The 111,683-nt window shown below is 68.5% G+C and carries 108 protein-coding genes and 2 pseudogenes (1 of these 110 running past the window's edge); 61 read left to right on the plus strand and 49 right to left on the minus strand.

The features are described 5' to 3' along the window. The first annotated feature begins 69 nt into the window (after positions 1–69). On the plus strand, positions 70–1,173 hold the full coding sequence (locus ACH34W_RS32320) for an acyltransferase domain-containing protein (RefSeq protein ID WP_395964929.1): 1,104 nt from the start codon (positions 70–72) through the stop codon (positions 1,171–1,173). A gap of 76 nt (positions 1,174–1,249) precedes the next feature. Here ACH34W_RS32320 and hutH read toward each other — a convergent pair whose 3' ends face one another. Both hutH and ACH34W_RS32330 read right to left on the minus strand, forming a co-directional pair. Then, positions 1,250–2,896, minus strand: a complete 1,647-nt coding sequence (hutH, locus tag ACH34W_RS32325) for a histidine ammonia-lyase (protein ID WP_395964930.1) — start codon at positions 2,894–2,896, stop codon at positions 1,250–1,252. Positions 2,897–3,031: 135 nt separating this feature from the next. Beyond that, entirely contained in the window at positions 3,032–4,834 is a 1,803-nt protein-coding gene (locus ACH34W_RS32330) for an AMP-binding protein (protein ID WP_395964931.1), read from the minus strand. A gap of 206 nt (positions 4,835–5,040) precedes the next feature. On the opposite strand from ACH34W_RS32330, the gene ACH34W_RS32335 reads away from it, so the two are divergent. From ACH34W_RS32335 to ACH34W_RS32380, 10 genes are all read left to right on the plus strand, one after another. Further along, on the plus strand, positions 5,041–6,348 hold the full coding sequence (locus tag ACH34W_RS32335; protein ID WP_395964932.1) for a beta-ketoacyl-[acyl-carrier-protein] synthase family protein: 1,308 nt from the start codon (positions 5,041–5,043) through the stop codon (positions 6,346–6,348). Further along, on the plus strand, positions 6,345–7,355 hold the full coding sequence (locus ACH34W_RS32340; RefSeq protein WP_395964933.1) for a beta-ketoacyl synthase N-terminal-like domain-containing protein: 1,011 nt from the start codon (positions 6,345–6,347) through the stop codon (positions 7,353–7,355). Before ACH34W_RS32335 ends, ACH34W_RS32340 begins: the two co-directional genes overlap by 4 nt. Further along, a complete protein-coding gene (locus ACH34W_RS32345; RefSeq protein ID WP_395964934.1) occupies positions 7,352–9,607 on the plus strand; it encodes a type I polyketide synthase in 2,256 nt (751 codons plus the stop codon). The genes ACH34W_RS32340 and ACH34W_RS32345 overlap by 4 nt, the downstream gene beginning before the upstream one ends. Then, the gene (fabG, locus tag ACH34W_RS32350) at positions 9,604–10,308 is read left to right on the plus strand and encodes a 3-oxoacyl-ACP reductase FabG (protein WP_395964935.1); all 705 of its coding nucleotides are present in this window, start codon (positions 9,604–9,606) and stop codon (positions 10,306–10,308) included. The genes ACH34W_RS32345 and fabG overlap by 4 nt, the downstream gene beginning before the upstream one ends. A gap of 256 nt (positions 10,309–10,564) precedes the next feature. Then, complete coding sequence (locus tag ACH34W_RS32355; protein ID WP_395964936.1) at positions 10,565–11,713, plus strand: MFS transporter; 1,149 nt, start codon at positions 10,565–10,567, stop codon at positions 11,711–11,713. A 170-nt stretch (positions 11,714–11,883) separates the two neighbouring features. Beyond that, positions 11,884–14,895 carry an AfsR/SARP family transcriptional regulator gene (locus tag ACH34W_RS32360; RefSeq protein ID WP_395964937.1) on the plus strand — a complete coding sequence of 1,004 codons (3,012 nt, stop codon included), beginning with the start codon at positions 11,884–11,886 and terminating at the stop codon, positions 14,893–14,895. 137 nt (positions 14,896–15,032) lie between these two features. Further along, on the plus strand, positions 15,033–15,593 hold the full coding sequence (locus ACH34W_RS32365) for a LuxR C-terminal-related transcriptional regulator (RefSeq protein WP_395964938.1): 561 nt from the start codon (positions 15,033–15,035) through the stop codon (positions 15,591–15,593). Between the two features lie 257 nt (positions 15,594–15,850). Then, complete coding sequence (locus tag ACH34W_RS32370; protein ID WP_395964939.1) at positions 15,851–16,267, plus strand: hypothetical protein; 417 nt, start codon at positions 15,851–15,853, stop codon at positions 16,265–16,267. 387 nt (positions 16,268–16,654) lie between these two features. After that, positions 16,655–18,331, plus strand: coding sequence for a TROVE domain-containing protein (locus ACH34W_RS32375; RefSeq protein WP_395964940.1), 1,677 nt, complete (start codon positions 16,655–16,657; stop codon positions 18,329–18,331). Positions 18,332–18,385: 54 nt separating this feature from the next. Continuing rightward, on the plus strand, positions 18,386–18,832 hold the full coding sequence (locus tag ACH34W_RS32380) for a MarR family winged helix-turn-helix transcriptional regulator (RefSeq protein WP_395964941.1): 447 nt from the start codon (positions 18,386–18,388) through the stop codon (positions 18,830–18,832). 60 nt (positions 18,833–18,892) lie between these two features. Here the strand turns inward: ACH34W_RS32380 and rpmF are convergent, their stop codons facing one another. After that, on the minus strand, positions 18,893–19,057 hold the full coding sequence (rpmF, locus tag ACH34W_RS32385; RefSeq protein WP_395964942.1) for a 50S ribosomal protein L32: 165 nt from the start codon (positions 19,055–19,057) through the stop codon (positions 18,893–18,895). A 75-nt stretch (positions 19,058–19,132) separates the two neighbouring features. Between rpmF and ACH34W_RS32390 the strand changes: the two genes are divergently transcribed. The 4 genes from ACH34W_RS32390 (at position 19,133) to ACH34W_RS32405 (ending at position 21,477) form a co-directional block, all read left to right on the plus strand. After that, positions 19,133–19,867, plus strand: coding sequence for a class I SAM-dependent methyltransferase (locus ACH34W_RS32390; RefSeq protein ID WP_395964943.1), 735 nt, complete (start codon positions 19,133–19,135; stop codon positions 19,865–19,867). Positions 19,868–20,127: 260 nt separating this feature from the next. Beyond that, positions 20,128–20,412, plus strand: a complete 285-nt coding sequence (locus tag ACH34W_RS32395; protein ID WP_395964944.1) for a hypothetical protein — start codon at positions 20,128–20,130, stop codon at positions 20,410–20,412. Positions 20,413–20,826: 414 nt separating this feature from the next. Then, positions 20,827–21,141, plus strand: a complete 315-nt coding sequence (locus ACH34W_RS32400; RefSeq protein WP_395964945.1) for a hypothetical protein — start codon at positions 20,827–20,829, stop codon at positions 21,139–21,141. A 138-nt stretch (positions 21,142–21,279) separates the two neighbouring features. Next, the gene (locus tag ACH34W_RS32405; RefSeq protein ID WP_395964946.1) at positions 21,280–21,477 is read left to right on the plus strand and encodes a three-helix bundle dimerization domain-containing protein; all 198 of its coding nucleotides are present in this window, start codon (positions 21,280–21,282) and stop codon (positions 21,475–21,477) included. Between the two features lie 57 nt (positions 21,478–21,534). Here the strand turns inward: ACH34W_RS32405 and ACH34W_RS32410 are convergent, their stop codons facing one another. Together ACH34W_RS32410 and ACH34W_RS32415 are read right to left on the minus strand one after the other, a co-directional pair. Beyond that, positions 21,535–22,842, minus strand: a complete 1,308-nt coding sequence (locus tag ACH34W_RS32410) for an MFS transporter (protein ID WP_395964947.1) — start codon at positions 22,840–22,842, stop codon at positions 21,535–21,537. A gap of 71 nt (positions 22,843–22,913) precedes the next feature. After that, the gene (locus tag ACH34W_RS32415; protein WP_395964948.1) at positions 22,914–23,276 is read right to left on the minus strand and encodes an ArsR/SmtB family transcription factor; all 363 of its coding nucleotides are present in this window, start codon (positions 23,274–23,276) and stop codon (positions 22,914–22,916) included. A 284-nt stretch (positions 23,277–23,560) separates the two neighbouring features. Between ACH34W_RS32415 and ACH34W_RS32420 the strand changes: the two genes are divergently transcribed. Beyond that, positions 23,561–25,000, plus strand: a complete 1,440-nt coding sequence (locus tag ACH34W_RS32420; RefSeq protein WP_395964949.1) for an MFS transporter — start codon at positions 23,561–23,563, stop codon at positions 24,998–25,000. A 132-nt stretch (positions 25,001–25,132) separates the two neighbouring features. Here the strand turns inward: ACH34W_RS32420 and ACH34W_RS32425 are convergent, their stop codons facing one another. After that, on the minus strand, positions 25,133–25,738 hold the full coding sequence (locus ACH34W_RS32425) for a TetR/AcrR family transcriptional regulator (protein WP_395964950.1): 606 nt from the start codon (positions 25,736–25,738) through the stop codon (positions 25,133–25,135). A gap of 100 nt (positions 25,739–25,838) precedes the next feature. Here ACH34W_RS32425 and ACH34W_RS32430 point away from each other — a divergent pair, with 100 nt between their 5' ends. Together ACH34W_RS32430 and ACH34W_RS32435 are read left to right on the plus strand one after the other, a co-directional pair. Then, positions 25,839–27,284 carry an MFS transporter gene (locus ACH34W_RS32430; RefSeq protein ID WP_395964951.1) on the plus strand — a complete coding sequence of 482 codons (1,446 nt, stop codon included), beginning with the start codon at positions 25,839–25,841 and terminating at the stop codon, positions 27,282–27,284. Between the two features lie 66 nt (positions 27,285–27,350). After that, positions 27,351–27,887, plus strand: a complete 537-nt coding sequence (locus tag ACH34W_RS32435; protein WP_395964952.1) for a DUF6985 domain-containing protein — start codon at positions 27,351–27,353, stop codon at positions 27,885–27,887. 41 nt (positions 27,888–27,928) lie between these two features. On the opposite strand, the gene ACH34W_RS32440 is transcribed toward ACH34W_RS32435, so the two are convergent. Continuing rightward, positions 27,929–29,329, minus strand: coding sequence for an MFS transporter (locus ACH34W_RS32440; protein ID WP_395964953.1), 1,401 nt, complete (start codon positions 29,327–29,329; stop codon positions 27,929–27,931). A gap of 90 nt (positions 29,330–29,419) precedes the next feature. Between ACH34W_RS32440 and ACH34W_RS32445 the strand changes: the two genes are divergently transcribed. After that, the gene (locus ACH34W_RS32445; RefSeq protein WP_395964954.1) at positions 29,420–30,001 is read left to right on the plus strand and encodes a TetR/AcrR family transcriptional regulator; all 582 of its coding nucleotides are present in this window, start codon (positions 29,420–29,422) and stop codon (positions 29,999–30,001) included. A 35-nt stretch (positions 30,002–30,036) separates the two neighbouring features. Here the strand turns inward: ACH34W_RS32445 and ACH34W_RS32450 are convergent, their stop codons facing one another. The 6 genes from ACH34W_RS32450 to ACH34W_RS32475 form a co-directional block, all read right to left on the minus strand. Next, entirely contained in the window at positions 30,037–30,549 is a 513-nt protein-coding gene (locus tag ACH34W_RS32450) for a hypothetical protein (protein WP_395964955.1), read from the minus strand. Positions 30,550–30,755: 206 nt separating this feature from the next. Further along, the gene (locus tag ACH34W_RS32455; RefSeq protein ID WP_395964956.1) at positions 30,756–31,703 is read right to left on the minus strand and encodes a hypothetical protein; all 948 of its coding nucleotides are present in this window, start codon (positions 31,701–31,703) and stop codon (positions 30,756–30,758) included. Positions 31,704–31,815: 112 nt separating this feature from the next. Continuing rightward, positions 31,816–32,571: an SDR family NAD(P)-dependent oxidoreductase gene (locus ACH34W_RS32460; protein WP_395964957.1), complete on the minus strand. Its 756-nt coding sequence runs from the start codon at positions 32,569–32,571 to the stop codon at positions 31,816–31,818. Positions 32,572–32,742: 171 nt separating this feature from the next. After that, positions 32,743–33,501, minus strand: a complete 759-nt coding sequence (locus ACH34W_RS32465) for an isocitrate lyase/phosphoenolpyruvate mutase family protein (protein ID WP_395964958.1) — start codon at positions 33,499–33,501, stop codon at positions 32,743–32,745. 50 nt (positions 33,502–33,551) lie between these two features. Further along, a complete protein-coding gene (locus ACH34W_RS32470) occupies positions 33,552–34,622 on the minus strand; it encodes a sigma-70 family RNA polymerase sigma factor (protein ID WP_395964959.1) in 1,071 nt (356 codons plus the stop codon). An 80-nt stretch (positions 34,623–34,702) separates the two neighbouring features. Beyond that, positions 34,703–35,515 carry an SDR family NAD(P)-dependent oxidoreductase gene (locus tag ACH34W_RS32475; protein WP_395964960.1) on the minus strand — a complete coding sequence of 271 codons (813 nt, stop codon included), beginning with the start codon at positions 35,513–35,515 and terminating at the stop codon, positions 34,703–34,705. A gap of 160 nt (positions 35,516–35,675) precedes the next feature. Here ACH34W_RS32475 and ACH34W_RS32480 point away from each other — a divergent pair, with 160 nt between their 5' ends. The 3 genes from ACH34W_RS32480 (at position 35,676) to ACH34W_RS32490 (ending at position 38,419) form a co-directional block, all read left to right on the plus strand. Beyond that, complete coding sequence (locus tag ACH34W_RS32480; protein WP_395964961.1) at positions 35,676–36,434, plus strand: peptidoglycan recognition family protein; 759 nt, start codon at positions 35,676–35,678, stop codon at positions 36,432–36,434. A 68-nt stretch (positions 36,435–36,502) separates the two neighbouring features. After that, complete coding sequence (locus tag ACH34W_RS32485) at positions 36,503–37,303, plus strand: arginase family protein (RefSeq protein ID WP_395964962.1); 801 nt, start codon at positions 36,503–36,505, stop codon at positions 37,301–37,303. Between the two features lie 210 nt (positions 37,304–37,513). After that, entirely contained in the window at positions 37,514–38,419 is a 906-nt protein-coding gene (locus ACH34W_RS32490) for a hypothetical protein (RefSeq protein WP_395964963.1), read from the plus strand. 64 nt (positions 38,420–38,483) lie between these two features. On the opposite strand, the gene ACH34W_RS32495 is transcribed toward ACH34W_RS32490, so the two are convergent. After that, entirely contained in the window at positions 38,484–38,894 is a 411-nt protein-coding gene (locus ACH34W_RS32495; RefSeq protein ID WP_395964964.1) for a hypothetical protein, read from the minus strand. A 56-nt stretch (positions 38,895–38,950) separates the two neighbouring features. Continuing rightward, entirely contained in the window at positions 38,951–39,355 is a 405-nt protein-coding gene (locus ACH34W_RS32500) for a hypothetical protein (RefSeq protein WP_395964965.1), read from the minus strand. Positions 39,356–39,647: 292 nt separating this feature from the next. On the opposite strand from ACH34W_RS32500, the gene ACH34W_RS32505 reads away from it, so the two are divergent. Beyond that, positions 39,648–40,052: a hypothetical protein gene (locus ACH34W_RS32505; protein WP_395964966.1), complete on the plus strand. Its 405-nt coding sequence runs from the start codon at positions 39,648–39,650 to the stop codon at positions 40,050–40,052. A gap of 60 nt (positions 40,053–40,112) precedes the next feature. After that, positions 40,113–40,538: a hypothetical protein gene (locus ACH34W_RS32510; RefSeq protein ID WP_395964967.1), complete on the plus strand. Its 426-nt coding sequence runs from the start codon at positions 40,113–40,115 to the stop codon at positions 40,536–40,538. Between the two features lie 47 nt (positions 40,539–40,585). Here the strand turns inward: ACH34W_RS32510 and ACH34W_RS32515 are convergent, their stop codons facing one another. The 4 genes from ACH34W_RS32515 to ACH34W_RS32530 are packed head-to-tail and all read right to left on the minus strand — an operon-like array spanning position 40,586 to position 45,612. After that, on the minus strand, positions 40,586–42,532 hold the full coding sequence (locus ACH34W_RS32515; protein WP_395964968.1) for a glycoside hydrolase family 127 protein: 1,947 nt from the start codon (positions 42,530–42,532) through the stop codon (positions 40,586–40,588). Next, the gene (locus ACH34W_RS32520; protein WP_395964969.1) at positions 42,525–43,340 is read right to left on the minus strand and encodes a carbohydrate ABC transporter permease; all 816 of its coding nucleotides are present in this window, start codon (positions 43,338–43,340) and stop codon (positions 42,525–42,527) included. The genes ACH34W_RS32515 and ACH34W_RS32520 overlap by 8 nt, the downstream gene beginning before the upstream one ends. Beyond that, a complete protein-coding gene (locus ACH34W_RS32525; protein ID WP_395964970.1) occupies positions 43,337–44,302 on the minus strand; it encodes a carbohydrate ABC transporter permease in 966 nt (321 codons plus the stop codon). The genes ACH34W_RS32520 and ACH34W_RS32525 overlap by 4 nt, the downstream gene beginning before the upstream one ends. Positions 44,303–44,349: 47 nt before the next feature. Next, complete coding sequence (locus ACH34W_RS32530) at positions 44,350–45,612, minus strand: ABC transporter substrate-binding protein (RefSeq protein WP_395964971.1); 1,263 nt, start codon at positions 45,610–45,612, stop codon at positions 44,350–44,352. Between the two features lie 194 nt (positions 45,613–45,806). On the opposite strand from ACH34W_RS32530, the gene ACH34W_RS32535 reads away from it, so the two are divergent. Next, on the plus strand, positions 45,807–46,823 hold the full coding sequence (locus ACH34W_RS32535) for a LacI family DNA-binding transcriptional regulator (protein ID WP_395964972.1): 1,017 nt from the start codon (positions 45,807–45,809) through the stop codon (positions 46,821–46,823). A gap of 317 nt (positions 46,824–47,140) precedes the next feature. Further along, complete coding sequence (locus ACH34W_RS32540) at positions 47,141–48,607, plus strand: sulfatase (RefSeq protein ID WP_395964973.1); 1,467 nt, start codon at positions 47,141–47,143, stop codon at positions 48,605–48,607. A gap of 73 nt (positions 48,608–48,680) precedes the next feature. Here the strand turns inward: ACH34W_RS32540 and ACH34W_RS32545 are convergent, their stop codons facing one another. From ACH34W_RS32545 to mmsA, 9 genes are all read right to left on the minus strand, one after another. Continuing rightward, positions 48,681–49,925: a cytochrome P450 gene (locus ACH34W_RS32545; RefSeq protein WP_395964974.1), complete on the minus strand. Its 1,245-nt coding sequence runs from the start codon at positions 49,923–49,925 to the stop codon at positions 48,681–48,683. After that, positions 49,922–50,581, minus strand: a complete 660-nt coding sequence (locus tag ACH34W_RS32550; RefSeq protein ID WP_395964975.1) for a GTP-binding protein — start codon at positions 50,579–50,581, stop codon at positions 49,922–49,924. Before ACH34W_RS32550 ends, ACH34W_RS32545 begins: the two co-directional genes overlap by 4 nt. Continuing rightward, on the minus strand, positions 50,562–50,924 hold the full coding sequence (locus ACH34W_RS32555) for a DUF742 domain-containing protein (protein WP_395964976.1): 363 nt from the start codon (positions 50,922–50,924) through the stop codon (positions 50,562–50,564). The genes ACH34W_RS32550 and ACH34W_RS32555 overlap by 20 nt, the downstream gene beginning before the upstream one ends. Beyond that, entirely contained in the window at positions 50,921–51,325 is a 405-nt protein-coding gene (locus ACH34W_RS32560; RefSeq protein WP_395964977.1) for a roadblock/LC7 domain-containing protein, read from the minus strand. The genes ACH34W_RS32555 and ACH34W_RS32560 overlap by 4 nt, the downstream gene beginning before the upstream one ends. 134 nt (positions 51,326–51,459) lie before the next feature. Further along, positions 51,460–53,112, minus strand: a complete 1,653-nt coding sequence (locus ACH34W_RS32565) for a sensor histidine kinase (RefSeq protein ID WP_395964978.1) — start codon at positions 53,110–53,112, stop codon at positions 51,460–51,462. A 204-nt stretch (positions 53,113–53,316) separates the two neighbouring features. Further along, positions 53,317–54,603: a mannose-6-phosphate isomerase, class I gene (gene manA, locus ACH34W_RS32570; RefSeq protein WP_395964979.1), complete on the minus strand. Its 1,287-nt coding sequence runs from the start codon at positions 54,601–54,603 to the stop codon at positions 53,317–53,319. 27 nt (positions 54,604–54,630) lie between these two features. Then, on the minus strand, positions 54,631–55,731 hold the full coding sequence (locus ACH34W_RS32575) for a substrate-binding domain-containing protein (RefSeq protein ID WP_395964980.1): 1,101 nt from the start codon (positions 55,729–55,731) through the stop codon (positions 54,631–54,633). Positions 55,732–55,832: 101 nt separating this feature from the next. Continuing rightward, positions 55,833–57,131, minus strand: coding sequence for a multiple monosaccharide ABC transporter permease (gene mmsB, locus ACH34W_RS32580; RefSeq protein WP_395964981.1), 1,299 nt, complete (start codon positions 57,129–57,131; stop codon positions 55,833–55,835). Further along, a complete protein-coding gene (mmsA, locus tag ACH34W_RS32585) occupies positions 57,128–58,648 on the minus strand; it encodes a multiple monosaccharide ABC transporter ATP-binding protein (protein ID WP_395965180.1) in 1,521 nt (506 codons plus the stop codon). The genes mmsB and mmsA overlap by 4 nt, the downstream gene beginning before the upstream one ends. A 288-nt stretch (positions 58,649–58,936) precedes the next feature. Between mmsA and ACH34W_RS32590 the strand changes: the two genes are divergently transcribed. After that, positions 58,937–60,178: an ROK family protein gene (locus ACH34W_RS32590; protein ID WP_395964982.1), complete on the plus strand. Its 1,242-nt coding sequence runs from the start codon at positions 58,937–58,939 to the stop codon at positions 60,176–60,178. Positions 60,179–60,188: 10 nt separating this feature from the next. Next, the gene (locus tag ACH34W_RS32595; protein ID WP_395964983.1) at positions 60,189–61,091 is read left to right on the plus strand and encodes an ROK family protein; all 903 of its coding nucleotides are present in this window, start codon (positions 60,189–60,191) and stop codon (positions 61,089–61,091) included. A gap of 144 nt (positions 61,092–61,235) precedes the next feature. Here the strand turns inward: ACH34W_RS32595 and ACH34W_RS32600 are convergent, their stop codons facing one another. The 4 genes from ACH34W_RS32600 to ACH34W_RS32615 form a co-directional block, all read right to left on the minus strand. After that, complete coding sequence (locus tag ACH34W_RS32600; protein ID WP_395964984.1) at positions 61,236–61,448, minus strand: hypothetical protein; 213 nt, start codon at positions 61,446–61,448, stop codon at positions 61,236–61,238. A gap of 205 nt (positions 61,449–61,653) precedes the next feature. Beyond that, positions 61,654–62,514, minus strand: coding sequence for an alpha/beta hydrolase family protein (locus ACH34W_RS32605; RefSeq protein ID WP_395964985.1), 861 nt, complete (start codon positions 62,512–62,514; stop codon positions 61,654–61,656). A 287-nt stretch (positions 62,515–62,801) separates the two neighbouring features. Beyond that, entirely contained in the window at positions 62,802–63,521 is a 720-nt protein-coding gene (locus tag ACH34W_RS32610) for a class I SAM-dependent methyltransferase (protein WP_395964986.1), read from the minus strand. Between the two features lie 45 nt (positions 63,522–63,566). Next, positions 63,567–64,139, minus strand: a complete 573-nt coding sequence (locus tag ACH34W_RS32615) for a TetR/AcrR family transcriptional regulator (RefSeq protein ID WP_395964987.1) — start codon at positions 64,137–64,139, stop codon at positions 63,567–63,569. A gap of 103 nt (positions 64,140–64,242) precedes the next feature. Between ACH34W_RS32615 and ACH34W_RS32620 the strand changes: the two genes are divergently transcribed. The 6 genes from ACH34W_RS32620 (at position 64,243) to ACH34W_RS32645 (ending at position 70,204) form a co-directional block, all read left to right on the plus strand. Next, positions 64,243–65,247, plus strand: a complete 1,005-nt coding sequence (locus tag ACH34W_RS32620) for an NAD(P)-dependent alcohol dehydrogenase (protein ID WP_395964988.1) — start codon at positions 64,243–64,245, stop codon at positions 65,245–65,247. Between the two features lie 155 nt (positions 65,248–65,402). Beyond that, positions 65,403–65,777 (plus strand): hypothetical protein, encoded by a 375-nt coding sequence (locus tag ACH34W_RS32625; RefSeq protein WP_395964989.1) that lies wholly within the window; start codon positions 65,403–65,405, stop codon positions 65,775–65,777. Between the two features lie 145 nt (positions 65,778–65,922). Continuing rightward, the gene (locus tag ACH34W_RS32630; RefSeq protein WP_395964990.1) at positions 65,923–67,731 is read left to right on the plus strand and encodes a serine/threonine protein kinase; all 1,809 of its coding nucleotides are present in this window, start codon (positions 65,923–65,925) and stop codon (positions 67,729–67,731) included. 201 nt (positions 67,732–67,932) lie between these two features. Continuing rightward, on the plus strand, positions 67,933–68,814 hold the full coding sequence (locus ACH34W_RS32635) for an aldolase (RefSeq protein WP_395964991.1): 882 nt from the start codon (positions 67,933–67,935) through the stop codon (positions 68,812–68,814). Between the two features lie 144 nt (positions 68,815–68,958). After that, positions 68,959–69,597, plus strand: a complete 639-nt coding sequence (locus ACH34W_RS32640) for an aquaporin (RefSeq protein ID WP_395964992.1) — start codon at positions 68,959–68,961, stop codon at positions 69,595–69,597. A 19-nt stretch (positions 69,598–69,616) separates the two neighbouring features. Continuing rightward, positions 69,617–70,204: a ferritin-like domain-containing protein gene (locus tag ACH34W_RS32645; RefSeq protein WP_395964993.1), complete on the plus strand. Its 588-nt coding sequence runs from the start codon at positions 69,617–69,619 to the stop codon at positions 70,202–70,204. A 46-nt stretch (positions 70,205–70,250) separates the two neighbouring features. Here the strand turns inward: ACH34W_RS32645 and ACH34W_RS32650 are convergent, their stop codons facing one another. Both ACH34W_RS32650 and ggt read right to left on the minus strand, forming a co-directional pair. Continuing rightward, positions 70,251–70,973, minus strand: coding sequence for a hypothetical protein (locus tag ACH34W_RS32650; protein ID WP_395964994.1), 723 nt, complete (start codon positions 70,971–70,973; stop codon positions 70,251–70,253). Between the two features lie 288 nt (positions 70,974–71,261). Then, a complete protein-coding gene (gene ggt / locus ACH34W_RS32655; RefSeq protein ID WP_395964995.1) occupies positions 71,262–73,085 on the minus strand; it encodes a gamma-glutamyltransferase in 1,824 nt (607 codons plus the stop codon). Positions 73,086–73,470: 385 nt separating this feature from the next. On the opposite strand from ggt, the pseudogene ACH34W_RS32660 reads away from it, so the two are divergent. Then, positions 73,471–73,938: pseudogene (locus ACH34W_RS32660) on the plus strand (transporter substrate-binding protein); the annotation flags it as partial. A 167-nt stretch (positions 73,939–74,105) separates the two neighbouring features. Here ACH34W_RS32660 and ACH34W_RS32665 read toward each other — a convergent pair. The 3 genes from ACH34W_RS32665 to ACH34W_RS32675 all read right to left on the minus strand — a co-directional run bounded on the left by ACH34W_RS32665 (position 74,106) and on the right by ACH34W_RS32675 (position 75,940). Beyond that, entirely contained in the window at positions 74,106–74,570 is a 465-nt protein-coding gene (locus ACH34W_RS32665) for a PPOX class F420-dependent oxidoreductase (protein WP_395964996.1), read from the minus strand. Between the two features lie 109 nt (positions 74,571–74,679). Beyond that, complete coding sequence (locus ACH34W_RS32670) at positions 74,680–75,030, minus strand: hypothetical protein (RefSeq protein ID WP_395964997.1); 351 nt, start codon at positions 75,028–75,030, stop codon at positions 74,680–74,682. Continuing rightward, on the minus strand, positions 74,954–75,940 hold the full coding sequence (locus ACH34W_RS32675) for a PLP-dependent aminotransferase family protein (RefSeq protein ID WP_395964998.1): 987 nt from the start codon (positions 75,938–75,940) through the stop codon (positions 74,954–74,956). Before ACH34W_RS32675 ends, ACH34W_RS32670 begins: the two co-directional genes overlap by 77 nt. Between ACH34W_RS32675 and ACH34W_RS32680 the strand changes: the two genes are divergently transcribed. The 5 genes from ACH34W_RS32680 to ACH34W_RS32700 all read left to right on the plus strand — a co-directional run bounded on the left by ACH34W_RS32680 (position 75,833) and on the right by ACH34W_RS32700 (position 80,190). Further along, positions 75,833–76,405 carry a LysE family translocator gene (locus ACH34W_RS32680; RefSeq protein WP_395964999.1) on the plus strand — a complete coding sequence of 191 codons (573 nt, stop codon included), beginning with the start codon at positions 75,833–75,835 and terminating at the stop codon, positions 76,403–76,405. The two genes, ACH34W_RS32675 and ACH34W_RS32680, sit on opposite strands and share 108 nt — an antisense overlap. Positions 76,406–76,657: 252 nt before the next feature. Beyond that, entirely contained in the window at positions 76,658–77,644 is a 987-nt protein-coding gene (locus ACH34W_RS32685; RefSeq protein ID WP_395965000.1) for a methyltransferase, read from the plus strand. Positions 77,645–77,648: 4 nt separating this feature from the next. After that, positions 77,649–77,834: a hypothetical protein gene (locus tag ACH34W_RS32690; RefSeq protein WP_395965001.1), complete on the plus strand. Its 186-nt coding sequence runs from the start codon at positions 77,649–77,651 to the stop codon at positions 77,832–77,834. Between the two features lie 21 nt (positions 77,835–77,855). Continuing rightward, on the plus strand, positions 77,856–79,721 hold the full coding sequence (locus tag ACH34W_RS32695; protein WP_395965002.1) for a RiPP maturation radical SAM C-methyltransferase: 1,866 nt from the start codon (positions 77,856–77,858) through the stop codon (positions 79,719–79,721). After that, positions 79,708–80,190: a DUF5825 family protein gene (locus ACH34W_RS32700; RefSeq protein WP_395965003.1), complete on the plus strand. Its 483-nt coding sequence runs from the start codon at positions 79,708–79,710 to the stop codon at positions 80,188–80,190. The genes ACH34W_RS32695 and ACH34W_RS32700 overlap by 14 nt, the downstream gene beginning before the upstream one ends. Before the next feature lie 201 nt (positions 80,191–80,391). Here ACH34W_RS32700 and ACH34W_RS32705 read toward each other — a convergent pair whose 3' ends face one another. Together ACH34W_RS32705 and ACH34W_RS32710 are read right to left on the minus strand one after the other, a co-directional pair. Beyond that, positions 80,392–81,372: an NAD(P)-dependent alcohol dehydrogenase gene (locus ACH34W_RS32705; protein WP_395965004.1), complete on the minus strand. Its 981-nt coding sequence runs from the start codon at positions 81,370–81,372 to the stop codon at positions 80,392–80,394. 181 nt (positions 81,373–81,553) lie between these two features. Next, the gene (locus ACH34W_RS32710) at positions 81,554–82,270 is read right to left on the minus strand and encodes a TetR/AcrR family transcriptional regulator C-terminal domain-containing protein (RefSeq protein WP_395965005.1); all 717 of its coding nucleotides are present in this window, start codon (positions 82,268–82,270) and stop codon (positions 81,554–81,556) included. Positions 82,271–82,461: 191 nt separating this feature from the next. Between ACH34W_RS32710 and ACH34W_RS32715 the strand changes: the two genes are divergently transcribed. Then, positions 82,462–82,680, plus strand: a complete 219-nt coding sequence (locus tag ACH34W_RS32715) for a hypothetical protein (RefSeq protein WP_395965006.1) — start codon at positions 82,462–82,464, stop codon at positions 82,678–82,680. Here the strand turns inward: ACH34W_RS32715 and ACH34W_RS32720 are convergent. The 3 genes from ACH34W_RS32720 to ACH34W_RS32730 form a co-directional block, all read right to left on the minus strand. Next, complete coding sequence (locus ACH34W_RS32720) at positions 82,641–82,868, minus strand: TetR/AcrR family transcriptional regulator C-terminal domain-containing protein (RefSeq protein WP_395965007.1); 228 nt, start codon at positions 82,866–82,868, stop codon at positions 82,641–82,643. The genes ACH34W_RS32715 and ACH34W_RS32720 overlap by 40 nt on opposite strands. A 115-nt stretch (positions 82,869–82,983) precedes the next feature. Next, the gene (locus ACH34W_RS32725; RefSeq protein ID WP_395965008.1) at positions 82,984–83,235 is read right to left on the minus strand and encodes a DUF1876 domain-containing protein; all 252 of its coding nucleotides are present in this window, start codon (positions 83,233–83,235) and stop codon (positions 82,984–82,986) included. A 110-nt stretch (positions 83,236–83,345) separates the two neighbouring features. Further along, positions 83,346–85,703: a phosphoketolase gene (locus ACH34W_RS32730; RefSeq protein WP_395965009.1), complete on the minus strand. Its 2,358-nt coding sequence runs from the start codon at positions 85,701–85,703 to the stop codon at positions 83,346–83,348. Positions 85,704–85,867: 164 nt separating this feature from the next. Here ACH34W_RS32730 and ACH34W_RS32735 point away from each other — a divergent pair, with 164 nt between their 5' ends. The 5 genes from ACH34W_RS32735 (at position 85,868) to ACH34W_RS32755 (ending at position 89,797) form a co-directional block, all read left to right on the plus strand. Beyond that, positions 85,868–86,206 carry an ArsR/SmtB family transcription factor gene (locus ACH34W_RS32735; protein ID WP_395965010.1) on the plus strand — a complete coding sequence of 113 codons (339 nt, stop codon included), beginning with the start codon at positions 85,868–85,870 and terminating at the stop codon, positions 86,204–86,206. Between the two features lie 18 nt (positions 86,207–86,224). Beyond that, positions 86,225–87,460, plus strand: a complete 1,236-nt coding sequence (arsM, locus tag ACH34W_RS32740; RefSeq protein WP_395965011.1) for an arsenite methyltransferase — start codon at positions 86,225–86,227, stop codon at positions 87,458–87,460. A 149-nt stretch (positions 87,461–87,609) separates the two neighbouring features. Further along, entirely contained in the window at positions 87,610–88,452 is an 843-nt protein-coding gene (locus tag ACH34W_RS32745; RefSeq protein ID WP_395965181.1) for a PhzF family phenazine biosynthesis protein, read from the plus strand. 201 nt (positions 88,453–88,653) lie between these two features. Next, positions 88,654–89,112 carry a DUF6153 family protein gene (locus ACH34W_RS32750; RefSeq protein ID WP_395965012.1) on the plus strand — a complete coding sequence of 153 codons (459 nt, stop codon included), beginning with the start codon at positions 88,654–88,656 and terminating at the stop codon, positions 89,110–89,112. 172 nt (positions 89,113–89,284) lie between these two features. Continuing rightward, complete coding sequence (locus tag ACH34W_RS32755) at positions 89,285–89,797, plus strand: DUF305 domain-containing protein (RefSeq protein WP_395964462.1); 513 nt, start codon at positions 89,285–89,287, stop codon at positions 89,795–89,797. A gap of 183 nt (positions 89,798–89,980) precedes the next feature. Here ACH34W_RS32755 and ACH34W_RS32760 read toward each other — a convergent pair whose 3' ends face one another. Further along, positions 89,981–91,975 (minus strand): heavy metal translocating P-type ATPase, encoded by a 1,995-nt coding sequence (locus tag ACH34W_RS32760; RefSeq protein ID WP_395965013.1) that lies wholly within the window; start codon positions 91,973–91,975, stop codon positions 89,981–89,983. Between the two features lie 111 nt (positions 91,976–92,086). On the opposite strand from ACH34W_RS32760, the gene ACH34W_RS32765 reads away from it, so the two are divergent. Then, the gene (locus tag ACH34W_RS32765; protein ID WP_395965014.1) at positions 92,087–92,503 is read left to right on the plus strand and encodes an ArsR/SmtB family transcription factor; all 417 of its coding nucleotides are present in this window, start codon (positions 92,087–92,089) and stop codon (positions 92,501–92,503) included. Between the two features lie 95 nt (positions 92,504–92,598). Continuing rightward, positions 92,599–93,396, plus strand: coding sequence for an alpha/beta fold hydrolase (locus tag ACH34W_RS32770; protein ID WP_395965015.1), 798 nt, complete (start codon positions 92,599–92,601; stop codon positions 93,394–93,396). A gap of 29 nt (positions 93,397–93,425) precedes the next feature. On the opposite strand, the gene ACH34W_RS32775 is transcribed toward ACH34W_RS32770, so the two are convergent. Beyond that, a complete protein-coding gene (locus tag ACH34W_RS32775) occupies positions 93,426–94,808 on the minus strand; it encodes a hypothetical protein (RefSeq protein WP_395965016.1) in 1,383 nt (460 codons plus the stop codon). Beyond that, on the minus strand, positions 94,805–95,587 hold the full coding sequence (locus ACH34W_RS32780) for an alpha/beta fold hydrolase (RefSeq protein WP_395965017.1): 783 nt from the start codon (positions 95,585–95,587) through the stop codon (positions 94,805–94,807). Before ACH34W_RS32780 ends, ACH34W_RS32775 begins: the two co-directional genes overlap by 4 nt. A gap of 86 nt (positions 95,588–95,673) precedes the next feature. On the opposite strand from ACH34W_RS32780, the gene ACH34W_RS32785 reads away from it, so the two are divergent. After that, positions 95,674–96,123 (plus strand): YbhB/YbcL family Raf kinase inhibitor-like protein, encoded by a 450-nt coding sequence (locus ACH34W_RS32785; RefSeq protein WP_395965018.1) that lies wholly within the window; start codon positions 95,674–95,676, stop codon positions 96,121–96,123. A gap of 3 nt (positions 96,124–96,126) precedes the next feature. Continuing rightward, positions 96,127–96,381 (plus strand): DUF6343 family protein, encoded by a 255-nt coding sequence (locus ACH34W_RS32790; protein WP_395965019.1) that lies wholly within the window; start codon positions 96,127–96,129, stop codon positions 96,379–96,381. A gap of 186 nt (positions 96,382–96,567) precedes the next feature. On the opposite strand, the pseudogene ACH34W_RS32795 reads toward ACH34W_RS32790, so the two are convergent. Then, positions 96,568–96,855: pseudogene (locus ACH34W_RS32795) on the minus strand (LLM class flavin-dependent oxidoreductase); the annotation flags it as partial. 143 nt (positions 96,856–96,998) lie between these two features. Then, positions 96,999–98,033 (minus strand): hypothetical protein, encoded by a 1,035-nt coding sequence (locus tag ACH34W_RS32800; RefSeq protein WP_395965020.1) that lies wholly within the window; start codon positions 98,031–98,033, stop codon positions 96,999–97,001. Between the two features lie 524 nt (positions 98,034–98,557). On the opposite strand from ACH34W_RS32800, the gene ACH34W_RS32805 reads away from it, so the two are divergent. The 8 genes from ACH34W_RS32805 (at position 98,558) to ACH34W_RS32840 (ending at position 107,444) form a co-directional block, all read left to right on the plus strand. After that, positions 98,558–99,979: an NAD(P)/FAD-dependent oxidoreductase gene (locus ACH34W_RS32805; RefSeq protein WP_395965021.1), complete on the plus strand. Its 1,422-nt coding sequence runs from the start codon at positions 98,558–98,560 to the stop codon at positions 99,977–99,979. A gap of 125 nt (positions 99,980–100,104) precedes the next feature. Continuing rightward, positions 100,105–102,204 (plus strand): 3-deoxy-7-phosphoheptulonate synthase, encoded by a 2,100-nt coding sequence (locus tag ACH34W_RS32810; protein ID WP_395965022.1) that lies wholly within the window; start codon positions 100,105–100,107, stop codon positions 102,202–102,204. Between the two features lie 324 nt (positions 102,205–102,528). Then, entirely contained in the window at positions 102,529–103,956 is a 1,428-nt protein-coding gene (locus ACH34W_RS32815; RefSeq protein ID WP_395965023.1) for a sensor histidine kinase, read from the plus strand. 3 nt (positions 103,957–103,959) lie between these two features. Further along, positions 103,960–104,385 (plus strand): roadblock/LC7 domain-containing protein, encoded by a 426-nt coding sequence (locus ACH34W_RS32820; RefSeq protein WP_395965024.1) that lies wholly within the window; start codon positions 103,960–103,962, stop codon positions 104,383–104,385. Next, positions 104,382–104,768, plus strand: a complete 387-nt coding sequence (locus ACH34W_RS32825; protein WP_395965025.1) for a DUF742 domain-containing protein — start codon at positions 104,382–104,384, stop codon at positions 104,766–104,768. The genes ACH34W_RS32820 and ACH34W_RS32825 overlap by 4 nt, the downstream gene beginning before the upstream one ends. A 1-nt stretch (position 104,769) precedes the next feature. After that, entirely contained in the window at positions 104,770–105,372 is a 603-nt protein-coding gene (locus tag ACH34W_RS32830; RefSeq protein ID WP_395965026.1) for a GTP-binding protein, read from the plus strand. A gap of 110 nt (positions 105,373–105,482) precedes the next feature. Then, positions 105,483–106,823 (plus strand): cytochrome P450, encoded by a 1,341-nt coding sequence (locus ACH34W_RS32835; RefSeq protein WP_395965027.1) that lies wholly within the window; start codon positions 105,483–105,485, stop codon positions 106,821–106,823. Positions 106,824–106,829: 6 nt separating this feature from the next. Then, positions 106,830–107,444 (plus strand): GTP-binding protein, encoded by a 615-nt coding sequence (locus ACH34W_RS32840; RefSeq protein ID WP_395965028.1) that lies wholly within the window; start codon positions 106,830–106,832, stop codon positions 107,442–107,444. Between the two features lie 22 nt (positions 107,445–107,466). On the opposite strand, the gene ACH34W_RS32845 is transcribed toward ACH34W_RS32840, so the two are convergent. Both ACH34W_RS32845 and ACH34W_RS32850 read right to left on the minus strand, forming a co-directional pair. Beyond that, the gene (locus ACH34W_RS32845; RefSeq protein ID WP_395965029.1) at positions 107,467–107,652 is read right to left on the minus strand and encodes a hypothetical protein; all 186 of its coding nucleotides are present in this window, start codon (positions 107,650–107,652) and stop codon (positions 107,467–107,469) included. 2 nt (positions 107,653–107,654) lie between these two features. Further along, positions 107,655–108,779: a glycosyltransferase gene (locus tag ACH34W_RS32850; RefSeq protein ID WP_395965030.1), complete on the minus strand. Its 1,125-nt coding sequence runs from the start codon at positions 108,777–108,779 to the stop codon at positions 107,655–107,657. Between the two features lie 542 nt (positions 108,780–109,321). On the opposite strand from ACH34W_RS32850, the gene ACH34W_RS32855 reads away from it, so the two are divergent. The 3 genes from ACH34W_RS32855 to ACH34W_RS32865 form a co-directional block, all read left to right on the plus strand. Continuing rightward, positions 109,322–110,230 (plus strand): family 16 glycosylhydrolase, encoded by a 909-nt coding sequence (locus ACH34W_RS32855; protein ID WP_395965031.1) that lies wholly within the window; start codon positions 109,322–109,324, stop codon positions 110,228–110,230. 301 nt (positions 110,231–110,531) lie between these two features. Next, positions 110,532–111,554: an ABC transporter substrate-binding protein gene (locus ACH34W_RS32860; RefSeq protein WP_395965032.1), complete on the plus strand. Its 1,023-nt coding sequence runs from the start codon at positions 110,532–110,534 to the stop codon at positions 111,552–111,554. Next, a protein-coding gene (locus tag ACH34W_RS32865; RefSeq protein ID WP_395965033.1) for an ABC transporter ATP-binding protein crosses the window boundary here: on the plus strand, positions 111,551–111,683 show its beginning. 662 nt of this gene lie beyond the right edge of the window; only the first 133 of its 795 coding nucleotides appear in the window; the start codon lies at positions 111,551–111,553; its stop codon lies off the right edge, out of view. Before ACH34W_RS32860 ends, ACH34W_RS32865 begins: the two co-directional genes overlap by 4 nt.

Consider the following 111,683-nt stretch of genomic DNA (forward strand, 5'->3'; position numbering starts at 1 on the left):
CCCGCGGGGGCCGGCCCGCCCCCGTCCTGTGCTTGCGGAAAGGATGGAACGGAGATGGAGGCAGGGGACATGACGGTTGCCGACAGCGCTACAACGATCACCGACCGGCTGGACGGACCGCCCCGGCTGGTGTTCGTCTTCCCGGGCCAGGGTGCCCAGTGGGTGGGCATGGGGCGGGAGTTGCTGGAGTCGAGCGCGGTGTTCGCTGAGACTCTGGACGCGTGTGCCGCGGCCGTCGAAGCGGAGCTCGGCTGGTCACCGCGACGGCGCCTGGAGAGTGACGCGGCGCTGTCCGCCGTGGACGAGATCCAGCCGACCTTGTGGGCGTTCCAGGTGGCACTCGCAGCGGTCTGGCGGGACTGGGGCATCGAACCGGACCTCATCATCGGGCACAGCATGGGCGAGATCGCGGCCGCGACCGTGGCCGGCGCCCTCGACATCACCGACGCCGCCGCAGTGGTGTGCCGCCGCGGCCTGCTGCTGAAGGACCTCGGCGCCGTCGGCGCCATGTGGGCGGTGGGACTCGGTGAAAAGCAGGCCGAGGAGGCGATCGCCGAGCACGCGGGGTCGGTGTGCGCCGGCGTCCTCAACAGCGACCGCTTCACCGTGTTGTCGGGGGACCCGGAGGCGATCGCGCGGATCGTGGAGCCACTGCGCGAACGGGGCGTGTTCTGCCGCCGGGTCGCCGTCGGTTATGCCTCGCACGGCCCGCAGGTGGAGCCGATCCGGGCCGGTCTCGGCAAGGCGCTCGCCGGGATCACGCACCGGCCGCCCAGGATTCCGCTGCACTCGACCGTGTGGGACCGGCCGGTCGAGGGCGCGGAACTGGACGGCTCCTACTGGATGGAGAACGTGCGGCGCCCGGTGCGCTTCGCCGCCGCTGTCAGGTCCGTTCTCTCCGGTGCCGAGCCGGCCGTGTTCGTCGAGATCAGCCCGCATCCGCTGCTGGTCTCGGCGGTCGACGACGCGATCGAGGCCGCCGGCTCGGCGGCGACCGCCGTGGCCTCCCTGGTGCGCAGGCAGCCGGAGCTCGAGACGCTGCTGGCCGCGCTGGGCAGCGTCTACGCCGCGGGCCGCGACCCTGACTGGGCCCGCGTCGCCACGGCTGCGCTCCCCGTTCCGCTGCCTGCCCAGCCGTGGCAGCAACGGCGCTTCTGGGTCGAGCCGCGTTGAGGAAGACCAGCGCCCCTCGGCGGCCACGGGCTGCCGAGGGGCGCTGGTCCCTGCGTGTCCATGCGCGCGGGCCTGTTCAGTGCGGTGACGGCATCCCGGCCACGGCAATGGGCGCGGCCCTCCGTAGCTCACCCGAACGGACAAGCTCGGTGACCCGCTGGATGTCGTCCTGGAGCGGACGGTCGCCCTCCAGGAACGGCGTCACCTTCCGTACGAGCGTGTGGACTGCGGCGGTGGCCGGACTCAGTTGCTCCAGCCCGCGCAGGTCGGCGGCCTGGCAGAGCGCGATCAGATGGATCGCCACCACCTCCTGGGCCAGCTCCACGATCGAGCGCGCGTCGCGCGCCGCGATCGTGCCCATGCTCACCTTGTCCTGGTTGTGGGCCTCGGTGGAGCGTGAGAACGAGGTCGCAGGCGTCGTCCAGCGGAGCGCCTCGGCCACCAGCGAGGAGGCGCTGATCTGCATTCCCTTGAAGCCGTGGTGCAGGCCCGAGTCCCAGCTGCCGGGTTCGAAGCGCGGGATGAGGTTGGGCGTCAGCCCGTTGTTGAACTTCTCGTCCACCACCAGCTCGAGCTGGCGGTCGAGCATGTCCGCGACGCTGGCGACGGCGATCTTCAACGAGTCCATCACCTGGCCGACGTGCCCGCCGTAGAAGTTGCCGCCGTTGAGCACCCGTCCTTCCGGGTGGAACAGCGGGTTGTCGTTGGAGGAGTTGACCTCGATCTCCAGCATCTGCCCGGCCCAGCTCAGCGTGTCGCGCAGCGCACCGACGACGTGCGGCGCACACCGGATCGAGTAGCGGTCCTGGATGGGCCGTTCCAGCTGGCGATAGCCGTCGCCCGCCCACTCGCCGTCCGCGCCCGGCGCACCGTCCGCGGACTCCCCGCCGGCCAGCAGCACCCGGACGTTGCGCGCGCTGGTGAGCACGCCTTCGTGCGGCTTCTGCTGGAAGAGGAAGTCGTCGAAGTGCGCCGGGTTGCCGAGCAGCACCTGGCTCGCCATCGCCGTGCACAGTTCCGCGGCGAACGCCAGTTCCAGCGCGTCGTGCGCTGCGAGGACCGCGAACCCCGCCATGAAGGAGGTGCCGTTGACGAGCGCCAGACCCTCCTTGGACTCCAGTTCGACCGGGGTCAGCCCGGCGGCGGCGAGCGCGACGGCCGCCGTCCGGCGTTCACCGTCGTGCAGCACTTCGCCCTCGCCGGTCAGCATCCGGGCCACGTAGCTGAGCGGGACCAGGTCGCCGCTCGCGCCGACCGACCCGCGCTCGGGGATGATCGGCAAGATGTCGTGGTTGAGGCAGTCCAGCAGCAGCTCGACGACGCGCGGCCGGATCGCGGAATAGCCCCGCGCCAGGCAGTTGGCCCGGATCAGCAGCGTCGCCCGCGTGACGTCCTGCGCGGCCGCGTCCCCGGTCCCACAGTTGAGGAAGCGCAGCAGGTTCTCCTGGAGCGCTGCTCCCTTGACGCCGTGGATCTGCCGGGTGTTGCTGTCGCCGAACCCCGCCGTCACGCCGTAGATCGGCACCCCCGCGGCGATGAGGTCGTCCTTGGCCGTGGCGGTGGCGCGCATCCGCCCGACTGCCCGGTCGGCGAGACCCGTACGCGGCCGGTCCGGCCCCCGTGCGACCGTGACCGTCTCGGTCAGGGTCAGCCGGTGGCCGTCGAGCAGCAGCGGCGACGGTTCGGTCCGTTCTGCGTACGGAGCGGAGAGCGTGTCCGCCATGTGCACACCCCATTCTGGTTGCGGCAGCCGGTATCGGAAGTCTGATCAGCGGGCCCGGCCGCCGGTAATCCCTGAGCCGCCGCGCTCCCGCGCTGCCTGGATGGGCATGCCTGGGATGCTCCTATGGATGTTCTGTCAGTCGGCGTGGTCGGCGGGCAGGATCGCCTCCGCCGCGGGCGGGTCCCGGTAGAGCAGGTCGACCTGCGCGGACCGGTTCCGGAGCACCTGGAGCTGGCTCACCGCTCCCTTGTCGGTCAGCTCGCCCGCCTCGAGGTCCGGCGGCTCGGCGAGCAGCAACATCCGTTCGACCCTGCGCGAGGTCCGCCGGCCCGCGTTGAACCGGGCCAGCGCCTCGGCGAGCCGGCGGCGCAGCACCACGGGATCGCCCGCACGCCGCGGCCAGGCCAGCGCCCCGACCTGGGCCCGGCCGGATCCGGTGATCACGACCTCGGCCAGATCTCCGATGGCCGCGAGCAGCGCCGCACGCAACGGGCCGACCCGTACCCAGGTCCCGTTGGTCAGCTTGAAGTCCTCGCCGAGCCGGCCTTCGAACACCAGGCCACGGTCCGGGTCCGACCCGTCGGCCAGCAGCCCGGCGTCGCCGGTGCGGTAGAAGCCCTCCTCGTCGAACACCTCGGAGCTGCCGGGGTCATCCAGGTAGCCGGGCATCACCGTGGGCCCGGCGGCCCGCATCTCCAGCCTCCCGTCGACCGGGGCCAGCTTGAGCCTGATCCCGGGGAGCGGCACCCCGATCGCGCCCGGCTCGTCGGTGTCCAGATGGGCCGAGGTGACCGCGGACGCCGTCTCGGTCATGCCCCACGAGGAGGTGAAGCGGACCTCGCGGTCGCAGAACTGCGCTGCCAGCCGCAGCATCCGCACCCGCAGCGCCTCGGGCAGCGGGGCGCCCGCGCTGAACAGCAGGTTGAGCCGGGCGAAGAAGCTCTTCGCGAGCGCCGAGTCGCGCTCCAGCTCGTCCGCCAGGAGCCCGAAGCCGGCCGGCACGTTGAAGTAGACGTTCGGCGAGACGTCGGCGAGGTTGCGGAGGCTGCGCGCGAAGAGCGAGGGCGTCGGCCCGCCGCCGTCGATGTAGAGGGTGCCGCCGTTCGTCAGGACCATGTGCAGGTTGTGGTTGCCGCCGAAGGTGTGGCTCCAGGGCAGCCAGTCGACGAGCGTGAGCCGGCTGGTGACGAGGAACGGCCAGACTTGCCGCATCATCTGCTGCACCGCGCAGAGCATGCGATGGGTGTTGGGGACGGCCTTGGGACGCCCGGTGGAGCCGCTGGTGAAGAAGATCTTGGCAACGGAGTTCGGAGTGACCGCCGCGCTCGCCGTGCGGAGGCGGTCGCCGGGCTCGACGCGCACCAGGTCGTCGAAGGGCACGACTCGCACCGGGTCGTCGAAGGGCACGCCGTCCCTGCCGACGATCGCGGTCGGAACGGACTCGGCGATCGCCGCCAGCGCCGCACCGTACTGCCGGCCTTCCTCGGCGTACACGGCTCCGGGCCGGGCGATGCCGGTGACCAGCCGCAGTCGCTCGTGGCCGCCGCTCAGCGAGTACGCGGTACTGAGTGACACCACCGGGATCCCCGAGACATAACCGGCGAGGGTGAGCTGGAGATGCCGCAGCGAGTTGCCCGACAACACAATCAGCGGACGATCCGGGCCCAGCCCGAGACCGAGGAGTGCCTCGCCCAGGGACTCCGCGCGCGTCAGTGCCTCGCCGTAGGTCAACTCCTCCCACTCGCCGCACCACCGTTCGGCGGCCAGCACCGCGCCGGGTCGTTCCGCGGCCCACCGGCGAAGCGGGCGCGCAAGGTCGGCGTCGTAGGGTTCCAGCGGCACGGTGGACGACAGCAGGACGCTGCCGTCCGGGCGATGGCTCGCCTCAATGTCCGGCCGCGCGAACACCTGATCCGTAGGTGCAGCTTCCGAGCTCACATTTACCGCCTCATTCCAGACGAGAATGGCGTCACCGCCGCCTTTTCCCCGGCACCATAGACAGGCACGCTCGGTGCGCGAAAGGTGCGACTTCGGTCACCGTTTTGTTGACTGTCCTTTGTACGCGCAGGTCAGCGTCCTGGCCATGCCCGAGCGGGCATGCCCATGAGGACAGCGCAATGGGGCGCGCGGACGCCCCTTTTCCCATGGCGCCGCAATTGGCGATGCTCGTCTCCACTCCGCCGAATTTCGTCGAGGGGACAGCGATGCAGGAGCCGCAGGTCGTCGTCACCGGATTCGGTGTCATCTCCAGCATCGGAATCGGGCGTGACGACTTCCTGACTTCGCTGCAGGCGGGCGTCTGCGGTGCCTCCCCCATCAGCGGCTTCGATACCACCGGATTCCGGTCCGCGCGGGCCTACGAGGTGCCGGGCTTCGATCCGGAGACTCTCCTGCGCCGGATCGCGCCCGGTGATTTCGGCAAGGTCGGCGCACAGGCGGCGGCCGCAGCGCGAATGGCGATGGCCGACGCCGGGCTGGATCCGGCGTCGGTGCGCGACGAACGCGGCGTCATCGCGGTGGGCACGACCTGCGGCGAATCGCTCGACGTGGACGCGCTCGCCACGGCCGAGGTCGCCGGCGGGCTCGACCGGCTCCCGACCGCGCTGGCGAGACGGGTTCATCCGGGCCGCCTTCCGGTGGCGGTGGCCGCGGAGCTCGGACTGTCGAACGTCGCGGCCGTGACCATCCCGACGGTGTGCGCCGCGGGCAACTACGCGGTCGGCCACGCGCTGGACTCGCTGCGGAACGGGGAGGCCGAGTTCGCCGTCTGCGGTGGTGCCGATTCGGTGAGCCGGATGGCCTTCGCCGGTTTCTACCGGCTGCGGGCCTGGGCCCCGGAGAAGTGCAGCCCGTTCGACCGCGACAGGAACGGGTTCATGTTCGGTGAGGGCGCCGGGATGCTCGTCCTGGAGACCCTCGAGCACGCGCGGCGGCGCGGTGCGGAGATCATGGCGGAGGTCGCCGGGTTCGCGCTCAACTGCGACGCCGAGCACCCGACCAGACCGAAGCGGGAACGCGTCGCGCAGTGCCTGTCCCAGGCGCTGCGCGACGCCGGAGCCACACCGGACGAGGTCGACGTCGTCTTCGCGCACGGCACCGGCACCAAGATCAACGATGCGATGGAGTCCGCCGTGATGGCCGACGTCTTCGGCGCGGCGCCCCCTCCGGTGACCGCGCTCAAATCCATGATCGGCCACACCCAGGGAGCGGCGGGCGCGCACGCGTGCATCGCGGCGGTGCTCGGGATGCGGCACGGCTTCATCCCGCCGACCGTCAACTTCGTCACACCGGACCCCGAATGCCCGGTCGACTGCGTACCCGGTGAGGCACGGACCGCCCGGGTACGGACCGCTCTGGTCAATTCGCTCGGAGTCGGCGGCAACAACGCGGCGGTCGTGCTGCGCCACCCGGAGTCGCTTCCAGAAGGACTTCCAGAAGGAGACGCCGCATGACCGCGGCTAAGGGCGTCATCTCGGCCATGTCCCTGATGTCCCCCGCAGGTATCGGCGTCGAGCCGTTCCGTGAGGCGATCCGCGCGGAGCGCCCGGCTCAGGGTGGCGACGTCGAGGACTTCCACACCGAGCGGCCCGAGGGATCGGGCCGCCCCGTCCGCCTGATCGACCGGCCCTCCGCGATGGTGCTCGCCACGATGGGGACGCTTCTCGGCGACGATGTCCTCGCGGGGTGGGCGCCCGGCCGACGGGGGCTCGTCCTCGGCAGCGGAGCGTCGGGAATCGACCAGTCGATGACCCTCACCCGGGACTCGCTGACCCGGCCCCGGCCCGACAACGTCAACCCCGCACTCGTTCCGGCGTGCGTGATGAACTATGCGAGCGCGCAGGCAGCGATCACCTACGACCTTCAGGGACCGAACGCGACCGTGACGGCGGGCCGGGCCACCGGTCTGGCGGCTCTCCGGTACGCGGGACTGCTGCTCGCGCGCGACCGGGCCGACGCGGTGGTGTGCGGCGCCTACGAGGACCTGAACGAACGGCGTGTCGCCATCGCCGAGGCGGCCGGCATCAAGGGCACGGCCGCCGAAGGCTGTTGCGCGTTCCTCGTCGAACCGGCGGAGCGCGCACGCGCCGGGGGACGGCCGGTCCTCGCGGAGATCCTCGCGGTGGACAGCGGCGTGTTCACCGAGCCGCGTGACGCGGCCGACGTGCTCGCAGCCGCCGTACGCCGGGCGCTGGACGCCGCGGGAACCGGCCCCGGAGACATCGGCCTCATCGTGCCCGGCGGGAGCGAGGACGCCGACCTGCTCGGTCTCGCGCACGCCCGGGTCGTACGGCCCGGCACGCTCATCGGCGACGCGTTCGGCGCGGCCTCGGCGTTCCAGGTCGCCACCGCGATCGTCGCGGGCGGCGGCGACCTCGCGCTGATCACCACGATCGACCCCGACGGGCACGCGGCGTGCTGCCTGCTGAGGACCGCTGACCGAGGAGCACCAGAAGCATGACGGACATCGCGATCGTCGGCATCGACTGCCGCTTTCCCAAGGCGCCGGATCCCGCCGCGCTGTGGGACCTGCTGATGCGCGGCGGGGAGGGCGTGATCGAGGTTCCCAAGTCCCGCTGGAACACCGACGTCTACTACGACCCCGAGGGCGGGCGCGGCAAGGTCAACACCCGGTACGCCGGCTTCATCGACGACGCCGACGCCTTCGACCACGAGTTCTTCGGCTTCGCCGCGGAGGAGGCCGAGGTCGCCGACCCGCAGGTGCGTCTGCTGCTGCAGACCGCGTGGCGCGCCGTGGAGGACGCAACGCTGGATCCGCGGTCGCTGGCCGGCACCAGGACCGGCGTCTATGTCGGGATCATGGGCTCGGAGTGGATGAGCCTGCTCATGACCAACTTCCAGACCATCACCGGTCATGTCGGCTCGGGCAACGGCTATGCGATCGCGGCCAACCGGATCTCGTACGAACTCGACCTGCACGGCCCGAGCATGGCGATCGACACCGCCTGCTCGTCCTCGCTGGTCGCGGCCGAGCAGGCATGCGCAGCACTCCGCACCGGTCTTTGCGACCAGGCCCTGGTGGGCTCGGTGAACCTGTTCATCACGCCGTCGTCGAGCATCTACTTCGCACAGGCCAAGGTCGCCTCGCCGGACGGCCGGTGCAAGCCGTTCAGCGCCAAGGCCGATGGGTTCGGGCGTGCGGAGGGGGTGGCGGTGCTCGTACTGCGCCGGCTGGCCGACGCCGTCGCCGACGGGTTGCCGATCTACGCCGTCATCAAAGGCGGCGCGGTCAACCACGGGGGCCGCAGTACGACCGTCACCGCACCCAACCCGCACGCGCAGCAGGCCGTCATCGCCGACGCGTACCGCAACGCAGGCGTCCGGCCGCAGGACATCGCCTACGTGGAGGCGCACGGCACCGGGACCCTGCTGGGCGACCGCCTGGAGGCCAGGGCCCTCGGCAAGGTGCACGGCGTCTCCCGGGACCGGCCGTGCGGGATCGGCTCCATCAAGGGGAACATCGGGCACGCCGAAGGTGCGGCCGGCATCGCGGGCCTGATCAAGACCGCCCTGTCGTTGCATCACCGCGTCCTCCCGCTGAGCCGCTTCTCCGACAGCGAGAATCCACGGCTCCGGCTGGCGGCGAACGGGCTGCAGCTGGTCAAGGAGCCGACGCCGCTGCCCGAGGGCGAGGTCTTCGCCGGCGTCAGCGGCTTCGGCCTTGGCGGCACCAACGCGCACATCGTGCTGGCCACCGCCCCCGAGCAGGCGCCTCGGCGGCCGGACGGCGGGCGGCCCGGCGGCGGCCTCCTGACCGTCTCCGCGCGGGACGTCACCGGCCTGCGCGGAGCCGTCCGGCGGCTGGCGCAGGACGTCGCGTCCCGGCCGGCCGAACGGCTCGCGGAGGTGAGCTGGACGACCAACCGGGTCAAGGCCTCCGGACCGGTACGTTTCGCGCTGCCCGCGTTCGACCGGGACCAGGTGGTGGCGACGCTGGCGGCGGCCGCCGAGGACGACGCCGCGCTCGCCGCGCGCTCCGGCCGGGCCGGCCCGAAGCCGAAGATCGGATGGGTGATCTCCGGGACGGCGTGGCGGCCCGGCATGCCCGGTGACCTGCACGATCAGCTGGAGGCCTACCGGCAGGCGCTCGCCAGGGTCGATGCGGCGCTCCTCCCCCGCCTCGGCTGGTCCGTGCGCGACACGGCACTCTCCGGCGACGAGCCGCCCGCCACGGATCCGGTCGCCTTCGCGGTCGCGTGGGCGCTGGGGCGTGCGCTGCTCGACGTGGGTGTCACCCCGGCGTGGATCCTCGGAAGGGGAGCCGGCGAGCACGCCGCGGCCGCGCTGGCCGGAGCTCTCGAACTCGACGACGCCTGCCGCCTCGTCGCCGCGCCGGAGCGCCCGGCGGACGAGTCCGGATTCGATGCTGCTCTCGCGGCCGCCCTGGAGGCGAAGCCGACGCATGTGATCGAGATCGGAGGCGAACGAACCGGAGCGCAGCGAACCGGAGACCTCTGCCTCACACAGTCCGGCGAAGGGTTCCTCGAGGTCGTCGCGGCACTCTACCGGGACGGCCTTGACCCCGACTGGGACCGGCTGTACGACCCCGCACGGCGAATCCGGCACCGGCTCACCCCGTACGGATTCACTGCCACCGGGCGCTGGTGGTGGAACCACCCGATCGGCGAAGGCGGCGACATGTCCGCGGCCGTCCCCTCCCTGTCCGGCCCTGCACCTGGAGGAAGTTCATGAGCCGTTCCGTGCTCGTCACTGGTGGGAACCGCGGCCTCGGCCTCGCGATCGCGCGGGCGTTCGCGGCGGCGGGCGACGCGGTCGCGGTGACCCACCGTGGTTCCGGCGTTCCCGATGGGCTGTTCGGCGTCACCTGCGACGTCACCGACTCCGAGCAGGTCACGCAGGCGTTCAAGGAGATCAAAGAGGCGCACGGGCCGGTCGAGGTGCTGGTCTCCAACGCCGGGATCAACGACGACGCACTGCTGCTGCGGATGCGCGAGGAGTCGTTCAGCCGGGTGATCGACACCAATCTGACCGGGGCGTACCGGGTGGCCAAGGCCGCGGTGCCGGACATGATCCGGATGCGCCGGGGCCGGATGCTCTTCATCTCGTCCGTGGCCGGGCTGAAGGGGCACGCGGGCCAGACCAACTACGCCGCGAGCAAGGCCGGGCTGATCGGGCTCGCCCGGTCGCTGGCCCGCGAGGTGGCGACCCGGGGCATCACCGCGAACGTGATCGCGCCCGGACTGCTGGACACCGACATGACCAGCGAGGTCATCACCAAGTACAAGGACCACATCCTCGCCGAAGTGCCGCTCGGCCGCACCGCCACGCTCGACGAGGTCGCGGCGGCGGCGCTCTGGCTGGCGTCCGAGCCGGCCGCGGCCGTGACCGGCCAGGTGATCACCATCGACGGCGGCGGGAGCCTGGGGCACTGACACCGTGTCCGAGAGGGCACGGCCCCGGTGCCGCCACTCCTTGACCACACCCGGACAGAGTGGTGCTTCGAGCCGTAAGAATTCGTAATAAATACCTAGACTGTCCCGTAATTTGTGCTCCCAGCGGCAAGGTTAAGAATGGGGCAGCTCTATTACCGCCACGTCCTCAACGACCCCGCACGTTCCCACCTCGCACGTTCCCATCCCGCCAATTCAACGGCTGTGGATTTTCTCTCTCTTTCTTGTCACGCTCGGCATGTGGGCCGGTCTTCTCGGGTCCGCGCAAATTCTGCTACCCGACCGAATCGCATCCCTGGATCCCCAGCACAAAGTCTGGAACCTGGGCCTGGTGGTCGCCCTGGGCGCCATCGCGGCGATCGTCTCGTCTCCGGTGGCCGGGGCGCTATCGGACCGTACGACCTCACGCTTCGGACGGCGGCGGCCCGGGGTGGCCGCCCCCGTCCTGGTCTGCTCGTGCGCGCTGTTCGCCCTGCCGCTGCAGTCGTCGCTCATCGGTATCGGTGTGTGCTGGATCATGGTGCACGGCAGCGTGAACGCGATGCACGCCGCGCTGTGCGCCACCGTCCCCGACCGTGTCCCGGTGAACCAGCGCGGCATGGTCTCGGCTGTCGCCGGGCTCGCGATGCCGCTCGGTCTGGTCCTGGGGACTCTGCTCGTGTCGGGACTCCCGAACTGGGCCGGCTACGTCATCGTGGGCGGTCTCGTGGCGGTGCTGGCCGTTCCGTATCTCCTGCAGAAAGAGGATCCCGCGCCTCCCTGTGACCGGCGCGGGCAAAGCCGTTCGGTCCGCGGTCTCCTGGCCGGCCTGTACGTAAGTCCGAGACGCAACCCGGACTTCGCATGGGCGTGGGGCGGCCGGTTCTTCTCGCAACTAGCGACATCGCTCGCCACGCTCTACCTGCTCTACTTCTTGCGAGACGAGGTGCGGTTAGGCAATCCCACCGGCGGGGTCGCCGTGCTCAGCCTGCTCTACACCCTGGGTGTGGTGGCGGCGAGCGTGGCGGCGGGACGCATGTCCGACCGGACCGGCCGGCGCAAGGTCTACGTCATCGTCTCGTCGGCGTTGATGGCCGGGGCGCTGATCTGCATGGCGCTGCTCCCAGTGTGGTCGGCCGCCCTGCTGTCGGCCACCGTTCTCGGCGCTGGTTACGGCGTCTACCTCGCCATCGACCAGGCGCTGGTCACCCAGGTGCTGCCCCGGGCACGGGACCGGGGCAAGGACCTCGGCCTGATCAACATGGCCGGCAGCAGCGCGGTCGCCCTCGCTCCCCTCCTCGCCGCCCAGTCGGTGCTCCTCGGCGGATACTCGCTGCTCTTCGTCCTCGCCGCCGGACTGGCGTTCGCCGGCGGGCTCTTCATCCAGCCGATCACGTCGGTCCGCTGAAACCGATCGGCACCCCGCACCGTTGAATCTGGGGACGGCGCCCCGGCCGCCCTGCGCCGACAGTGCCCGGCCCGGTGGAGGCCCGGCCCGGTGGAGTCGCCGTCCTGTCGAGAGAGGTGCCGCAGCCTTTGCTGGCAACACGTTCAACGGAGCCGCACCCGGCGTCGCACATGTCGTTCGAGGTGCTAGGGCGGCTCTCGGTCAGCGTCGGGCAGCAACCCGTGACGCTGCCGCGTTCCCAGGTCCTCCAGGGGTTGCTCGGCGCCCTGCTGCTCGCGCAGGGCGAGCCGTTGCGCACCGAGCGGCTCACCCGGCTGGTGTGGTCCGACCGGGCCGAGATGACCAGCCGGGAGTCCGTGCACGTCGGGGTGTCGCGGCTGCGCAAGTGGCTCAGACAGGTCGGTGACGGCCGGCCGTCGATCGATCACCAGGACGGCTACCGGCTTGCGATCCCCGCGACCGACCTCGACCTGCACCGGTTCCGGGCGCTGGCCGGCCGGGCGCGGTCGGCCGAGGACCCCGAGCTGCGCAGCTCGCTGCTGCGCTCCGCGCTCGACCTGCGCCGGGGGCCCGTGCTCGCCGGAATGGAGTATCTCGACCGCGACGACATCCTGGTGCGTTCGATCGACAGGGACGTCCGCGAGGCGGTGATGAACCTGGCGGCCCTCGCGCCGCGCGTGGAACGGATCGAGCCGGTCATCCACGCTGTCAGCTCGCTGGCGCAGGAACTCCCGTTCGACGAGCCGCTGCACGCCGCCCTCATCGAGCTGCTCGCGGCCGGCGGCCAGCACGCCGCGGCCCTGGAGACCTACCGGCGGCTGAACGAGCGGCTCATCACCGAGCTCGGGGTCGAGCCGAACCGGCAGGTCCAGGAGGCCCATCTGCGGATACTCGCCCGGACCCAGCCGTTCGCGACCGCAGCGGGTGCCGGCGTCCCCCTCCCCGTCCCCGCCCAGCTGCCGCCCGACGTCCCCGACTTCACGGGCCGCGCGGACGAGGTGGCGCGGATCGCCGAGAGCCTGGTGGACCCTGCGGACAGGCAGGAATGGAGGGCACGGTCGGTGGCCGTCACGACGGTCGCCGGCATGGGCGGCATCGGCAAGACCGCGCTCGCCGTGCACGTCGCCCACATGCTGACCGCCGCGTTCCCCGGTGGGCAGCTCTACGCGGACCTCGACGGAGACGGCGTCCCGGTCGAGCCCGCCGAGGTGCTCGACCGGTTTCTGCGCGCGCTGGGGATGAGCGGCTCCGGCGTTCCCTCGACGCTGGCCGAACGCACCGCGCTCTTCCGCAGCCGGGTCGCCGGGCGCAGGGTCCTCATCGTCCTGGACGACGCGGCGAACGAGGAGCAGGTACGTCCGCTGCTGCCCGGGTCCCCGGACGCGGCGGTGCTCATCACCAGCCGCAACCGCCTGACCGGGCTGGAGGGCGCGACACTGCTCGATCTGCAGGTCCTGTCGCCGCCGCAAGCGGTCGACCTCCTGGCCCGGGTCGTCGGCTCGCGGCGCGTCGCGGCCGAACCTGACAGCGCGGTGGAGCTCGCCCGGCTGTGCGGGTACGTCCCGCTGGCCGTACGGATCGTCGCCGGCCGGCTGGTCGGCCGCCCGGACTGGACGCTGGCGCATCTGGCCGAGACGCTCCGCGACGAGCGGGGCCGGCTGGACGAGCTGGCCGTCGGCGACCTGGGCGTGCGGGCCAGCTTCGAGCTGAGCTACCGGCCGCTTCCGCCCGCCACCCAGCGGGCGTTCCGGATCATCGGGCTGTTGGACGCGCCGTCCTTCGCGGCCTGGACGGTCGCGGCCCTCCTCGGCATTCCGCTGAACGAGACGCGCCCGCACCTGGAGACGTTGATCGACGCTCAGCTCGTCAGTGTCGTCGGTCCCGACGCCGTCGGCGAGCTGCGGTACCGCATGCACGACCTGGTCCGGCTCTACGCCCGTACCTGCGCGACCGCCGAAGACGCGTCGCGGCAGCGCACCGCGGCCCTCGGCAGGGCCCTCGGCGCCTGGCTGTGGCTGGCCGAACGCGCCGCCGACCGCATCCCTGGGCCCGCCTACGCCGCCATGCACGGCACCGCGCCGCGCTGGCCGCTGCCGCCGGCGACCGCCGCACGGTTGCTGGCCGATCCGATGCTCTGGTTCACCGCCGAACTGCCCGCGCTGGTCGCCGCCGCCCGGCAGGCGTGCGACCTGCGGCTCGACGACCTGGCCTGGGACCTGGCCGCCTGCCTGGAGAAGTACTGCGACGTCAGAGGCGTGTACGACGACTGGCGGCACACGCACGAGCGCGCGTTGAGGCTCTGCCGTGCGACCAAGAACAAGCGGGGCGAGGCCGTCCTTCTCCGTGGTCTCCTGGAGGTCACCACCTGGACATCGCCCGAGCGGACGGGGCCCGCCATGGCCACGATGCGCGACATGGCGGAGCGGGTCCTGCGGCTGTTCGAGGAACTGGACGAGCCGCGCGGAATGGTCGACGCGATGACGGCCATCGGCTGGGGCCAGGTGGCACAGGGCGACGAGGAACAGGCCCTCGCCACCGCGGACCAGGCCGTACAGCTCGCCGAAAGCGTCGACTACCTGGCCGGCCAGGCCAGGGGCCTGCAACTGAAGGCCGTGGCCTACGGCGAGAGCAACGCCCAGCAGGCACTCCCGTGTCTGGAACAGGCCCACAAGCTCGCCGACCTGCTGGGCAATCCCCGCCTGGTGGCCACGATCGTCCAGTTCCTCGGCGCGGCCCATGCGCTGACGGGCGACATCGTCACCGGCGAGGAACTCCTCAACAGGTCGATCACCATGGCCCGCGAGCTCGACGACCGTTATCTGGAGACCTTCTCGCTGATCTATCTCGGGAAGCTGTTCGCGGCGCTGGGCGACGAGCGGGCACGGCCGACCGTGGAACTCGCACTCGCCTACAGTCACGCGGGCAACTTCGGGCACCACCTCGCCGAGTCCCTTGCCCTTCTCGGCGCGCTCAACCTGGCGGCGGGCGATGTCCCGGGGGCCGTCGCGTGCCTCGAGAAGTCCGTCGCGGTGTGGCGCAGCCGGGGTTGGGTCTCGTTCCTCGCCACGACACTTCGTACCCTGGCCGATGCCCACGATGCTGCGGGAGACCACGACGCGGCGCGCGCGGCGCGCGCGGAGGCGGCGGACCTGCTGGAGACCGATTCCCCACTTTCAAAGTAGGTAAGCACGACAAATAGGTCAGAGCCTCGGTTAGGGCACCGTAAGGGGTGCATCGGTAACGTCGAAGGGCATTGCATTTTCCACCCCCGCTGCAATGCCGAGTCGGTGATTGCCAAGCTCCCTAGACGAGGTAACGCATGCACCTGTCGGCACACGACCAGCAGCAGATAACCGCACTTCTCGCCACGGCGCGGAACGAGATCCTCTCGCTCCTTCCCGCATGCCAGGCTCCGCTGTGCAACGCCTACTTCCGCACCCCGGCACGGTCGCGGATCGTCGTTTCCCGCCCCTGCCGCGTCCAGTACCGTCCATCGGCCGCCACCTCGGAGATCCGCCTCGGCGAGAGGTTCTCCACCTTCCTCCTCATCGTCGACCGCAAGAAGGCCCTGGCCAAGAACGGTGAACTGCCGCTCGGCCGCTTGGCGATCCAGGCCCCCGAACTGGACCCGTTGATCGCGCTCTTCGACGGCGAATGGGACCGTTCACTCCCCCTTCCGCCCGCCCGCACCCGCCTCAACGAACTCCAGGTGACCATCCTGCGGCAGCTCGCGACGGGCATGACGGACCAGGCCACCGCCAACGCGCTCAATATCTCCTCACGCACCGTACAGCGCCAGGTCAGCCATGCAATGGAGCAACTCGGCGCGCGCAGTCGCCTGGAGCTCGGCGTCTACCTGGCCGCCGGCGAGCTGATCTGACCCGAGCGGCACGCACTCTTGTCGCGCCCCAGGCCGTGCGAATGTCAGACCCCTCGACTACTATCGAATACATGTTCAATGTGAGCACGGGTGCTTCTCCTCCGAGCGGATCGACGCAGTGATCCGCTCGGGCACTCCCCGCGAGCCGGCCGATCCTTCGACGTAAGGCGGACATGCCGATGACAAACTCGCCCGACATGCTCTCAACCGCCGTTAAGGCGATCAGCAGCTCACAAGCACGTCAACACCCCATCGTCATGATCACCTGCGCGGCCGGCGGGCAACCACGTGTCTGTGTGCCGGACTGGGGCGAGTTGCGCGTGATCGACGACCGTCGCCTGCGCCTGGCGGTCTGGCCCTCCGCCCCGATAGCGGCCGACATGGACCACGGCGCACCCATCCTGCTGATCGTCACCGTTCTGTCCGAGGTCCATCTCATCCACGCCACGGCCCGCCGCCTGGCCAACGCCGCCATGGTGTGGGCTCACTACGAGCTCACCATCACCTCAGCGCGGATCGCCGACCGAGGCACCGCACCTCACTCACAGGCCGGCAACCATGCCGGCAAAGAATTCCTGCCGCACCGGCTCCCGAAGGGAGCCGACAAGCACCGGGAATATCGTCGCGATCGCAGTCCGTCATCGAGACAAGCCTCAGCGATCACCATCGACTGATCCGGAGCCTCGAACCGGCTGACCGCGGACCCGCTCAATTCGAGCGCGTTGCGGACCGCGGAAAAGTCGCGTGCGTTGGTGCTGTGGAGCGGGTTACCGTTGATCAGCGCGCCGGGTTCGGTGCGGGCGCGGGTCGAAGACCGTGTCCGCACCTGGCCCGACGCACGGAGCTGGACGCACGAGGGCGGGTCGAAGATCCGTCGGTTATCGGGAGCAGAGGGTTGCGGGTTCGAGTCCCGTCGCCGGGCCTGGCCTGGCGTAGCTCAACGGCAGAGCATCTGTCTAAAAAACCCGGTGGGTCATCCCCACATCCGCCCTCACCTGTCCAGCCCGACCCACCACACATCCGTCGCCGCGCGGCGGGTCGAACGTTCCCGGAGGCCGACGATGGCCCGTGATCCCCTGGCAGCCGTCTCCACCCTCGCCACGCCGCAGACCCAGCCGATCCCCGGCCGCGAGGCCGAGCAGGTCCGCAACAGCGCCGGCGGCTACGTCTTCGCCAAGGACCTGTGGACCCGCCTGGAGGACTTCCTCATCCTCGGTACCACGGGCGGCACGTACTACATCGGTGAGGACAAGCTCACCGCCGACAACGCCCAGGTCGTCTTCGATGCGATCGCGGCCGACGGCGTCCGTACGGTCCAGCTGCTCACCGAGGTCTCGACGGCCCGCCCGCCGCGCGCGCCGAAGAACCGCCCCGCGCTGTTCGTCCTCGCCGCCGCAGCCGCCCGCGGCGACGCCGGCACCCGGCAGGCCGTCAAGGCCTCGTTCGCCGAGGTCGCCCGCACCACCGACCACCTCGCCTCCTTCTTCGGCTACTACAAGAACCTCGGTGGCAAGGCCATCGGCGGCGGCACCGCGCCGGTCATCGGCCGTGCGATGCGGACTGCGCTGGCGTCCTGGTTCCTGTCCGAGAACGTCGATCAGGTCGCCTGGCGGGTGTGCAAGGCGCGGCAGCGCAAGACCCCTGCCGGTGAGGCGTTCGCGCTGCGGGACGCGCTGCGCATCGCTCATCCCAAGGCCGACAGCCCGCAGCGGCGCGCCCTGCTGGGATGGATCGCGGGGAACGTCGACGACGCCGAAGCCCGCGGGCACGTCCGTGCGATCGACGACTTCCTCACCGCCCAGGCCGTCACCACAGCGGCCCAGGCAGCCGAGGTCGTGCGTCACCGGGGCGTGCCGTGGGAGTTCCTCCCGGACGCGGTCCTCAGCGACCCGGAGGTGTGGGACGCGCTCATCGACACGATCGGCATGACCGCGCTCATCCGGAACCTCGCTCGCATGACCCGTATCCGCGCGCTCGTTCCGCTGCACTCCTCAACCCGGCGGGCAGCCGCCCGGCTCACCGACGCCGAGGCTCTGGCCAAAGCACGCGTTCACCCGATGGACCTGTTCCTCGCGCTGCGCGTCTACAAGTCCGGCCTGGCACAGCCACACCGGCGCGCCGAGCAGCAGCGCTGGCAGCCGGTCCCGGCCATCCTCGACGCGCTGGAGGCGGCCTACGAGCTGAGCTTCGACCACATCCAGCCATCCGGCCGGCGTCTGCTGATCGCGATCGACTCGTCCGGGTCGATGCTCCAGCAGGTGCAGATCGGCGGGTCGCCGCTCGGGTCGTGCTACGAGGTCGCCAACGCGATGGCGGTCATCATGAACCGCATCGAGGGCGGCGACTGCCACGTCATCGACGTCGACACCCGCGTGTACCGCTCGCGGGTGACCGCCCGTACCAACCTGCGGGAGATCGGCACGTGGCGGATGTCGGGCGGCGGCACCGATCTGTCGCTGCCGTTCCAGTGGGCGCAGCGAGAGGGGCTCGCCGTCGACGGGATCCTGGTTCTCACAGACAACGAGAGCTGGGCAGGCGCCTGGCAGCACCCCACACAGGCTCTCCGGGCCTACCGGCAGGCCGTTTCGCCGAACGCCCGGGTCATCGTGGCGAGCATGGCGGCCAACGGCTTCACGATCGCCGACCCCCGCGACAAGGGCGTCCTGAACGCGGTCGGCCTCGACGCGTCGCTGCCCATGCTGGTGAACGGCTACATCCGCGGCAGTAGACTTGATTAAGCGCGTAACGTTTGGCGCGCACGCCTAACGATCACTCGCGCGCAAGGAGGCCTGGTGGACTTCGAACGGGCCGACTCACTGAACGGAGCAATCCGGACCATCGCCCTCAAACACCGGGCGCGGGCGGCCGTCAAGCTCGCAGAGCTGGGTCTGCATCCCGGACACGAGGCCGTACTGTTCCTGCTCAGCGCCAAGGGCCCACAGACTCAGCGACAACTTGCCGCCGGAGCGGATTGCGAACCCCCCAGCATCACTCTCATGGTGCGCAAGCTGGAGGCGGCGGGGCTGGTCAGCCGCACCCCCGCCGCCCAAGACGCGCGCGCCAACGTCGTACGGCTGACAGACGAGGGCGAGAAAGTCATCCTGCGGATGAAGGAGCTGTGGCGGGATCTCGCGGACGAGACCGTCGCAGGTCTGGCCGACACCTCCGCCGACGATCTCATCGCGGTCCTCACCGACCTGGCCCGCAGCCTCCAAGGCCGGACATCCGCAGATGAATGAAGGTTCATAGCGATCGCGGTAGCCCGAACGAGGAAATCACCGGCCATCAGGGGGTGACTCTCAGGGGCGGATGAGGCCGGATTGGTAGGCGCGGACCAGGCGGCGCGGGACCAGCATTTGCTCGCCCGCCACAGTGACGGGCACCAGGTCCGGCGTGGACGCCTTCCACTGGGCTCGGCGCTTGCGGGTGTTGCTACGGGACTTCTTGCGCTTGGGAACGGCCATCGTCCGCCCTCTCTGATCGGAGGCGTGCGATGATACCGATAACGGTTTTCATTATGCCACTCGGGAGGGAGCTCGATGAACGAGGCCGCGCGCGCCGACGACGGACTGGGCTATGCCGTCAACGCCCCGTACTACGACCTGATCTTCCCCGCGCCCATCCGTGACATGCTGAACGCCGCGCTGCACGAACTCCTGCCCGGAGCTCGCGCCGTCGCGGAGATCGGACCCGGCACCGGAACCTTCACCGAGAGCCTGGCCGGACTGCTCGGCCCGGACGCCGAGATCTTCGCGGTCGAGCCGGCCCGCATCATGCGTGCGGCCCTCATGAGCCGGTTGTCGCGGCTTCCCGACGCCAACGTCACTGTGCTTCCGGAGGACGCGCTCACTGCGCGGATCGACGTCGAGTTGGACGCGGTGGTGCTCTTCAACCTCATCATGCATTTCGACGAGGAAGCCCGGGCCCGCCTCTGGCAGAAGTGGACCTCCGCACTCCGCCCCGGAGGGTTGCTGGTCATGGAGGCCCAGTTCCCGCAGACCGCGGCCGCCGTCCCGACGACCGTCGTCCCTGGCCGCGCACTCGGACGGCACTGGTACGACACCGTGTCACGTGCGGACGTCATCGGCGACACGATGATCCGCTGGGTGATGACCTACCGGACCTGGGAGAACACCCGGCTGCTCCAAGAGGAGACCGCCGAGTTCGACTGCCACGTGATCTCCGACGAGCTCCTGGAAAAGGAACTGTCGGCGGTCGGCCTCGTCCGGGACGACCGGGCGCCGAAGGGCATCCACGCATGGCGACGGCCCTAGGCAGGCGCCCGCCAATTGCGCGGATTTCGTCGAACGAACGAGGCGGCGAGATCCGTACCTGGGGTGTAAGCCAGACCGCCGAGGCTTGGAGGCATGTAGTGATTCGCTGTCGGCCGCGAGGAACAGTCGTCGTCACCTTGGTCGCGGGACTGGCTGCTTCGCTCGTTACCGGCTGCTCCGGCGATGAGCCTCGTTCGACATCCGCTCGGTCGAGCACGTCCGCCGCGCCGATCGGCGCCCGGTCGGGCCCGCCCCCCTTCATGAGCATCGAGCAACTCGCCGCCATCATGGGATGCACGCCCTCACTGCGCGGCAGACCCGCCGACTACCGTCAGGCCGTCTGCGTGACGCCCACGGGCAAGTACATGCTCAACACGTTCGACTCCGACAAAGGCCAGCAGGACTGGCTGCGGCACTCCCAGATGTACGGAGGCTCCTACCTGATCGGCACACGGTGGATCGTCGTCTCCACCCCGCAACTGCTCCAGCCCCTGCGCAGCCGCCTGGGTGGTCGCCTTCAGAACGCCAACTCCTCCTCCTCCTGATTTCCCGCACCCCCGCGGACGTCTCTGTGCCGCCTTTGGCCAGCGTGCAGAAAATACAGTTGCGCGAGCGAGCAAGCGTTGGGAACCTGAATACGTTCAGAGCCTCTAATGTCCATATGACCGGGAGGCGACCGCATTGATGATCTCAGAGGATCGTACGGTGACTCGGTTCTATCGGCCGCTCGCGCCGAAGTCGACGCCGCCATTCCTGCGCTCTGTTCGTTGATGCGGCCACGAAGCTCCACGAATTGAGCCTCAACACGTGCCTTTCGGCATTCCATGGGACGGACACTGATCGACGGCGCCGCCTGAGGAGTGCGAACGGGCGGTAGCACGACATGCTCTGCAGAGCAGGTCTTCCACGCCATGGCCGCCCATAGATGGTGAACGCGTAACTCCTGGGGAAGGTGCCCGATGGGGGACCATAAGAATGCAACTCCCGACGTCCTGACACTCGGGGCTAGAGTTGCCGAGATTGAGGCTCTCTTCTCGTCGGCGCTGACCGCTCCGACCGAATTCACTGAGCGGCAGTTGTTCGCTCAACTGGCTCAGGCTGCCGGTCGGCTGAGCAAGCTCGCCGAGAACGCAGCCGGTGATTTCGCCATTCCCGCCGCCATGCCTGGGCCCCGGCCCCATGCGGGGCGAGCCAGGATACGTCGCCGGATCGCCTGGACCGAACAGACCGCCGATCGGATCATCGCCAAATTCCAGGGTGAGCCGCCGGCTTGATCCTTACGGCGCGCTGCGCCGCGCAGCACGATGCTGAGCGGCGCAGCGTGGCATCACCACCCCCCTTTTCGCCTGATTCGCCCCGAAAAACACGGTTGGCGATATTTGAGCGCGGCACGCCCCGGGAACATCACCGACATGGATGCAGAAGCCCGCGAGACCGCAGCCATGAAAGAGGTCACCCACCGTCTGCTCACGATCTACGGCCATGACCGCGACCCCGAGGAAGTGACAGAGACCATCAGCTCCATCCACAGCCGCTTCGACGGTCACCCCATCCGCGACTTCGTCCCCGTCCTCGTCGAACGCTACGCCCGCCAGGACCTCTCAGCCTGAGTCCAGGACCCCATCGCCCCGGGGCCGGATGCGATCCGCCCAAGAGGCGATCGGGTGTCAGGCCGCGAGGGCTGTGTCTTCTTTGGTGGGTTGGTGGGTTGGTGTGGTCAAGGGGGTGGTGACGGGGTGGATCGTCGCCTTGACCGGCCACAGGATCCAGGCTGCTGCTGCGGCGAGGAAGCCGATCGTGGTGAGGGCGGCGGCGGCCGCCGTCATCCCGAACTCGGTGGCCAGCCATCCGGCCAGCGGGTAGGTGAGCAGCCAGGCGGCGTGGGAGAGCGAGAACTGTGCGGCGAACGCGGCGGGCAGGTCGGCCGAGGGGACCGAACGGCGGATCAGGCTGCCGGTCGGGGTCAGCACGGCCGCCGAGGACGCGCCCAGCACGGCCCATGTGATCAGCAGCGACGGCCAGGACCTGACGTCCAATGCGAGGCCGACAGTGAGAGCTGCCAGGACCGCGAAGAGGACTCCCGCTGCGGGCAGCATCACGGTGCGGTCGCTGAGCCTGTCCAGCACGCGGGGCAGCAGCAGGGCGACCGCCATCGACCCGGCACCGAATGCGCCGAACGCCAGCGAGACGTCCCCGGCGGCGCGGTCCAGGTGGTCACGGACGAGGACGACGGTGTTGACGATGACCATGGCGCCGGCGGCGGCGATTCCCACGTTCAGCGCCAGGAGGCTCCGCAGTTGCGGCGTGGCTCCGAAGAGCCGGGCGCCATAGGTGACCTTGGCGAACGCGCCGCCGCTGCGCTGAACGGGCACCGGCTTGGGAAGGACGACGGATACGACGAGGGCCGCTGACGCCAGGAAGCCGACCACGGTGCCGAAGAACAGCCAGTTGTAGGTGATGAGGGTGAGCAGTCCGGCGGCCAGGACAGGGCTGAATAGGCTCTCCAGGTCATAGGCCAGCCGCGACATCGACAACGCACGGGTGTAGTCGCGCTCAGCTGGGAGCACTTCGGGGATGGTCGCCTGGAACGTCGGGGTGAAGGCTGCCGAAGCCGACTGCAGCAGGAAGATCAGCACGTAGACCTGCCACACCTCGGTCACGAACGGCAGGGCCAAGGCGACGCCGCCGCGAATGAGATCGGTGGCCACCAGGAGGGTCCGGCGTGGGAGGCGGTCGGCATAGGCACCGATCAGCGGTGCGATGCCGACGTAGGCGGCCATCTTGATGGCCAGCGCGGTGCCGAGCACCGCGGAGGCGCTGGCCCCGGCCAGGTCATAGGCGAGCAGGCTCAGCGCCACGGTGGCCAGGCCGGTGCCCACCAGGGCGATGGCCTGTGCGGCGAACAGATGCCGGTAGGTGCGGTTGCGGAGCACGAAGAACATGACCTTGCCCTCTCGTCCGAGACTCTCGTTCATATGTGCGTACTTGCGCACATGACGAACGGCGAAGGTCCGAGAGGAATTCCCGCACCGGCGAGGCAATCGATTCAGGAGTGCCAGGGTTCGCCGGTCATGCGGTGATCGGCGTGGTTCAGGGCCTCCATGACGAGGCCTCGCAAGTGGCCGTCACGCAGGGAGTACACCACCCGCCGCCCCTCCTTGCGGAACTCGACCAAGCCCGCGAGACGGAGCTTGGCCAGATGCTGGCTGACGGCGGTCCTGGCCGCCCCGCTGGCCGCGATGAGCTCGGAGACATCGGCTTCCCCCTCAGCCAGCAGCCACAACAAGTGCAGCCGCGTCGGGTCGGACAGAAGGGCGAACACCGAGCTCGCCGCCTCCAGTTGTTTCCGGTCAGGAGTCCACTCATGCCGGTGGACGACCGGAGGCGAAGGGTGATCACGCTCTGCCATGCAGCCATCGTATGGCGCAGGCCGAGAGCAGTCCCGCAATGGGAACGACGTAGGGACTTGACAGACGCATACCCCGATGGAGTATCTTCCCGGATCATCACATATACCCCCCAGGGGTAAATGGAGGGAGATTCGCATGTGCACCTGTCAGGCCAATACCGCCGATGCCGTCTCGGGGTCGGCGTCCGACACCGACATTCACCGGGCCGTCGAAGGCGCCGGTTACCAGATTTCGACTCTCTAGCCGCGCAAGCGGCTTGCCGTCGTCCGAAAGGAATCCCCTGATGTCTTCCCTCCGCCCCCGCCGCTGGTGGGCCCTCGCGGTCCTCGCCGGGGCGCAGTTCATGGTGATCATGGACACGTCGATCATCGGCGTGGCCCTTCCAGAAATGCAGCGTGACCTGGGCTTCAGCACGGGCGGCCTGCAATGGGTGTTCAACGCCTACGTCGTCGCGTTCGGCGGGCTGCTCCTGCTGGGCGGCCGTCTGTCGGACCTGTTCGGCGCCCGCCGCGTGTTCGCGGCAGGCTGGGTCGTCCTCATCGCCGGTTCCGTGATCGCCGCAGCCGCCACAGGCGCGGGCACCGAGATCGCCGGACGCGCCGTCCAGGGGGTCGGCTCGGCCCTCATCGCGCCGTCCTCGATGACCCTCCTCATGGTGTTGTTCAGTGGACAGCCCAAGGAACTCCCCAAAGCGATGGCCTTCTACGGGGCGGCCGCGCCCGCGGGCGGCACCGCGGGCGTCTTCCTCGGCGGCGTCATCACCGAGTGGCTGAGCTGGCCCTGGGTCTTCGTGGTCTACGTGCCCATCGGCCTGCTGACCCTCGCGGTCGTTCCCGCTCTGCTGCCCGCCGTTCCCGGTCGCCGCAGCAGTCTCGACCTGGCCGGCGCCGCAGCCGTGACCGGCGGACTCGCCCTGGCGGTCTACGCCATCGTCCAAGCCCCCGACAAGGGCTGGACAGCAGGGTCGACATTGCTGGAGCTGGCCGGAGCCGTCCTGCTCCTGGTCGCGTTCGTCGGTATCCAGCGCGCGCTGCGCAGCCCGCTGATGCCACTGCGCGTGTGGCGCACACCCAACCTGGCCGCCGCCAACCTGGCGATGACCCTGCTGGGAGCCGCCTGGATCCCGATGTGGTACTTCCTCAATCTCTACCTGCAGCAGGTCCTGGGGTACGGCGCGTTCTCCAGCGGCGCGGCGCTGGTGCCGATGACCGCGCTGATGATGGTCCTGATGGTCGGCGTCACCGGACGGCTCATCGGCCGATTCGGCACCAAGCCGCTCATCGCCACCGGCCTCGCCGTCCTCGCCGGCGGCCTGGGCGTCCTCTCGGCCATCAGCCCCTCCGGCGGCTTCCTCACCGACGTCCTGCCCGGGTCGCTCATCTCCGCCGTCGGCATGTCCCTGGCCTTCATCCCGGCGATGATGGCCGCGATCGGAGGGGTCGCGCCGGAGGAGAGCGGGCTGGCGTCCGGCATCGTCAACACCACCTATCAGGTCGGTTCGGCCATCGGTCTCGCCGCCATGACCGCCATCGCCACCTCTCAAGGCGCCGGCGAGCTCGGCGACCTTCCCGCCTTGACCGACGGATTCCAGGCGGCCTTCGTCGGCGCAGCCATCGTCGCCCTGGCCGGAGCCGCCATGGCCGCCCTGACCCTACGAACGCCCAAGGAGGCAGCCGCCGAAGTCCCCGCTACTGAGGAAGCCGAAGTCCGAAGCACACGCTAAGGCGCGGCGATTCTTGAAGGCCTATTGTCGGGGCCCTTCCTTCGGGAGGGCCCCGACGCCGCACGAAGTCCCGCCAGGTGCCACCCGACGGCCGAGAGTGACCGTTCCAACAGCGCCGGTCGCTGTCTGGCCCTAGTCGGCCTTGAGCACGCCAAGCAGGGTCTTCACGAGGATCTCTCCGACGTCCTCTCCTGCCAGTCGCCCGTCGGCGACGTCGTCGGAGGCCGCATGGAGGAGTGTGTACACGGACGTGACCAGCCATTCGAGCGGCAGGTCGGCACGGAAGACGCCCTCCGCCCGGCCACGGGCGATGAGCCGTTCCACCTGAGCCATCGGCTCATCATGGAACCCGCGTACCTCCTCGGGCGGTAGCGCGCGTTGCGCGGCGGCGTGCAGGCTGCCGAAGCGGCTCAACAACGGCCAGCAGGAACGGATCACCCGCGCGAACGCCTCGGCGGGCGGCCCCTCCTCGGGCAAGGCCGCCGTGATGACCTCCGTCCCTTCGGCGATCGTCTCGGCGAGGACGGCCCGCAGCAGGTCCTCCCGGGACGCGAAGTGCGCGTAGAGCGTGACCCGTCCCAGGCCCGCCGCCTTGGCGATGTCGCTCATGGACGCGTTGCGATCCCGGGTGAGGCATTCGGTCGCCGCCGAGAGGATCAACGTGATGTTGCGCTCGGCGTCGGCTCTCTTGCGCCCACCACCGCGCCGCGCCACGGCCTGCCCACTGCTCTGTGCCATGCGGTCGATCATACCCACATCGCGAACAAGGCTGTTTGACTTAATACCCCTCCAGGGGTTTATATAAGCCGAACACGCATGTTTGGGTTAGGAGTCATCGATGTCTCATCCTTCGCATACCCCGCACCACCCGGCGGCGGCGCCGCCAGAGGCTGATGCGCCGCGCCGCTGGACGGCGCTCGCCCTGATCAGCGTCGCCCAGTTCATGCTGATCCTCGACGTCACGGTCGTGAACGTCGCGCTGCCCGACATAGGAACCGACCTCGAACTGGGACGCACCACGCTCACCTGGGCCGTCACCGCCTACACACTGTTCTTCGGCGGGCTGATGCTGCTCGGCGGGCGGCTGGCCGACCTCTTCGGAGCCAGGCGCATGGCGCTCACCGGCCTCGCGGTCTTCACGCTCGCCTCGCTGGCCACCGGACTGGCGCAGAACGAGGCGCTGCTGATCGGCGGACGCGTCGCCCAGGGCATCGGCGCGGCGCTCCTCTCCCCCGCCGCCCTGGCGATCATCACCACGGCCTTCCACGGCGAGGAGCGCAACAAGGCGCTCGGCGTGTGGGCCGGCCTGGGCGGGATCGGGTTCGCAGCAGGGGTCCTCGTCGGCGGCGTGCTGACTGCAGGACCCGGCTGGCGGTGGGTCTTCTTCGTGAACGTGCCGGTCGGCATCGCCGTGCTGGCCGCCCTGCCGGCGACCGTGCCCGCCGTTCTCCACGCTCACCGGGACCGGCCGCGCATCGACTTCCTCGGCGCGGTCACCGTGACCGCCGCCACCGCCGCGCTCATCTACGGCCTGGTCACCGCAGGCGACGAGGGATGGAGCGACACCGGGACACTGATCCCGCTGGCCGCCGCGGTCGTGCTGTACGCGGCGTTCGCGGGCATCGAACAAGCGACGCGCACACCCCTGATGCACGTCGGGATGCTGGCGCGGCGGCCGGTCGCCGTGGGCGCGTTCCTCATGCTCGCGGGTTCAGGCCTGCTGATCTCGCTGTTCTTCCTCGGCTCGCTCTACCTCCAGCACCTGCGCCACATCAGCGCGCTGGAGACGGGCCTGCTGTTCCTGCCCGCCGCGCTGGCCACCGGCGTCGGCGCACACCTGGCCGGACGGCTCGTCAGCATCGTCGGCACCCGAGCCGTCGCGGCAACGGGCCTCGCCCTGGTCGCCGTAGGCACAGGTCTCTTGACCCAGCTCTCCGCAGACGGCGGCATCTACACCGGGCTGCTGCCCGGACTCGTCATCGCCGCCGCCGGAGTCGGACCCGTCTTCGTCACCGCCACCACCTCAGCCCTCGCCCACATCGAACACGGGCAAGAGGGCCTGGCCTCGGGCGTCATCAACACCTTCCACGAACTCGGCGGCGCCATCGGCGTCGCGACCGCGTCCACGCTCGCCGCAGCCGGACTGAGCGCCGCGCCATCGATAGGCGGATTCACCGACGCCTACACCGCGACGGCGATCGCCGCAGCCGTGGCAGCCGTCCTCGCTGTCGTCCTTGTTCCGGGAGGCAAGCCGCAGATGAGCGCCATGCCGCACGCACACTGATGGCACGGACACTGGTGGCACGCACGCTGACCGCGACCGCCCACTGTCAAGCCGTACCCTGGCGGCATGCAGATTCCCGGCTTCGGCCAGGTCGTCAAGGACATCGACCTCGGCTGGTATCAGAGCGAACCTGTGCCGGTGCCGGCGCTGGGCGGTGTGCTCTGCCGCGTCATCGTCGACGGCTACGACGAGGATCCCGCGCCCGAAGACTTCCACGCTGCGATCCGCGCGTTCCTGGCACTCGAACGATCGGCGCTGGTTGCGGCCGCGCCCTCGATCTTCGCGTACTACCGCGACATCATGGACGACGTCGTGGACGCCGGTGATGACGACTGGTACGTCGAGATCGAGGGCCCGGACACCGTGTTCGATCACATTCAGTTCGGTGACGCACCGACCATCAGCCGCGACTCCCATGGCGACCGGCACGTCTATGTCTCACTGGAGTGCGAGTGTGACTGGGAGCCTGAGCACGGCCTGCAGATCGTGCTCAGGGACGGCCGTACGGTGACCAAGGTCGGCCCTTACAACGGCCATCTGACCAACGCGGCCGCCTACGCCGATGACACCCTTGAAGGCGTCGTCTACCACACGTTGCGCTGAGTCGTGGCTGCTGAGCCTTGGCCACTCAGCCTTGATGAACGTCACGATTCAGCGTGCGCAGGCATGCCAGGAGTCAAGACGGCGGCTACGAGGGCCGCGACTGTGGCGGCGACCGCGGCGAGGATGAAGCCGTCTGTGAACCCGGAGAGTGTGTCGCTGACGAGGCTGGCCGCTGCGACGCTGGAGATGACGGCGGCTCCAGCGGAGGCGCCGAACTCGTGGAACGTGCTGACGATGCCGGAGGCGATCCCGGCTTCGTGCGGGGCCACCTGTCCGAGCGCGGTCGCCGACGCGACCACGAAGACGGCGCCCGTCCCGGCACCGGCGATCGCCGTGCCGATCGCGACGATGGCGGGCTCCATCGCGAGTGCGGGCAGGGCCAGGCCGACCGCGGCGGCGAGCAGCCCGGCCACGGCGAGCACGCGCGCTCCCAGCCTGCCGATGGCCCGGCCGGTCAGGTTGGCCCCGACCATCGTGGCGACAGCGACCGGGAGGAACAGCAGGCCCGTTCGCAGCGCGCCGTAGTCTCGCGCGTGCTGGAAGTAGAACGTGCCGAGGAAGAACACCGCGATCATCAATGCGGTGGCCATCAGGATGAGGAACGTGCCGGTGGTCACGGGCCGTCGAGCCAGCAGCGCGACGTCCATCATCGGCGACTTGGCGGTCTTCTGCCGCGCCACGAAGGCGAGATAGCCGATCCCGGCGCCCAGGACGAGCAACCCGCTGGTGGCGGTCAGCCATCCGTGGTCTCCGGCGCGGATGAGTGCGTAGATCAAGGCGACGGACGAGGCGGTGGCCAGCACCGCGCCGAGTATGTCCAGCCGGGGCCGGGGCGCGGGCGCGGTCTGGTTCGGCAACATCCGCGCGAGGGAGGCGATGATGACCAGTCCGATCGGCACGTTCACGTAGAAGACCCATGGCCAGCCCGGACCGGCGGTGAGCAGTCCTCCGACCAGCACACCAAGGGCCGCGCCGCCACCGCCGAGCGCGGACCAGACGCCGAGCGCCTTGTTCCTCTCGTCACCGTCGAAGAGACCGACCACGAGCGACAAGGCCGCCGGAGACAGCAGCGCCGCGCCGACTCCTTGCGCGATGCGGCCGCCCAGCAGGAGGCCCGCCTCGTCGGCGAGGCCGGTCACCAGTGACGCCGTGGTGAAGATCAGCAAGCCGGTGAGGACGACGCGTTTGGCGCCGAAGAGGTCGGCTGCCCGCCCGCCCAGCAACATCAGGCCGCCGAACGCCAAGGTGTAGGCGCTGACCGTCCACGTCACGGCCTGGCGGCTGAGGGCCAGATCGGTCTCGATGTGCGGCAGCGCGATGGCCACGACGGTGATGTCGAGGATCAACATCAGCTGCGCTATGCCGAGGAAGCCGAGGATGCGCCATCGCAGTGGATGGGGCGAGGGGTGTTGCGCGGATGCGTCGGGATTCTTGTGTGTCATCGAGGGGCTCCCGCCATAACTCGTATGTGCGTATACGACTTCTAGCGGTGAGCGTAACACGTATATTCCCGTACGAGTTAAGATCGGAGCATGCCTACCGCCTCCACCGGACCGCGCCGGCGCGCTGACGCCGAACGCAACATCGCCCGCATCGTCTCCGCAGCTCGCACGAGCCTGAGCGGTGATCCGAACGCGAGTACCGACGACATCGCCAAGGCCGCCGGCGTGGGGCGGATGACGCTCTACGGCCACTTCCGGACACGCGCGGAGCTGATCGAAGCCGCCTTGATCGACGCACTCAGCGAAGGTGAAAAGGTCCTGTCAGCCGTCGACCTCAGCGGAAACGCCCAGGCGGCGCTGTCCCGGCTGCTCGAATCCAGCTGGTCACTCACAGCCGAGTCCACGGCGTTGCTGGCAGCGGCCCAGGGCACGCTGCCACCCGGACGCATTCTCGAACTCCACGCCGCCCCCGCTGAACGCGTCGAGGCCCTGATTCGCCGCGGTCAGGACGAAGGGACGTTCCGCACCGACCTCCCGATCACCTGGCTGGTCAGCGTCATTCACTCGGTCCTGGTCACCGCCACAGAAGAGTCACGCGGTGGCCGCCTGGAGGCGAACCAAGCCGGCCGCGTCGTCACCGCCACAGTCCAGTCGTTCCTGACGCCACCCTGACCACCGAGTAGCGCAGTCGCAGAGAACGCGGCGAGTCACCTCAACTGGTAGGCGCGGACGACTGTCTGGACTACCTGGTCGACGGCGGTGGCGCGCAGCGACACGAACGACGCGGTGCCCGGGGGCGTGACCGTGACCACCCCGATGCCGGGCTTTCCGGCGAACGGGACGGGGCGCCAGGTCGCGCCGTCGTCGAAGGACGCCTCCACCTTGAGCGACTTCGGCGCCGCGGCGGGTGCGCCCGGGGCGCGCTCGACCCAGACCGGGAGCACCGTCGGCCTGCCCTTCGGCGCCTGGTTGCCGTCGTTCAGCCCGGCGGGCATATACCGGACGGGGGCCAGGGGCAGCGCTTGGGGCTCGGCGGACTCCGGCCGTGCCGAACGGAACGTCCAGAGAGACTCGACCTTGGGCGAGACGGCGCTCGTCCGTTCGAACGACTTGAAGAGGGTGTAGGTGGCGGCCTCGGGCGGCAAAGTCGCTCGCACGGAGGAGCTGCCCCTCAAGGGGGTGAACGTGGTTTCGGCGAGGACCGTGCCGTCCTTGCTCAACCTCAGGGTTCCCGACGTCGTGCGGTCACGTCCACGGTACGACGGCGCGGGATTCGGGTCACCACGACCACTCCTGACGCGGGGAGTCGACAGGATCTCAACCGTGCCAGCACATGCTGGCATAGTCCCGTGGGCCCGGCAATACCCCGCCGTGGAGCTGAACGTCGCGCCCAGTCGGCGGCCGCCAGAAGACGGTCGGCGGCCCGTCAGAAGACGGAGATGTGATTGTGGTCGAAGTGGTTCTGCGTGATGCTCCCCCGATCCGACATCGCCCGCCAGCCGGGGTTGCGCATGTCGTAGATCCGCTGCCGCCAGATGACGTACTTGATCCCGAGCCGCCCGGCGTGCTTGATCGCATAGGCCGCGACCTGGTCACCGTGGGCGACACGGTCGGCGGACGGCGCCCTGCCTCCCGTGCTCTCCATGAAGTCGCAGGCCCGGCCGGTGCCGTGGTCCTGCGGATCACCTGGCCGGGTGCACCCGATCGTCAGGAACGGCCCGAGCTCCGCCTCGATCTCATTGCGCACCCGGACCATCCGCGGAGTCATGCCACCGGACCCGACCATCGGTGACTCCGGCTTGAACTTCTTGAGGAGAGCGCGCACCCGCTCCTTCTGACCGGCGATCTCCCGGATGTCGGATCCCAGCTTTTTGATCTTGGCCTCGGCCTCGAGGCGCGTCCGTTCCTGCTGCCCTCGCAGGGCCGCGATCTGCCTGACCCTGGCAGCCCGTGTCTCGGCGAACTGCGCCGCCAGCGTCGCACCGTCGAGCATCTGCCGCGGATCTCCGCTGCTCAGCACCTGAACGGACGGATCGATGCCGTTATTGATGTACTGCGAGGCCGCCAGCGTGGCCACCTCGCCCTGTGCCTGCTCAAGGTCCGCGCCTAGGGTCTGCATCTGCCGCAGCGAGGTGGCGGCGTCCAGGCGGGCGTCGCGCAACTGCTCCAGTCGTCCGCCGGACGCCGCTTCGAGCGCCTTGATCTGGCGGGTCAGCCGTGCGACGTTGTCCGCGTCCCCGGGCGCGGCGCGTGCCGGGGCGCCTGGCGACCCGGCGGACGCGGCCGTCCCCATGGAGAGGACGAAAGCGCCGGCGATCACCACCGGCACCGTCCGAACGGGAATCGCACCGGCCCTCAGGCCAAAGAGACCCATCTTCGATGCAGCTCCTTCCACTCCCCGGCCACACCGGGCAAACGAAGATCCCTCCCCGGTTCTACGCCTGCCACCCCCGCAGAGGTTCATCTGTGCCGGCGAGTGGCAGGGCTCAGGACATGCCTCCGTCCACGGTGATCTCCTGGCCGGTGACGTACGAGGCGTCGCTGGAGGCGAGGAAGGCGACGACGCCAGCCACTTCTTCGGGCCTGCCGAGGCGTTTCATGGGCGTGGCGTCGGCTATCCGGTGCAAGCGGTCGGCCAGAGCCTCCGGTTGCAGATGGGGGGCGCTCGGCACGTCGATCGGGCCTGGGCTGACGGTATTGACCCGGATGCCGCGCGGGGCGAGTTCGGCCGCGGCCGAACGGGCGAACGACCGCAGGGCGGCCTTGGACGCCGTGTAGACGCCGGTCCCCGGCCTGCGCCAGGCCGGATCCACCCGCGCCAGGCCGCACAAGATGACCGAGGCTCCGTCGTTGAGGTGCGGGGCCGCCTTCTGCAGCGTAAAGAAGGCGCCCTTGGTGTTGACGTTGAAGACCTCGTCGAAGAACTCCTCGGTGGTGTCGGGCAACGGCCGGAACGTCTTGAGACCGGCGTTGACGAACAGCACGTCGATCCGGCCGTAGGCCTGCGCGACGGCTGACAGCAACTGGTCGATCTCCTGCGGCCTGGCGACGTCGGCGGGAATCGCGAGGACGTCCTCGCCGATCGAGGCGGCGGCCTGGTGGAGTCGCTGCTTGTCCCGGCCCGCGATGGCGACCCGGGCGCCCTCCCGATGGAGCCGGCTCGCCGTCGCCAGGCCGATGCCGCTCCCGCCGCCCGTGACCACGGCCACCCGGCCGTCGAATCTGCCCGGCACTTCACGCATCAGTTCTCCTCCACGGAAGGCAAGGCGGCGATGGCGGTCCGCTCGGGGGGGGCCCAACTCCAGAGTTGCTGGCATCATGCAAGTAGCCTAGGGTTAACCGCTTTCATCATGCAAGCAACTGGAGATGGGTCCCCTTGCGGCCGTCACCACGACGGTGGCCAAACGCGAGGGTCAGGGCCGCAGGTCCTGAACTGCGGCCCTCAGGCCGGCCAACGCCTCGCGATAGAGCCGGGGGCCATAAGAGACGCGCGCCACGCCCAGTTCACGGAGTTTGGCCAGGTCCAGGCTTCCCGGTCTGGTGTTGCCATTGATCGGCCCGGGCACGTCGGCGACCAGACGGGCGATGTCCTGCTCGTCGCCAACGCCGATCGGATAGATGCAGTCGGCCCCGGCTTCCAGGTAAAGGCGACCTCGACGTACCGCCTCGGCGACTCGTTCCTCCTCAGGCACTCCGGATGCCGGCAAGAAGGTGTCAGCGCGGGCGTTGATGACGATCGGGACCCCGGCGCCTTCGGCGGCGGACCGTATGGCCGCCAACCGCTCGGCCTGCGCACCGGCCTCGACCAGTCCGCCCGCGCGGTGGTCGGTGTCCTCCAGGTTGCAGCCGACCGCGCCGATCTCCAGCAGCCGGTCCACCAGTTCCCGCGGCTCCATGCCGTATCCCGCCTCGGCGTCGACGGTCACCGGGACCGGCACCGCCCGGGCCACCCGTCCGGCTGCGGCGAACATCTCCTGCCAAGGCGCGCCCTCGCCATCCGGGTATCCGAGCATCGCTGAGATCGCTGCGCTGGCGGTGGCGACCGCGGGGAATCCGGCCTCGGCCACGATCTCGGCGCTGGCCGCGTCCCACACGTTCGGCAGCACGAGCATCTCATCGCGGTGATGCAGCTCGCGGAGCCTGTCGGCATGGGCCTTCAGCTCAGCGGTCATGGGTGTCCTCCAAGTCATGGGTGTCTGGTGGGCAGGTCGTACACCACCACTTAGGCGCGTAGCGACCGGGGAAACCCGAACGTTGCCAGAAGTGAGTTGTCCACGAACCGGGTCAGCGCGGAGATCCGGTCGCCGGACAGAGTCAGGACCAGCACTCCGTGCGCGCGCAGGATCGACGTCCGCGGATCACGTACATAGCAGGCGAATGCCGGTTGGCCGTTCGCCCGCGTCGGGATCAGCACATGTCGGCGACCACTGCGCAGCGCGGTCGTGGCCAGGAAATTCCGTACATCCTCCAAACCGTGGTACTCCAGCGGCAACGGCGGCATGGACAACCACGCGTCGTCGGTCAGCATCGCCACGACCGCGTCGACGTCCCCGGCCTCGAACGCGCGAGCGAACCCATCCACAACCCGGCGTTCCTGCGGCGAATCCGGCAGCGGAGCATCCTCCCATCCGGGGCCCGGCAGCTCATCTGCCAGCGTCCCCCGTGCTCGTTTCAGCGCGCTGGTCACCGCGTTCTCAGTCGTGTCGAGGATGGCCGCCACCTCGGCCGCCCGGAACCCCAGGACATCCCGGAGCACCAACACGACCCGTTGCCGGGGCGGCAACTGCTGCAACGCCGCCAGGAACGCCAGCGACACCGACTCCCTGACCTCGTACCGCGCCTCCGGCCCCGGCATCTGATCGACGACCTCGTCCAGCAGCACATCGGGATACGGCTCCAGCCAGATCGGCTCCGCTCGGCGACGCGACGGCTCAGGCAACACAACCTCCGGTTTGTAGGCCGGAGACTCGTGCGGACGACGCGCAACGGCCCGCAACGCGTTCAGGCAGCGATTGGTCGCGATCCGATACAGCCACGTCCGCACCGACGCACGTTCCTCAAAGCCGCCTATCCCGCGCCACGCCGCCAGCAAGGTCTCCTGAACGAGATCCTCGGCGTCCTGCACCGAGCCGAGAATGCGATAGCAGTGCACCTGAAGCTCACGCCGGTACGGCTCCACCAACCCGCGGAACGCCTCACCATCGCCTCCCCGCGCCAGCGCCAGCAGATCCTCGGCCGCACGCTCGGCGTAAGCCGAGACGTCAGACTCCCCAGCCGGCGGGATCCCTCGCATGTTCAGCTCCCTCTTCCTGGTGGCCCTCTCATATGGATAGACACCACCAGTCCTGAAAACTGGTCGCTACGTGCCCATCGTCACACGTTCTTGACCAGCCCCCCGTCGATGAAGTACTCGTGGCCGGTCATGTTGTTGGGTGAGGCAAGGAAGGCGATGAGCCGCGCTACCTCCTGTGATGTGCTCATGCGGCCGGTGGTCACGCCGAGCCCGCCCATCGCCTGCTCTACGAACGCTTCGTGGGAGACACCCTGTTCTTTGGCGAGGCGGCCGACGAAGCCGTCGGGGTCGGTCCACACCCCGGTGTCCACGGGTCCCGGCGAGACGGTGACGGCGCGTACTCCCTGGTCCCCGAACTGCTCGGCGATCACCTTGGTGAGGGCGCTGAGCGCGGCCTTGGAGATGTTGTAGTCGGCGGGCCCGGCGGCGAGGGTGCGCGCCCCGATCGATGAGATGTTGATGACCGTGCCCCTGCGCTCGATCAGGCTGGGGAGTGCGGCGCGGCTGGCACGCAGCGCACTGTAGAAGTGCAGGTTGAACGTGTGCTCCCACGCGTCGTCCGGAAGCTCGAGCAGGTTGAGCTTGGCCCCCTTGGCGAAGTCGTCGGTATCGCCGACCCCCACGTTGTTGACGAGCAGGTCGATGCCGCCGAGCTCGTCGATGGCTCTGTCGATGAGCCGGGCCGGTCCGTCGGTCGTGGAGAGGTCGACGGTCACGGGCACGGCCGCGGTCTCCTTCAGCTCGGCCGTGATGGTGCGCGAGCCGGTGACCACGCGCATCCCCTCGGCGAGCAGGGTGCGGACGAGGGTCAGGCCGATTCCCTTGCTGCCGCCGGTGACGACCGCGGTCTTGCCTGCCAGTTGCAGATCCACTTGGGCGTTCTCCTCTTTCATGACCACAGTGCGCGTTTAGTGCAACCACAGAGTTGCACATAGCTCTCTCCAGGTGCAACCTTCCAGTTGCACCTCAGGAGGCTTCCGTGGCGTTTCGGCCTCGCCGCCGCGGCTTCGACCACCTAAGATCAACAACTCTCACGTGAAGGAGTCCCCCGCCATGTCCCGTTCCCCGCACCTGCATCGTCGAGGACTGCTCCTCGGCACAGCCGCGATGACCGGTGGTGTCGTCCTGGGCGCGCTGCCGTTCAACCCTCGTGAGGCGCAGGCCGCTACCCGCGTCTACACCCGGGCGAATTGGAAGGCACGTCCGCCGAAGGTCACCGCGACCGTGCTCGCCAAGGCCCCCGACCACATCGTCGTGCACCACACCGCCTCGGAGAACTCCACGGACTACTCGCTGGAGCACGCGTTCGGCCTGTCCAGAGCCATCCAGAACTTCCACATGGACTCCAACGGCTGGGACGACACCGGACAGCAGCTCACCATCAGCCGCGGTGGTTTCCTCATGGAGGGCCGCAACCGCAGCCTGGAGGCCATCGCCACCCGCCAGCACGTGAGGGGTGCCCAGACCCTCGGTCACAACGACCACACGATCGGCATCGAGAACGAAGGCACCTACCTGACCGAGGTTCCCACCAAGCGCCTCTGGTCAAAGCTCGCGTACACCTGCGCCTGGCTGTGTGAGACCTACGACCTCGACCCCTTCGAGGCCATCGTGGGCCACCGCGACTACGTCGCCACGGCCTGCCCCGGCGACCGGCTCTACGCGATGCTCCCAGCACTGCGCACCAAGGTCGCGGACATCATGGATCTCACGACCACCCGCCGCGAGCTCCATCCGCCCCGCCGAGGCCCCTTCCCCACACCTCGCACCCGCTTCGACCACGGCCCGGCCGCCTCCCCGGGCGAACGCTGAAGCGATGCACGGCGGGGGCCGCGCGAAATCGTTGGCATCGCGAAGATCTCTGCTAGTAGCTTCGCGATATGACGACGGTGCTGTGCGTTCCGCAATGGCAAGGATCGGCTTCGGACAGGGCTCCGTATCTGCGGGAGGGCGCGCTTCGCACCGCCGAGTTGGTCGAGGCGGACGCCACGGTCACGGTGCCCGTGCCCGACCGGACCGGGACAAGAGCGGAAGGCGTGCGCGCGCTCGACGTGCTCGTCGAGACCCTGCGGCTGACGGAGAAGGCCCTGGCCGGGATCGACGACGTGGTGCTGACCGTCGGCGGCGACTGCGCGGTGGACCTGGCTCCGATCGCCGCAGCCCGCGCCCGGTATGGCGACGACCTCACGCTCCTCTGGATCGACGCGAACCCCGACGTCTTCGCACCAGAGGACCTGCCGTCGGGGGCGTTCCACGGAATGGTGGTGCGGGCGCTGCTCGGCGACGGCCCGGCCCCGCTCAACCCGGCCGAGCCTTTGACACCCGCGCAGGTGGTGATCGCGGGAGAACGCGCCAACGAACCGGTCGAGCACGCGTATCTCAAGGCCAAGGGCGTCCGGACATACGGCGTCGACGACTTCGAGCAGGCGCTCGACGGCCTCACCGGCCCTGTTTATCTGCACGTCGATCTGGACGTCCTCGACCCCGCCGACTTCCGTTCGGTGTGTTACTCCTATCCGGACGGGGTGACGGCGGAGCGCCTGATCGACCTGGTGTCGCGGGTGGACGGCGTGGTGGGCGCGGCCATCACCGAGCACGCACCGACAGAGGATGCGACCCCAGCCGAGGCCGAGGTCATCCGGCGGCTGGCGGCCGCAATCCGCCTGCCGAGCAGGACGTGATCGACAAGGTCCTTCGCAGTGCCCGGCCGAGGAGCTGAGGTCCGCAGTCCCGGTACCGGGCTCGTCAGGTGTTACGTCGGCGTCCGGTCGTATGGAGGGTACTTCCGGAGATTTAGCCGGTGCGCGCAAGATACATCTGCGGGTGCTGTCGGGCGGCCTAGCCGCATTTCTAGGGTCTTGCTCATCACAACCTCCCTAGAAGGAGTCCCGATGTGGCAAGGAAAAATCCTCGGAATGATCGCGGCTGCGGCGCTGTCCGTCTCCGTGCTTCCGGCTCCCGCCAAGGCCAGTCCCGCTCCCGGCAAGGCCAGTCCCGCCGCACCCGTCGTCGACATCCGGGCTGATGACGACGGTTTCACCGCGCCGTCCTCACATACCAGCGGCCCCACCTCGTTCCGGGTGACCACCACCGCGACCGGGGACCTGGGCAGCATCATCGGCCTGGTCCGCCTGCGTCCCGGTGCCACGCCGGCGAGCTTCGCCGATCATCTGGGCAAGGTGTTCTCCAACGACCCGCGGGTCGCCGTCCCGGCGGGCCGGGCACTGATGGCCGAGGCCGAGCTGCTCGGCGGAGCCGAGTCCCAGCCGGGACGGCCGACGACGTTCACCACCACCTTGCGGCAGGGCACGTATTACCTGCTCAACTATCTCGACTTCGAGACCGAGACCCCGGCGGGCCCCGAGGCGCTGCACACGTTGACCGTCAAGCGTGAGCGGCACGTCGGACGAGCGCCCAAGCCCGGTGCGGTCGTGGGCATGTCGCACACGGCCGCCGGCCCCAGGTTCCAGCTGCCGTCACGGATCCGGGCGGGCGCCCCGCTGCTGGTGACCAACCACATGAACCAGGTCAACGAGGCCATCTTCGTACCGGTGCGTCCCGGAACCACCGAACGCGACCTGCAGAAGTTCTTCGACGGGGTCCAGAACGGTCAATGGAGTGAGCCGCCCTTCGCCGGTGCCCCGCTGGGCACCCCGCCGCTGTCTCCGGGCCGCGCCCTGGTGCTCCAGACACCGCTGACGCCCGGCCGGTACGCGGTCATCACCTGGGTGATCGACCTGACCGATGGCGTCCGGCTCGGGGCCAAGGGAATGTACTCCCTGATCACTGTGGAATGACCGTTCGGCATTGCACGGCCGGGATCGACCACCCGGCCGTGCAGGCATGAGGCCGGCCAGGTGACTACCTCACCTTGCACCACTTGGTCTTGTGGCCCCGCTCGACCCGCCACACGTTGTAGTAGCTGGTCTTGTACTTCTTGCTGCCCTTGGTCTTGCCGTTGGTGTCCAGGGCCACGCAGACGTACTCCCAGCCGACGACCGAGCTGTGGTGGCGCAGCACCACGGCGGCGGTGATCTTCTTCCTCTTCTTGCAGTGGTTGTTGAAGTAGATCTTGGTGGTGTACTTCCCCTTGTTCCAGCTGAAGTTCACCTTCGCGTTGCCACCGACGCCCTTGCCGCACTTGATGCTGTCTTTGGCCTGGATCGTGACGGTGTCGCCGGGCTTGGCGGTGGGGGCGGCCTGTGCGGGAGCGGCCACCAGGGCCAGGGAACAGCCGGCGGCGAAGATTCCGGCGAGCTTGAGAGTACGCATGATTCCTTCCTGGGATTCCGACGAGCCGAACGCGCTGATGATGAATCTCATCCGCGCTAGCACTTCTTTGGAGAGCTCACCTTGTGGATGTTCCAGCCTTGGTGCCACACCTTCTTTTTCCCCTTCGTCCCGGGATTGACGGTGATGCAGGCATGCTGGTGAGGTTTGCCCCTGTTGGCGCGGACCATCACCCTGATGGTCCGCTTCGTCTTGCAGTGGTTGTTGAAATAGAATGTCGTCGAGTCGCGGGCCTCGTTGTAAGAGATGTTGAATTTCTTGCCCTTCGGCTTCGAGCAGGCCCAGCTTCTGCGGGTCTGGATCTCGGCGGTCCCTCCGCCGTCGGAGGTGGCCTTGACGGCGGGAGCGGTGGTTTGGCTGGCGGCGGAGGCGGAAGGCGCGCCCAGCATCGCCAGGCCGATGGCAGGCACCGCGAATGCGGGCACCAGCTTCCTGCAGCTCATGAGTGTTCCCTTCTCTGAAACGGAACTTCCTCGGCTGCCCGGGAGCCTATGAGTCATATTCCTGGGCCCACAGGCCCCGAGGGACCAAGTTCCTATTAGTGCCGAGGAGCCATCGGCACGGTTTCGAAGGAACACCAATGAGCGCTGATCAGTGCCTAGGACTGATTCACCGCCGCTGCTCAGCCCGGTGGTACCGCGGCACTAGTGAAAGCCAGTTCTAAGGTTCCTGTCGGCGCATGTGACCGGTGCCTAGGATTTGCGGCCAGTCGAGTTCCAGACTGGAGGGAGAAACATGAGCCACCGAAAAACGGCGGCAATGGCCGCCATGGCAGGCGCCATTGTCGCGGCCGGAACGGTTGTGTCCCCCGCCGCCGCGACCCCCGCCGGTCCAGCCGCGGAGAAACCCGCCGCCAAGAGCGCCGCGGCAGAGGACGTGCGCATCCAGAAGGTGATCCGGCAGAGCTCAAAGTGCACTTCCCCTAAGGGGAAGAAGCTCAACATCTCCTGGCAGCCGGCCAGGGAATCCATCACGGTCTACTTCAACAACCACTGCAATCAGCGGCGGACCATCAGGGTCTGGTACCACTTCTCCGGCAAGCACAGGGACGTCAAGGTCAACGCGCGCACAAAGGGCCACAAGAGGCTGTGGCACAACACCTGGGGCAGCGGGGTAAAGAAGATCACCTTCCCCCGCTAGACATTGCTCCCGGTCTCCGACCTCCGGCAGAAAAGTCCACTCCCGAGAGTCAGGAAGAGCATGAATCGAAGGAGAACCGCCGCCCTCGTGATCATTGCCGGCGCCACGATGGGTGTCGCCGCGCCGATGAGCTCCGCGCAGGCGACGCCCGACCGGTCCGCCACTGGCGCCAAGGCCGCTGTCGCGACGGCCAAGGCCAGCAAGAGCACCGACGGCGGCGCGCAGATTCTGGCGCGCAAGAGCTTCAAGTGCAAGTCTCCCAAGGGAAAGAAGATCAACCTTTCCTGGAAGGCGGGAAGCATCTCCACCAAGGTCTACTTCAATAACCACTGCAACCAGAAGCGGACCATCTGGACCGTCTACAACAACGGAGTCCGCGACAACTTCTACTGCTTCAAGGTCAATCCGCGCACGAAGGGCAACAAGAAGACCCCGGGCAAGGCGAAGTCCGTGGTCGCGAATTCGACAAAGAAGTGCAACATGTAGCAGCCGTAGAGGCGCCACGTCGAACGCCTCGGCCCGGCGGTGTCACATCACCGCCGGGCCGAGGTGTTCAGGCCGGCGTCAGGGAGCCAGACCCGCATGGTGGCGGAACCCCGGTTGCCCCATAGGTGGTACGGGATGAGGGTGAGGGGCTCCGGGGCGCCCGCCGGGAGGCTCGGATCGGTGCCGTAGGGCCAGGGCGTCTCCTCCGGGCGGGTCTCGCAGGCGTCCACGGTCAGAGTCACCGCCGAACCGAGATCATCAGTGGTGCTCTCAGCAGGGGATGTCGCGGTATCCACGCCGAGCGAGTCCAGCCGTGCGTCTGGGGATTCCGCGCAGTAGACCAGCGGGCCCCGTTCGACCGCGACGCAGCCGCGCACGGCGTCGATGCGCGGGTCGGGCCGGGTCCAGCGAGGACGCATCGGGAGGTCGAGCTGGAGCTCATCCCCCGGCCGCCAGTCGCGTTCGATCGTGACGAGCCCTGGATCCGCGGTCTGCCGCGTCTCGCCGTACGACCCCGGCTCTCCGTACATCCCCGGCTCGTCCCACGACACTGACGCGCCGTCGGCCCACGCCGGGACGCGGAGGCTGATCCGCCACGGCCCGCCAGGCGCCTCCAGGACTCGAACGGTCACGGTGCCTGACCAGGGATATCCCGTCTCGACACGGAGGCCGACGCTGCCGCGAGGCAGGGAGGTCTGGATCGTGCATGAGGTGAGCTGGTGCAACTGGACGCCGTGGTCGTCCGCGGTGGCCACGTACGCCGAGAGGCTCGCCAGTGTCCGGCCGAGATTGGCCGGGCAGCACGAAACGGCGAGCCATGGTGCCCGGCGGCCCACCGGAGGCCGTCCCCAGGGCCACTGCCCCTCCACGCGCGGTGGCCCCAGGACACGCTGCTGGAGTGTGTTGACGTAGAAGAAGGCGCGCCCGTCCATGGCGGGTGATGCGGCCACGACGTTGTAGAGCGTCCGTTCGGCCAGATCGGCGTAACGAGAGTCGCCGGTGGCCAGGAGGAGCCGCCAGCCGAGCATGACCGAGGCGACGGCCGCGCAGGTCTCGGAGTACGCGTGTTCCGGGGGCAGTTCGTGGTCCTCGCCGAAGGACTCGTCGGAGTAGCGCGAGCCCATCCCGCCGGTGATGTACGTGCGGGCGGCCACCGTTCGTTCCCATTGCGCGATGATCGCCTGCAGCAGTTCGTCATCGCCCGTCTCCACGGCCACGTCGACCGCGCCGCTCGCCAGGTACAGAGCGCGTACGGCGTGACCGCGCATTACGCGGGCCTCGCGGACCGGGACGTCGTCCTGGAAGTAGGTCCGGCCGAACTCGATGTCCGCGAGTGCCGGCCTGCCGCGCCGTTCCACGAACAGGCGTGCCTGTTCCAGGTAGCGGTCGTCGCCGGTCACCCGGGACAACTCCACCAGGGCCATCTCGATCTCGGGGTGGCCACAGACCCCCGCCCTGCCGTCCGGTCCGAACTCGCGGTACACGTGATCGGCCGCGCGCCGGGCGACCCCGGTCAGGTCGTCCTCGCCATGCGTACGGGCGCGAGCCACGGCCGCCTGGATGAGGTGGCCGTAGCAGTAGAGCTCATGGCCCCATTCGAGGTCGCGGTAACGATGGCCCGGACCGTGCGGCCCGAATCGGGTGTTGAGGTAGCCGTCCCGCTCCTGGGCGGCGGCCACGAGGCCGGTGATCTCCTCCAGCCCGGTGGCGTCCTTACCGGCGCGCGCGGACTCCCAGGCAAGCCCCTCCAGCAGCTTGTAGACCTCCGAGTCGGCGAACTCCCGGCCGTTGAGCTCGCTGGGCGGGCGTCCCTCCGCGGCGACACGGAAGTTGCCGATCCATCCGGTACGGGTCATCCACTCCAGGCAGTGGCCGAGGATGACCGAGGCGTTCAACTCCTGCCTGTCGCCCCAGAAGCCGGGGGCGAGGCGTACTTCATCGACACCGAGCGGGCGCAGCACGCCTCTCGTCGGAACGACCGGTCCCTTAACCACGCAATGCTCCCGACATGAATCCCCGCACGTAGTGGCGTTGAAGGACAAGGAAGAGCACCAGGCACGGCAGCGCCATGACCACCACACCCGCCTCCAGCGCGCCGTAGTCGATGGCGCCGAACGTGCGCTGCTGCATGCTCACGGTGGCGACCGGCAAGGTGAACTTGGCGGCGTCGTTGATCAGGATCAGCGGCGCGAAGAAGTCGTTCCAGGCGGTCAGGAAGGCGAAGAGCCCGACCGTGATCAGCCCGGGGCGCACCGCGTGCAGCAGGACCCGGAGCAGGGCCGTGAACGTGGTGCAGCCGTCGACGAGCGCGGCCTCCTCCAGTTCCTTGGGCACGGCCTCAAAGGAGTTGCGCATCATGAACACCGCGAACGGCAGCTGGAACATGATGAGCACCAGGCTGAGCCCGACGAGGGTGTTCTGCAGGTGCAGCCATCCGAGCAGCACGTACAGCGGGATGAGGATCGTCGCGTACGGCACCATCAGGATGGCCAGGGTCGTGAGGAACAGCAGGTTCTTGCCGGGGAAGGAGAACCGGGCGAACGCGTACCCGCCCAGGCCGGACACAACGAGCGTGCCGGCGACCGTCATGGTGGAGACGGCCACGCTGTTGAACAGGTACGTCGGCAGCCCTTCTCCGTAATCGGCCATCTTCGTGTAGTTGCCCACGCCAAAGCCGGACGACTGGCCGCTTCCCGGCTGGCCCTTGAGCGAGGAGTAGCCGCTCCACAGGAGAGGGAACAGGAACAGCACGGCGAGAGACGCCCCGGCGCCGTGGAAGCCGAAGCCGAATCGGGCCTTCATCCGTTCTCCTTTCGGGTCCGGTGCCGCAGCACCCCCAGCTGGAACACGTTCAGCACGATCAGGACGGCGAGCACCACGACCGACAGCGCCGCGGCCGCGCCGAGGTCGAAGCGGACGAAGGCCTCCCGGTAGATCACCATGACCATCGACATGGTGCTGTTGTCCGGCCCGCCCTGGGTGAGGATGAAGAACTGGTCGAAGGCCAGCAGCGAGCCCGTGACGCTGAGCGTGAGCATCAGCGCGATCGCGGGCCGCAGAAGTGGAAGGGTGATGTGCCGGAACGTGGCCCACCTGGACGCGCCGTCCACCCGGGCCGCCTCGTACACCTCCACGGGGATACCCTGCAGCCCGGTGAGCAGGATCAGCATGTTGAACCCGGCGAACCGCCACAGGACCAGGACGATCGTGGAGAACAGGGCCATGTTCGGGGTTCCGGTCCAGGCGACCGGCTCGTCGATGACGCCCAGCTTGCGCAACATCGGGTCGAGCGGCCCGATGCTGTTGCTGAACAGCCCGTAGAACAGCAGCGAGGCGGACGCGAACCCGACCGCGCAGGGCAGGAAGAACGCGGTCCGGTAGAAGCCGGTGCCACGTCGCCGTTCCTGGACGAGCAGGGCGAGTCCGAGCGCCGTCCCGGACAACAGAACCGTGATGATCGCCGTGTACTTGAGGGTGAACCAGATCGAGTCGCGGAACAACTGGTTGTCGCGCGCCCGCGTGTAGTCGTCCGGGAAGTTCGCGGTCGGATCGCCCAGCAGCGGCCACCGGTGCAGCGACATCCAGAAGACCATGACGAGGGGCAGCAGGAAGAACACGGCCACGACGACGGCGGTGGGCATGGCGTACCCCCACCCCGCCAGGCCGCGCGACCTCCACCACGGCCGCCGACGCGGCGCCGGCCGCTGATCCCGCGCACGATCGGCCGGCGTCTCTGCGCGGGATCCGACGGAGGTCACGCTCATCCTCACTCCTGCTTCCGTGCGGTTCACCCTTGCTTCGGTGCGGTTCACTACTGCTTCAGTGCCGTGGTGAGCTTCCCGGCGCCGGTCCTCAGCGCGCCGCCGACGTCGTCTCCGAAGACCGCTCCCCTGGCGACCTGCAGCCACGGCCCGTTGGGGTCGTTGTAGGTGGGGCCGAAGTTCATGGCGAACGGCGTCTTGCCCTTGGCCACCATGCCGTTGATCAGAACGACCCGGGGATCCGTGGCGGAGTACTTGTTGCCGGCCAGGTCGGTGCGGGCCACGACGTCCTTGTTCTTGGCCACAATCTCGGTCTGGGCCTGGTCGGACATGGTCCAGGAGATGAAGTCCCACGCCGCGTCCGCGTTCTTGGACGTCGACGAGATGCCGACGGAGTCCCCGCCGACGAACGTCGACTCCCCGCCGTCGGGTCCGGGGATGGGGGCGACCCCCACCTTGACCTTGTCGTTTTCCGGCATCGTCCCGAGCGTGGTGGAGGGCATCGGCAGGAGGCCGACCTTGCCCTTGGGGAAGACGCCGGTCCAGGTGGCGCCCTTCTCGTCCTTGGCGGCCGGGTCGACGACGCCGTTCGCCCAGAGGTCCCGGTAGGTCTGGAAGACCTGCTGTGCCTGCGGGGCGTCGATGGTGGAGCGGGTGCCCTGCTCGTCCATGACCTCGCCGCCCGCGGCCCAGATCGACGGCCAGTAGGTGAACACGTAGCAGCCGCCGCAGGATCCACCCCAGAACGTGCCGTACGTGTCGCCGCCGATCTTCTTGCGGATGGTGGTGGCGTGCTGGGCGAACTCCTTGAGGGTGCGTGGCGGTTTCTCCGGGTCGAGGCCCGCCTTCTTGTAGAGGACCTTGTTGTAGAAGAGAACGGACAGGTCGAGCGTGTGCGGCAGGGTGTACTTGCGTCCCTCATGCGTGCCGAGCTTCATGTGCGACGGCGCCATGGCGGCGGCGTACGGCAGCTTGGCGATCCGATCGGAGAGGTCGAGGAAGAGCCCTTGAGAGGTGTACTTCGGCACGAAGATCACGTCGGCGGCGAAGACGTCGGGCAGGTTGCGGGCCCCGGCGGCCGCGGCGATACGGGGCTGGTAGTTGTCGACCGGGATGACGGTCAGCTTGACCTTGTTCTTGTGCGAGGCGTTATAGGCGTCGACCAGCCTGCGGGACTGCGCCTCCGTGGGCGACCGGGTCCACATGGTGATCGTGGTGCCGCTCCCGGAATCCCCCGAGTCGCCGTCGCCGCCACAGGCGCCCAGCGCGAGTCCCAGCGCGAGCACCCCCACGGCGCATCGATTGGTCTTCATGGCCCCTCCTTCTGGAGACCGAACGTGTGTAAGGCGTCACACGGACCATCGTCCCGAAAACGACCTGAAAGGTTTTCGGTACACTGATTAGAGCTATAAACCTGGTGAGAGACCCTGTCAACGGCCTGTTATGCGAAAGTGTCCTTGTGCGGCCGATGTCGGCCTCTGTCGGCCTATACGAAAGGTTTTCTGCGATGGGACGGAAGCGATCAGTCACGATCAGTGACGTCGCGGCCGGCGCCGGAGTGTCGATCGCCACCGCTTCCAAGGCGCTCAACGGGCGCGAGCAGGTACGGGCCGAGACCCGGGCCCGGGTGCTCCAGGTCGCCGAGGAGCTCGGCTTCCAGCCCAACGCCCTGGCGCGCGGCCTGCTCAGCGGCCGCACGCAAACCGCCGGCCTGCTCACCGACGGGGTCGACCGGTTCAGCCTCCCGGTGCTGCTGGGTGCCGAGGACGCCTTCGGCGCGGGCCAGATGTCGGTCTTGCTCTGCGACGGCCGCGGCGACTCCATCCGCGAACAGCACTACATCCGCACGCTGCTCGCCCGCCGCGTCGACGGTCTCATCGTCGTTGCGGACAGCACCGACCCGCGCCCGTCCATCACCGACGACCTGCCCATTCCCGTCGTGTACGCGTACGGGCCCTCCACAGACCCGGCGGATGTGTCGTTCGTGCCCGACGACATCGGTGGCGCCGGACTGGCCGTCAACCACCTGCTCACCTTGGGCCGCCGTCACATCGCGCACGTGACAGGCCCCGTCGACTACCTGGCCGCCAGGGACCGCGCCACCGGGATGCGCGCCGTCCTGGACGAGGCGGGTCTGCCACTCGCCGGAGGCGAGGTGCTGCACGGCGCCTGGTCACAACGCTGGGGCCGGCAGGCAGCCGAACTGCTGCTGACGACCGTCCCCGAGCTGGACGCGGTGTTCTGCGGCAGCGACCAGATCGCCTACGGCGTCGCCGAGGCCGCCCACGAGCTCGGCCGCCACGTCCCCGACGACCTCGCCGTCGTCGGCTATGACAACTGGGACGTCTTCGCCACCGAGGCCCGGCCACCCCTCACCACCGTCGACATGAACCTCGAACGTCTCGGCCGCGCCGCGGCCCAGCACCTGTTCACCGCCATCGACGGCGGCGCCGGCGGCGGCGTGCACCGCATGCCCTGCCGCCTCGTCGTCCGCGACTCCACCGCCCCCCGCCGAATGGGTTGAACCGCGTCACCACATGGTGGCTGCCGCCGCCCGAGGTCTATCTGCTCGGCCAGATAGACCGAGCTCACCGGCCCCTCGGAGATCAGGCGCAAGAGCCGGTAGTCAGGCAGTCGAAGCGGCAGCTCTCCCGAGACCGGAGACGGCTCGGCGGTCGGCCGATCCCGGCCATCCGACGGTGCACGGTGCCCGAAAGGACCCAGGGCATGATCACACGTCCGGATTTCCCAGGGATTTCCCAGGTTCGCCATAAGTAGCGCATAAACGTGGTGTCTAGACTTCCGGACGATCATCCCCTCGTGACACCAGGAAGGCGCATCATGGCCTCTCGGAGAATCACGGTGGCCGCTGCCGCCGCCACGGCGGTCATCGCCGCGGCGTCCTGCGGCACCGGTTCGCCCATACAGCCCGCCGCAGAGAAGGCAAGTGCGGCAGGACCGAAGTCTCGGCCGAACATCGTGTTCATCCTCACCGATGACCTGCATTCGAATCTGCTCCGCTACATGCCCAACGTCCAGCGCATGCAGCAGAGCGGCACAACGTTCTCGAACTTCTTCCTGACCGATTCGCTGTGCTGCCCCTCGCGGGCGACGATGCTCACCGGTCGTTACCCGCACAACACCGGGGTCTTCACCAATGGGGGCTCCGACGGGGGCTACGCGACGTTCAACCGGAAGGGCAACCACAAGCGGACCTTCGCGACCTCGCTGAAGTCCGCTGGATACAACACGGCTCTGCTGGGCAAGTACATGAACGGCTACCAGCCCACGATGCCGGTTCCGCCCGGCTGGACCGAGTGGTACGTCGCGGGGAATGGCTACCCGAACTACAACTACAAGCTGAACGAGAACGGCCGCGTCGTCTCGTACGGCAAGAAGCCGTCCGACTACCTCACCGATGTGCTGTCGCAGAAGGGCATCGACTTCGCCAAGCGGTCGGTCGCCGCCAAGAAGCCGTTCATGCTGGAGCTCTCGGTCTTCACGCCGCACGGCCCTGCCACCCCGGCCCCGCGCGACAAGGGCAAGTTCCCCAACGCCAAGGTGCCGCGCACGCCTGCCTTCAACGAGGCGGACATGTCCGATAAGCCCGCCTGGATCAAGGGCCGTTCGAAGCTCACCAAGAAGCAGATCAAGCAGCTCGACACCACGTTCCGCAAGCGTGCACGGTCGGTGCTGGCGATCGACAAGGCGATCGGCGACATGCAGGCCGCGCTCAAGGCCAGTGGCGCGGACCGCAACACCTACTTCGTGTTCACGTCCGACAACGGCTTCCACATGGGTGAGCACCGGCTGATGGGCGGGAAGCAGACGGCGTACGATACCGACATCAAGGTGCCGCTGATCGTCACCGGGCCGGGCGTGCCCGCCGGGCGCACGGTCAGCGCGCTCACGCAGAACACCGACCTGTGCCCGACCTTCACCGAGCTCGGCCGCGCGCGGCCCCCGGCGCAGGTGGACGGCATCTCGCTGGTGCCCTACCTCAAGGGCAAGCGCCCGCGGAACGAGCGGGACGGCGTGCTCGTCGAGCACCACGGCCCCAACAACTCGACCTCCGACCCTGACTTCCAGGCCGCGCCCTCCGGCAATCCCCCGACCTACAACGCGCTGCGCACCGCTCGTGAGCTCTACGTTGAATACGCCAACGGCCAGCGCGAGTACTACGACATCCGCCGCGACCCGCACCAGCTCGACAACACCGTCGGGCGCCTCTCCCCAGGTCAGCTGAGGAAGTTGAAGTCCATGCTGCGCGAACTCACCACCTGCAAGGGACGCGAATGCCAGAAGTAGTCTCCGCCTGATCGTCCCTGTGGCCTCTCACCAGTTCAGTGCTGGTGAGAGGCCCACCGTCGCCCACCAAGGTTCAGCCGCCTCGGTGGGAGACGGTGGCCGGGCTGAACGTGACCGGCAGGGCGGCCAGGCGGCGGACCCAGAACGACGGGAGCCACATGAGCTCGTCGGGTTTGACCGCGAGCTCGATGTCCGGCAGCCGGTCGAGCAGCACCTCGACCGCCGTCCTGGCGATGACCTCGGCCAGCTCCGGAGCGGGGAAGGGACAGCCGTGGTCGCCGTGCCCGAACGACAGGTGGGCGCGGTTGCCGACGCCGACGTCGTGCCCGGCGGGCTGCACCTGGGGGTCCTCGTTGGCCGCGGCGTACCCCATGATCAGCATGTCACCGGGACGGATCTTGCGTCCGGCCAGCTCGCAGGAGTGCACAGCGAACCGGCCGATGACGTTCTGGGACGGCGTGTCCTCCCACAGCACCTGGTTGAGCGCCTGCACGACGCTGCCGCGGCCGCCCTGCAGCGTCACGGCGAACTGCTCGTCGACCAGCATCAGCCGCATCGCGTTGCCGATCCAGTGGCCGGTGGGCAGGTGACCCGCGCTCATCATGATCAGCAGGTCGTTGCGCAGGTCGTCGGCGGTGTAGTTCGCGGGGTGCTCCATCAGGCGGGATATGACGTCCTGCCCGGGGCGCGCCTTGCGGGCCTCGGCCAGCCCGCGGAAGAGCTCCTGGAGCCGCTGGTGCGCCGGGACGGCGTTCTCGTCGGAGCCCGCCACGTACTGGACGTCCCGGATCATGTCGGGCACCTCGGCGCCCGGAACGCCGAAGAGCTCGGCCATCACCAGCGGCGGGAGCCGGTCGGCGAACTGGCCGATCAGGTCGGCCTCGCCGTCCCCGGCGAACTCGTCGATCAGCTCGTCGGCGAGGCGCTCGCTGCTGTTGCCCAGTTCGGTGCGGTCGACGGCGTCCAGCGCGTCGCTGATCGCCGCGCTGCGCCGCTGGTGGTCCTCGCCCTCGGCGAGCAGGACCGACGGGTTCCATCCGACGAACGGCAACAGCGACCAGTTCTCGGGGACCATGTCCCAGGCGTTCCAGCGGCGGGTGTCGCGGGCGAACAGGCCGGGATTGCTGGTGACGTGGTTGACCTCGCGGTACCCGATCACGTACCAGGCGGGGATGTCGCCTTCGAGCAGGACGGGCACCACGGGGCCTTGCTCGCGCCGCATCCGCTGGAAGAAGTCCTTCGGCCGCTGGTCGAACTCCTGCCCGTACAGGCGGACGGCCTCCTCGTCGACGGGCGGCCGGACGTTCTCGTCGCTCACTGCGCGGCCTCCTGGAGTGCGGCAGGGTCATGGGGCGCGGACGGATCGTGGAGCGTGGTGAGGTGCCGGACGAGTGTGACGAGGACGTCCTTGCTGGAGCCCCGGAGCCTGGCGTCGCAGTCGACCAGCGGGACGTCCCCGTCCAGCGACAGCGCGTCGCGCACCTGGTCCAGCGACGGCTGCGGGTCGGGGCCGTCGAACCGGTTGACGGCCACCACGAACGGCATCTGGTGGTGCTCCAGCCGGTCGAGCGGGTAGAAGGAGTCCTCCAGGCGGCGCGTGTCCACCAGCACCACCGCGCCCAGGCTGCCGGAGAACAGCTGATCCCAGATGAACCAGAACCGCTCCTGGCCGGGGGCGCCGAACAGGTAGAGCACGCGGTGCTCGTCCAGCGAGATCCGGCCGAAGTCGAACGCGACCGTCGTGGTGCGCTTGTCGGCGACGCGGCTGGCGTCGTCGATGCCGACGCCGGCCTTCGTCATGACCTCCTCGGTGCTCAGCGGGCGGATCTCGGAGACCGAGCCGACCATGGTGGTCTTGCCGACACCGAAACCGCCCACGATCACGATCTTCAGCGCATCCCGTGCGGTGCGGCGCAGCGGCACCTCGCCCGCGGGGCCGGGTTCCGCTGCCCGGTCAGAGACTTTCGAGTCCAACGAGCACCTGCTTCAACGTTTCCAGGTCGGCCAGGTGGGTCGTCGAGGTGGCCGAGGTCGGATGGCGGACGGTGATGTGACCGGTGTCGCGCAGATCGAGCAGCAGGATCTTCACCACGCTCACCGGCAGCCTCAGATGGGAGGACAGCTCGACCACCGCCACCGGTTCGTGGCGGCACAGCCGCAGGATCGTGACGTGCTCGGACTGCATGCCGGGCGCCGGGTCGTTCTCGGCGATGACCAGCGTGACGAGGTCGAGGGCGTCGTCGTCGATCCGGCTGCGGCCACCGGTCACGGTGTAGAGCCGATCGGGATCCTCGTGTTTCAGGGCACGCACGTTCATGTCGGCGAGTGGGTTCGCGGCGCTGCGGTCAGATAGCCGCCGATCTGCTCCACCAGCTCGTTCATGCTGTGCCCGACCAGGCCGACGTCGGCGTCCTCGTGGGCCACGACGGCCAGGTGCGCCCCCTCGCCGGCCGGGATGATGAGCAGCAGCCCACCGGCGAACTCCACCATCGACTGGCCGGCGCCGACGCCGCTGCCGAACTCGTGGGAGGCCGTCAGGGACAGGCTCTGGATTCCCGAGGCGATGGCCGCGAGCTGGTCGGCCTTGTCATCGTCCAGCTGGGGGGTGTGGCAGATCTCCAGACCGTCCCTGGACAGCACGAGGACGTGCTGGATGCCGGGGGCCCGGTCCACGAGGGACGCCAGAAGCCAATCGAGTTGGCGCTCTTCGGTGCTCATCGAGATCACGGGGCGGCACCCGCCGTGGCTACGCGCCCCTGCCTCCTATCTGTCGATCCTGCGGTCCGGACGAAGATGCCGGGACCGGTCAGCCAGGCGGCCCGTCCGCCGAACGGGCCGCCAGGCCATGAGCCCTACTGATCTGGGTCTTTGGCGGACGTGGTGCGTTCTGACGTGGGATTGGCCGTGCTGTCGCCGGGCGGCCGGAGGCGTCCCGAGGCGGATTCGCGGAACGCGGCGAACCGCGCCCCCGGATCGCGGGGCTTGGGAGCGGGCGCCGCCTCCTTCTTGGAGGTCCCGGTGAGCGTGGCGCCGCGACGTCGTTTGGGCAGATATGTCGCTTCGTCCGAGGCGTCCGCCTCCGGCGTCGCCACTGCGGCCCCGACCGCGGCGGGTTCGCGGGCGGGCAAGGGAACGCCCCTGGGCGCGCTCTGGATGGACTCCGACAGCGTTCCCCTGGAGGCGTCGTCGGAGGTGTGGCTGATGAGCTGGCGCGGGATCAGTACCACCACGCCGACGCCCCCGCGCGAGGACGGCCGGAAGTTGACCTTCAGCCCGTGCTTGCCCGCCAGCCGTCCGACCACCGCCAGCCCCAGCCGGGTTCCGGGCAGCGACGTCAGGTCGGAGGCCTCGGAGACCAGCCGTTCGGCGCGCTCCCGCTCGCGCTGCCGCATCCCCAGGCCGCTGTCCTCGATGGTGACGACGACGCCCGCGCCCTCCTCCTCGGCGTAGACGTGCACGGCGGTGCCGTGCGGGGAGAAGTTGGCGGCGTTGTCCATCAGCTCGGCCAGCACGTGCATGACGCCCTCGGCTGCGAACCCGGCGACGGCGGCGGTGCTGGTCGAGTGGTACTGGACGCGCTGGTAGGAGGCGATCCGGCCCATGGCGCCACGGATGATGCTCTCCAGCACGATGGGCTTGGTCCAGCGCCGTCCCGTACGCCCGCCGCTGAGCAGCGCGATGCTGTCGGCCAGGCGTCCCATCTGGGAGACGTGGTGGTCGAGGTCGAGCAGGTCGCCGAAGACCTCGTCCTCGTTGTACTGGTCCTCCAGTTCCCGCAGCTGGGCGAGCATGCGGGTGGTCTGCGCCTGGATCCGTGCCGCCGCGCTCGCGCACGCCGCCATGGCCGACGCCCTGGTGCGCTCCCCCGCGGCGAAGTCGTCGGCGAGGTCACGCAGCAGCCGTTCCAGCGCGGCGTTCGAGGGCGCCGGCAGCTCGGCCAGCGCGGAGGCCGCCGAGGCGCGGTCGCCGCGGATCCGCTTGGTCATGTCGGGCAGCGTCGAGTCGGCCAGCCGCTCGATCTCGTCCTCCAGGACGGACAGGTCGGCCCTGGCCTGTGCCGCGCCCCGCTCGCTCGCGGCGACGCCCTCCGCCACCACGCTCACCAGCCGGCCCAGCGGCTGGTCAGGTGTGGCCCTCAGCTCGGCCAAGGACGTGTCCGGTGCCGCCCCCTTCTGGAGCCTTCCGATCAGCGCGGGCAGCGGCCCGTCGACCAGCTCCTGAAGCCTGCGTTCCAGCTGGCCGCTCTCGTTCTCGACCTGCGCCAGCCGGCCGCGGACACTCCGCGCGTACTCGGCGTAGTAAGCCGCGACACCGATGGCCAGGCTCACGATCAGCGCGGCCACGCCGCCGCCGGCCGCCGCTACCAGCGTGCGTGACTGCTCGTCCACCGCCAGAAGCGTTCCCAGCCAGGCGCCGCCACCGACGATCGCCACGACCAGCCAGATCCGGAACGCGCGTTCCAGCGCGACGCGCTCGATGCGTGATCGACCTGCTTGTACTGCCATCCATCGGGTCCTTGTGAGCGTTGGCGACAGGCGCGCGGGACTCGTCGACCCCGCGCACACGGGGCATAACGGAATAAGGCGTGTTCAGAATGCACCATAATGCTCGTGCGCACCTGTAGTTACACAAAACTTTCGATCTTCACGGACGTGGCAGCCCGGCAGGCGCAGCCCCTACCGGCTGGCCTGCCCCTACTGGCCTGCTGGTCATCCGGTTGCCGGGAAGGTGGGGATCGATGCTCGGAATCCCAGCCCTTGTCCGCCGATGGTCAGCTTGTTGTCGCCGTTGTGCGGCGCGAACAGCGCCTCTCCGGGATTCAGCAGGTGCGTGGTGTCGCCTCGGGTCACGGTGAGGGAACCCACAAGGCCGAGGATCGCGCTGGGGCCGGGATCCGGGATCGTGATGAGGGGGCGCGGGCGAAGCCTCGTCAGTTGAAACTGTTCCACTGGCGCGGGGTACATCTCCTCGCCTGTGGGCAGCGTTACCGGCTCGATGACCTCTGGTTTGGTGGGTGTGAAATCCGCGACGGCTGCGAGTTCGGCTTGGTCCACGTGCTTAGGAGTAAGGCCTCCGCGCAGCACGTTGTCGGACGAGGCCATGATTTCGACAGCGGTCCCGTGCAGGTAGGCGTGGATGGTGCGAGGCCGGGCGTACAGGGCTTGTCCGGGCGTGAGCGTCACCAGATTGAGCAGGAGCGAGGTGACACATCCCGGATCGTCGGGCTGGTCCGCCGCGATCCTCGCGGCAGCGCGCAGTGCCGCTTCGGGCCCGCCCATGCGTACTTCACTCTCGCCCATGCGCGCTTCACTCTCGCCCATGCGCGCTTCGGTCTCGCCCATGCGCGCTTGAGTCCCGCCTATGCGTACTTCCGCGACTAGAGCGCGACGATCGTTGATGGGCCAGGAGTTGAGCAGGTCGAACGTTTCGCCAGGCCCGCGCTCTTCAAGGACGCCGGCAATCCGTTGCAGCCGTTCACCGGGGAGATCTCGCAGCAAGCGGGCGGCGTCCCTCGGCTCACGGATGCCACAGAGCGCATCGAAATCGGTGACGGCGTACAGCAGCTCTGGCTTCGGCCAGTCGTCGCGGTAGTTGCGCGTCGGGTCATCGCGGGGAATGCCGAGCGACTCTTCCCGGGTGAACCCGCACACCGCCTGCTGTGAGTCGGGGTGCACCTGAATCGACAGCGGTTTGGCCACCGCAAGTACTTTGAGCAGGAAGGGAAGGCGGTCGCGTTCAGGGCCGAGAATGCCTGAACGGTCCGCCTCGATCGCGGCCAGCAGGTCCGTCCGGGCGGTGACTCTGGACGGCGCCGCCGGATGTGCCCCGATCCAGATTTCCGCCTCGGGCTCAGTGGTGGGAAAGGGTCTGCCTTGCAGCGCGGCGATGGTCGTCCGTGAGCCCCACGCGTAGTTGCGTACGGGATTGTCCAGACGGATCAGCTGCATGTCGCCGAACGGGTGTCCCGGGATGTCTTCGAAGGCATTCCGGGACACCGCGAACTCATCTCTCTCGGGGGGTTATTACTTGGTGAGCGGGGACAGCTTGGGGTCGTTGGCGTAGGCCTGGGCGGCGTTGGCCTTGGTGACGATGACCGGCGGGAGCAGGAACGCCGGGACGACCTTGACGCCGTTGTTGTACGACTTGGTGTCGTTGATCTCCGGCTTGCCACCGCCCTGCAGGGCCTTGACCATCGCCACGGTGTCCGCGACGAGCTTGCGCGTGTCCTTGTTGATCGTGGAGTACTGCTGGCCGGCCATGATGGACTTGACCGACTCGACCTCGGAGTCCTGGCCGGTGACGACCGGGATCGGCTTGCCGGCGCCCTTGACCGAGGTGATGATGGCGCGGGCGAGGGTGTCGTTGGGCGACAGGACGCCGTCGACGGTCTTGCTGCTGTACGTGGAGGTCAGCAGCCCGTCCATGCGCTGCTGTGCGACTTCGGCCTTCCAGCCCTGGACGGCGGTCTGCTTGATGTCGGCCTGGCCGGAGCCGACCTTGACCTCGCCCTTGTCGATGAGCGGCTTGAGGACGTCCATGGCGCCGTTGAAGAAGACGGCGGAGTTGTTGTCGTCCGGCGAGCCGGAGAACAGTTCGACCGTCCACGGCCCCTTCGGCTTCTTGGCCTTCATGCCGTCCAGCAGAGCCTGGCCCTGCAGCTGGCCGACCTTGAAGTTGTCGAAGGCGATGTAGTAGTCGACGTCCTTGGCGTTGGTGATGAGCCGGTCATAGGCGATGACGATCGCGCCGGACTGTTTGGCCTGTGCCACCTGGGTGGACAGCTGGGCGGCGTCGGTCGCGCCGATGACGATGACCTTCGCGCCCTTGGTGACCATCGCGGAGATCTGCGCCTGCTGGTCGGCGACGGTGGTCGAGGCACCCGCGTACTGCACGTCGGGCTTGAATCCGGCTTCCTTGAGCCCGTTGACGAACAGGTCACCGGCGAGCACCCAGTTCTCCGACGTCTTGGCCGGCAGCGCGACGCCGATGACGGAGTCCGCCTTGAAGCCCTTGTCCGAACTGCCGCTGCCAGCTCCCTCACGTTCGTTGGAGCAAGAGGTGGCGCCCAACGCCAGCATGGCCGCTGCGCTTGTCGCGATGGCTCTGGTGAGAAGTCTGCGCATGCTCGGGGTGACCTTTCTCGATGTCCTGCAGGGGTGGGTCCGCCGCGGCGGTGGGGTGGTGAAGCGGTGGGGTGGTGAAGCGGTGGGGTGGTGGAGCTGCGTCAGCCGGCTGCCGAAGCCTTGTCTGTCTCGCGGGGCGAGTCGGTCCCCGCCGTCACCGGCGCCGGTTCCTCCCGGCGGAACGGGCGCATGATCGAGCCGATGACCGAGAAGCGGCCCTGGCTGTTGTTGTAGACGTCGAGGGCGGCGGCGAGCAGCAGCACCAGTCCCTTGATGATCTGCACCATGTCCGAGCCGACGCCTTCGAGTTGCAGGCCGTTGTTGAGCAGGGCCATGACCAGGCCGCCCACGATCGAGCCGCTGATGGTGCCGAGCCCGCCGGAGACGGCCGCGCCGCCGATGAACACGGCCGCGATCGCGTCGAGTTCCCAGCTGAGCCCGTCCTGCGGGCCGGAGGCGGCCGATCGCGCCACGAAGATCATGCCGGCGAGCGCGGCGAGGACCGACATGTTCATCATGACGAAGAAGTTGACCCGCTGGAGTTTCACGCCGGACAGCTCGGCGGCGCGGGCGTTGCCGCCGACCGCGTAGATGTGCCGGCCACCGGCGGTGTTGCGGGTGTAGAACGAGTAGGCGATCACCAGGACGGCCAGGATGATGCCGGACACCGGCAGGCTGGTGCCGACCCGGCCGCCGGCGAAGCGCAGCGTGGCGAAGATGATGACGCCCACCATCACGGCCAGGCGCACACCGGAGACCCACGGCGGCGTCGGCTCGGCGCCCATCTCCTGCCGGATCTGCCGGGCGCGCCACTCCCTCCACACGACTGCGGCGCAAGCGGCCAGGCCCAGAAGCAGGGTCAGGTTGTTGTACCCGGTGCTCGGGCCGACCTCGGGCAGGAAGCCGGCGCCGATGGTGCGGAAACCCTCGGGGACCGGCACGGTGTCGGCGTTGCCGATGAACTGGTTGCCGCCCCGGAACAGCAGCATCCCGCCCAGCGTGACGATGAACGCGGGCACTCCGACGTAGGCGACCCAGAAGCCCTGCCACGCCCCGATGGCCGCGCCGACGAGCAGGCCCAACACGATCGCCGCCTGCCAGGGCACGTCATGCTGATGCATCGCCTTCGCGACCACGATGCCGGTGAACGCGGCGACCGAACCGACCGACAGGTCGATGTGCCCGGCGACGATCACCATCAGCATGCCGATGGCGAGGATGAGGATGTAGGAGTACTGGCTGACGACGGCGATGAGGTTGCCGGAGGTCAGCGTGAGGCCGTCGGTCAGGACCTGGAACAGCAGGATGATCGCCACCAGTGTGAAGATCATGCCGAACTGGCGGGCGTTGGAGGCGGTGCCCCCGAAGAGGTTCTTCTTGAGGTCTTGGTAGCGGCTCATCGCGTCGCCATCTTCTTCGTAGAGGTCATCTGCTTCATGAGGAGTTCCGGGTCGGCGTCACGGCGCAGGACGTTGCCGGTGATGGCCCCCTCGAACACGGTGTAGATGCGGTCGCACAGGCCGATGAGCTCGGGCAGCTCCGAGGAGATGACGATGACGCCCTTGCCCTGCTCGGCGAGCCGCTGGATGATCCCGTAGATCTCGTACTTGGCGCCCACGTCGATGCCGCGCGTCGGCTCGTCGAGGATCAGCAGGTCCGGATCGGTGAACATCCACTTCGCCAGGACGACCTTCTGCTGGTTGCCGCCGGAGAGCTTCGTGACGCCCTCGTCGACCGTCGGTGCCTTGACCCGCAGGTTGTCGCGGTACTCCTCGGCGAGCCGGTGCTCCCTGACCTGGTCGACGACGCCATGCCGTGTGATCTTCGGCAGCTTGGCGGCCACGATCGAGGTCTTGATGTCGTCGAGGAGATTGAGCCCGATGGCCTTGCGGTCCTCACTCACGTACGCCAGGCCGTGCCCGATCGCGTCGGTGACCGACTTGAGCTGGATCTCCTTGCCGTCCTTGTAGACGTGCCCGCCGAGCCAGACTCCGTAGGACCGGCCGAACAGGCTCATCGCGAGCTCGGTGCGCCCGGCGCCCATGAGGCCGGCGAAGCCGACGATCTCCCCACGGCGGACGTTGAAGCTCGAGTTCTTGCACACCAGCCGTTCGGTGGAGATCGGGTGGCGCACCGTCCAGTCCCGGACCTCGAAGAACACCTCGCCGATGGCGGGGGTGCGCTCCGGGAACCGGCTGCCGAGCTCACGGCCCACCATGCCGCGCACGATGCGGTCCTCATTGACCCCGTCGGCGCGCACGTCGAGCGTCTCGATGGTCCGCCCGTCGCGCAGGATCGTGATGGAGTCGGCGATCGCCTCGATCTCGTTGAGCTTGTGCGAAATGATGATCGAGGTGATGCCCTGCCGCTTGAACTCGCGCAGCAGGTCGAGCAGATGCCGGGAGTCGGCCTCGTTGAGGGCCGCGGTCGGCTCGTCAAGGATGAGCAGCTTCACGTCCTTCGCGAACGCCTTGGCGATCTCGACCAGCTGCTGCTGGCCGACGCCGATGTCCTTGATGAGCGTGTCGGGATCCTCCTTGAGACCCACCTGCTCCATCAGGTCGACGACGCGCCGCTGGGCGCCCCTCCAGTCGATCGCGCCTCGCCGTCGCGGCTCATTGCCCAGAAAGACGTTCTCGGTGATCGACATGCCGGGCACCAGGGCGAGCTCCTGGTGGATGATCACGATGCCGGCGTGCTCGCTGGCGCGGATGTCACCGAACCGGACCTCCTGGCCCTGGTAGACGATGTCGCCGCTGTAGGTGCCGTGGGGATGCACGCCGCTCAGGACCTTCATGAGCGTCGACTTCCCCGCACCGTTCTCCCCGCAGATGGCGTGGATCTCGCCGGTACGGACCACCAGGTTGACGTCCGCCAGGGCGATCACGCCGGGGAACGTCTTGGTGATCGAGCGCATCTCGAGCAAGGTCGGGGCCTGGTTCACGACCGAGTTCACGACCGAGGCTCCCCGCTTCGCGGCCCGCCGCGACCAGGCGAGTCCGGGCCTGGAACGACGCAGCATGGCAATGACATCAACCCACTCCGGTGATCTTGTCTGTGACTCCCGGCCACGGCGGCGAGCGTGACCCCATCGCCGGCGCCTGATGTGAGGTGCGTTACGTCCCGAGACCTTAAATCCAATTGTTTTACAAAGTCAACGGGCCTGGGACAGAATGTCGCAGAGGGTGAGCAGAGAGGATCTTCGGTGCGGCGAGCAGGCACGAATCTCCCCAAGGTGGGCCGGTACAACCGGGCGGTGGTGCTGGATCAGATCCAGCTCGCCGACGGCATCAGCCGGGCGGAGATCGCCCAGCTCACCGGCCTCACCCCGCAGACCGTCTCCGGAATCGTGCGACGGCTGCTCGATGAGGGCATCGTGCGCGAGGACGGCTCCAGCCGGGTCGCCGGCCTCGGGAAACCCCGCACCACCCTGCGGATCAACGCCGACGCGGGCAGTGCGGTCGGACTCCACTTCGACCCGGTCGAGCTCGCCTGTGTCGTCGTCGACCTGCTCGGACGGCCGCTGGTGATGAAGCGGCGCCCGACACCGCCGGGCGCCACTCCGGCCGATGTCGTCGCGGCCATGGCGGACCTGGTCGCCGACGTCCTGGCCGAAGCCGACGTGCCGCGCGACCGTGTGCTCGGTCTCGGCCTGGCCAGCCCCGGCCCCATCGACCAGGAACACGGCATGGTGGTCGCACCGCCGAAGCTCGCGAACTGGACGCGGGTGCCGATGAAGCAGCTGCTGAGCAAGGCGACGGGGCTCCCGGTCACCTTGGACAACGACGCCACCGCCGCCGCGATCGGTGAGCGGTGGTCGGGCGCCGGAAAGGGCGTGGCGAACTTCGCCTACTTCTTCTTCGGCACCGGCATCGGCGGCGGTCTCATCCTCAACCACCAGGTCTTCCGGGGCGGCTCGCTCAACGCCGCGGAGTTCGGGCACACGTCCGTGCTGCCGGACGGCCCGGAGTGCTACTGCGGCATCCGGGGCTGCCTGGAGAGTCTTGTCAGCCCCGCCGCGATCGTCGCCGAGACGCACCGCAGGCTCCGTGAGCAGCGCGGCGGCAGTGTGCTGTCGGAACCGTTCCACCGCGATCCGGCCACCGTCGACCACGCCGCGATCAAGGACGCCGCCGTGTCCGGCGATCGCGTCGCGGCCGCGGTCATCGAGGAGGCCGCCCAGCACGTCGCCACCGTCGTGGTCAACGTCGTCAACATCACCGACGTGGACCTCGTCGTGCTGGGCGGGCACGGCATCCGGAACGTCGAGAAGCCCTACATCGACGCGGTGGCCTCGGCCGTCGCCACGAGACCGCTGTCCCGGCACGTCCGGGTTGTCGAGATCGAACTCTCACCCCTGGGCGCGGACGCCGCCGTCGTGGGCGGTGCCGCGCTCGTTCTCCACGCCACCTACTCGCCACAGCTGTCTGAGCTTCTCGCGGATTGAAGGTACGTTCATGGACCAGGATGTCGTGCTCGGCGTGGACATCGGCGGCACCAAGATCAGCGTCGGCTTGATCAGTGTGGACGGGCAGGTGCACAGGCACGTCGAAACCGCCACGCCCGCCACCGAACCCCTCATCACCGAAGCGCTTCGCGGGTTGCTCACGTCAGTCGCGGGTGACGCGCCGCCACAGGCCGTCGGGCTGGCCTCGGCCGGCCCGGTCGACCTGGTGCGCGGCACGGTGAGTCCCGTGAACATCCCGGCCTGGCGCGACTTCCCCTTGATCGACCTGGTCGGCGACATCGTGCCCGGTGTTCCGGTCACCCTGGTCGGCGACGGCATCGCTTATGCCTTGGGAGAGCACTGGCTCGGCGCGGGGCGCGGCGCGGCCTCGATGCTCGGGATCGTGGTGTCCACCGGCATCGGAGGCGGCCTCGTCCTGGGCGGCGCGGCGTACCCGGGGCCCAGCGGCAACGCCGGCCATCTCGGCCACGTCGTCGTCGATCCCGCCGGTCCGCCCTGCTCATGCGGCGCGGCCGGCTGCGTCGAGGCCTTTGCGAGTGGCCCGTCGATGGTCCGGTGGGCCAGAGGGCGCGGCTGGACCGGCCCCGACGCGCGCGCCCTGGCCGCCGACGCCGCCCAAGGCGACACCATCGCCCTAGCCGCCTTCGACCAGGGCACCCAGGCACTGGCACGCGGCATCGCCGCCACGGCAGCACTGTGCGACCTCGACCGCGTCGTCATCGGCGGCGGAGTATCAGCCGCCGGGGAGGTGCTGTTCGCACCGCTGCGACGGCACCTCGAACACACCATCACCCTCGACTACGCCCGGCGCGTCACCGTGCACCCCTCCACCCTCGGACGGCACTCCGGCCTGCTAGGCGCCGCAAGAAGCGCGCTGCCGTCTCCCGGGTGACCGCGTGGCGGACGGTCTGACCGGGGCCGCGAGGGCGGGCATTTGCCACGACCACAGCCCTCCTTGCGCGGGGCTCGAGACCCGCCCCGCGCAAGGCTGAACCATCTAGTCCCTAGACGGCCTCAAGGGAGATCGGACGTGTCGTCACTTGAGCCAGAGCATGTAGCCGTCCGGCTGCCTGGTGCACTTGTAAGCGTCGAAGTTCTCCCGCACGTACTGCTGGCCCGCATTGACACAGGCCCGCTCGCTGCCGTAGACCTGCCACGGGATCCAGTCCGCCGCCTCGGCGGGAACGCTGAACCCGCCGACCACCATGGCAGCGACACTCGCGCCCATTAGGACCTTCCGTACACGCATGCGCGGCTCCTCTCGCTGGACCAATTTGGAAGATCATTTCAACGCGAGGGCGGCCAGACGATCACAACAGCTGTCGAGCCGACTCAATGATCTTCGGGGATTCCCGCTCTTGAAGATCACCCGCGTCGGTGCTCTGAGCCCCAGTGCTCGCCGGCCCGCCGGGAGCGGGTCGCTCCCGGCGGGCCGGCTTCCCACCAGCGTGGGCCTAGTAGGGGCAGGTCTGGCGGTATTTCTGGATCGTCGGGCTGGGCGCGGGGGGCGGCGGGCACAGGAACTGGGTGTAGCGGGTGTCCTCGTCGACCCAGCGTTTCATCCAGGAGATGGCGTACTTGGCGATCGTGTTGTTGTCACTGGTGAAGGTGAAGTGTCCGGCGTTCTCTAGCTCCAGGTAGGCCTTTTCACCTGCGAGCTGCGCGTAGAACGGTTCAGAGTGGAAGCCGGGGCTCGCGACGAAGTCATTGTCACCGCCAATGATCATGGTCGGGACGCGGACGTTGCTCCAGTCCATGCCGAGGTCCCAGGGGGCGAGCGGGATGGCGGCCTTGAGGCTTGCGGTCTGCTGCGCGGCGCGCAGGGTGCCGCCACCGCCCATGGACCAGCCCATCACCGCGAGACGGCCGGGGTCGATCCGGTTCTTGATCGTGCTGTCCTTCTTCATGTAGTCGAGCGCGGAGAGGAGCTGGGCCGCCCTGGCTTCCGGCAGGTCGAACCCGGTGGTGATCTCCAGAGTCATGACCACGAAGCCCTGGGAAGCGAGCCGCGGCCCGTACCAGGACACCAGGGCCTCGGGTGAGACGAAGCCGGGTGCGACGGCGATGGCGCCGAACGTGCCCTGGCTGGTGTCGGTCGGGTAGTAGACGGTGCCCTCCCGGATGCCCGGATGGCTGAACGCACCGACCTTCTTGCTGGCGATGGCGAACGGACCCAGCTTGGCGGTGACACTCGCCTCCGTAGGTGCCGGCCCTCGCTCGTAAGGGTTGGCTACTGCGTGGGAGGTCGCGGGGTTGATCACGATTCCGGCGGCCAGGGCCGCCATCGCAGGAATCAGCTTGAGCGATTTCTTCACCGGCGGGCTTTCCCTTCCATGGGGGCAAATGCCGCGCCCGTTAGCGCTTTGGGCGACCGGTGCTGCCAGACTCAGTTCCAAGGCGACCGACGGGGGGCAGGCATCAGTGTGGGATCGCCCAGTCGTCCCCGCTTTGCGGAAACCGCTTAAGTTGCGCGTGCCTCTTTATCGGGAAACGTAGGCTCAGCCATGGCAAAGAGCGATCGCAACGCCGCTGACTCAGGAAGGTGAGTCGTTACCGGTGGCGAATGTAAGGACAACCGCACGTCCGATGGAGCGGGTCCGGTTCAGGGCGTCTCGGCTTTGCGTGCGAGGACAAGCCGGGCTCGCGGGCTGCCGTCCTTGCGTTGGCCTAGGGCCGTCAAGGGAGCCGTCGTCACGGTGAATCCGGCTGCTGTCAGCTCGTCGCGGACCGCGGGTAGCGTGCAGGTTCGGTAGTACATGACGAACGGCGGACGCCACACGGCGTTGCGGACCCGCATGGCCGCGTCGAATCCGAGCAGCGCCCAGTACGTGCCCGACGCGATGGGCGGCGGCGCGCCGATCGGGAAGGCGAACAGCCCGCCTGGCCGCAGCGCGCGGTGGACCCCGGTGAAGAGTGCGGGCCGTTCGGCGGGCAGGAAGTGTCCGAGCGCTCCGAAGCTGACCGCGAGGTCGAAGGCCTCGACGAAGGGCAGGGCCCGGACGTCGGCCCGGACCCACTGGGCATCCGGGTGTGCGCTACGCGCCTGCGCGAGCATGCCGGTGCTGAAGTCGACGCCCGTGACCCGTCCTTGGCACAGGGGTTTGAGGACCCGCATGCCCGCGCCGGTCCCACAGCACACGTCCAGTCCCTGGCCGAACGGCCCGAGTGGACGCAGAGCATCGGCGGTCGCGCCGAGAATGCCCTCGGGGGTGCGGAAAGGCGTGTGGTCGAACTTCGGAGCGAGCAGATCGTAGCCACGCTCGACCGAGGACAACGCCTGGATCGCCAGTTCACGCAGAGATGGACCTTGAGCCGAGAACACCGACACAGGGTACTTGTCCGAGGCCCAGACAGACCGCCGTGCGCGTCAACGGGGCTGGGTGTTGAGGATTTGTTCGGCGAGTTCGCGGGCGGAGGCGGCCGGGTATGTGTCGGGGCGGGTCGCTCCGGCTGCCAGGGTGCCGTCGATGAGGAGGAAGAGCTGGTCGGCGGCGTGGGCGGGCCGCGGGTGGTCGAGCTTGCGGAGTTCGACTTCGAGGAGCTGGTGAACGCGCTCGCGGTAGTGACGGGTGATGGCGTGCCCCGGATGGTCGGGGTCGGTCAAGGTGAAGTCGGCGGCCAGATAGCGGCAACCGCGGAAGTCCGGCTTGCCGATGACCTCGGCGAGCCTGTCGAAGATGGCCAGCAGGCGGTCGCGCGGGTCGTCACCCGCTGCGTCCATGGTCCGCCGGTAGTCGGCCTCGTCTTCGGCGGTGCTGCGGCGTAGCACTTCGGCGATCAATCCGTCCTTGCCGCCGAAGTGCTCGTACAGCGAGCGCCGGGCCACGTTCGCGGCTTTGAGCAGCGCATCGACGCCAACACCCACGCCGTGGCGATAGGTCAGTTCCTGGGCCGCGTCCAGCAGGCGTTCGCGTGGGCCCGGCGCGGTGCGCGTGGTCATGGCCTTCAGCCTGCCAGTGGTTGACCGGTAGATCAACCGTTCTATATGGTCGAGTAGACCGAACGTTCTATCTATGGATCGAAGGACGGGAGGAACCCCACTCATGCGCAGCTACCACGTCGACAGCGGTGCCGGAATAGACGGCCTGTCGATCAGAGAGCATGAAGATCCGGTCCCGGGCGCCGGGCAGGTTCTGGTCGCCGTGCGTGCCGTCTCCTTGAGTTATCGCGAGCTGATGGTGCTGCGCGGCGACTATGTCCTGCCGGTGAAACCCGGCGTCATCCCGGTATCGGACGGAGCAGGCCAGATCATCGCGGTCGGCCCCGGGGTCAGCGAGACGCGAGTTGGTGACCGGGTCGCCGCCACGCTCTTCCCGAGCTGGCAGGACGGCCCGTTCGGCGTCCAGCACCTGCCGCAACGCGGCGGGTCCCTGGACGGCATGCTGACCGAGCTCGCAGTGATCGACGAGGACGCGCTCGTACCGATTCCCGACCATCTCTCTTACCAGGAGGCCGCGACACTCCCCTGCGCCGCGGTGACCGCGTGGAACGCCCTGACCGGCGACGGCGGCGGCCTGCGACCAGGCCAGACCCTGGTCACGCAGGGATCGGGTGGGGTGTCGCTGTTCGCGCTCCAGTTCGCCAAGGCGCTGGGTGCCCGGGTGATCGCCACAACGAGCGGTCCGGAGAAGGCGGAACGCCTGGCCGAGCTCGGCGCCGACGAGGTCATCGACTACCGGTCCACTCCAGACTGGCCCGGCAAGGTCCGGGAGCTGACCGGCGGCCGAGGCGCCGATCGCGTCGTTGATGTCGCCGGCCTCCTGGCACAGTCACTTACGGCGGTGACGACGGCGGGCCACGTCTCCTGCGTGGGCTTTGTCTCCGGCACCGCATCACCGATCGACCCCCGGGTGCTGTTCGCCTCCGGTGCCACCCTGCGTCCCGTCGCCGTCGGCAGCCGAGCGCAGTTCTTCGCCATGAACCGCGCCATCGAGGTCAACCGGCTCAAGCCGGTCATCGACCGGGTGTTCGCGTTCGACGACGCGCCCGACGCCTTCCACCACTACGCCTCGGGCCGGGCGTTCGGCAAGGTCGTCATCAAACTCTGAAAGCACGTGATCCCGTCCTGCTCCTTCGCTCCGGACTCGGTGATATCCGCAGTTTCTTATCTCAGTAGTCACTACTGATGCCGGGCATTGGCATGGCCGCACAGACTGCTGAAGGTCAATTCCAGACCGACGTCTCAGTCTTGAAAGGCTGTCTCATGTCTCCATTCCTGACCCGTCATCTCACCAAGCTGACCCGTGCCGCTGCCGTCGGTGTCCTGGCAGCGCTGCCGCTAGGCGGAGCGTTCGCGCTTTCCGCGCCCGCCGCACACGCCGACAAGTGCACGGAACTGTCTGTCGCCATGGAGTTCACCGGCACCCATGTCGTGGCGGAGAAGTTCCGTATCTGCGAAGGCGGAGGGGTCATCCCGCTTTCGGTGAGCATCCAGCAAAAGGACCCGGCAAGCGGCCTGTGGAAGACCGTCGCCACCGGCGTCGGCGGCGCCGGCTACGCCTGCAAGGGGAGCTCGCCCTCCAAGCGTTACCGCCTGGCTGGCACCACCAGCGCAGGTGTCCTGCTGCCCTGTGCCTGACACCCCCGGAATCAACGGGAAGTTCCGGGGCGTTCGGCTTCGCGCCCGTTCACGCAAGTGCGTCCCAAGACGCAGACCTTGATGATCTCCCTCATCTACGCTTAGCTCAAGTAAACAGTGATGTTTGACAGAGCGGGTAGGTGGAATGTCCGGCGCAGGACTCAGGGCGCTCAGGGCCGGCGATCCGGAGCGGATCGGGCCGTACCGATTGCTGGCACGACTGGGAACCGGCGGGATGGGCCAGGTCTATCTCGGCCGTTCCCAGGGGCGGCGGCTCGTCGCGGTCAAGGTCGTCCACCCGCACTTCGCCGACAACGCGGCGTTCCGGCGGCGGTTCGCCAAGGAGGTCGTGGCGGCACGGCGCATCGGAGGCTTCTACACCGCCCAGGTGGTGGACGCCGACACCGACGCCGATCCGCCGTGGCTGGTGACGGAGTACATCGCCGGGCCGTCGTTGCAGGACGCCATCGACGAGAACGGCCCGCTGCCCGAAGTGGCGGTCGCGGCGCTCGGTGCCGGGCTCGCCGAAGGGCTGGGGGCCGTCCACGACCAGAACGTGATCCACCGGGACCTCAAGCCGGGGAACGTCTTGCTGGCCCAGGACGGACCGCGGATCATCGACTTCGGCATCGCCCGCGCGATGGACGCCCCCTCGCAGAGCGTGTCCATGGTCCTGGTTGGGACGCCCGGCTACATGTCGCCCGAACAGTACGTGGGCGGCGACATCGGAACGTCCAGTGACGTGTTCTGCTTGGCCGCTGTGCTGGCCTTCGCGGCCACCGGCCGGCACCCCTTCGGGGAGGGACCGGCCGATGCCCTCGGCTACCGCGTCCGCCACGAGGACCCGGACCTGACGGGCGTCCCGGGTTCACTGCTATCTCTGGTCGCCGCCGGGCTGGAGAAGGACCCGGACGACCGGCCCGAGGTCGGGGAGTTCCTGGACCGCTGTTCCGCGCTGGCGGCGGGCGAGGTGATGTCCCTGCCCGACACGGTCACCACGATGATCGCCACACGGGTGGCCGAGACCGAGGTCTTCGTGGGGAAGCCCGGCGCAGGAGAGAAGGGGGCCCATCCTCCGCAGGACGAGGAGAGAAAGACGCGGCGTGAGGAACGCTCAGAGCAGCGCCCACCACAGCAGAAGCCGAAGAAGTCGTCGCAGGGACCTTCTTCTCAGGGACGCGCTCCGCAGGCGCAGCGTCCCCCGATCCAGCCTCCAGGTCAGCCTCCGGCCAACGTGACCAGGCCGCCGGTCAAGCCTGATGTCGGGATCGTGGCCGGGATCGTCGGTGTCCTGCTGGTCGTCGTGTTGATCGCCGTGGCCAGCGCCAACCGGTCCGGCGTGTCGAGCAACGCCGGCGCCGGGTCAACCCGGAACCCGACCCCGGCTGAGACGCGGACCGAGACTCCGAGTTCCAGCCGGACGAGCAGCTTCACCAGCGGCAGTACCTACAGTCCGAGCCCAAGCCCGACCCCCGACCCGACCTATGAGGCGTTCGACGAGATCTCGGTCGGAGACTGCCTGGACGCGTACCAGGACCCCTATGACATCGGCGACTGGAGCGAGAACACGCCGAACGCAGTCTCCTGCAGCCGGAGTGACGCCTACCTGAAGGTGTTCAGGATCGAGGACTCAAGCTCCTCATGCGACGCCGAGGCGCTCGACGGCGAGTCATGGTGGAGGTCCCCCACGCACGACGGGGACAACATCTATCTCTGCGTGCGGAGGCAGCTGAGGCAGGGCGAGTGCTTCCTGGGCAAGAAGGGCAGCAAGTCGGGCCGGGTAGCCATCACCGGGCACGGCCTGATGACGTCGTGGGGTTGCGGCAAGAACACCGTCCCCAAGAAGTTCGACTACATCCTCAAGTTCACCGGCTACTACGAGAGCAGATGCCCCAGCGGCTCGCGGACTTGGGAGAACTACCTCAAGGGCGTGCTCTGCGCCAAAGTCGTCTGAGAACCGCCGACCGCTCGCGGGCGACGCGCTCGGCGGCGCGCTGTGCCACGGAATGCCGGTCGGCTGGGATCCACGCGGACGATCTCGTTCGCCAACGCCGCCGGGGCGCATATCGTCGGCGGGGCGCATATCGTCAGCGAACTGGCATGTTCTGCCGCCATGCCGAAGATGAGGTCCTGACACCACTGCGTGAGGTGAACCATGCGTGATCGGTTGCGAGAGATCACCGAGACCCGGGCGCACGACCCGGGCGCGATCGGGCGGGCGGCGGCCCGCCGGGTGAGGGCGGCGTCCCCGCTCGGCGACGGCGGCCGTGCAATGATCATTGCGGCGGACCACCCGGCGCGCGGCGCTCTGGCGGCCGGAGGGGATCCGGCCGCGATGGCCGACCGTGGCGAGCTGCTGGAGCGGCTGTGCGTCGCGCTGGCCCGTCCTGGTGTCACCGGCGTGCTGGGCACCGCCGACATCCTGGAAGACCTGCTGCTGCTCGGCGTGCTGGACGGCAAGACCGTGTTCGGTTCGATGAACCGCGGCGGCCTGGCCGGCTCGAGTTTCGAGATCGACGACCGGTTCACCTCCTACACCGCCGACGGCATCGCGGCCATGGGGTTCGACGGGGGCAAGATGCTGACCCGGATCGCCCTGGACGACCCCGCCACGCCCTCGATCCTGGAGAACTCGGCGCGCGCGGTGAACGCGCTGGCCGAGCGGCGGCTGATGGCCATGGTCGAACCGTTCCTGTCGATCTGGCGGGACGGGCGGCTGCGCAACGACCTGTCGCCGGACGCGGTGATCAAGTCGGTCGCGATCGCCTCCGGGCTGGGCACGACCTCCGCCCGCACCTGGCTCAAGCTGCCCGTCGTGGCCGAGATGGAGCGGGTGCTGGCGGCCACGACGCTGCCCGTACTGCTGCTCGGCGGCGAGGTCCGGGACACCGAGGCCGCCTTCGCCTCGTGGAAGGAGGCCCTGGAGCAGCCGATCGTGCGCGGACTGGTGGTGGGCCGGTCGCTGCTCTACCCCGCCGACGACGATGTGACCGGTGCCGTGGACCGGGCGGTGGGGCTGCTCATGGCAGGTGCATGACGAGCGAATCTGATTGCAGATGGCTGAGTATCGACCACGATCCGGGTACGTATCCGGCACCCCTAACCATCTGTCAGGTGTCCGTAATCCGCATGTAAGGATTACAAGCTTCCATCGCACGACTTTTCGTTTCAGTATCGGCACATGCGCAGCTATGCAGCTGAATTCATCGGTACGTTTTTCCTCGTCTTCACCATCGGATGCACCGTTCTGGCCAAGGCGCCACTCGCGCCGCTGGCCATCGGCGCGGTGCTGATGGTGATGGTTTATGCCGGGGGTCACGTCTCCGGAGGTCATTTCAATCCCGCGGTGACTCTGGCGGTGCTCCTGCGGGGGCGGATCCGGCTTGTGGACGCGGCCGCTTATTGGGTCGCTCAGGTCGTGGCCGCCGTCATAGCCGCGTTCACCGCAGAATACGTCGTCGACCCCGGCCCGGTGGCCAAGCTGTCTCCATCGGGCGGTGACATCTGGGTCGTCATGCTTGCCGAGGTACTGTTCACCTTCGCACTCGCGTACGTCGTCCTGAACGTCGCCACGAGCAGAGACCACCCCGACAACAGCTTCTATGGCCTGGCCATCGGATTCACCGTCGCGGCCGGAGCCTTCGCGGTCGGCGGGATCTCGGGCGGGGCGTTCAATCCGGCGGTGGCGGCGGGCACGGGAACGCTCGGACTGATCGCCTGGTCGAAGATCTGGATCTGGCTACTGGCTCACCTCGCCGGAGGGGCCGCGGCGGCGGGGGCCTTCCTCGCGCTCAATCCCGCGGAACGCACACCGGAATAGCGGGGACGGACGTGCTCCCATGAGCAGGATCGCCAGAGAGCTCGTCGAAGGCGCGGGTCTGGACGTGAACGTGCTGACCGGCAAACTGACAGCGGCCGCCGGCGACGAACTCGCGACCTTCTACCACTACGCGATCCTGTCCTGCCATTCGGTCGGCCTGACCGACGACGGCCTGCGTGAGATCATCAGGGACATCCGCGCCGAGGACCTGATCCATTTCGATGAGTTGACAAAGCGGGTTTACGAGCTGGACGGGATATTGCCGCTTGATCTTCCGGGACTTGTGGGCCGGGGTGACCTTTCGTCATCACAAACGCCTGATATCCGCAGCCCCGACGACCTCATCGCGAGGCTTCTGGAGTCGGAACGCCGAGCAATTCAAACGTACACGCATATTTGTGACGTCACCGCAGGCAAGGATCCCCGTACACACCAACTGGCTCTGGCCATCCTCAACGAGGAGGTCGAGCACGAGGCGTGGATCAGGGAGTTCCTGGGCGAGGGGCAGGGCGGGAGATTCCGGCCGGGCTTTCGCGGCCGGGCACCGGAGGTGCGCCGCGCCACCGGCCAGGATCTCCCGCCGGCACACGGTTTCCCGTCCAGCTGAGCCAGCGGGCTCATCGGACCCCTTGAGCGGCTCGCGCCGGTCCAGGTCAGGCCTTCGGCCGGAACCTGACCTCCATCGCGCCGGGTCCCCCGCACCAGCCCGCCTCGCCGGTACCCTGCCCGATATTTGCCCTACGCTGAAAAACGCCGTATCCCCCCTGCGAGAATTTCACCGTCTTGTCAACCTTGATCGTCTGTGTCAAGGACCGGCCCCCCGTGATCTTTACGATATGGCCGACGTCGTTCGGCAAGAGGTGCTTGCCATTGTCTTGCCAGAGATTCTGAGCACCCAGGATCACGTTCTTGGAAGGAATCGGGGCCGAGTACTTGGTGACGATTTTGACGATGTGGGCGCTCGTCCGCGTCACGTCCTTGACCGTAAAGATCGCGACCATCCTCCACGCGTCCCCGCGGATACACGAGCTCTGATTTTCCACGGACACCGACATTCCGTCGCTCTGATGAGTGAACGGCCCCTTCCCTCGGAGGAAATTGAGGAAGGAAACGGGGCGTTCAGCCATGCTCGACCCGCCCTGACCCGCGGTCGTGGAGGTGTCACCGGAAGCCTGCTGGCCACCATTCCCGGTCGCCGCACCGGCGCTGCCAGCGCTGCCGACGCTGCCTGCTGCACCCGTACCGCCGGCCAGGCCGTCGTGACTGGAGGCAGTAGCCGCCGTCGTGTCGTCCCCATCGGCAACCGCCCACAATCCTCCGCCCGTGGCTGCCATTCCCATTGCACCCGCCGCGACGAGCATCGTCAACTTTTTCATGTGGCGCCTTCTCTGCCATGGTCCGGCCGCTTCGCGTTCCGCTGACCACCGTCCCGTTTCTCCATTTAGCAGGACTGTAGTGAGCGCGGCGAAGTGCCAACTAGGGCCCTAAGACCCTAGGGCCGACCCCAACACGAGAGGGGCCGACCCCACTGAGTTTCGCTAGCGACACCGAGCGAATTGACGCAGTCGCAATGACGCAGTCGCAATAAAGCCCTCCAGGGCCGCTCCAAATGGGCATGGCCGTGGTTTGGAGAGTTCACCGCGATGCACGAGGTCGGCGATGCGCTACGGCTTGACCACCATCGCGCTGCCACCGCCCCGCCGGACCGGCTCGGCCGCCGCCAGGAAGCGCCCGTTTCCGAGCAGCTCGATCCCGGTCACCGAACCGATCTCGGAGCTGGTGCCGAAAACGTGACCGTAGACGTCCCTCAGGGCCGGTGCTTCGGTGGCGAGGAACGCAGGCTCGGCCAGGGTGGTGGCCGTGTTGCGTTGCGTCGCGCGCGGGGAAGCGATCGCCTGCGGGAGTGACCTGCCGAGGTCGATGCGTTCGAGCAAGACCTGCAGCACGGTGGTGATGATCGTCGAGCCGCCGGGCGAGCCGGTCGCCAGGAACGGCTTCCCGTTCTTGGTCACGATGGTCGGCGACATCGAGCTGCGCGGGCGCTTGCCGCCGTCCGGGGCGTTGGGGTGCTTCGGGTCGTCGAAGTTGAAGTCCGTCAGCTCGTTGTTGAGCAGGAAGCCCCAGCCGGGAACGACGATGCCGTTGCCTCCGGTGGACTCGATCGTGAACGTGTAGGAGACCACCATGCCGTTCTTGTCGGCGACGGTCAGGTGTGTGGTCGACTCACCCTGGTCGCCCGCGGTCACGACTCCCGGGGACGGGGCGCCGTTGTCGCCGCGCGGATCGCCGGGCGCGACGGGCGAGGTGGCCGCCTTGTCGGTGATGAGCGCGCGGCGCTCGGCCGCGAACGAGTCGGAGAGCAGGCCCCTCAGCGGCACGTTGTAGTACGCCGGGTCCGCCAGGTAGGCGTTGCGGTCTGCGAACGCGTACCGGGACGCCTCGATGAAACGGTGCAGGCCATGCGTGCGGCTGGCGCCGAGGGGCTTGTAGCCCTCAAGGATGTTCAGGGCTTCACCGACGGTCGAGCCGCCGCTCGAGGGCGGCGCCATGCCCCAGATGTCCAGGCCGCGGTACCCGATGCGCGTCGGCGCGCGGTTGGCGGCCTTGTAGGCCGCGATGTCCCGCTCGGTCATCAGGCCCGGACGCCAGCGATGGTTGGCGTCGGCGGCGATCGGCGGTTTCTGGGCGGCCTTGGCCATCGCCTTGGCGACCGGTCCCTTGTAGAACGCCTTGGTGCCGTGGCGCGCGATGAGCTGGTACGTGCGCGCCATGTCGGGGTTGCGCGAGACACTGCCGACGTCAAGCGGAGTGCCGTCGGGATCGAGGTAGATCTTGGCGGTGGACGGTACGTCGTCGAAGAAGTCGACGTTCGGCGCGGTCTGGTCGAAGAACGTCTGGTCGACCACGAACCCCTTGCGCGCCACCTTGATGGCCGGGTCGAGCGCCTTCCGCAACGACGTCGTGCCGTAGCGATCCAGCGCCTCGTCCCACATCCGCACCGTGCCCGGCACACCTGCCGACAGGCCGCTCCATCGCGCGTCCTGGAAGGACAGAGCATTGTCGCCCTCGAAGAACGACTTCGGGTGCATGGCGGCGGGGGCCTTCTCGCGGCCATCGATCGTCTTCACCTTGCCCTGCGGCGTGCGGATGACCATGAAACCGCCGCCACCGATGCCGCATGAGAACGGCTCGGTCACCCCCAGTACGGCCGCCGCGGCCACCGCCGCGTCGACCGCGTTGCCACCCCGGCGCAACACGTCGATGGCCGCCTGCGTCGCCACCTGGTCGACAGTCGACGCAGCGCCACCTGTCCCCACAGCCGTTGGGATCTTGGCGCCCGGCTGGCCGTTCGCCGTTCCCTGCCCGAGCTCACGCCGCTCCGGCTTGCTCGAGGCGGTGTCGGCGGCTTGCGCGGGCGACACCGCCCACAGCGGCGCGACGGTTATGGCCGTGGTGGCTGCGAACAGCCGGAATGCACGATGTCTCACTGGAATCTCCCTGCGCCGGCATCCCCTCGACGGAAGATCGCCATGAGGTGCCAGCCTCCATCCCGGGTCTACGCGACGTCCAATGATGATTCTTTTGAAGCCACTTAACAAACGCTTATGTTTGGGCGACGCTCACCACTGCAGCAGACTCGCCCGACTTGCAGGCTAGGCCAGGGGATTGTTACCTTGTGTAATCAATAAGCCACTTTTAGTGTAGATGTGTGGTAGAGGCGCGAGCTCCAGAGACGGGTGAGCGGAGGGATGAGCGGCCGCCAAAGCGCTCGATCGTGATCACCCAGCTCGTGATGTTCGCCGGGCTCGCCGCCACCTACATCTCACGTACCTCCCCCTCGACGTCCACGACACGGGCCCGGCCGTCAAGAAGATCGCCGCCGTCAAGCCCGACGTCATCATCAACTCGCTCTCGCACGGGATCGTCGGCTTCTTCCAGAAGCTCCGCGCCGCCGGCGTCGACCCTCGCCGTGTCCCGACCTTCTCCCTCGCCGTCGGCGAGGACCTTCTCCGCAGTCTCCGGCCCGACGAGGTGGCCGGCAGCTACGCGGCCTTGCCGTACTTCGAGAGTCAGGACACGCCCGCCAACAAGGCGTTCACCCAACGCTTCAAGGCCCGCTACGGCACCCATAGGCATACCGACGACCACATTCACAACGCCTACATCGCTGTCCGCCTCTGGGCCCAGGCCGTCGAGGACGCCGAAACCGACGCCCCCCGAGCGACCCTCAGAACGATCAGCCACCAGACCCTGGACGCACCGGGCGGCCGGGTCTGGGTCGACGAAGAGAACCGCCACCTCTGGCGAAGGGTGCGCATAGGCCGTATCCGCCCGGACCGGCAGTTCGACATCATCTGGACCTCAGAGGTGGACATCCGCCCCCAGCCCTATCCCGTCGACCGGACCAGAAGAGAGTGGCTTGATGTCCTGCAGACCCTCTACAGGACCTGGCAGAACGCCCTCCGAACCGATCCCGCCCGTCGTAACCCCAGGAGAGATCGGCAGGGTCAGGACTGGGCGAGCTGCGGCGGGAATCCACCGGTGGCGATCGGGCCCCACCGCTCGATATGGATGCGGATCAGCGACTTGTTCTGGCGGGCCATCGCCTCGCGATACTCATCCCAGTTCGGATGCTCACCGGAGATGCAGCGGAAGTACTCCACGAGTCCCTCCAGCGCCTCCGGCATGTCCAGCACCTCGGCCTGGCCGTCGACCTGCACATACGGCCCATCCCAGTCATCAGACAGCACGCAGATCGACACCGCCGGATCTCGGCGCGCATTGCGCGTCTTGACGCGCTCCGGATAGGTGGACACCACGATCCGACCATCTCCGTCCACGCCGCAGGTGACCGGTGACATCTGCGGACGACCGTCCACCCTGCTGGTGACCAGCAGGCCCCGATGGCGTACCTGAAGGAACTCCAGCAACGCAGACCGATCGACGCGATCGGCAGCCGCGACACGTGGCATGCGGAACCTCCCATCTGCCCGTTCTTCCCTGACCAGGCCTACAGATCATAAAGCGCGAAGACCCCCCGCCCCCGAGGCGCCTCCCCAAAGGGCGCAGCGGAGATCCAGCTCAGACCAGTTCTGCCCAGGCGGCGGCGAGCCGGGCGGCCACCTCGGTCAGTACGTCGGCGGGGAAGGTGTACGGCAGCCGCAGGTAGTTGTCGTGGGTGCCGGTCGGGTCCATGACGGCACCGGGTACGACCTCGACGCCGTGCCGCAACGCCACCTGGGCAAAGCTGCGTGCGTCGCATCCGGGTAGTTCGATCCAGAGCGCCGCTCCGCCGGCAGGCTTCTGGAAACGCCATGCGGGCAGTCGCGGCAGCAGGCGGGCGGCGAGCGCCTGGTCAAGGACCGGGCTGCCGAGGTCGGCCAGCGCCTTGTGGCGGGCAAGCCGCTGGATGCTGTCGGCTGGGGCGCGCACCCATCCGGTACGCAGCCCGCCCCAGACCGACTTGGCGAGCGAGTCCGCGGACAGGATCTCGGCGCCCCTCCGACATGAGAGTGCCGGTCGGGTTGTGCACCGTCGGCATGACGTACAGCAGGTCAGGCCGGTGTTCCGCGAACGCCTGCGCCAGCCCGTCCACGCGGATGCCGTCCTGGTCGAGAGGCACCGCGACCAGCCGGGCCCCCGCCGCACGGAACACATCGAAACAGCCGGGCCAGCCCGGGGACTCCACGACGACTACCGAGCGCCTCCGCAGGTACATCTGTGCTGCCAATGCCAGCACCTGTGACACCCCGGTGGTCACCAGCACCTCGTCGGGCAGGGTGCGCAGCCCGGCGGCGGTGAGATGCGCAGCCACGGCGGCGCGCAGCGCGGGCAGGCCGTTCGGGTAGTAGCCGACGTCCTCCATCAGTCCGGGCAGGTCCTCGGTCAGCAGTGCCGCCAGCTCCGTACCGAGCTCGGGCACCGCGCCCTCCATCGCGTGGCGCAGCGAGATCACCCCGTCCGGGCCGTCGATCAGGCGCTGGAAGATCGATGTCGCCTGGCCGCCGGGGACGCGGCCGTCGGCGCCCGGGCGGGACGAACCGGGTTGCCTGACCACCCGGGTGCCGCTGCCGCGCCGGCTGTCGACGATCCCGAGCCCGCGCAGCTCGTCGTACGCGGTCACCACGGTCGCCCGGCTCACCACCAGGGCCGTGGCGAGGCTGCGCTCCGAGGGCAGCCGTTCGCCGGGGTCGAGGGATCCGTCCAGGACGGCGAAGCGTCCATCGCGCTCATCGTGATCCCCGGCCCGAACGGGATCTACATCATGACCCGCAGCGCCACCCAGGGATACCGGGCCGGGCTGGTCTCCGCGCTCGGCGTCGAGACCGGCACACTGGTGCACATCGCGTTCGCAGTGCTCGGTGTCTCCACTCTCGTCGCGGCCTCCCCCGTCGCGTTCAACATCTTGAAACTCGCCGGCGCCGGATACCTTCTCTATCTGGCCGTGCGCACCGTGCTGCGGCCTTCCGAGCTGGACTTCAGTGGCAAGGCGAGCCCGCTCCCGCTGAGCCGCGTGTTCCGCGACGGCGTGGTGGTCAACGTGCTCAACCCGAAGGTCGCGTTGTTCTTCCTGGCCTTCCTGCCGCAGTTCGTCACCGCCGGCGCCGGAACGGCGGGCGCACGGGCGCAGATGATGGTGCTCGGCGCGGTGTTCTTCGGCCTGGCCTTCGCCCTGGACGCGGGCTACGCCGTCGCCGGTGGCGCAGCCCGCCGCTGGCTGTCCCGCCGTTCCGCCTCAGCGCGCCGCTACAGCTACGCCATCGGCGGCATCTACCTGACCCTGGCCACCTACGCCGTCGCCGCCTGAGCAAGAGCGGCCACGCGAAGCAGGCGGTGCGGCGCGACCGGCGCTTTGATGAGAAAAGCTGACAACTATCGCTGGTTTCCTGCCAACTCTGTTGCCCGCCTTGACCATCCGGCGGGGCCGGACGGAATGTGGCAAACATGATGTGTCGCCCGCGAGGCATCCACAGCGGATGGCTGCTCTCGCACGCCGACCTGATCAAGGGAGGCCGCGGTCGCCGAAACTGAAGCGCAGGCCCCGGTCGCGCTACTGAGGATGATCTTCGGCTATCGGTTCGCGCAGGTGATCTACGTAGCGGCGGAGCTGGGGCTGGCCGACCTTCTCGCGGACCGCACCAGGACCGTCGAGGATCTCGCTGACGCGACAGGTTCCCACGCGCCGTCGCTGCACCGGCTCCTGCACGCGCTGGCGAGCCTGGAAGTAGTCACCGAGACGGAGCCCGGCCGGTACGGGCTGGCCGAGCTCGGACGGTATCTCCAGAGCGAGTCGCCTGGCTCGGTACGGGCGCTGACGACCGTCGCGTGCCAGGACGCGTCCTGGAGGGCCTGGGGTCAGCTCCTGCACAGCGTGCGCACTGGCGAACCGGGATTCGATCACGTCACCGGAATGAGCAATTTCGACTACGCCGCCCGCAACGCCGATTTCGCGGCTGGCTATCACGAGGCGATGGCCCGCGACACAGCGGACATGGCTCCCACCATTGCGGCAGACGTGGACTTCTCCCGGTTCCACACTGTCGTCGACGTCGGCGGCGGCAGTGGTGCGCTGATGTCGGCGATCCTCGCGGCGACTCCGGGGCTGCGCGGCGTCCTGTTCGACAAGCCGGACGCGCTGCGAGCGGCACAGCACACCCTCGAGTCGGCGGGGGTTGCCGACCGCTGCGAAATCGTGGCTGGAGACTTCCTCGACAAGGTTTCCGGCGGCGGGCAAGCGTATCTGCTGAAGTACATCGTTCTTGACTGGGACGACGAGAGCGTCATCGCGATCCTGCGGAACTGCCATGAGGCGATGCCCGCGGACGGCACGCTGATCCTGATCGAACTGATGCTCCCGCCACGGCCGGACATCTCGATCGCGATGGGGGACATCGACCTCATGGTGACGACCGGTGGCCGGGAACGCACACAGCAGGAGTTCCGGGGGCTTCTGGAAGCGGCCGGTTTCCTACTGACGTCGGTGACGGCGCTGTCCGGCGAGGAACACATGAAGGTACTTGAAGCCGTTCCCCACGGAAAGGGATGACCTCGTGGCAGCTGAGCAGATCAAGAAAACCCTCATCAAACCCGCGAAGAAGAGCCGATCCACGCGGATCACGATGGGCGAGCAGCGAAAGGAGACCCAGGCCGTTCCGCAGCAGGAGTCCCAGACCGTCCCGCAGCAGGAGTCCCAGACCGTCCCGCAGCAGGACGGGCGGACCACGGCGGAGAAGTAGCCGGCAAGGAGTGGAGCAATAGTGCGACTCGTGCTGGCGGCGATGCCGTGGCAGGCGGTTCACCGGCCCTCGCTTCCCGTAGGGCTGCTGCACAGCTTGGTCAGCCGCGACTGCCCCGGCGTCGAGGTAACGGAATACCACGGTGGGATTCGATGGGCTGAACACCTTTTCGCCGCCGACGGAACGGTGCCCTCGGAGTACACCGAGATCGCCGACACCGGGGTCTTCCACGGCTTGGGCGACCTCATCTTCTCCGGCAGCCTGTACGAGGACCCCGACTGGGAGATCAGCACACTGCGATCGATCGCGGGCTCGTACGGCTTCGACGCCGAGAGCGTCATGCGAATGCGTGCGCACGCGTCCGGCTTCATCGACGCAGCGGCCGACGAAATACTTGCGTCCAGGCCTGCCATCGTCGGCTTCTCCACCACGTTCATGCAGAACGTTCCGAGTCTCGCACTCGCCAGGCGGCTGAAAGAACGACGCCCGGACCTGCTGATCGTCTTCGGCGGCGCCAACTGCGACGGTCCCATGGGCCATGCCCTGCACCGCAACCACCGGTTCGTCGACCTCGTCGTACGCGGGGAAGGCGAGCAGGTGTTCCCTGCGCTGCTCACCCGCCTCGGCCTGCCCGAGGCGCAGCGGAACCTCGCCGACGTGCCCGGCCTGTGCTGGTGGAACGGCGATCGCTCGACGGCCAACCCCCAGCCCACGCACAGCGTGCCGCCCTCGGTCATCCCCATCCCCGACTATGACGGCTGGCAGGAGGTGTTCGAACGTTCCCCGCTCAGGGAGTACCTGTCGCCGGAACTCGTCCTCGAAAGCTCCCGCGGCTGCTGGTGGGGCGAGAAACACCACTGCACCTTCTGCGGCCTCAACGGCTCCACGATGGCGTTCCGCAGCAAGCCCGCCGATCAGTTCTGGACGGAGTTGAGCACGCTGGTCGAGCGGCACCAGATCCTGGACGTGGTCACCGTCGACAACATCCTGGACATGGAGTACTTCAAGACCCTGCTGCCACAGATGACCGAGGCCGACTGGGATCTGCGTGTCTTCTACGAGATCAAGTCCAATCTGAGGGCCGAGCAGATCGCGGCGCTCGGCGCGGCGGGCGTCGTGCTGCTCCAGCCCGGCATCGAGAGCCTGAGCGGCCGGGTGCTGAAGCTCATGGACAAGGGTGTGGACGGAGCCACCAACGTCCGCCTGCTGCGTGACTGTGAAGACAACGACATCACATGTGACTGGAACTACCTCTACGGGTTTCCCGGGGAAAGTGCCGCGGACTACTGGCAGGTGATCGACCAGATACCCGCGCTGCTCCACCTCCAGCCGCCCTCGTATTCCCAGCGGATCGTCCTGGAACGGTTCAGTCCGTACTTCGACCGTCCTGACCTCGGCTTCGAGCGTCGCGAACCTGCCGCCTTCTACCGGAAGATCTACGATCTCCCCGACGACGAGCTGGCCGACCTGGTCTACTTCTTCGACTGCGACGACGCCGGGATCACGGGCGAGGTGGTGGTGGCGTTGACCGCGGCCCTGGATCGCTGGCGGCGCGACTATCCGCACTCCTCTCTGCTCGCCGAGGACAGGGCCACCGAAATCCTCATCACCGAGGGAAGAGTGAGCTGGCCGCCTGCCCGGCACCGGCTGACCGGGTGGCAGGCGGACGCCTACCGGGCGCTCAACCGCCGCCGGACGATCAATGCCCTGTGCGCTCATCTAGCCGAGCGAGGCCATGACATCGATCGCCAAGCCGTCGTGGACTGGCTTCAGAAGGCCCTGAACGACGGCCTGGTCTTCGTCGACGGCACGGCTTGGGTGGCGCTGGCAACGGCCCAGGTGCCACTGAAGGTCGGTGGAACGGGGTGCCCGCGTGAGCGAGAATGACCCGATCAGGTTGGGCGAACAACCTGACCAGACGCTGCAGTTCATCCACCGGCTGCGTGAGGGCGTCGGCGTAGGAGCCGTTCACACCTGGCGCGGCGAGATCGTCCCACCCATCCGCGCGGACCTCCTGTGCCACCTGCCCCCGCCCGCAGGGAACGGCAACGGAGCAGAAGAATGGAGATCCCGGTTCCGGGTGGGCCTGTGCTACTACCGGCAGGGCCCGGGATTCGTTCAGATCAAGGACGTCCGCGACCACGACACCGCCGCGACCTTCGTCATCGACACCCCCGCCCTGCTCACCGGCTTCCTGCGCTGCCTCGAACCGACCCCCTTGGCGGACCTGACCCTCGACCAGCAGGAAGCGGCCGAGGCCCTCGTCAACGAACGCCTGCTGCTCCGCCTGGGCGACCACGTCCTCACGCTGCCCTACCGAATGAAACGATGGCCGGTCCCGGCACCCCTCGTGTGACGAGTCCCTGGCTCGCCGATGGCATCGAGGTGGCAATGGTGCCTCAGGGCGTGCGAACAAGGCTCGACCTTGAAGGCGGCATTGTTGTCGCGTTCTCCCACAGCCCGCAGAGTGGTGGTGCCGGGAACATGTGACACCGCCCAGAAGGTGGCGGCCGAGCCATCGGCCAGAAATTGCCATGAGCTGCGCGCGGACAGGCGATCAGAGGGTGATGGCGACCTTGCCTCGGGCGTGGCCGCGTTCGATGTAGCGCAGCGCTTCGGGGATCGCGGTGAACGGGTAGGTCCGGTCGATGACGGGTGCGATCTGTTCCTTCTCCATGAGTTCGGCCAGGAACTGCAGGTCCGTGGAGTTGGGCTTCCAGCTGACGGTGACGATGCGCTGGCTGACGAAGGGCGAGGCCAGGGCCCCGCGGAACACCTGCGCCGCCGGGCCGAGCAACCCGCCGCGGGCCGAGGCGATGCCGCCCACGATCACGAGCGCCCCACGAGAGGTCAGGGGACGCCGCAGCCGGGCCAGTGACCGGTCACCCACGATGTCCATGAGCAGGTCGTATCGCCCCTCCCGTTCGGTGAAATCCTCGCGGGTGTAGTCCACGACGTCGTCCGCACCCAGGGAACGGACCAGTTCGACGTTGCGGGTGCTGCACACACCGGTGACCTCGGCGCCGAACGTCTTGGCGAGCTGGACGGCGAACGTGCCGATCCCGCCGGAGGCCCCGTTGATCAGGACCCGTTGCCCGGTGGAGATCCTCCCCGCGTCCCGCAGCCCTTGCAGCGCGGTGTGCGCGGCCATCGACACCGACGCGGCCCGTTCGAAGGTGAGGCGGGCGGGCTTGACGGCCAGCCTGTCCTGCGGGACGGCGACGGCCTCGGCGAACGAGCCCAGCCGGACCTCCCCGAAGACCTCGTCGCCGGGATGCAGTCCGGTCACCTCGTCACCCACCCGCTCGACGACGCCGGCGAGGTCGGCGCCCGGGACCAAGCCCTGTTTCGGCCGCCGCAGGCCGATGCTGAGCCGTACAAGCTTCGGGTCCGCTCCCACGTGACGCCAGTCGTAGGGATTGACGGACGTCGCCCGCACCCGGACGAGCACCTCGTCCCGGGCGATGTGGGGTTCGTCGACGTCCTTGAGAGTCAGCACGTCGGGCGGGCCGTAACGGTCCCAGCTCCAGGCCTTCATGGCGCCTTCCTTTCGGTGGGGGCTCACATCCGGGAGGGCCGTTCCGGGGCACCCTCGTACGACGTAAGGTTGTCGTACGTCGTAAGGTAATCGTACGGCGTAAGGGAGTCAAGGACGCAGCGAGAGAGACCCCACCGATTACTTAGAGTGACGCCCTGTCAAACCCGCTCAGCCGCAGGCGTCACGAATCAGCGGCGCGCCGCCGTTCCAGCCCTTCGAGGATCAGGTCAAGCGCGAATTCGAACTCGAACTGGTCGTCGCAGAAGCCCAGGGTGCCGTCCGGATCGTCGTGGACGGCGGCTGCCAGCATCCCGACGATGTTGGGGAATCGGTCGGCCATCTGCTCCATCATCGCGGCGGCCGCGGCGTCCGCGGTCTGGGCGCCGTCGGGCTGGAACAACTCCTGAGTGAACCCGAGCGCGCGGCTGCCCAGGACGTGCAACGCACGGTGGGCCAGATCGAAGGAGAACCCGCCCGCCCGGAGTATGGCGACAACATGGTCGAGGTAAGCGATGACGACCGGACTGACAGTGGTGCGCGTCTCGAATACCTGCGGCGCCCAGCGGTGACGCAGCAAGACCTCCCGGGCAGCGAGGATCCGCGCGCGCAGCGCCGCCTGCCAGTCCTCTTCCGGGGACGGAGCCTCGACCTCGTCCACCGCCGCCATGATCTCCCCGAGGATCACCTCGACGACGCCGTCGAAGACGGCCTCCTTGTTGGCGACGTGGTGGTACAGCGACATCGCCTCGGCCCCGACCTCCTGCGCGAGCCGGCGCATGGTGAGCGAATCGAGGCCGTCGCGGTCCGCGAGCTCCACGGCGGCGCGCAACACCCGCCTCCGGCTCAGCGGAACACGGGGCTGCTCGGTCAGCTCGTCAGCGTCGGTCCGTGGGGTCATGGATCTTCCTCCCGGCGCACTCTACCCGTACACGGTAAGTCTCCCTGTCCCAAGCCGGACGAGCGGCGGATCGCGACAGGACGCGACCGCGGCCAGATTGTGCCGGGCGAAAGATAAATGTAGAACACAGCTCTATTTGCAAAGTTCAGGGAAATGTGGGCAAGAGGCTTTCAAGGCCCTAGCGGAATTGCGTGTGGTGCTACTGGCGCTGGGTGTTCTTCGTCAACATTCCGATCGGCGTGGCCATCCTGGCCGGCACCCGCCTGCTCGTCGAGGCCGAACGCCACCCCGGACGCCTGGACGTCCCCGGCGCGGTCACCGGCACCGGCGGCCTGGCCGTCCTGTCGACCATCTCCACGACCGCCGCGAATCAAACCTTCGAACGAGTCGTGGATGGGCCTCCGTCATAAGCGACTCCGGCCTTGGCCGCCAGACCGGCGATCAGCAGTTCCAGGCCATAGTCGAACTCGGCGTCATGGTCGCTGACCGCCAGGTAGGGCGCGGCGGAGGCAAGCAGGGGATCCTGTGTGGCCGCGATCTCGTCGGCACGCTGCTGTACCGGCGTGACGACGCCGATCTGGCCATCGTCAACGCTCATGACCCGGTCTTGTACGAGAGGGCGCGTGCCTCCGCGTAAATGAGGCCGGTGTCCTCCTTCCGGTCATACGCCTGGCGTCGCCAGCCGCCACGCCCGCGGTCCTTAGTCTGCCTGCCTAGGCAGGGCCTGACAGGTGGGCGATATCGCTGCTGGCCACCGCATGCAGGCGGTGCCCCAGGTCCTCTAGGGCGCGGCTGACCGCCAGTTCATCCCCGATCTCAGGCACGGGGCGGTCGACCGGGTTACGGCGGGCCGTCCCCTTGCCTGTCACCCGCATGCTTCCGCCAGTGAACAGCACGGCACGCGCCTGCGTGGTGGTGTCGTCCTCGCTGATGTTGATCTCGACGGTCCAGTGCTTGTCTTCCATGGTCGTACCCCCTTCCATGGGTGGTTCTCATTTTACGGAGGCGCCCGCGCTAAAGCACAGGTCAGGACGGGTGATCACTCGTTCACGGACCGACGGCACGACCCCTTTACCTAGTAAGGCCAGGTCCAGTCGCGGATTTCGGGGGCGTCTTCGCCGTGTTCGCGGGTGTAGGCGCGAAGCGCGTGGCGTTGGTCGGTCATGCGCTGGCGGAGGTGGGCGATCCGCCCGCCCAGATGTGGAACGCGGTCGATGACGTCGGTGACCAGGTGGAAGCGGTCGAGGTCGTTGAGCATGACCATGTCGAAGGGTGTGGTGGTGGTGCCTTCTTCTTTGTAGCCGCGGACGTGGAGGTTGTGGTGGCCGTTGCGGCGGTAGGTGAGGCGGTGGATGAGGTAGGGGTAGCCGTGGAAGGCGAAGATGACCGGCTTGTCGGTGGTGAACAGCGCGTCGTATTCGGGGTCGGTCAGTCCGTTGGGGTGTTCGGTCTCGGGTTGGAGTTTCATCAGGTCGACCACGTTGACGACGCGAACGCGCAGGTCTGGTAGGTGCTGGCGGAGCAGGTCGACGGCGGCGAGGGTCTCCAGGGTGGGGATGTCACCGGCGCAGGCCAGCACGACGTCGGGGTCGGCGCCGCCGTCGGTGCTGGCCCACTCCCAGATCCCGATGCCGCGCGTGCAGTGCAGGACGGCGGCGTCCATGGGCAGCCAGTTGAGCGCAGGCTGCTTGCCGGCGACGACGACGTTGATGTGGTCACGCGAGCGCAGGCAGTGGTCGCCGACCGACAGCAGGGTGTTGGCGTCCGGCGGCAGGTAGACCCGGACGATCTCGGCCTTCTTGTTCATGACGACGTCCAGGAAGCCTGGATCCTGGTGGGTGAAGCCGTTGTGGTCTTGGCGCCACACATGTGACGACAGCAGGTAGTTGAGCGAGGCGATGGGGCGCCGCCAGGGCAGATGCCGGGTGACCTTGAGCCATTTGGCGTGCTGGTTAAACATCGAGTCGACGATGTGGATGAACGCCTCGTAGCTGTTAAACAGCCCGTGCCGCCCGGTCAGCAGGTAGCCCTCCAGCCAGCCCTGGCACAGATGCTCCGACAACACCTCCATGACGCGTCCGCGCGGGGCCAAGTGCTCGTCGGTGTCATAGCGTTCGCCGGTGAAGACACGGTCGGTGACCTCGAAGACCTCACCGAGCCGGTTGGAGGCCGTCTCGTCCGGGCCCATGATCCGGAAGTTGTCGGGATTGGCGGTGATGACCTCGCGCAGGAACGCGCCCAGCCGCCTGGTCGGTTCGGTGAACGTCGTGCCGGGCTTGTCGACCTGCACCGCGTAATCACGGAAATCTGGCAGGACGAGAGGCCGAAGCAGGAGACCGCCGTTGGCGTGCGGGTTGGCGCTCATCCGCCGCTCCCCCGCCGGGGCCAGCGCGCGCAACTCGGCCAGCGGCCGGCCTTCGTCGTCGAAGAGCCGCTCGGGCCGGTAGGACCGCAGCCAGTTCTCCAGCTGCGCAAGGTGCTCGGGATTGTCACGTACACCCGACAGGGGCACCTGGTGCGAACGCCACGTGCCTTCCACCGCGACGCCGTCGACCTGTTTCGGCCCGGTCCAGCCCTTGGGGGTACGCAGGATGATCATCGGCCAGCGGCGGCGCTCGTGCACCTTGCCGGTGCGGGCGCCTTGCTGGATCGCGGCGATCTCATCGAACGCGCGGTCCAGCGCGGTGGCCATGCCCTGGTGCATTTTCGCAGGGTCGTCGCCGGTGACCAGGTAGGAGTTGTAGCCGTATCCGTCAAAAAGCTGCACCAGCTCCTCCTCACCGATCCGCGCCAGCACCGCCGGATTGGCGATCTTGTACCCGTTCAGATGCAGAATGGGCAGCACCGCACCGTCGTTCACCGGATCCAGGAACTTGTTGGCGTGCCAGGCGGCCGCCAGCGGACCGGTCTCGGCCTCCCCGTCCCCGACAATGCACGCCACGGTCAAGTCCGGGTTGTCGAACGCGGCACCGTAAGCGTGCGCGAGTGAATAACCCAGCTCGCCGCCCTCATGGATCGACCCCGGCGTCTCCGGTGCCACATGGCTGGGCACACCCCCAGGGAACGAGAACTGCCGGAACAATCGCCCCATCCCGGCCTCGTCCTGCGACACCTGCGGATAGACCTCGCTGTAGGTGCCCTCCAGCCACGCATTCGCCACCGCCGCAGGACCACCATGCCCCGGTCCCATTATGTAGATCATGTCCAGATCGCGTGCCTGGATGACCCGGTTGAGGTGGGCGTAGCAGAAGTTCAGGCCGGGCGTCGTCCCCCAATGGCCCAGCAACCGCGGCTTGATGTGCTCAGGACGCAACGGCTCTCGCAACATCGGATTGGCCAGCAAATAGATCTGCGCCGCCGACAGGTAATTGGCGGCCTTCCAGTAGGCATCGATCAACCGGAGCTCGGTTGAGCCCAACGTGGCTCGGGTCATGGCTCTCGTCCTCGAATGGTCGGCGTTCGGCGGGTGCGAAGTCACCTGCCCAGGACGACGTCGCGCAATCACTCCGCACCGCGCCCCGGCCACTACGCGTAAGCCGCCGAGCCCGAGCCTCGCCCCTTCCCATCCCTCTATTAATCGTCTATCGTCGATTAACGATGGATAAGATCGAACCACTTGACCGGCCCACTGCCGAGGAGTACGCCTCCTGGTTCAAGGCCCTGGCCGACGCCACCCGCATCCAGATCGTGTCGCTGCTGGCCCGCACCGCACGCCCGATGAGCGTCGGCGAGATCGTCGACGCGGTCCACGTCGGCCAGTCGACGGTCTCCGCTCACCTCAAGGTGTTGTCCGAGGTGCGCTTCGTCCTGGTCGAACGACGCGGCACCTCTGCCTATTACGAGGTCAACAAGGCCTGTGTGAGCTGCTTCCCCACCGCCGCCGACGTCGTCATGGGCCAGCCCGCCCCTGAGCCGCCCACCTGCCGTCCCGGCTGATCGCCAACCGAGGTCACCATGAACGACGAACACGACATCCGCGAGCAGGTACGCGACCGCTACGCCTCGGCCGCCCTGAACGTTCTCAACGGCTCCCAAGACGCCTGCTGCGGCACCGCGACCTTCGGCCCGGGTCTCTACACCTCCGACCAGCACGACGAACTTCCCGACGAGGCGGTCGCCGCAAGCCTCGGCTGCGGCAATCCCCTCGCCGTCGCCGACCTGCACGAAGGCGAAGCGGTCCTTGACCTCGGCTCGGGCGGAGGCATCGACGTACTCCTGTCCGCCCGCCGCGTCGGCCCATCCGGCAAGGCCTACGGCCTGGACATGACCGACGAGATGCTAGAGCTCGCCCGCGCCAACGCCGCCAAAGCACAGGTCACCAATGTCGAGTTCCTCAAGGGCACCATCGAGGTCATCCCGCTCCCTGATGACAGCGTCGACGTCGTCATCTCCAACTGCGTCATCAACCTCTCCCCCGACAAGCCCGCCGTCTTCACTCAGACCTATCGGACCCTCAAACCCGGCGGCCGCATCGGCATCACCGACGTCGTCGCCGAAGACCACCTCACCCACCAAGAACGGGCCGCCCGCGGCAGCCACACAGAATGCATCGCCGGCGCCCTCACCACCACCGAATACCGCACCCACCTCATTGCGGCCGGCTTCATCGACATCCAGATCACCCGCACCCACCAGGTCGCCGACCAGATGCATTCGGCCATCATCCGCGCCACCAAACCGGCCGCCCCCGACGGCGTCACCATCCGCCCGATGCGCGCCACCGACGAGGACCAGGTCCTGGCCATCTACCAAGCCGGCCTCGACACCGGCGACGCCGGCTTCGAGACCACCGCGCCCACCTGGCAAGACTTCACCGACACCAGACTCCCCGCCCACCGCTACGTCGCCGCCGACACGGCCACTGGCCACGTCCTCGGCTGGATCGCCGCCACCAAGGTCTCCGGCCGCTGCGTCTACAACGGCGTCGTCGAACACTCCGTCTACGTCCATCCCGGCACCCAAACCCACGGCATCGGCACCGCCCTGCTCAACGCCTTCATCGCCTCGACCGAAGCAGCCGGCATCTGGACCATCCAATCCGGCGTCTTCCCCGAAAACACCGCCAGCCTCCGCCTCCACGAACACGCTGGCTTCCGCACCGTCGGCACCCGCCACCGCCTAGCCCAACACCACGGCCGCTGGCGCGACGTCATCCTCCTAGAACGCCGCAGCCCGACCACCGGCACCTGACCACGCCTCGACACCGCCCACCCACATCAGTCCACTTATCGCGAGTGGCCCTGTTGTGCCGGGCGTGCATCCGTTGGGATGGACTTACCTCCGCCGACGAGTGGGGGGTCTGAAAACGGCTTCCGCTGCGTCGAAAGGCCTTGATGACTATGCCGCGCTCGCGCCCGTTTGCGCAGGTCGACGTGTTCTCAACAACTCCGTACCTCGGCAATCCGGTTGCCGTCGTCCTTGATGGGACGGATCTGGCCGACGAGGAGATGCAGCGCCTGGCGCGGTGGACGAATCTGTCCGAGACCACGTTCGTTCTGCCTCCCACCACTCCGGAGGCGGACTACCGGCTGCGCATCTTCACCCCTGGAGGCGAACTGCCGTTCGCCGGGCACCCCACCCTCGGGTCCGCGCGTGCGTGGTTGGACAACGGCGGCACACCGCAAGACGGCGACCGTATCGTGCAGGAGTGCGCCGCCGGCCTGATCAGCGTGCGGCTCGGCGATGGCGTCCTGTCCTTCGCCGCCCCGCCGCTCGTCCGCGAGGGCGCGCTGGACGAGGAGTTCGTCGACCAGATCGTCGCCGCGTTCGGCATCAAGCGCGACCGTGTCCTCGCCCACCAGTGGGTCGACAACGGACCCGGCTGGGCCGTGGTCCGGTTGCCCACGGCCGAGGAGGTCCTCGCCCTCGAACCCGATCTGTCCCTCATCCCGACCGCGATGGTCGGCGCGATCGGGGCCTACCCCGACGGGTCCGAGCACGCCTTCGAGATGCGCACCTTCGCCCCCGGCGCCGGCGTGGCCGAGGACCCCGTGTGCGGCAGCATGAACGCCTCGGTCGGGCAATGGCTCACCGCCACCGGCGGCGCGGCCTCCACCTATCGGGTCTCCCAGGGCAAGCGCATGGGCCGGGCAGGGACCATCGAGATCACCGCCGATCCGGACGGCACCCTCTGGGTCGGCGGCGCCGCCACCAGCTACATCCGCGGCACCATCACCCTCTAAGCCATGTACTAAGGAACACAGTAAATAGTGGGTCCATGAGGCAGGGGGTGGTCGTGCGCATTCCAGGACCCTGCCTACTAAGCTGTATAGTTAACGGATCTTAGTCACGCGCTGACGACTGGAGGAGCGAGAGGGTCCATGCAGGGGGCACCCGCGAGAGAGCGCACGGCTAGGGCTGACACGGCGTCCAGTTCACCAGGGATGCCTACCCCTCTCCAGTTCCCGGCGCGGCGGCTCGGCGGCTCATGGATGCTGCTCCTCGCACTTACCGTGATCTGTGGCGTGATGGCCATGCACGGTCTGCAAGCCTCCAGCAGCCCCGTGGATGCCTCCGGCATGCCGGGCATCAGCGCCGAACATGGGCTCGTCGGCCACGCGGACTCCGGTCACGCTGACGCCAGCTATGGCGGGTCCGGCCACGCTGACGCCGGCCACGGCGGGTCGCACAGCAACGGCTCGCATGATCCTGAGCATCACTCAGGCGGCGAGATCTGCTTGGCCCTGCTGACGCTGGTTTCCTTCGTCGTGCTCCTCCTTGCCGCGTGGCGGACATGGAGGCCTGCGTTCCTCATTCCCCGGAGCACCGTGCGGCCCCGTCCCCGGGACGCGGGCCGCTCGCCCCCTCCGCTGGCATTCCGATCGGCCGTGTTGCGGCTGTGACGGCGACCGCGCGGCGCCTTGTGGCGACCGCGTCCCCCGTCATCTCTCACAACACGGAAGGTCCATCATGAAACGCACGATCCCGCTCATCATCACGCCCGTCCTGGCCTTCACCCTCGCCGCGTGCGGCGGAGACGACAAGGAATCCGGCAGTTCACAGCCGAGCCACTCGATGTCCACCAGCGCCACGCCGGCCACAGGTCAGCAGCCGGGCCAGCACAACGACCAGGACGTCATGTTCGCCCAGATGATGATCCCGCATCACCAGCAGGCACTGGAGATGGCCAAACCGGCCAAGACCAAGGCCTCCATGCCACAGGTGAAAAAACTGGCCGCCGACATCGAGAAGGCCCAGGACCCAGAAATCAAGCAAATGACCGCCTGGCTCACCAGCTGGGGCGCCTCGATGCCATCACCGGGGGCCAGCATGGACCACAGCGGTCACGGCGGCGCGGAAGGAATGATGTCCGCCCAGGACATGACCAAGCTCAACAAGCTGTCCGGCATGGCCTACGACAAGGCCTTCCTCGACATGATGATCAAACACCACCAAGGCGCCGTCACCATGGCCAAAAAGGAACAAACCTCGGGACAGTTCCCCGCCGCCAAGACCATGGCCGGCGCCATCATCACCTCGCAAACCGCCGAGATCACCACCATGCGCAACCTGCTCAAGAACATGTGATCACCAGCGGCCCGAGCACTGCTACCGGGTCACGGCCGCCTCCTCCGCGCGCCGCGTGATCGAGTGGGCGGAAACAGGCCCGGCGTCGCAATCGACGCCGGGCCTGTCTTTTCTCTGAGCGGCTGCCGGATCCGGGGTCCGCCACTGCCGGATCCGGCGTCCGCCACTGCCCGGCTACCCCATCTAGGGATGTTGTGCGGTGTGGCGGCTCCATGAGGTCTGGCGCAGGAGGCGTAGTCCGTTAAGGGCGACGACCATGGTGGAGCCTTCGTGACCGGCGACGCCGAGGGGAAGCGGAAGGTCGCCGAACAGGTCCCAGGCGACCAGGACGGTGATGAACGTCGCGGCTATGGCGAGGTTCTGCATGACCAGGCGGCGGGCGGTGCGGGCCAGTCCGATGGCGGCGGGAATCGCGGCGAGTTCGTCGCGGACCGCGATGGCGTCGGCGGTGTCCAAGGCGAGGTCGGAGCCGGCCCGGCCCATGGCGATGCTGGTGTGCGCGGCGGCGAGGGCGGGAGCGTCGTTGACGCCGTCGCCGACGACCAGCACCCGGCGGCCCTGTTCGGTCAGGTCACGGACGGCGGCGACCTTCTCGGCGGGCAGCAGGGCGGCGTGGACGTCGGTGATGCCGACGTCGGCAGCCACGCGGCGGGCGGCTGCGGAGTTGTCCCCGGTCAGCAGGGCAGGTGCCCGGCCGGTCAGGGCGGTGAGGGCCGCGACGGCGGCGCCGGCGTCCGGGCGCAGGGCGTCGGCGATTCCCAGCAGCGCGACCAGATTCCCATCAGCCAGAACGGCCACCGCAGTGAGACCGCCGGCCTCCAGTTCGCCGGCGATGTCGCGGGCCGCCTTCGTCCGCAGGTCGGTGGTCGTCAGCAACCGGGCGGGCGCACCGACCTCGACTCGGCATCCGTTCACGGTGGCCGCGACCCCGGCGCCAGGGGTGGAGGAGAAATCCGTTGCCGTGGCGACGGGCTGATCCCGATCTCGGGCGGCGTCAACGATCGCGCGGGCCAGCGGATGTTCGCTGGGGTGCTCGGCCGCTGCCGCCAGCGCGACCACGGCATCCTCGGTAAGCCCGTTCTCGAACGGAGGTGAGCTGGGCAGCAGACGGATTTCGGCGACGCGGAGAGTGCCTTGGGTGAGGGTGCCGGTCTTGTCGAGAGCGACCGTGTCGACCTGGGCGAGACGTTCCATCACGACGGCCGACTTGACCAGGACGCCGTTGCGGCCGGCGGTGGCGATCGCGGACAGCAGCGGCGGCATCGTGGCGAGCACCACCGCGCACGGCGACGCGACGATCATGAATGTCATGGCGCGCAGCAAGGCCCCTTCCAGGTCGGCGCCGAACGCCAGGGGCACGAAGAACAGCAGCAGGGTCGCGGCGACCATGCCGACCGAGTACCGCTGCTCGATCTTCTCGATGAACAGTTGCGTCGGGGCCTTGGTCGCCGACGCCTCCTCGACCATGCGGACGATCCGGGCGATCACCGACTCGGCCGGGTCCCGTTCCGCCCGCACGGTCAGCGCGCCGGTGCCGTTGACCGTCCCGGCGAACACCTCCTCCCCGGTCTGCTTGGCGACCGGCAGCGGCTCACCGGTGATCGTGGCCTGGTCGACCTCGCTCATCCCGGCGACGACACGGCCGTCGGCGGGAACCCGTTCGCCCGGCCGGACGAGCACCAGGTCCCCGACCGTCAGGGACTCGACGGGGACGTTCTCCTCATCATCGCCGCCCGGCCGAAGCCTGGTCGCGGTGGCGGGAGCCAGATCGAGCAGGCCGCGCACCGAGTCGGCGGTCCGTGCGGTCGCCACCGCCTCCAGCGCCCCCGAGGTGGCGAAGATCACGATGAGCAGGCCCCCGTCCATGACCTGGCCGATCGCCGCAGCGCCCAACGCCGCCACGACCATCAGCAGGTCCACCTCCAGCGTCCGCTCCCGGAGCGCTTTGAGGCCTGCCCAGCCCGGTTCCCACCCACCGGCGGCATACGCCGCGGCGTACAAGCTGCCCCACAGCCAGGAGGGCCCACCCAGTGTCTGCACCGGCAACGCAACGAGGAACAGCACCAGAGTGATCAGCGCCCATCGGACCTCAGGCACCTCCAGCATCCGGGTACGCCGCCAGCGGCGCCCGGAAACCTTGCCGGGCGGGGCGGGAGCGGCAAGCGTGGTGGGAGGCATGGACGACCACGATCTCCTTCTCTCGGTGGACAACCTGACAACATCCACCATAGAGGAACACATGAACAGCAATTCAAGTGTTCATGTCCAGGGGTCCGTAGGATTGGCGCCATGGGCCATGGAGCAGCACCCGCGGAGGACATCCCCCACACACGGCTGACCTCGGTGAACGTTCAGCGGGTCGCCGCCACGCTGCAGGCCCTCGCCACGCCGTCGCGTCTGTTGATCCTCGCCCGCCTGCGCGAAGGCCCCTGTGCCGCGACCGAACTCGCCGACGCCGTCGACATGGAGCAGTCCGCCTGCTCCCACCAGCTACGGCTCCTGCGCAACCTCGGCCTGGTCACCGGCACCCGGCAGGGCCGCAACATCGTTTACGCCCTGCACGACGACCACGTCGCGGCGCTGCTCGACCAGGCTGTCTACCACGTCGAGCACCTCAGTCTCGGCCTTACCGACGGTCCTGCTCGGCAGCAACTCCCCGACCAGGCCACCCCGGCGCCCGCCGTCCGAGGCCACGGCACCGGCTAAATACGGCACCGGCTAGATAAGGGCCAAGTTGGCCTTCTCACGAGGAGGCCGCCTTGGATCCCATACATCAGTGTTCGACTTGTTAGGCTCGTCGAATGCTCGCCTATGAATGCATTGGCCAGGGCTCACCCCTCGTGCTCATCCACGGCGTCGGCCACGACCACAGCGCGTGGCGCCCCGTCCTCACAGCGCTGTCCGACCAGCGGGAACTGATCATGCTTGATCTCCCCGGGCATGGCGCCTCGTCGCCTTTGGCCTCCGGCAAGGCCTACACCGTCGGCTCCTATGCCGATGCCGTACGGGATGCGATCACCGAACTCGGCCTGGAACGTCCCCACGTGGCCGGCAACTCCCTGGGCGGCGCGATCACGTTGGAACTGGCACGCAGCGGTGACGCACGATCGGCCACCGCGCTGGCTCCCATCGGATTCTGGAGCCCGGCAGAAATCAGGTTCTCCATGGCGTCGCTGCGATCGACCCGCGCGCTGAACCGGGCTCTGCGTCCGATCGTCCCGGCCCTGTTGGGAAATCCCTGGGCGCGCGCCGTTCTGCTCGCCCAGTTCTACGGCCACCCGGCACGCCTCAGCTCGGCCGACGCGCGGGCCGCCGCGGACGCCTTCGCGACATCCACGGCGCTGCCCGCCACCCTTCCGCATACCCGCAACTACCAGTTCACAGCCGAACCGCAGATCTCCGCCCCCGTCACGATCGCCTGGGGAACCCGCGACCGGCTGCTACTGCCCCGCCAAGCACGCCGCGCCCAGGCACTCCTCCCTGGGGCGACCCATGTCCGGTTGAACGGATGCGGTCACGTCCCCATGCCCGATGACCCGGATGCCGTCGCGGCCCTACTCCTCCAGGGCAGCGAGACGTCGCCGAAACCACGCGTGTGAGCGACTCATCCGGTCAGCTCGTCAGGTGATCATTGGGTGACCAGCTGGACGTTCGGGTGGCGGTCGAGGAAGGCGAAGGCGGACTCGGGGTCAAGCGGCCCGGGCATCGGGTGGACGGGCCGCACCCGCGCGAGGTCCCGGTGCATCCGCACGAAACATGCGAGGTCCCGGGGGTACGCGCGGGTGTCGACGCCGGTGAACGCGCCCTTTCGCCGTGCCCGCGCGAGCACGTCCCGCCACGCGGGGATCGGTGCCTGGCCGAGCGCGGCGACGCCGTTGGACATCAGGGTCAGCCGGATCTCGTCGAAGGGGTCTGAGCCGTCGAGGTAGCCGAGCAGTTCCTGACGTGCGGGCTCGGTGTTGAACGGCGTCCAGTACGGCACCGAGCCGGTGCGCAGCGTCCACCACGGTTCCAGAAGGAGGAAACAGGACACGAACAACCGGCTGCCGGCGATCGCTCGCTGCCGGTACCAGTCCCGGTAGAGGTCTGCGACGGGAGCGCTGAGGTCCTGCGGTCGCGCGAACCGCAGCCGGAGGGCCCGCAGGCCGGCGTCGGCGGCGGTATCGAGGAGATCGGGAAGCAGATCGGACTCAAAGCCCCATTCGGCTTCGGGGCTGTCGCCGTCGGGCTCTGGCGCGTCCCAGTGCAGGTACGGCGATCGGTTGCGGGCCAGGTATCCGGTGACCTCGTGCCCGCCGTGCCGGAACTGTTCGGCGGTGATGCCCCCCAGGGCGCCGTGCTGGAACACATAGCGTTCAGCGATGCGGGTCGTCGGCCAGCACAGCCCGCCCTCGGAGATCACCAGTGTCCCGCCGGGCGCCAGGCATTGGCGGAGGAAGCGCCGGTAGGCAGGCGGCAGGCGACGCCACTTGACCCGGAAGTAGGACATTCCGGCGATCATGAGCCGGTCCTGGTTGGCGTCGTGCATGTGGTGCAGGACGAGATCGGGATTGGCGGCCAGGAGCGCATGCCCGGCCGGTTGTGAAATCCGCAGTCCCTCGCGGGGCGCGTCAGGATGGCCGCCGTGGCGCCGCACCGGGATGAGCAGGGTCTGCGGAAGCCACGGTGCGCCGAGTGCGGCTGCGAGATGGGTCAGCGCCCCATCAGCGGAACCGACGAACACGATCGGGTAGCGGCGGCTCGGGTAATGGCCGACGACCCATTCCGCGAGGGCGTCGGACCGGACGTCGTCGATACGGTCGGGGTCGACGGCCTCGGACCAGCCCGACACCGCGTACGCCTTCTCGGTGAGCCGGCGGGGCAGCCGGTTCGCTGTGCCGAGCAGTGCCGAGAGGGGGGTTTCCAGCGGCCTCGGCAGTATTCCCATCAGCGGAATGTCCTGACCGGCCAGGAAACGCGACAGTGCGCGCAGCATCCCGGTCGCGGAATCGAAGTCGGCGACCGGGGTCATGCGTTCGGCTCCGATTCGAGAACGAACTCCCGGATGGGCGCTGACCAGGCGTCCGGATAAGGCCAGACGAACGTGTGCGCGCCGGGCACCTCGACGAGCCGGCCGCGCGGAGCCAGCCCGGCCAGCTCCCGTGCCCACCGATCTGTGGAAAGGCGGTCTTCCCGTCCCCGCAGGATCAGGACGGGAACAGGGAGATCGCGGAGCACGTCCTCGATGTGATCGGCGAGATGAGTCCGGACGATGTGCCCCAGCCTGCGCGGTCCGGCGCGAAGCCATTCCGGGCGGTGCGAGTGGCTGAGCTCATCGGGCTCGGCACGCGCGTCCAGCCGCCAGTGCACCAGGAGCCGCACCATGGATCGTCCGACCGGGTCCACGGTGGGGCTGGCCAGCACCAACGCAACGCACTCGGATGGACGTAGCGCGGCTGCGTGTGCCGCGACCTGGGTTCCGCTGCTGTGCCCGGCCATGACCACACGGCCGAGGGCGGCGGCGTCCAGCCACGCCGCCACCGCCTCCCCGTACTGCGGGACGTCCAGCTCATTCGGGGGATCGCCGCTCCCCGCGAGCCCGGGCAGATCGACCAGGTGCGCGCGCGTCCAATCGCCGAGGCGCGCCAGCGCGGGCATGAGGTAGTCCGACACCGCCATCCCCTGAACGAGGACGATCTCCGGTACACCGGGTACCTGCCGGCCCACCGTCCGCGCTCTCATCCGGCCACAGGGAAGATCTCGGTACGTCACCTCGTACCGGTCCGGAGCCTCCGGATGGTTGATGTCCACGGCGGTTCCGTACCCGTAAAAACGGCACTATCCGCAGAAGCCCTACCGACGTGCATCAATGTCCTGTTTGAGGGCACGACCGCGATATGGAAGCCATAACGCTACGCAGTTCCGCCTTCAACGACCACGCCATGATCCCCGCGGAGTACTCCCATCAGGACGGGGACACATCCCCTCCACTCGAATGGTCGGACGTACCCGAAGGTATCGCCGAGCTGGTGCTCATCTGCGAGGATCCGGACGCTCCAAGCGGCACGTTCACCCACTGGTTGCTCGCCGCCATCCCGGCTGATGACGGCGGCCTTGACGCGAAAGAGGAGCCGACCGGAGCCGTCAGGGGCCGCAATGACTACGGAAAGTCAGGGTACGGAGGCCCGCACCCGCCGATCGGGGAGACGCATCGTTACTTCTTCCGGTTGTACGGTCTCTCCGAACCGTCCGGGCTCGCCGATGGTTTCTCCGCCGATGACCTGAGGGCGAAGATCAAGGACAAGGCCGTGGCGAGCGGCACGCTCGTGGGCACGTTCGGCAGGTGAGCGATGAGAGCCACGGATCACCATCGTCAGCCGCCCGGCGACGAACCGGCCACCGCCCGCAGCCCGTTGCGGCTCCGGGCGGTGCTGTCCGTCATCGCACTCGTGTGGGCGGGCGCCGCAGCGGTTCTGTTCGTCTTCCTCGGCCGCCGAGGCGAGGGCGAGAGCGCACTCTTCTGGGGGCTGGCGGTGGTCTGCGTCGTGATCATCGTGGTCGCGGCGATCGACCTGGTAGTGATCGCTCGGCGAGCCCGCATGTGATCCGTACGGCCCGCGTGTGATCCGCACGAGCATCCCCGCGCGTTGAGATGAGCACCTCAGCTCAGCCGGGGAAGCACTTCAGATGTGTAGAAGTCGAAGAATCCTTCCTGATCTGGGCCGATCTGGTTGATGTACACCTCGTCATATCCGGCATCGATGTAGGCCTGGATGGCGCGGATGTGCACTTCCGGGTCGCATCACCGCGCTGGTCGCGGCCGCCTGGGCCACCACCGCCGGGTGGATGCGCACCAGCGGACAGGTCACCGCGGTCGTCACGGGGAGCGAGGTGCTTTGCGACAACGCCCCGATGACCGACCAGACGAAGGGGCTTTGGCCCTGCTCGTCGAGCCACGGGTGGTAGTGGTCAGATATCCACAGCGCTTGGAAGCCTGCCTCTTCCGCCAGCCGGGCCTGGCAGACGAGCTCCGACGGGCCGTGTTCCTCGCACGCCAGGAAATAGCCGAACTTGGTCATCGGCTCTCGCCTCCGAGTGATGAGTTACCTGAACGTTCGAGCCCTACCCTGCGATCGACCACGAAACGTGTCGCGAATCGGCTCCACATCCCGCTCCTGGATGCGGCGGCGGAGCTGCTACTGCGGCTCGGCTTTAGTGAGGGTCATTGCTCGGTGAGGGCTACGGCGCGGGCCAGGGTGCGTTCGGCCGCTTCTGGGGTTCGCCTGCCCAGGCCGCAGGCCGGTGACACGTCGACGGAGCGGCCGAGCATGGTCTCGACCAGACGAAGCACCTGTTGCTGCTCGGGCAGGCTCTGCTCCTCGTGGGCCAGGCCGGCGACGAAGCGGACGTCTCGCGGCATTCGGGCTAGCCGCCTGAGCTCTCGGTAGAAGCGGGGCTCCAGTGTGGGTGGCTCGTCGCCGGCGGCCAGGGGGACGTGCACGTAGTCAAGAACGCGGCCGTCCGGCCACGCCCGAAGCAGTGCGCTGGTCAGGGCGACCAGCGGCGCGGTGGACTTCATGCGCTTCAGCGCCTTGTGGTTGAGGTCGCCGACGCACAGGTGGACGCCGAACCGGGTGCCGGGCGGCGCCGCGGCGGCCAGGCGGGTCATTCCGCGGGCGAGGTAGCGCGCCGCCAGCCTGCGCAGCGGTGCGGGCGCCGTGGTCACCATGATCAGTTCCACCGGGAACTCGAGCTGGAAGAGCACGTCGCCTCCGCTCCATCCGGCGATCTCGTTGATCTCCCGGATGAGCGCTTCCCGGAACGGCCCGCGGCGGGTGAAGGCACCGGCCGGTCCGAACGTGAAGAGGGCGAGATCGAGGTCGCCCGGGATGCCGACCTGGAAGGACAGGCCGTCCAGCCCGTGTTCGGCGCGGATCTTCTTGAACGCGGCGTAGCTCTCCTCGGCGTCCCTGACGTGGCCGAGGTCGAGGGAGTCGGCGGTGAGCCGATGACCCTTCTTCATCTTGAAGACCGGAACATCGTCGTATCCCGACCAGTCGCCGTTCTTGCGCAGGACGACGTCGGGACGGCCTCTGAAGGTCTCGACGATGTGGACGACCCAGTTGCGCCGTTCGCCCACCTCGCCGTCCGCAAGCGTGCGCAGGTGCCGGCCGGCCTTCTGGACGGCGATGATCATCGCCTCGCGCACGTTTTCGGCCGGGTAGCTGCCGACGAGATGGACGGAGCGCTCGTGCATGAGATCACCTCTTGAGCCGTGGGCGGACGCTGAAGGATCGCAAGGGTAAACCCTCGGGCGCACACTTTAAATGGCTAATTTGATACGTGCTGGATGATCTGCGGTTCTTGCCGTGAGCACCTATGCCTCCCTTCCTGTCGACGGCATCGGCCGCCACTCGTGTCCCGATAATTCTTCGAGGCCACAGACTCCTTTTCGGGCCACCAAAAAGGCGAGGCGCCCTCTGGGTGCCGACGCCCGTTCGCCTGCGGAGTCGCACGATCTCGACGATCTTGTCGTTGCATCACCTTGATTACGGTCTGCACTAAACAACTCACTGACCAGGCACATCACAATGCTTGAGTTATCCATATTTATTACCAAAAAGCGTATTGGGTCCGTGTGTGACCACAAGCATTGTGGGCGAGGTGGACGGAGTTATCGAAACAGCCTAGATGATCGTTAAATGTCAAGAGGATCAGGTGTTTCATATTTGATTCAGGAGACCAAAGCGAGGACCGTTCCACATCCACAGGAGGTCAGCGATGAACGACGGCATCCAGATCCTGGTCATCGGGGGAGGGCCCGCCGGTTCCACCGCCGCCGCACTGCTCGCCAAGGCCGGACTGCAGGTGCGCCTGCTGGAAAGAGACCATTTCCCGCGATACCACATCGGCGAGTCCCTTCTCGCCTCATGCCTGCCGACACTGCGGTTGTCGGGCGCTTTCGACAAGGTCCGCGACCACGGTTTCCAGGTCAAACGCGGTGGGGTCTTCCATTGGCAGAAGGACAAGTGGCACCTGGACTGGAGCAAGCTCGTCGACGCCGACGCCTGGTCGTGGCAGGTGGACCGTGCGTCCTATGACGAGATCCTGCTGCGCAACGCCGCTGACCAGGGAGCGGAGGTCATCGAGGGCGCCGCGGTCAAGAGCATCGACTTCGACGGCGACCGTCCGGTCGCCGCGCATTGGGTGAGGCAGCAGGACGGGTCCGCCCACCGCACGGAGTTCGACTTCCTCGTTGACGCGTCCGGCCGCGCAGGCGTGCTGTCACGTCAGCACTTCGACATGCGCAGCCCGCACGATGTGTTCCAGAACGTGGCGACATGGGGGTACTGGGAGGGTGCGAGGCCGCTCCCGGGAGGGCCGGAGGGGGCCATCAACGTGGTCTCGGCCCCCAACGGCTGGTTCTGGCACATCCCGCTGACCGGGGGCCGGTTCAGCGTCGGGTACGTCACGTACAAGCGCTGCTTCGCCGAGGAGCGACCGTCGTTCGCCTCGCTGGAGGCCTACTACCGCGACGCGCTCGGGCGGTCGCAGGACATGCGCTGGGTCCTGGACGGGGCGGCCCTCGAAAGTGAGGTCCGGGCTGAACAGGACTACTCGTACGTGTCCGAGCGGTTCTGCGGACCCGGGCACATCATGATCGGCGACGCGGTCTGCTTCCTCGATCCGCTGCTGTCCACCGGCGTCCACCTCGCCCAGTACGGGGCCCTGGTCGGGTCCGCCGCCGTCGCCACCGCGCTGCGCGGAGAAATGGCGGAGGCTCAGGCGCTGGCGTTCTTCGACTACGTCTACCGGCGTGCGTACTCGCGGTTCCTGGTGCTGGTGTCCCGGATGTACCAGCAGTACATCGGAATGGACGAGTACTTCTCCCACGCGCACGACCTGGTGCACGAGGACAGCCGCGCGGGCGACGCCGCGATCCAGTCGTTCACTCGGATCACGACCGGGCTCACCGACGTGCGAGAAGCGCACGAGACCGGCCAGCGCACCCTGACCGACACCCTCGTCAAGGAGGCCGACGGCGTCCAGGACCACACGGCCAGGTCCAGCGTCAACTACATGGGCGGCCTGGACATGTCACCCGTCTGGAACATCTGGCGCGACCCTCTCGGCCCTGACACCGCCATGGGCGACGTCCATATCGTCGCCCACCCCCGGCTGGGCCTGGCGGGACGCGCCTGAACCGGACCGAGCCTCCGTGACCGGCGCGCGTCACGGAGGCTCGGCCATCGCCGTCGCCGTCGCGTAACCGTCGCCGTCGCCGTTGCCGTTGCCGTCGCATCCGCTCCCAGCGACAAGGAATCGACATGGTGCTCCACACGGGCCGGGACGCGGCCTGCTTCACCGATCCGGGTACCCGGATGTTGCTGGCCGGCGAGGGCCTCACCACGCCGGTGCTGGAGGCGCTGCTGGGGACCAGGCTCCAGGTCCGGGTCCTCCGGCAGGACCTCGTCCCGGTCATGGACGTCCCCGGCGAGGTGGCCGCGCTGCTCGGGCTGGGCAGCGACGGCGAGGCCCTCGTCCGCCGCTCGTGCCTGGTCGACCCGGAACTGTCGCCGGTGTCGCTGAACCAGGTGATCGCCGCCACCTCGGCGGCCGACGGCCGGCTCTACGACGACATCACGAGCCTGGACACGCCCATCGGCTACAGCCTGATCGGCCGGCGCCTGCCCCAGCGCCGCAAGATTCTGCACGTCGGCCGCTCGACCTGGTGGCACGGCGGGATGGGACGACCATGCGCGGTCAAGTCCTACGTCATGCTGATCGATGACGAACCCTGGTGCTACATCCGCGAGTGCTTCAACCCGCGCCACGTTCCCAGCGCGATCACCAGCGCGGTCACCAGTGCGGTCACCACCGTGCCGGTGCGTACCGCGTCCGAGTGGATCGACGCCGGACCGGTGACCGTCTGCGGTGAAAGGGACAGCCTCTGCGGCGGTGAAAGGAGCGGCGCGGCGCACTTCCCGGCGGAGACCGGGCGGGTCGCGGCCCACCAGCCGCCCTGGCCCGACCACGCGCAGGTGGAGGCGAACGTCGAACGGCTCCGTGAGCTCCCACCGCTCGTCAGCCCGGACGAATGCCGCACACTCACCACCGAACTCGCCCGCACGGTGACGGGTGACGCGTTCGTCCTCCATCTGGGCGACTGCGCCGAGACGTTCGCCGGATGCACGCCCGGTCGCATCCAGGCCCGCCAGGCACTGCTCACCGTCGGAGCGGCCCTCCTGGGGCTCGGCACCGGCCGGCCGGTGGTGGCCCTGGGACGGATCGCGGGGCAGTACGCCAAACCGCGCTCGCGCCCCACCGAGCCGGACACCGGTGCTTCGTCACATGCTTCGTCAGGTGCTTCGTCACGTGCCGAGATGCGGTCCTACTTCGGGGACATGGTCAACGGTCACGAACCCGACCCGGACACGCGGACGCCCGACCCCCGGCGCCTGCTGTCGGCCTACTTCCACGCCTCGGCCACGCTCAACTACCTGCGCGCTCACCCCTACCCGTCCCGCGGCGCGATCGAGGAGATCACCGCGGCCGCGGCCGCGGCGCTGCGCCGGAGAGGGAGCCCGCCCGCACGCCCGTCCGGCGAGTTCGAGCCCGGGTTCGAGCCCGGGGCGTCTACCGATCTCATCGGCGAGATCGGTCAGCTGCTCACGGCCGCCCTGGAGGTCCCGCCGCGGTCGCGATGCCTGCACAGCCTGGTCCCGCCGGTCTACACCTCCCACGAGGCGCTGATCCTGCCGTATGAAGAGGCGCTCACCCGCCGCACCGCCGCGGGCGACTGGTGGGACTCCTCGGCCCACCTGCTGTGGCTCGGTCACCGGACCCGCGACCCCCGGCAGGCGCATGTCGGCTTCGCCGCCCGGATCCGCAACCCGATCGCGGTCAAGCTGGGCCCTTCGGCACGTCCAGAGGACGTCGCAGCGCTGTGCTCGATGCTCAACCCGGACAAGATCCCAGGCAGGCTCACCGTCATCACCCGCCTGGGTGCCGCTCGGGTCGGCGAGCTGCTCCCTCCCCTCGTCCAGGGCGCGGTGGGGGTACCCGTCACCTGGGTGTGCGATCCGATGCACGGCAACACGCGGACCACCAGGGAAGGGCGGAAGTTCCGCCGTCTCGAAGACATCACCGAAGAGATCCGGGCGTTCTTCCGCGTGCACCGCGACCTCGGCACCCCCGCCGGGGGGATCCACCTGGAGGCCGCAGGAGAGGACGTGACCGAATGCACCGGTGGATGGCGACAGCTCGGTGAGAACGGGCTCAGCGATAACTACCAGACCCTTTGCGACCCTCGCCTGAATCCCATTCAGACCCTGGAATGCCTGATCTTGGTACTGCAAGAACTGCGCAAACAGGCAATGGCCCGAAAAGAGGGCGGAGAAGGCGGGGCGGCGCCCTTCCCTCCGTGACCAGGGAGTCCGGCGTGATTCCGGTGCCATTTTTCGGGTCAAACTCCACCGAAACACCACATTGTCGACGTAATGCGAATCGGTTGCGCAGCATAGGCGTCGCGGATACTGTCGGCTTCCTCGCGTTGATGTCGTGAAAAAGCTGACACCGGGGCGAGGAGATCAACTGAGCGTCCCACGCCCCCTTTTGTGCCGGTAAAGGGGCGCTATTCCTCCATGTTCAATTGAGGATGTGCCAATTCCTCTCCACGTTCAACTGAGGATGTGCCAATGGCCCGATCCGGTTCATCGCCGGGAAGCCGGACTTCCCCCTCCCCCACGTGGTTGTCCCTGCTGCTCGTGTTCCTGGTCGTCGTCGTGCTCGCGGCGTGGCTGGTGTCCGACGACGCGCAGGTGGCCGTATTGGGGAGCGGCGTGGTGGCGGCCGCGGTGGCCCTCTGGGCGGAGGTGCGCAGAGACCGCGCGATCTCCGGAATGGAACGAGAGCACGCCGCCGAGATGGCCGACCTGCGGCGTCGGCTGGCCCTCCAGGAGTCGGCGACCCACCGTCTCGCCAGAGAGCTGCTGCCCGCCGCGGTGGAACGCCTCCGGCAGGGCGCGCTCGCGGAGGAGGCGCTGGGGGAGCTGCTCTCCTCGCCCAACCTCGACCGGGAGCTGAGAGACGCCCACCACGCCGTGCTGAGATCGGTGCTCGACCTGGTGGACGCCCAGGAGGGCTTCCACGACTCCGCCCAGCGCGCGTTCGTCAACATCGCCCGCCGGGTACAGGCCATCGTCCATCAGCAGGCGCAGGACCTGCGCGAGATGGAGGACAAGCATGGCGACAATCCGGACGTCTTCGGCGACCTTCTCCACCTTGACCACGGCACCGCGCTGATCGGGCGGCTCGCGGACAGCATCGCCGTCCTCGGCGGAGCGCGGCCCGGCCGCCAGTGGAGCCAGGACGTCCCCCTGTTCAACGTGCTCCGTGGTGCGATGTCGCGCATCGCCGACTACCACCGTGTCGACCTCCATTCGGTCGCCGAGTTCGCCGTCGTCGGGCCGGCCGTGGAGCCGCTGATCCACGCGCTCGCCGAGCTGCTCGACAACGCCACGCGCTACTCGCCGCCGCAGGCCCGGGTCCACCTGACCGCGGTCGAGGTGCAGACCGGAGTGGCGGTGGAGATCGAGGACGCGGGGATCGGCCTGACCGACGAGGCCCGCGTCCGCGCCGAGATGGCACTCGCCCAGTCGTCGGCGGGTCTTGACCTGGACGACCTCGGCGAGAGTCCGCGGCTCGGGCTGGCCGTCGTCGGCCGGTTGTCCCGGTCCAACGGCTTCACGGTGGCGCTGCGCCCGTCCGCCTACGGGGGCGTGCGCGCGGTGCTGACCGTGCCGAAGGACCTGGTCACCGTAAGCCCCGTACCCGGTGGCGATATCGCCCGCGCCGCCAAGCTTCCGCCGCCCAGGCCGAGGCCCGCGGTGCCCACCGGGCCGACCAGGGCCGCGAACGACGAGGCGGCGGACGCGGTTCCGCGCCGGGTGAACGGACTGCCCCAGCGACAGCGCCACCACGGCGCCCCGTCGCCCGGGCCGGTCCAGATCACCGATCCGGTCTCCGCCCCGGCGGGCTCGCGACCCGAGGAACCCGCGGAAACGCCCGTGCAGCCCGGGATCTGGCTGGCCGAGTTCCACGAGGGAATCTCCGGAACATCCTCCACGGAAGACGCCGATCGTCCGGCCGGCGAAGCGTCTCCAGGTAAGGACGAGTAGCCGATGGCACCGCACCACATGAACATGGATTGGATCCTCAAGGACCTGGCGACCAGCGTTCCCCAGACACGTCACGTCGTGGTGCTGTCGTCGGACGGGCTCAGCATCGCCGAGTTCAGCGCCATCACGGGAGCGGGCGGCGGTTCGGAGGCCGGTGATCGCCTGGCGGCGGCGTGCGCGGGGCTGCAGAGTCTCGCGGCGGCGATCGGCACGGAGTTCCCCCACGGTGATGGCCGGATGCGGCTCGTGGTGATCGAGATCGACGGTGGCTTCTTCTATTTGATGGCGGCGGGCCAGGGCGCCTACCTCGCGGTGCTCGCCGACGAAGGGGTGGACGCCGGGCTGATGGGCCAGCGCATGCGCGACCTCGTGGCCCGCATCGGCGAGCACCTGAGCAGCGCACCACGTTCGAGCGGACCGGTCGCATGAGCGATGGAGGCCCGAGCGAGGGGGGCACAGGGGCCCGGCGCCGCTGGGCGGAGGGAGGTCCGGAGCGGCTCTATGTGGTCACGGGCGGCCGAAACCGTCCGGCCGAACGCGTCGCCCTCGACCTCGTCGCGCTGATCGTGACTCGCGGCGTACCAGGACCGGCCGCGCATCCGGAGCAGGCGGCCATTCTCCGGATGTGCACCAACCCGCTGTCGGTCGCCGAGCTCTCCGCTTACCTGTCCCTGCCCGCAAGCATCGTCAGCGTGCTGGTCGGTGACCTGATCGACGGCGGGAAGGTGGAGGTCCGGGCGCCCGCATCGGCGGCGGCCCTCCCCGAGGCCGCACTATTGGAGGCGGTGATCGATGGGCTTTCCAGGATCTGACATGAGGGTCGGGCCGCCGGAGGAGGACACGCTGTCCGCCTCGACCATGGCGGCGGTCAAGGTGGTGATCGTCGGAGGGTTCGGGGTCGGAAAGACCACCCTGGTCGGGTCGGTGAGCGAGATCCGGCCCCTGACCACCGAGGAGACCATGACGGAGGCCAGCGTCGGGGTGGACGAGACCGCCGGGGTGGAGAGCAAGACCGAGACCACCGTGGCGATGGACTTCGGCCGGATCAGCCTCAACGAGGAGCTGGTGCTCTACCTGTTCGGCACGCCCGGGCAGGAGCGCTTCTGGTTCCTGTGGAAGGGGCTGTTCGAAGGCGCGCTGGGCGCGGTGGTCCTCATCGACACCCGGCGGCTCGAGGTCAGCTTCGACGTGCTCAGCCGGCTTGAGGAGCGCGGAGTCCCGTTCATCGTGGCGGTCAACACCTTCCCCAAGGCCCCGAAATATCCGCTGGCGGAGATCCGGGCGGCGCTCGACCTGCCCGAATCCGTACCCATCGTCGAGTGCGACGCCCGCGACCGCACCGACTGCCGCGACACACTCCTCACGCTGATGCGCTACCTCTACTCCCTCACCGTTGCGACGACCCGGGAACGATGACCGTGACACCTCCCCCCACCGGCCCGTCCGCACAGCCGCATGCGAGCAGTGCCGTTTCCCCTCCACCGCAGTGTCCGGCACACGCGGGTCACGGCGGAGGCGGCGGCCTGGTGAACCTGTTCGCTCCCGAGGTCGTGGCGGACCCCGAGACCTTCTACGAGCGGCTCCGCACCGAGCACGGACCGGTCGCGCCCGTCCTGGTGGCCGGAGACCTCCCGGCCTGGCTCGTCCTCGGCTACCGGGAGAACCTGGAGGTCGCCCGCACCTCCACGCGCTTCACCCGTGATTCGCGCGTCTGGAACCTGGCACTCGAGGGGAGGGTTCCCGCCGACTCGCCGTTGCTGCCGATGACCGAGTGGAAGCCGATGGTGCGGTTCGCCGAGGGCGATGCGCACCGCAGGCTGCGGTCGGCCATCAACGACAGCCTCGCGGGCCTGAACCGCCGCGGCGTCCGCCGTCACGTCACCCGGTTCGCCAACGAGCTGGTCGACGGGTTCTGCGCCGAGGGACGGGCCGACCTGGTCACCCAGTTCGCCCAGCACCTGCCCATGCACGTCATCGCCAAGCTCCTCGGCATCCCCGACGAGGCCGCTCCGTCCCTGGTCAAGGCCACGCTGGACCTCAGCACCGGGGCGAAGACGGCGGTCGCGAGCAACGAGCACATCGTCACGACACTGCGCAAGGTCGTCACGCGGAAGCGGGCCGCCCCCGGGAACGACATCGCCTCCCGGCTGATCGGCCATTCCGCCGGGCTCAGCGACATGGAGGTCGTGCAGAACCTGCGGGTCGCCCTCGTGATCGGGAACGAGACCACCGTCGGCCTGGTCGCGAGCACGCTGCGGATGGTGCACACCGACCCTCGCTGCAGGGCCTCCCTCGCGGGCGGTCACATGACGCTGCCCGACGCCGTCGAACAGATCCTCTGGGACGAGCCGCCCTTCCGGACCCTGGTCGGACGCTGGGCCGTCGCCGACACCGAGCTCGGCGGGCAGAGGATCAAGGCGGGCGACCTGATGCTCCTCGGCCTCGCCGCCGGCAACGTCGACCCCGCCATCCGGCCCGACGTCACCGCGTCCCTCCTGGGGAACCGCTCCCACCTCGCCTTCGGCGGCGGTGCGCACGAATGCCCCGGCCAGGACATCAGCCGGGCCATCGCGGAGACGGGGATCGACACTCTGCTCGGACGCCTCCCCGACATCAGCCTGGCCGTGCCCGAAAGCGAGCTGCGCTGGAACAGCGCCTGGGTGACCCGCCACCTCGCCACGCTCCCCGTCACGTTCACCCCCAAACCTCCCGAGGAGACCGCCCAGCTGTTCAGCGTGCCCAGGGCCTCCGAGGCCGGGAGAGACCTTGGTCAGGGGAGGGACGCGACCTCCTGGCCCGGCGGGGCGACTTCACCCGCGCCCCGATGGCCGTCGCTGCGCCATCGCTTCACGCACTGGCTCCGGTGACACCTGATGGATGCCCCGCCCCCCGAGACGACGCCGGACGCGGCGGCGCCACTGGTCATCAAGATCCTCATAGCCGGCGGCTTCGGCGTCGGCAAGACCACGCTGGTGGGCGCCGTCAGCGACATCCAGCCGCTGCGCACCGAGGCACGGCTCTCCGACCGCAGCCTCGGCGTCGACGACACCTCCGGGGTGGACAACAAGTCGACCACCACGGTCGCCATGGACTTCGGACGCATCACCCTCCACCACGGCCTGGTGCTCTATCTGTTCGGCACCCCCGGCCAGGAGCGATTCTGGTTCATGTGGGACGAACTGGCATCCGGGGCGCTGGGCGGCGTCGTCCTGGTCGACACGCGGCGGCTCGAGGAGTGCTTCCCCGCCATCGACTACTTCGAGCGGCAACGGCTCCCGTTCATCGTCGCGGTCAACGGCTTCGACGGCGCGATCAAACATGACACCGAGAAGATCCGCGTAGCCCTCGACATCGCCCGCGACATCCCGATCGTGCAATGCGACGTCCGTGAGCGAACATCGGGAAAGCACGTGCTCCTGACCCTCGTCGAGCACGTGCTCGCCCTCACGACCAAACCCCGCCCACCGGCCGGAATCCCCGTCCCCTGACCCTCCGGTTCACCGGCCTCCATCAACTGATGTCGTCGGCTCGGTCGCGGTTTCGCCTGGGGAGAATGCGGCCGACGGCGAGGCATGCGGAGACGAGGGTGAAGGTGGCCAGGCCGATCCAGATGGCCTGCAGGCCGAGGAACGGTACCGCAGCCGCGGCGCCTGCTGCTCCGGCTGTGAGGCTGCCGACCCCCGCACTGTTGTACATGATCACCACTTTCTTTCTTTTTTGAGGAGGGCTTCCCAGAACGCTTTGGCCTGGGCTACTTGAAGGAAGACGTCGAAGATCATTTCGATCCAGATGGTGGCGGCGATCGCCATCTGGAGCGGGCCGCGGCGCCGCACGGACACGATGCGTTCCGCCATGAAGATGACGGTGACGCCGATCCAGACGGGGTTGAGGCGGACGCCCCCGATGGCCAGTGAGATCGCCAGAGTGGTCAGGTAGGCGAAGATGACGACGATGCCGAGCAGGGACAGCGCCTGGCGTCCCCAGTAGGGACGGGTGATCTCGGTCCAGCCGTAGTCGGCGAGGTTCTCCAGGGCACCGCGCTTCCAGCGCAGCCGTTGCCGGAAAAGCTCGCCCCAGGTGGTCATGACCTCGGTGGTGAGGGTGCAGCCGGGCGGGCACAGGATGCGGAAGTTCAGGTGCAGGATCGCCAGGGTGAGTTCGTTGTCCTCGGTCAGCACCCGCACGTCGTAGACGGCAGGCCGGCCCGGCAGGTCGCGGTGGCGCCGTGCCTCGACGACCTCTTGGAGGACACTGGCACGAAACAGCGTGGCCGTCCCGGTGAGCACCAGCGCGTGGCCGCCCAGGCGGCGGACGTCGCGTGCGTAGCGGGCGTACTCGTTGCGCTGGAACATGCCGACCAGACCGCCGCCGGGCTTCCCGGTGAAGGTGCCGCCGATCGCGGCGTAGCCACTCGCCAGGTATTTCACGCCGGTGCGGATGAAATCCGCGTCGAGCGAGGAGTCGGCGTCCATCACCATGACCACGTCGCGGGGACCGCAATGCGGCAGGAGCCGGTCCAGGACCTGGTTGAGCGCGCCGGCCTTCTTGTGCTTGTTCCCGTGAGTGACCACGACCTCCACACCGCACAACGCGGCCAGGTCGGCGGTCGGGTCGCTGCAGTTGTCGGCGATCACCACGATGTGGTCGGGAATCCGCTCCTGCCAGCGCAACGAGGCGATGGTCGCGGTGATGCCCTTGGCCTCGTTGTGAGCGGGGATCAACACCGTCACGCGGAGCTCGGCCGGATCGACCTTCGGCAGGTCGCGCTTGCCGTCCTTGCCGCGCGGCCGCTCACGCCGAGCCTGAGCGGGCAGACCGGCCACGGGCCGGCGCGGCCGCGAGCGCTGGGCGGAGGCAGGGCCGCGTGGGGGCCTCGCGGCGGGCGCGGGGCGGAGTGCGCGGGCTGGGTGGGTTCCGGGTTCGGCAGGCGGGTAACGCCGTGGTCTTGCCCGTTCGGCCGGGCGGCTCCGGTCAGGGGACGCCGGAACTGCCCCCGGCGGCATCGCGACCGGAACATCCGGCCTGGTGACCAGGGGGTCACCGGTAAAGCGGTCGTCGAGGTGAGGCACCCACGTGATGACCGGCTGCGGCGCGGTCGGCGGGTTTTCCCCGTGCGTACCGCGCATTGGTTCTATCGGCGTCCCCTGGGCACCAGGCGACCCAGGTACCACGCCTGTCAACGGTCATTCCCCCATGTCACTCCATGTCCAAGGATACGTATAGCAGGTGTAAAAGCCCACTACAATCGTGGTTTCTGTACTTTCTGCTGATCTATCGCTATTGAGCGTGAGCGTGCGACGAGCCGGCACCCGCGGGTGGACGTTCCGTCCCGCCGGCGTTCGTCAGACGACCCGGGGGAAGGTTCATGAGACGTCATCTGCGCACCCTGGGAATGATCATCATGGTGCTGGCATGCGGGACGGTCGCCGTGATGATGAACACCGGGAGGCTGTTCGGCCCACCGGCTGCGCAGGACAAGACCCAAACCGGAGCGCAAGCTCCGCAGACCGGGCCTGCTGGGACGGTCGGACAGAGCGGCGCCCGCCTGTCCAAGGGCAAGATGCGCCTGGTCTGGAGCGACGAGTTCACCGGTGCGGCCGGGTCGCCGCCCAACCCCAGGCGATGGAAGATCGAGACCGGTTCGCTGGGCAACGGCAGGCTGGACTACCTCACCCGGCGGAACGTGGCATTGGACGGCAAGGGCCGCCTGGTCATCACCGCGCTCCGGCAGCGTGCGGGCAAACTCCCCCACACCTCCGCCCGGATCACCACCGAAGGCCGCTTCGAACCCACCTATGGCCGAATCACCGCGCGCATCAAGACGCCGAACGGCCGCGGCCTGTGGCCCGCGTTCTGGATGCTCGGCACCAACTTCCGCCAGCTTCCCTGGCCGGACTGCGGCGAGATCGACATCATGGAGCGCCGTGGTCACCTGCGGGACCGCGTGGACGCCACCCTGCAAGGCCCCGGCTACTCGGGCGTCGGGCTCACCCGCCATTACTCCCTGGGCCCGGGAGGCGACTTCGGCGCCGCCTTCCACACCTTCACCCTCGACTGGCGGCCCAACAAGATCACTCTCTATGTCGACGACCACGTGGTCCAGACCGCCCGGCCTTCCACCCTTCCTGGCCGCTGGGTCTTCAACCACCCGTTCTTCCTCGTCCTGAACCTCGCCGTCGGCGGCCGGTACGCCGGAACCCCCGATGCCCAAACCGCCTTCCCAGCCCAGATGGTCGTCGACTACGTCCGCGCCTACCAGACCAAACCCCGCTGACAGGACGGCCCTACGGCCGCGAGGATCTCGCCCCCCGGTGGTGAGCCCGCCGACGGAAACGGCAGTTTCCAACTAAATAGATAGGAATAGTTGCGTTTAGCGGGCATGCATGGTCTCATATCGGAATGCGAGTCCGGTTCGTCCTTATCCGGCGGCGGCACGTCGACCTCCGCCGCGTCACGGCCGCGGGCTGTCCGGCGGCTTGACCGCCCGTGCCACCAGGCCCCCGCCTTCCGAACCCATCCGGGTCCGCGCGCCGTCCATCGAGGGCTATGCCGACCCGTGCTCCAGGAGCGCACCCATGCTCAAGAACAGATACCGTGCGGCGGGAGCCGCCGTCCTCGCCCTCGTCCTCGCCGGGTGCGGGGCGTCGGCCAAGGGCGCCGCCGCCAGCCTCAAGATCGGCTACTTCCAAGGCGCGGTCGCCGGACCTGAGGCGGTCGTGGCGGCCAATCCGGACCTCGCCTCGAAGGTGCCTAGCAAGATCGAACTGCGTCCCATCGACAGCGGCGTCGCCGGAATGGCCCAGCTGCGCGCCGGTGCCTTCCCTTTCGTGTCCGGTGTCGGCAACCCGCCGTTCGTGGGCGCGTTCACCAACGGGACGGACGTCCGCGCGGTGTTCGTCGAGAGCATCGACGCGTCCGGGCTGGCCGTCAATGACAAGATCAAAACGCCGGGGGATCTGACGAAGGTCGGCGTGCTGGTCGGATCCACCCTGGACTTCCAGCTGCGCGGCTGGCTCGCGTCGCAGAACCTCACCGGCAAGGTGCAGATCGCGAGCTTCGCCAGCGAGGCGGCCGAAGCCGCAGCCTGGAAGGCCGGCAAGATCGACGCCGTCTACATCAGCCAGGCCTTCCTGCTCGAACTGCAGAAGCACAGAGCGAAGGTCCTGGTGACCTCGTCCGACATCGCCAAGCTCGGGTACGCGGCGGTCAACCTGCTCGCCGTCACCTCCTCCTACGCCAAGCAGCACCCCGACGTCGTGCAGAACCTCGTCTGCCAGATCTCCAAGGCACAGACCCTCGTGAAGGGACCGGACGTCGAGAAGTACGTCACTCCCGCGACCAAGTTCCTCGGCGTGAAGCCGCAGGACGCGATCGCGGCCACCAAGACCTACCCGTACGTCCCGCCGGCGGAGGAGGGCGCGTGGCTGAAAGGCCCGGACGGGACGGCCGCGTCCGGGAAGCTCGCCCAGAACTTCAAGCTGACCGCGGAGTTCCTCGTCAGGCAGGGCCGGGCGAAGAGCGTCCCCTCCATCGACCAGATCGCCTCGCACATCGACCCGACGTTCTGGGACAAGGCGCAGTCCGGGGGCTGCAAGTGAGCGCCATCACCGAGAGCCCTCCCGTCACCACCCAGCCGACGGCCGTGCGGCTCCGGGACGTCCGCAAGACCTTCCGCCGTCGGCGGCGGCCCGGGCGCACCGCCCTTGACGGGGTGAGTCTCGACGTCG

Source organism: Actinomadura sp. 6N118 (assembly GCF_044326415.1).
Lineage (GTDB): Bacteria > Actinomycetota > Actinomycetes > Streptosporangiales > Streptosporangiaceae > Spirillospora.

What these genes read in the sequence shown, in the direction of transcription:
- ACH34W_RS32320 (WP_395964929.1), top strand. Translation starts at nt 70, where the DNA reads ATGACGGTTGCCGACAGCGCTACAACGATCACCGACCGGCTGGACGGA.
- hutH (WP_395964930.1), bottom strand. Translation starts at nt 2,896, where the DNA reads ATGGCGGACACGCTCTCCGCTCCGTACGCAGAACGGACCGAACCGTCG.
- ACH34W_RS32335 (WP_395964932.1), top strand. Translation starts at nt 5,041, where the DNA reads ATGGCGCCGCAATTGGCGATGCTCGTCTCCACTCCGCCGAATTTCGTC.
- ACH34W_RS32340 (WP_395964933.1), top strand. Translation starts at nt 6,345, where the DNA reads ATGACCGCGGCTAAGGGCGTCATCTCGGCCATGTCCCTGATGTCCCCC.
- ACH34W_RS32345 (WP_395964934.1), top strand. Translation starts at nt 7,352, where the DNA reads ATGACGGACATCGCGATCGTCGGCATCGACTGCCGCTTTCCCAAGGCG.
- fabG (WP_395964935.1), top strand. Translation starts at nt 9,604, where the DNA reads ATGAGCCGTTCCGTGCTCGTCACTGGTGGGAACCGCGGCCTCGGCCTC.
- ACH34W_RS32355 (WP_395964936.1), top strand. Translation starts at nt 10,565, where the DNA reads ATGTGGGCCGGTCTTCTCGGGTCCGCGCAAATTCTGCTACCCGACCGA.
- ACH34W_RS32360 (WP_395964937.1), top strand. Translation starts at nt 11,884, where the DNA reads ATGTCGTTCGAGGTGCTAGGGCGGCTCTCGGTCAGCGTCGGGCAGCAA.
- ACH34W_RS32365 (WP_395964938.1), top strand. Translation starts at nt 15,033, where the DNA reads ATGCACCTGTCGGCACACGACCAGCAGCAGATAACCGCACTTCTCGCC.
- ACH34W_RS32370 (WP_395964939.1), top strand. Translation starts at nt 15,851, where the DNA reads ATGATCACCTGCGCGGCCGGCGGGCAACCACGTGTCTGTGTGCCGGAC.
- ACH34W_RS32375 (WP_395964940.1), top strand. Translation starts at nt 16,655, where the DNA reads ATGGCCCGTGATCCCCTGGCAGCCGTCTCCACCCTCGCCACGCCGCAG.
- rpmF (WP_395964942.1), bottom strand. Translation starts at nt 19,057, where the DNA reads ATGGCCGTTCCCAAGCGCAAGAAGTCCCGTAGCAACACCCGCAAGCGC.
- ACH34W_RS32390 (WP_395964943.1), top strand. Translation starts at nt 19,133, where the DNA reads ATGAACGAGGCCGCGCGCGCCGACGACGGACTGGGCTATGCCGTCAAC.
- ACH34W_RS32395 (WP_395964944.1), top strand. Translation starts at nt 20,128, where the DNA reads ATGAGCATCGAGCAACTCGCCGCCATCATGGGATGCACGCCCTCACTG.
- ACH34W_RS32400 (WP_395964945.1), top strand. Translation starts at nt 20,827, where the DNA reads ATGGGGGACCATAAGAATGCAACTCCCGACGTCCTGACACTCGGGGCT.
- ACH34W_RS32405 (WP_395964946.1), top strand. Translation starts at nt 21,280, where the DNA reads ATGGATGCAGAAGCCCGCGAGACCGCAGCCATGAAAGAGGTCACCCAC.
- ACH34W_RS32410 (WP_395964947.1), bottom strand. Translation starts at nt 22,842, where the DNA reads ATGAACGAGAGTCTCGGACGAGAGGGCAAGGTCATGTTCTTCGTGCTC.
- ACH34W_RS32415 (WP_395964948.1), bottom strand. Translation starts at nt 23,276, where the DNA reads ATGGCAGAGCGTGATCACCCTTCGCCTCCGGTCGTCCACCGGCATGAG.
- ACH34W_RS32420 (WP_395964949.1), top strand. Translation starts at nt 23,561, where the DNA reads ATGTCTTCCCTCCGCCCCCGCCGCTGGTGGGCCCTCGCGGTCCTCGCC.
- ACH34W_RS32425 (WP_395964950.1), bottom strand. Translation starts at nt 25,738, where the DNA reads ATGGCACAGAGCAGTGGGCAGGCCGTGGCGCGGCGCGGTGGTGGGCGC.
- ACH34W_RS32430 (WP_395964951.1), top strand. Translation starts at nt 25,839, where the DNA reads ATGTCTCATCCTTCGCATACCCCGCACCACCCGGCGGCGGCGCCGCCA.
- ACH34W_RS32435 (WP_395964952.1), top strand. Translation starts at nt 27,351, where the DNA reads ATGCAGATTCCCGGCTTCGGCCAGGTCGTCAAGGACATCGACCTCGGC.
- ACH34W_RS32440 (WP_395964953.1), bottom strand. Translation starts at nt 29,329, where the DNA reads ATGACACACAAGAATCCCGACGCATCCGCGCAACACCCCTCGCCCCAT.
- ACH34W_RS32445 (WP_395964954.1), top strand. Translation starts at nt 29,420, where the DNA reads ATGCCTACCGCCTCCACCGGACCGCGCCGGCGCGCTGACGCCGAACGC.
- ACH34W_RS32455 (WP_395964956.1), bottom strand. Translation starts at nt 31,703, where the DNA reads ATGGGTCTCTTTGGCCTGAGGGCCGGTGCGATTCCCGTTCGGACGGTG.
- ACH34W_RS32460 (WP_395964957.1), bottom strand. Translation starts at nt 32,571, where the DNA reads ATGCGTGAAGTGCCGGGCAGATTCGACGGCCGGGTGGCCGTGGTCACG.
- ACH34W_RS32465 (WP_395964958.1), bottom strand. Translation starts at nt 33,501, where the DNA reads ATGACCGCTGAGCTGAAGGCCCATGCCGACAGGCTCCGCGAGCTGCAT.
- ACH34W_RS32470 (WP_395964959.1), bottom strand. Translation starts at nt 34,622, where the DNA reads ATGCGAGGGATCCCGCCGGCTGGGGAGTCTGACGTCTCGGCTTACGCC.
- ACH34W_RS32475 (WP_395964960.1), bottom strand. Translation starts at nt 35,515, where the DNA reads ATGAAAGAGGAGAACGCCCAAGTGGATCTGCAACTGGCAGGCAAGACC.
- ACH34W_RS32480 (WP_395964961.1), top strand. Translation starts at nt 35,676, where the DNA reads ATGTCCCGTTCCCCGCACCTGCATCGTCGAGGACTGCTCCTCGGCACA.
- ACH34W_RS32485 (WP_395964962.1), top strand. Translation starts at nt 36,503, where the DNA reads ATGACGACGGTGCTGTGCGTTCCGCAATGGCAAGGATCGGCTTCGGAC.
- ACH34W_RS32490 (WP_395964963.1), top strand. Translation starts at nt 37,514, where the DNA reads ATGTGGCAAGGAAAAATCCTCGGAATGATCGCGGCTGCGGCGCTGTCC.
- ACH34W_RS32495 (WP_395964964.1), bottom strand. Translation starts at nt 38,894, where the DNA reads ATGCGTACTCTCAAGCTCGCCGGAATCTTCGCCGCCGGCTGTTCCCTG.
- ACH34W_RS32500 (WP_395964965.1), bottom strand. Translation starts at nt 39,355, where the DNA reads ATGAGCTGCAGGAAGCTGGTGCCCGCATTCGCGGTGCCTGCCATCGGC.
- ACH34W_RS32505 (WP_395964966.1), top strand. Translation starts at nt 39,648, where the DNA reads ATGAGCCACCGAAAAACGGCGGCAATGGCCGCCATGGCAGGCGCCATT.
- ACH34W_RS32510 (WP_395964967.1), top strand. Translation starts at nt 40,113, where the DNA reads ATGAATCGAAGGAGAACCGCCGCCCTCGTGATCATTGCCGGCGCCACG.
- ACH34W_RS32520 (WP_395964969.1), bottom strand. Translation starts at nt 43,340, where the DNA reads ATGAAGGCCCGATTCGGCTTCGGCTTCCACGGCGCCGGGGCGTCTCTC.
- ACH34W_RS32525 (WP_395964970.1), bottom strand. Translation starts at nt 44,302, where the DNA reads ATGAGCGTGACCTCCGTCGGATCCCGCGCAGAGACGCCGGCCGATCGT.
- ACH34W_RS32530 (WP_395964971.1), bottom strand. Translation starts at nt 45,612, where the DNA reads ATGAAGACCAATCGATGCGCCGTGGGGGTGCTCGCGCTGGGACTCGCG.
- ACH34W_RS32535 (WP_395964972.1), top strand. Translation starts at nt 45,807, where the DNA reads ATGGGACGGAAGCGATCAGTCACGATCAGTGACGTCGCGGCCGGCGCC.
- ACH34W_RS32540 (WP_395964973.1), top strand. Translation starts at nt 47,141, where the DNA reads ATGGCCTCTCGGAGAATCACGGTGGCCGCTGCCGCCGCCACGGCGGTC.
- ACH34W_RS32555 (WP_395964976.1), bottom strand. Translation starts at nt 50,924, where the DNA reads ATGAACGTGCGTGCCCTGAAACACGAGGATCCCGATCGGCTCTACACC.
- ACH34W_RS32560 (WP_395964977.1), bottom strand. Translation starts at nt 51,325, where the DNA reads ATGAGCACCGAAGAGCGCCAACTCGATTGGCTTCTGGCGTCCCTCGTG.
- ACH34W_RS32565 (WP_395964978.1), bottom strand. Translation starts at nt 53,112, where the DNA reads ATGGCAGTACAAGCAGGTCGATCACGCATCGAGCGCGTCGCGCTGGAA.
- ACH34W_RS32575 (WP_395964980.1), bottom strand. Translation starts at nt 55,731, where the DNA reads ATGCGCAGACTTCTCACCAGAGCCATCGCGACAAGCGCAGCGGCCATG.
- mmsB (WP_395964981.1), bottom strand. Translation starts at nt 57,131, where the DNA reads ATGAGCCGCTACCAAGACCTCAAGAAGAACCTCTTCGGGGGCACCGCC.
- mmsA (WP_395965180.1), bottom strand. Translation starts at nt 58,648, where the DNA reads ATGCGCTCGATCACCAAGACGTTCCCCGGCGTGATCGCCCTGGCGGAC.
- ACH34W_RS32595 (WP_395964983.1), top strand. Translation starts at nt 60,189, where the DNA reads ATGGACCAGGATGTCGTGCTCGGCGTGGACATCGGCGGCACCAAGATC.
- ACH34W_RS32600 (WP_395964984.1), bottom strand. Translation starts at nt 61,448, where the DNA reads ATGCGTGTACGGAAGGTCCTAATGGGCGCGAGTGTCGCTGCCATGGTG.
- ACH34W_RS32615 (WP_395964987.1), bottom strand. Translation starts at nt 64,139, where the DNA reads ATGACCACGCGCACCGCGCCGGGCCCACGCGAACGCCTGCTGGACGCG.
- ACH34W_RS32620 (WP_395964988.1), top strand. Translation starts at nt 64,243, where the DNA reads ATGCGCAGCTACCACGTCGACAGCGGTGCCGGAATAGACGGCCTGTCG.
- ACH34W_RS32625 (WP_395964989.1), top strand. Translation starts at nt 65,403, where the DNA reads ATGTCTCCATTCCTGACCCGTCATCTCACCAAGCTGACCCGTGCCGCT.
- ACH34W_RS32630 (WP_395964990.1), top strand. Translation starts at nt 65,923, where the DNA reads ATGTCCGGCGCAGGACTCAGGGCGCTCAGGGCCGGCGATCCGGAGCGG.
- ACH34W_RS32635 (WP_395964991.1), top strand. Translation starts at nt 67,933, where the DNA reads ATGCGTGATCGGTTGCGAGAGATCACCGAGACCCGGGCGCACGACCCG.
- ACH34W_RS32640 (WP_395964992.1), top strand. Translation starts at nt 68,959, where the DNA reads ATGCGCAGCTATGCAGCTGAATTCATCGGTACGTTTTTCCTCGTCTTC.
- ACH34W_RS32645 (WP_395964993.1), top strand. Translation starts at nt 69,617, where the DNA reads ATGAGCAGGATCGCCAGAGAGCTCGTCGAAGGCGCGGGTCTGGACGTG.
- ACH34W_RS32650 (WP_395964994.1), bottom strand. Translation starts at nt 70,973, where the DNA reads ATGAAAAAGTTGACGATGCTCGTCGCGGCGGGTGCAATGGGAATGGCA.
- ACH34W_RS32665 (WP_395964996.1), bottom strand. Translation starts at nt 74,570, where the DNA reads ATGCCACGTGTCGCGGCTGCCGATCGCGTCGATCGGTCTGCGTTGCTG.
- ACH34W_RS32685 (WP_395965000.1), top strand. Translation starts at nt 76,658, where the DNA reads ATGATCTTCGGCTATCGGTTCGCGCAGGTGATCTACGTAGCGGCGGAG.
- ACH34W_RS32705 (WP_395965004.1), bottom strand. Translation starts at nt 81,372, where the DNA reads ATGAAGGCCTGGAGCTGGGACCGTTACGGCCCGCCCGACGTGCTGACT.
- ACH34W_RS32710 (WP_395965005.1), bottom strand. Translation starts at nt 82,270, where the DNA reads ATGACCCCACGGACCGACGCTGACGAGCTGACCGAGCAGCCCCGTGTT.
- ACH34W_RS32720 (WP_395965007.1), bottom strand. Translation starts at nt 82,868, where the DNA reads ATGAGCGTTGACGATGGCCAGATCGGCGTCGTCACGCCGGTACAGCAG.
- ACH34W_RS32725 (WP_395965008.1), bottom strand. Translation starts at nt 83,235, where the DNA reads ATGGAAGACAAGCACTGGACCGTCGAGATCAACATCAGCGAGGACGAC.
- ACH34W_RS32730 (WP_395965009.1), bottom strand. Translation starts at nt 85,703, where the DNA reads ATGACCCGAGCCACGTTGGGCTCAACCGAGCTCCGGTTGATCGATGCC.
- ACH34W_RS32735 (WP_395965010.1), top strand. Translation starts at nt 85,868, where the DNA reads ATGGATAAGATCGAACCACTTGACCGGCCCACTGCCGAGGAGTACGCC.
- arsM (WP_395965011.1), top strand. Translation starts at nt 86,225, where the DNA reads ATGAACGACGAACACGACATCCGCGAGCAGGTACGCGACCGCTACGCC.
- ACH34W_RS32745 (WP_395965181.1), top strand. Translation starts at nt 87,610, where the DNA reads ATGCCGCGCTCGCGCCCGTTTGCGCAGGTCGACGTGTTCTCAACAACT.
- ACH34W_RS32750 (WP_395965012.1), top strand. Translation starts at nt 88,654, where the DNA reads ATGCCTACCCCTCTCCAGTTCCCGGCGCGGCGGCTCGGCGGCTCATGG.
- ACH34W_RS32755 (WP_395964462.1), top strand. Translation starts at nt 89,285, where the DNA reads ATGTCCACCAGCGCCACGCCGGCCACAGGTCAGCAGCCGGGCCAGCAC.
- ACH34W_RS32760 (WP_395965013.1), bottom strand. Translation starts at nt 91,975, where the DNA reads ATGCCTCCCACCACGCTTGCCGCTCCCGCCCCGCCCGGCAAGGTTTCC.
- ACH34W_RS32765 (WP_395965014.1), top strand. Translation starts at nt 92,087, where the DNA reads ATGGGCCATGGAGCAGCACCCGCGGAGGACATCCCCCACACACGGCTG.
- ACH34W_RS32770 (WP_395965015.1), top strand. Translation starts at nt 92,599, where the DNA reads ATGCTCGCCTATGAATGCATTGGCCAGGGCTCACCCCTCGTGCTCATC.
- ACH34W_RS32775 (WP_395965016.1), bottom strand. Translation starts at nt 94,808, where the DNA reads ATGACCCCGGTCGCCGACTTCGATTCCGCGACCGGGATGCTGCGCGCA.
- ACH34W_RS32785 (WP_395965018.1), top strand. Translation starts at nt 95,674, where the DNA reads ATGGAAGCCATAACGCTACGCAGTTCCGCCTTCAACGACCACGCCATG.
- ACH34W_RS32790 (WP_395965019.1), top strand. Translation starts at nt 96,127, where the DNA reads ATGAGAGCCACGGATCACCATCGTCAGCCGCCCGGCGACGAACCGGCC.
- ACH34W_RS32800 (WP_395965020.1), bottom strand. Translation starts at nt 98,033, where the DNA reads ATGCACGAGCGCTCCGTCCATCTCGTCGGCAGCTACCCGGCCGAAAAC.
- ACH34W_RS32805 (WP_395965021.1), top strand. Translation starts at nt 98,558, where the DNA reads ATGAACGACGGCATCCAGATCCTGGTCATCGGGGGAGGGCCCGCCGGT.
- ACH34W_RS32810 (WP_395965022.1), top strand. Translation starts at nt 100,105, where the DNA reads ATGGTGCTCCACACGGGCCGGGACGCGGCCTGCTTCACCGATCCGGGT.
- ACH34W_RS32820 (WP_395965024.1), top strand. Translation starts at nt 103,960, where the DNA reads ATGGCACCGCACCACATGAACATGGATTGGATCCTCAAGGACCTGGCG.
- ACH34W_RS32825 (WP_395965025.1), top strand. Translation starts at nt 104,382, where the DNA reads ATGAGCGATGGAGGCCCGAGCGAGGGGGGCACAGGGGCCCGGCGCCGC.
- ACH34W_RS32830 (WP_395965026.1), top strand. Translation starts at nt 104,770, where the DNA reads ATGAGGGTCGGGCCGCCGGAGGAGGACACGCTGTCCGCCTCGACCATG.
- ACH34W_RS32840 (WP_395965028.1), top strand. Translation starts at nt 106,830, where the DNA reads ATGGATGCCCCGCCCCCCGAGACGACGCCGGACGCGGCGGCGCCACTG.
- ACH34W_RS32845 (WP_395965029.1), bottom strand. Translation starts at nt 107,652, where the DNA reads ATGTACAACAGTGCGGGGGTCGGCAGCCTCACAGCCGGAGCAGCAGGC.
- ACH34W_RS32855 (WP_395965031.1), top strand. Translation starts at nt 109,322, where the DNA reads ATGAGACGTCATCTGCGCACCCTGGGAATGATCATCATGGTGCTGGCA.
- ACH34W_RS32860 (WP_395965032.1), top strand. Translation starts at nt 110,532, where the DNA reads ATGCTCAAGAACAGATACCGTGCGGCGGGAGCCGCCGTCCTCGCCCTC.